Raw genomic sequence first — 110961 nt, 5'->3', positions numbered from 1 at the left:
CACCGATGCCGGAGCGGCGCACGTCGAGCATCAGGTAGGCGACCAACTGGCCGGGGCCGTGGTAGGTCACCTGACCGCCGCGGTCGACCTGGACGACCGGGATGTCGCCGGGAAACAGCACGTGTTCGGCCTTGCCGGCCTGCCCCTGGGTGAATACGCGCTCGTGCTCGAGCAGCCAGACTTCATCGGGCGTGGCAGGTTCGCGCTCGGCGGTGAAGCGCTGCATGGCGTGCCAGGTCGGCTCGTAAGGCAGGATGCCCAGCTCACGAAAGCCCAGCGTTTCGCCCATCAGAGCACCATGTGGACGCGGCCGGTGGCGCGCAGATCTTTATGGATGTTCTGCAGTTGGTCGACGCCGGTGGCGGTGATCAGCACCTGCACGGACAGGAAGCGGCCGTTGCGGCTGTCACGGGTGACCAGGGTGGTGATGTCGAGATCCGGCGCGTGGCGCTGGATGACTTCGACGACCAGGTCCGGGAAGCCTTCCCCGGCGTCGCCGATGACCTTGATCGGATAGCGTTCGCAGGGGAACTCGATCTTCGGTGCAGGCTGTTCTGGGGTGTCAGCGGTATCAGGGGTATCAGTCATGGCTGTCGCGGGCGGATGGCCCGCCTCCGCATGAGCGTCCGGGTGGGGCGCTCCGGGTGGATCGGACGGCAACTGCCGGACCACGGGGGGACCAGGCAGTCGCAGGCGGGCATTTTACCCGAGTTTGCGACTGCGCGGGCGGGTCAATCCCGGCCTTGTATACAAAAGTACAAAGCCGGGACAGGCGGTCAGTTGAACAGACCGAAGAAGAACAGGCGGATGCTGTCCCAGATACGGCGGAAGAAACCGCCTTCTTCCACGGCGTTCAGGGCGACCAGATCAGAGGTGCGGACGACCTTGTCACCCAACTTGACCTCGACCTTGCCGATCACCTGGCCCTGCTGGATCGGCGCCATCAGGTTCGGTTCGACAACCATGTTGGCCTGCAGCTGCTTGAGCTGGCCGCGCGGTACGGTCATGGTCAGGTCTTCGGACAGGCCGGCCTTCACTTCGTGGTCGGAGCCTTTCCAGACCATGGCCTTGGTCAGCTCGGCGCCCTTCTTGTAGAAGGTCTGCGATTCGAAGAAGCGGAAGCCGTAGGTCAGCAGCTTCTGGGTCTCGGCGGCGCGGGCCTGTTCGCTGTTGGTGCCGAACACCACGGCGATCATGCGCTGGCCGTCGCGCACGGCGGAAGCCACCAGGCAATAGCCGGCTTCGTCGGTGTGGCCGGTCTTCAGGCCGTCGACGGTCTTGTCACGCCACAGCAGCAGGTTGCGGTTGGGCTGCTTGATGTTGTTCCAGAAGAACTCTTTCTGCGCGTAGATGGCGTAGTGGGTCGGCTCGCCGTAGATGATGGCGCGGGCCAGTACAGCCATGTCCTTGGCGGACGAGTAATGGTCCGGGTTGGGCAGGCCGGTGGCGTCCATGAAGTGGGAATTGGTCATGCCCAGCTTCTGCGCGGTGGTGTTCATCATGTCGGCGAAGGCGTCTTCGCTGCCGGCGATGTGCTCGGCCAGGGCGACCGAGGCGTCGTTGCCGGACTGGATGATGATGCCGTGCAGCAGGTCGCTCACCGAGACCTGGGAGCCGACCTTGATGAACATGCGCGAACCGCCGGTGCGCCAGGCATGTTCGCTGACGGTGACCAGGTCGGATTCGGCGATGCGGCCGCCTTCGATTTCCTTGGTGGCGATATAGGCGGTCATCAGCTTGGTCAGGCTGGCGGGCGGCAGGCGCTCGTCGCCGGCGTTCTCGACCAGGATGTTGCCGCTGGCGCCGTCCATCAGCACCCAGGCCTTGGCCGCGAGTTGCGGGGCGGCGGGAACGACTTCAGCTGCCCAGCTGGCCACGGGGGCGCTGAACAGCACGAGCAAGGACAGGCGTTTGGCGAAGTTGAAGATGTTCATCCGTCTCTCTGGGGTTCACTAATGGTCAAACAATCCCCCGCGGGGGGATCTCGTGAGGCGGCCTCTATGTGCCGCTATCGCACGTACGGTGGAATCTCAGTCCAGGCGCACGAGCTTGGGTTGGCCAAGGTTGGCCACGCGGATGCTGTCCTGCATCCGGCTTGCTTCATCCTGCGTTCCGATCGGCCCCAGGCGCACCCGGTACAAGGTCTGCTGGTTGACCACGACCGAGCTGATAAAGGATTTCGCCCCCGTCAGGCCGCCGACTTTCTCCTTGAGCAGCTCCGCAGCGTCCGGGTTGGCGAAGGCACCCACCTGGAGATACAGGCCATCGGCTGGTAATGAAGCGTTTTTTTTTGAGTCGATCTGGACCGGCGCCACCGGTACGGCGTGTTGCGCCGGCGGCGGGGTGTAGGTCTCGACGGGCTGGGCCATGGCGACCGCCTGTGGCTGCGCGGCGGCGGGCTGCGAGGCCATCTTCGGCAAGGCCATGATCATCGGCGGCTGCTTGCCCTGGGAAGCCCACCAGCGGTCGGGGTCGATACCCTCGACCTTGACATGCGCGGTGCCGGTTTCGGCGTAGCCGAGTTTCTTGGCGGCGGCGAAGGACAGGTCGATCACCCGGTCGGAGTAGAACGGGCCGCGGTCGTTGACGCGGACGATGACGCTCTTGCCGTTGTCCAGGTTGGTGACGCGCACGTAGCTGGGCAGCGGCAGGGTCTTGTGCGCGGCGGTCATGCCGTACAGGTCGTACTGCTCGCCATTGGCGGTGGCCTGGCCATGGAACTTGGTGCCATACCAGGACGCCGTGCCGGTCACGCTATAGGCACTGGCGTTATTGAGCGGGTAGTAGGTCTTGCCCAGCACGGTGTAGGGGTTGTTCTTGAACGGCCCGTTGTGCGGCATCGGCACGGCGTCCGGGATGCGCGAGACGTCGACGTCCCACCAGGGCGCGCCGTCGCGGTGCGGACGGTTGTAGTCATAGGGGCCGGAAATGCCGTTGTTCACCTGCGGCTGCGGTTGAGGCGCGCGGTTGCCGGTGCAACTGGCGAGGAACACAGTGCTCAGGCCAACGCAGGCGGCCAACGACCAGAGGCCGGGACTTGCGATTCGCTTGCTCAATGGACACCTCGTGCCTTGGCGATCTCGCCGGCCAGCTGATGGACCGCCATGGCGTACATGGCGCTGCGGTTGTAACGGGTGATCACATAGAAGTTCGGCAGGCCGACCCAGTACTCGGTGCCCTGCGCGCCTTCCAGGCGCATGGCGGTGACCATCAGGTCATCGCGGATCACGTCATGGGTACGCCAGCCCTGAGAGCGTAGCTGGCCGAGGTTCATTTGCGGCTCGAGCCCCTGGGTGAGCGCGTCCTCGGCAGTGGAGGTACCGATTTCCGCCTGCGACACCACCGGCTCGCCGGTGTGCCAGCCGTGCTGCTTGAAGTAGTTGGCGACGCTGCCGATGGCATCGGTGGGGTCGCTCCAGATATTGATGTGGCCGTCGCCGTCGAAGTCCACGGCATAGGCACGGAAGCTGCTCGGCATGAATTGCGGCAGGCCCATTGCACCGGCGTAGGAGCCGGTCAGGCTGAGCGGGTCGACCTGCTGTTCGCGGGCCAGCAGCAGGAACTGCTTGAGCTCCTTGCGGAAGAACTCGGCACGCGGCGGGTAGTCGAAGCCCAGGGTGGACAGCGCGTCCATCACCTTGAAGTTGCCGGTGTTGCGGCCGAAGAAGGTCTCGACGCCAATGATGGCAACGATGTACTGGGCCGGTACGCCGTATTCCTGCTCGGCGCGGGCCAGGGCTTCGGCATTCTGGTTCCAGAAGTCCACGCCGCGGTTGATGCGCGCGTCGGTGACGAAGATCGGACGGTATTCCTTCCAGGTCTTCACCCGTTCGGCAGGGCGGGAGATGGCGTCGAGGATGGACTGCTTGCGTTCCACATCGTGGAAGAGGCCCATGAGCTGTTCGCCGGCGAAGCCGTAGTCACGGGTCATCTCGCTGACGAACTCGGCGACCTGGGGCGAACCATCGTAGTCGCCCGCGGCAGCAACGCCGGACACGCCGATCGCCCCCGCGATTCCGACCCAATGTACCCCCCTGGCAGCCCAGGCGCGCAGTACTTGCATTCCGTTCTTCACTCTTGTCATCAAACCTGGGTGATCCACTTCCGATGGGTATGGATCGACATCAAAACGCCGAACCCTGACATCAGGGTCACCAGCGAAGTTCCGCCGTAACTAATGAAGGGCAGCGGTACCCCCACCACTGGCAACAACCCGCTGACCATACCAATGTTGACGAACACATACACGAAGAAGGTCATGGTGATACTGCCGGCGAGCAACTTGCCGAACAGCGTCTGCGCCTGCGCCGTGATCACCAGCCCCCGGTAGATCACCAGCAGGTACAGCACCAGCAGGAGGCACACCCCGACCAGGCCGAACTCTTCGCCGAGCACGGCAATGATAAAGTCCGTATGGCTTTCGGGCAAAAAATCCAGATGGGATTGCGTACCCAGCAGCCAGCCCTTGCCGAAGACGCCACCCGAACCGATGGCTGCCTTGGACTGGATGATGTTCCAGCCGGTGCCCAGCGGGTCGCTTTCCGGGTCGAGGAAGGTCAGCACGCGCTGCTTCTGGTAGTCGTGCATGACGAAGTACCACATGCCCACCGCGACCGGCACCGCGGCCGAGACGGCGGTGATGATCCAGCGCCAGCGCAGGCCGCCGACGAACAGCACGAAGGAACCGGAGGCCAGCACCAGCATGGCGGTGCCCAGGTCCGGCTGCTTGAGGATCAGCACGAAGGGCACGACGATCAGCGCCAGGCCGATCACGCTGTGCTTGAAACCCGGCGGCAGGGCGCGCTTGGACAGGTACCAGGCGATGGTCATGGGCATCAGCAGCTTCATGAATTCCGCCGGCTGGAAGCGGATCACCCCGGGAATGTTGATCCAGCGGGTCGCGCCCATGGCGTTGTGGCCCATCACGTCCACCACCACCAGCAGGGCCACGCCGATCAGGTAGCCCAGCGGCACCCAGCGAGCGAGGAAGCGCGGCTCGATCTGTGCCAGCACGAACATCGCGCCCAGGCCCAGGCCGAAGGAAGACGCCTGCTTGATCAGCAGGTCCCAGCTCTTGCCGCTGGCAGAGTACAGGACGAACAGGCCGACCGAGCCGAGGGTCACCAGCAACAGCAGCAGCAGGCCGTCGATATGCAGGCGCTGCAGCAGACTGGAGCGCCGCTTCATCACATCTTCGCTGGACAGCGTGCGGTCGAAGTTTCCGTTCTTGGTCATGGTTTGGGCGCCTCCGCCGTGGCCTGAGGTGCGTATTCGGGTTTGAGCTTGCCGGTCTCGTCCAGCAGCCAGGCATCGGTCACGGCCTTGAGCACCGGGGCGGCGACGCCGGAGCCGGACTCGCCGTTCTCCACCATCACCGCCACGGCGATCTGCGGATTGTCCGCCGGGGCGAAGCCGACGAACAACGCGTGGTCACGATGGCGCTCCAGCAGCTTGGAGCGGTTGTACTTCTCACCCTGCTTGATCGCCACGACCTGCGCGGTACCGGACTTGCCGGCAATGCGGTAGACGGACGTGGCGCCGACCTTGTGGGCGGTACCACGGGCGCCGTGGACCACCTGCTGCATGCCGTAGTCCACCAGGTTCCAGTTGTTCGGATCCTTGAGCTGGATGTCCGGCATCGGGTCTTCGTCCACCGGCGGCTTGCCGTCGATGGTCTTGGCCAGGTGCGGGCGAATCCACTTGCCCTTGTTCGCCAGCAGCGCGGTCATCTGCGCCAGTTGCAGCGGGGTGGACTGCATGTAGCCCTGGCCGATGCCCAGAATCAGGGTTTCCCCCGGGAACCAGGCCTGCCGGCGCAGGGCACGCTTCCACTGGCGGGACGGCATCAGGCCGTCAGCTTCGCCATACATGTCCAGGGCCACGCGCTGGCCGAAGCCGAACCTGCTCATGTAGTCGTGCAGCCGATCGATCCCCAGCTTGTGGGCAAGATCGTAGAAGTAGGTGTCGTTGGACCGCATGATCGCGGTTTCCAGGGTGACCCAGCCGTCGCCGGTGCGGTTCCAGTTGCGGTACTTGTGGTCGTAGTTGGGCAATTGGTAGAAGCCGGGGTCGAACACACGGCTGGTGGGCGTCACCACACCCGCGTCGAGCCCCGCAATGGCCACCGCCGGTTTCACCGTCGAGCCCGGCGGGTACAGGCCGCGCAGCACGCGGTTGTACAGAGGGCGATCTTCGGAGTCACGCAACGCCGCGTAATCCTTGAAACTGATGCCGGTGACGAACAGGTTGGGGTCGTAGGCCGGCTGGCTGACCATCGCCAACACCTCGCCGGTGGACGGCTGGATCGCCACGATGGCGCCGCGGCGGCCGGCCAGTGCGGTTTCCGCGGCAGCCTGCAGCTTGCTGTCGATGCTCAGCACGATGTCACGGCCGGAGACCGGCTCGGTACGTTTGAGCACGCGCAGGACGCGACCGCGGGCGTTGGTCTCGACTTCCTCGTAGCCAACCGTGCCGTGCAGCGCATCCTCGTAGAATTTTTCCACGCCGGTCTTGCCGATGTGGTGGGTGCCCGAATAGGCCACCGGGTCGAGCTTCTTCAGTTCCGCCTCGTTGATCCGCCCGACATAGCCGACCGAGTGGGCGAAGTGCTCGCCCAGCGGGTAATGGCGGACGAATTGCGCGGCCACGTCGACGCCGTTCAGGCGGTACTGGTTCACCGCGATGCGGGCGATCTGCTCCTCGGACAGCTCGAACATGATCGGCACCGGCTCGAACGGCCGCCGCCCCTGCTTCATGCGCTTCTCGAAGATGGCCTTGTCTTCCTCGGTCAATCCGAGGATTTCGACGAGGTTCTTCAACGTATCCTGCAGGTTCTCCGTACGTTCGCGGGTAATCGTCAGGCTGAAGCTGGGACGGTTGTCGGCGATGATCACCCCGTTGCGGTCGAAGATCAGCCCACGATTGGGCGGAATCGGCTGCACGTGGACGCGGTTGTTCTCCGACAGCGTCGAGTGGTAGTCGTACTGCGTCACCTGCAGGTGATACATACGCGCCACCAGCACAAGGGCGAGCAGGAAGATCGCCACCCCGCCGACGATGACGCGGGCGCGGACCAGGCGGGCGTCCTTCTCGTGGTCCTTGAGCTGTATCGGCTGCGGCATCGAAAACGGCTACGACTACTTGTGGTAGGGGTGCCCGGACAGCACTGTCCAGGCGCGGTAGATCTGCTCGCCGACCAGGATGCGCACCAGCGGGTGCGGCAGGGTCAGCGGTGACAGCGACCAGCGCTGCTCGCTGCGCGCGCAGACCTCCGGCGCCAGGCCTTCCGGCCCGCCGACCATGAGGTTGACGGTGCGCGCGTCGAGGCGCCAGCGGTCGAGTTCCTGCGCCAGCTGGGGGGTGCTCCAGGGCTTGCCTTCGACTTCCAGGGTGACGATGCGTTCCCCGGGCTGCACCTTGCTCAGCATGGCTTCGCCTTCCTGGCGGATCAGCCGTGCCACGTCGGCATTCTTGCCGCGCGTGTTCAACGGGATTTCCACCAGTTCCAGGGACAGCTCCGAGGGCAGGCGCTTGACGTACTCCGCCCAGCCCTCTTCCACCCAGCGCGGCATGCGCGAGCCAACCGCGATCAGACGCAGGCGCACGGCACGCTTACTCGGCGCTGTGGGACGCGCGGCTCTGCTCGGCGCCCTGCCACAGACGCTCCAGGTCGTAGAACTGGCGGGTGGCCGGCTGCATGACATGGACCACGACGTTGGCGAGGTCGATCAGAACCCACTCGCCACCTTCCTGGCCTTCGCTGCCGATCGGGCGCACGCCCTGTTCCTTGACCTTTTCCAGCACGTTGTCGGCCAGCGACTTGACCTGACGGCTGGAGGCGCCGGTGGCGATGACCATGACGTCGGTGATGCTGGTCTTCTCGCGCACGTCGATGACGGTGATGTCCTGCGCCTTGAGATCTTCCAGGGCGGCGATGGTCAGTTCGACCAGTTGTTCGGTTTGCATGTATGACTCTCTGACTTGTTCAGTGGGGCGCCTGGTACAGGCCGTGCGCCTCGATATAGTTCAATACCGCATCCGGCACCAGGTAGCGCACCGAGCGCCCCTGCGACAGGAGTTGGCGGATCTGCGTGGCGGAAACTGCAAGCGGCGTCTGCCAGACGAAGGTGATCTGCCCGGCGGGGCCGATCATCGCCTTCGGGTCGGCAACACTGCGCGCCGCCAGCAGGTCGCGCAGGTCTTCCGGCGGCTCGCTGTCGGCATCCGGGCGCTGCAGCACGACGATATGACTGTGCTCCAGCAACTCTTCCCAGCGATGCCAGGTCGGCAGGCCGCAGAATGCGTCCCAGCCGACCAGCAGGAACAACTGGTCCTGCTCATCCAGCTCCCCACGCAGCGACTCCAGGGTGTCGATGGTGTAGGAGGGTTTGTCACGCTTCAGCTCGCGGTCGTCGACCACCAGCGGGTCTACGCCGGCAACCGCCAGCTCGACCATCGCCAGCCGCTGCGCAGGTAGCACCTGGGGGGTGTCGCGATGCGGCGGGCGGAAGTTGGGGATCAGGCGCAGCTCGTCGAATTCGAGCTGCTCTGCCATCTCCAGCGCACTGCGCAGGTGGCCGATGTGCACCGGATCGAAGGTGCCGCCGAACAGACCGACACGCCGGGAACGCGCCTTGTTCATCAGGTCCGCACGTGCCCGTCGCCGAACACCACGTACTTCTCGCTGGTCAGCCCTTCCAGGCCGACCGGACCGCGGGCGTGCAGCTTGTCGGTGGAAATGCCGATCTCCGCGCCCAGGCCGTACTCGAAGCCATCGGCAAAGCGGGTCGAGGCGTTGACCATGACCGAGGCCGAGTCCACTTCGGTGAGGAAGCGGCGGGCATCGGTGAAGTTCTCGGTGATGATCGCGTCGGTGTGTTGCGAGCCGTAGGTGTTGATGTGCTCGATGGCCGCATCGAGGTTGTCGACGATGCGGATCGACAGGATCGGCGCGTTGTACTCGGTGCGCCAGTCTTCCTCGGTGGCTTCCAGCACGTCGGCGCCCAGCAGCGCGCGGGTGGCGGCGTCGCCACGCAGTTCAACGCCCTTGTCGCGGTAGATGGCGGCCAGCGGCGGCAGCACGCGGTCGGCAATGCCGGCGTGCACCAGCAGCGTCTCCATGGTGTTGCACGGCGCATAGCGCTGGGTCTTGGCGTTGTCGGCGACGCGGATGGCCTTGTCCAGATCGGCGGCGACGTCGATGTAGACGTGGCAGATGCCGTCCAGGTGCTTGATCACCGGCACCTTGGCATCGCGGCTGATGCGCTCGATCAGGCCCTTGCCGCCGCGCGGAACGATGACGTCCACGTACTCGGGCATGGTGATCAGCGCGCCCACGGCGGCGCGGTCGGTGGTTTCCACCACCTGTACGACGCTGGCCGGCAGGCCGGCCTTGGCCAGGCCCGTCTGGATGCACGCGGCAATCGCCTGGTTGGAATGGATCGCCTCGGAGCCGCCGCGCAGGATGGTGGCGTTGCCCGACTTCAGGCACAGGCTGGCGGCGTCGATGGTCACGTTCGGACGGGACTCGTAGATGATCCCCACCACGCCCAGCGGCACGCGCATCTTGCCCAGCTGAATACCGGACGGCACATAGCGCATGTCGCGGATCTCGCCGATCGGGTCCGGCAGCGTGGCGACCTGGCGCAGGCCCTCGATCATGTCGTCGATGCGTGCCGGAGTCAGGGCCAGGCGGTCCAGCATGGCTGGCTCCAGACCATTGGCACGGCCATTGGCCAGATCCTGCTCGTTGGCTTCGGTCAGCTGGGCGCGGGCGGCATCCAGGGCATCGGCAGCGGCCAGCAGGGCTTGGTTCTTCTGCGCGGTCGTGGCGCGCGCGACGACGCGCGACGCTTCACGGGCGGCGCGGCCCAGGCGGCTCATATAGTCGAGAACGGACTCGGTCATGATCAAACGCGTCTGCGTGAGGGAAATGCGCAAGTATAGCGGGAGCGCCCCCTCAGCGGCCAGCCACAGCAGCCGGCCGGTCAGCGGCGCACCGCACGTAACGCCAACCCCCTCCCACGCCCCGCCCCATCGGCCAAACGGTGACATCCGCCCATCCCCCGCCCGCTTCTGCCGCCCGAAGGTTGGGTAACCAAATTCGTATCGGCTGGTTACCTTGCAAGCATGGCTCATTGCCCCCGTTGCGATCGCATAGCCAGGGAGGCACGCCAGGGAAGAACAACAAGAGGCGGCCCACCGCCGGAGAACTGCCATGCGCTATCGCACCGATTACAGCGCCCAGGCCCTGACCGCCGCCCCGGCGGTGCTGGAACTGGACGGTTGGCAACTGCACTACCAGGCCTTTTCCTCCAGGGAAGATGACACCCGCCCGCCGGTCCTGCTGCTGGGCGGTGCCTTCCAGAGCTTCCGCTCCTTCGCCAGCGAGGTTTCCGAGCTGCTCGCCGGGCACCCGGTGATCCTCCTCGACCTGCCCAGCCAGGGCGGCAACCTGCAACTGGCGCCCCAACTGAGCCTGGAAGACCTGGCCGACCTCATCGCCGCTTTCGCCGACACCCTGCAATTGCCGCCCCTGATGCCGATCGGGTTGTCGTACGGCTCGGCGCTGGCAGCGCTGTTCGCCGCCCGCCACCCGGCGCGCTGTGGTCGCCTGCTGCTGGCCGGCATCACCGCCTTCGGCCGACCCGGCGCCCGCGCCCTGCTGGTCGAAGCCCTGGCGCGCCTGGAACTGGGCGAGCAGGAGCCCTTCGCCCATGGCGTGCTGACCGGCCTGATCAACCCATTGCGCCTGGGCGATACCGGTGTATCCCCGGTGTTCCGCAAGGCCCTGTTGCGCCAGCTGCAGCGCCTGACACCAGCGGAAATCGAACGCTACCGGCAGAACAGCCAGCGCCTGCTGGCCTTCGGCGGCTTCGAACGTCACCCGCAATGCCCAACCCTGGTGCTGGCCGGCGAGTACGACCATTTCACCCAGCCGTGGGAACACGCCGAGTTCGCCCATGCATGCGCCGATGCCGAGTTTGCGTTGATCCACGACGCCGACCACCTGGCCCAGTTCGAACGCCGCGATGCCTGTGCGCGGCTCTACAACCCGTTCCTGCTCGGCGAGCCGCTGCCACGCAGCGCCGCCGGCAGCACGCGCTTCCAGCGCCAGCAACTGCTGCACCTGGAGCGCCGCTTCGAAGCGCGCCTGGCGCCGGCCGATCGGCGCGCCGTACTGCGCAACGGCGAGGGCGGCGAATGGCGCTGCGAGCTGGCGGAGCTGGGCTATTTCGGTGGCCTGATCCGCGTCGCGCTGCCGGCGGATCGCCCTGCGCGCGGCTGGAAGCTCGCCGCCGCCGGGCTGCCGGAACTGGATATCCTGCCGCTGCGCTACAGCGGCGACGGCCTGGCGTTCATCTTCGCCCACGGCGACCCGCAGGCCAGCGCAGCGCTGGCGGCGATGGTGGTGCCGATGCAGCAGGGGGCGTGTGCGGCTTGATGGTTTGAATGTGGCGATTTCGGAGGCCGGGCTCTTCCCTCTCCCAAAAGGGTGAGGGGACTGGAACGGCATCATGCGAAACGTCAGCTGCGCAGGCCTGCACCGGATGACTCCTTCTCCCCCTGGGAGAGGGCTGGGGTGAGGGGGAAGCGCGGGCACAAGCGTCCTGCATTGATATTGTTCGCGAGCAAGCTCGCCCCTGCATGCCCCCCGAATAAGCCGCGGCTGCTCTTCGTAGGACCGAGGGGGACGCCTAGTTCTTGCTCGCGAACCGCCCAGCCCCGAACAGTCCCGAACCTAAAGCCGCGCCTCGATCACCCGCACCAGACTCGGCATCCGCCCTTTCGGCAAGCCCAGCCCCACACCGTCCACCTGCGGATCGAGCACGCCCACCCGGCCAAACCCGCAACCAACGAACGCCTGCTCGATTTCCGCCGCGCTGCGGTAATGCAGCGGATAGCCACCCCGCGTCAGCTTGCCGATCAGCCCGACGCCCCAGCGAATCTGCCGGTAGCGCGGGTGTTCGCGCAGGTCGGGATAGAGTTCGGTCAGGTAGGTCGCCTCGGGGAAACGCCGCAGGGCCACGGCCAATCGACGCCAGAAGCCCTCGATCACCGGGCGCTGGAAGTAATTCACCAGCCCCTCGGTAATCACCACCACGGGGCGCTCAGGGTCCAGTCCGGAGAGCAACACAGCGAGGCTCTGCTCGCCGTCTTCGGCAAGGATATCCACAGCACGCACGCGATGTTTGCCGTCCAGCCAGCCCTGCTCCTGCAGCAACGCCGACTTGCGCGCGGCCATGGGCGGCAGGTCGGCTTCCAGGTAGGTCAGCTGGGGATAGCGCTGACGGAAACGCCGGCCCCGGGGCGACAAACCACAGGCTATCTCGACCACCTGGGAAACGCCGCGCGACTCGATGGCCTGGGTCAGCCGGGCATCGATCAGCAGGTGACGTTGTAACAGGAAGTCTTCGATATTCAGTCCGAAGCCGACCCGCGCGCCCCAGTTGATCGGCGCCACGCAACCGTGCACCCAGCGGCCGAACGCCGTGGCGAAGGCCGGATCGGCAAGCTGGTGGCGATACCAGACGTAACCGGTGTAGTGGGCGCTGGGGGTAATGTGGGCGCTGTCGGCCCGGATCCGTTCAGCCATGCTTAAGAATCTTGTTGTTATGATTCCCCAGCCTAAGACCGGCCCGAGAACCGCGACAATCCGATGCCCGCCGAACCCAACCTAAGTTTGCCCTGGCCAGGGGCCAATCCCCTGCCGGACGCCTTCTTCAATCGCGATGCCCTCACCGTCGCCCGCGAACTGCTGGGCAAGGTGATCCGCCATCGGGTCGGCGACCTGTGGCTCTCCGCGCGGATCATCGAGACCGAGGCCTATTACCTGGCCGAGAAAGGCAGCCACGCATCGCTCGGTTACACCGAGAAGCGCAAGGCGCTGTTCCTCGATGGCGGGCACATCTACATGTATTACGCGCGTGGCGGCGACTCGCTGAACTTCAGCGCCGGCGGCGCCGGCAATGCGGTACTGATCAAGTCCGGGCACCCCTGGATGGATCGCATCTCCGGTGACGAATCACTGGCCGCCATGCGTCGGCTCAACCCCGCCGCCGACGGCAGCGAGCGCCCGCTGGGCAAGCTGTGCAACGGCCAGACCCTGCTCTGCCGCTCCATGGGCCTGAAAGTGCCGGAGTGGGACGCCCAGCGCTTCGACCCGCAGCGCCTGTTCGTCGACGACCTTGGCGAAACGCCCGCGCACGTTATCCAGGCCGCGCGCCTGGGCATTCCCCACGGCCGCGACGAACACCTGCAGTACCGCTTCGTCGATGCCGCCTTCGCGCCCTTCTGCACGCGCAACCCACTGCGCCGCGGCCAGGTCGAAGGCCATGACTACCACCTGCTCGGAACCCAGGACGCCACCTTCCGATGATCGATCTCGCCGCCTTCAACACCTGGATGGCCACCCATCCGCAATGGCTCGCCCTGGTCCTGTTCCTGGTCGCCTTCCTCGAATGCGCCGCCATCATCGGCATCATCCTGCCCGGCGTGGTGATGCTCTTCGCCATCGCCGTGCTGGCCGGCAGCGGCGCCCTGGGGCTGGGGGAAACCCTGGCATTGGCGTTCCTCGGCGGCCTGCTCGGTGACCTGTCGTCCTACTGGATCGGCCGCCACTTCCACCAGGACATCCGCCGCCTGCCAGTGCTGCGCCACCATCCGGAATGGATGGCCAGCGCGGAAGGGTTCTTCCACCGCTATGGCGTGGCGAGCCTGCTGGTGGGCCGCTTCATCGGCGCGCTGCGGCCGTTCCTGCCGATGGTTGCGGGCATGCTGGACATGCCGTTCGGCCGCTTCGTCAGCGTTTCCATCATCGCCGCCGCCGGCTGGTCCATCGCCTACCTGGTGCCTGGCTGGGCCACCGGTGCGGCCATGCGCCTGCCGCTGCCCGAAGGCTTCTGGCCGGAGGCCGGTGTGGTTGCCGCGTGCATCGCAGTGGTGTTCGCCCTGGTGATCCACGCCGAGCTGCGCAAGGAGCGCAATGCTCCGCTGATCGGCGCCGTCGGCTGCTTCGTATTGTTGTTCGCCATGCTGATCGGCTGGCCGCACCTGGACGCCCTGGACAAGGGCCTGATGGCGCTGGTGCAGGAACACCGCCACGCGTGGCTGGACCATGTGATGGTGGCCGTCACCCGCGTCGGCGACTTCCGCACCCAGTTCATCGCCGGTGCGCTGCTGGCGGCGCTGCTGGCCGCCCTGCGACTTTGGCGCCATGCCTTCTTCGCGGCTGGCACCATGGTCGGCACCGCGCTGCTCAACACCGCGCTCAAGCATCTCTTCGGCCGCGCCCGGCCCGAGGTGATCGCCGATCCGCTGTCCGCCTTCAGCATGCCCAGCGGCCACAGTTCGGCGTCCTTCGCCTTCTTCCTGGTACTCGGGGTGCTGGCCAGCCGGGAGAAATCCCCGCGGGTGCGCCTGACCTGGATGCTGCTGGCGGTGATTCCGGCGGCGAGCATTGCGCTGTCCCGCGTCTATCTGGGCGCCCACTGGCCCAGCGACATCATCGCCGGCGCCCTGCTCGGCGCGGCGGTGTGCGCCGCCAGCCTGTGGATAAGCCAGCGCCGCAGCGAGCTGCCGGCCCTGGCGCCGCGCATCTGGTGGAGCCTGCTGCCGACCGCCATGGTGCTGCTGGCGGTAGCCAGCGCCTGGGGGCTGTCGTCGGCCATTCACCGCTACACACCGCTCTGACCCGGCTTCAGGCCCAGGGGCGCTCGCGCATCAGTTCGGCGCAGCGCAACTGGACGAACTCGCGCAGCTGGGTCACCGCCCGGCTGAGCTGCGCGCGGTGGGTGCAGAACAGGTTCATCGGCGTGGCTTCGCCCAGGTAATCCGCCAGCGCCACCTCCAACCGGCCGGCACGCACATCGGCCGCCACGTCCAGCCAGGACTTGTAGACCAGCCCCTGCCCCGCCACGGCCCAGCGCCGCACCACGTCGGCGTCGTCACAGAGACGATCGCCGCGCACCGTCACCTCGTGTTGCTTGCGGCTGTCGCTGAAACGCCAGCGCTCGTGGGCTCGGCCGCCCAGCATGTACAGCAGGCAGTTGTGCTGTTGCAGATCGTCCGGGTGCTGCGGCTTGCCGTGGCGAGCGAAGTACTCGGGCGCGGCGCAGAGCACCCGACGGTTGTCCGGCGCCAGCGGAAGCGCGACAAGGTTCGAGTCCCCCGGCAACCCCAGGCGGAAAGCCACGTCCACCGGTTGCCGGTAGAGATCGGCCTGACGGTCACTGATCAGCAGGCGCAGGTTCATGCGCGGGTGCAGCGCCTGGAATTCGTCCAGCCAGGGCAGCAGCACGTTGCGGCCGAAATCCGAGGGCGCCGATACCTGGAAGTTGCCGGCGATCTCGCTCTTGCCGCCCGCCAGCAACTGACGACCGTCATCCAGGCTTTGCAACGCAGCGCGGGCGTGGGCCAGGTACAGCTCACCCTCGGCGGTCAGGCGCAGGCTGCGGGTCGAGCGGGCGAACAGGCGCACGTCCAGCTCGCTTTCCAGGCGTTTGAGCGCGGCGCTGGCCACGGCTGGCGACAGCTCCAGCTCTCGGGCGGCAGCAGAGAGACTGCCGCGCTCAGCGGTGCGGACGAATATCTGCAGGTCGTCGAAGCGCAGCATTTTCAAAAATCCTTTGAAAGAGACTCTCTACTTACGCGGTTTTTCTTCCCGACGAAAGAGAGCAGCATGCCCTCACCTTCCCTGCCCAACTGGAGATACCCGGATGAGCCTGACCCTGATCGCCATCATTCGCGCCAAGCCCGGCCGCGCCGACAGCCTGCAGGAGCGCCTGCACGGCATGCTCGCGCCGTCCCGCGCCGAGGCCGGCTGCCTGCAGTACGACCTGCACCGCGATATCAAGGACGCCGAGCTGATCTACATGATCGAGCAGTGGCGCGACGAGGATGCCCTGGCCGAGCACGAGGCCAGCCCACACTTCCAGGCCTTCGTGAAGGCCGCCGAACCTGACCTGGCGGAACTCGATATCCGCCTGATGAACCGCATCGACTGACCGTTCAAAGCGAATAGGAATTCCCATGAAAGCCATCGGTTACACCCAGAGCCTGCCCAGCAGCGACGCCAACTCGCTGCTCGACATCCAGCTGCCCGAACCCACGCCCGGCCCGCGCGACCTGCTGGTGGAGGTGCGCGCCGTCTCCGTCAACCCGGTGGACACCAAGGTGCGCCAGCGCGCACAGCCCGCCGACGGCCAGTACAAGGTGCTCGGCTGGGACGCCAGCGGCGTGGTCCGCGCCGTGGGCAGCGAGGTCAGCCTGTTCAAACCGGGCGACAAGGTCTGGTATGCCGGCGACCTGACCCGCCCCGGCAGCAATGCCGAGCTGCAACTGGTCGACGAGCGCATCGTCGGCGCCATGCCCAAGAGCCTGGACTTCGCCCACGCCGCCGCCCTGCCGCTGACCACCATCACCGCCTGGGAACTGCTGTTCGACCGCCTGCAGGTGGCCGAAGGAAGCGCCAGCAAGGGCCAGAGCCTGTTGATCGTCGGCGCGGCCGGCGGCGTCGGATCGATCCTTACCCAGTTGGCGCGCCAGCTCACCGGCATGACCGTGATCGGCACCGCCTCGCGCCCGGAAACCCAGGAATGGGTGCGCAACCTCGGCGCGCACCACGTGATCGACCACCGCAAGCCGCTGAGCGAAGAGCTCAAGCGCATCGGCATCGGCGAAGTCACCCTCGTGGCCAGCCTGAACCAGACCGAGCAGCACCTGCCCGAAATCGTCGCCAGCCTGCGCCCGCAGGGCCGCCTGGCGCTGATCGACGACCCGGAGAACCTCGACGTGCGCCTGCTCAAGCAGAAGAGCCTGTCGCTGCACTGGGAGTTCATGTACACCCGCTCGATGTTCCAGACCGACGACATGATCGAGCAGCACAAGCTGCTGCAGCGCGTGGCCGGGCTGATCGACAGCGGCGTGCTGAAAACCACCCTGGGCGAGCACTTCGGCAAGATCGACGCCGCCAACCTGCGCCGCGCCCACGCACTGCTGGAGAGCAACACGGCCAAGGGCAAGATCGTACTGGAGGGGTTCTGACCTCAGGCCCCTAGGGGCGTGGACGCAGGGCGGATAACCCGTTCAGGGTTTTCCGCCCTGCGGTCTGCTCCTTGTCGCCGGATACGGAGGTTCGCGAGCAAGAACTAGGCGTCCCCCTCGATCCTACAAAGAGCGCACTGGTGCTTCCGGTTACCTATAGGAGCGAGCTTGCTCGCGAACCCGGCCGACTCAGTCGTCGGCCTTGGCACCCGCGAGCAACCGGCAAAGCTTCCCGGTGGCATCGAGCATCGCGAAGCTCGGCTTCTCCAGGTTGCGATCCGGCACTACCCAGAGCTGCTTGAGCCGCGTAGCGCTGAGTTGCCGCATGCCGGTCCAACTGCTCAGTTGCTCGTCGCTGGCCGCCAGGATCACTTGCGGATCACGAGCCAGTACGGCCTCCTGCCCCACCTGTGGCGCCGGCAGGTCGAGATCGGCGAACAGGTTGCGGCCACCGCAGACTTCCAGCGCCTCGCTGATGATCTGTCGACCGCCGACGGTGTAGAGCGGGCGGTCCCACACCTGGTAGAACACCCTCAGTGGCTGCTCGCGCCGGTATTGCGCACGCAACTGCGCCATTTGCACATCGAAGGCTTGCGCCAACGCGCGCCCCTTCTCCGCTTGCCCCAGGCGCTCGCCCAATTCGCGGAATTGCCGGGAGATATCGTCCAGACGGTGCGGATCGGCCACGTAGAGCGGAATACCCACGGCCTTCAGGCGCCGCAACTGCGCATCAGGCACCGCGCCAGGCCAGACCAGCAACAGGTCGGGATGCAAGGCGAGAATCTGTTCGAGATTGACCTGACCGTAACGTCCGACGGACGGCAGGCCTTTCAGGGGCTCGGGACGTGGCCCGCCGTCGAGCAGGCCGGCCAGCCGGTCGGCGGCGCCCAGTTCGAGGACCATGTCGGTGAGCGAGGGCGCCAGGCTGATCACCCGCTCTGCCGCCGCCACCGGCAAACCGGCGATCAGCAGGAGCAGGCACAGGAAGCGGCGCATCAGGCCAGTTGGCGCGGCAGGCGATACAGCCAGAGGATGACCAGGCTGGCGAAGCCCAGCAGCAGGACCGGCACACCATGCAGGTCGACCAGCACCGCCAGGGCGCCGATCCAGGCCGGGATACTGCCCACCAGCGCACCACGGCGCTGCGCGGCACCCAGTGCCTGCCAGGCCGCAGGCTCGTCCGCGCCATCGCGAGCCTTACCGGTAGCGATCAGTGCGTGCTTGTAGCGACGGAACAACGGCAGGGTGAGGAACATCGACACCAGGCCGACGACGAACACCGGCGTGGCCAGCGTGTCCGAGAACGGCGCATCGCCCACCAGCGCCAGCATCAGGTGCTGCGGTGCCAGTGCGAGCGCCAGCAGCAGCCACCAGATCAGATTCAGCCGGCGCCGGGCAGCGGCGCGATTCACGACGCGGAGACCTCGGCCTCGGCTTCGCCCTGATGCATATTGCCCAGCATATGGCCCAGCTTGCCTGCCTTGGTCTGCAGGTAGCGCTTGTTGTGCGGGTTCAGGCCCTTGTGCAGCGGCACCCGCTCGGCGACGGTCAGGCCATAGCCTTCCAGCGCCTTGACCTTGCGCGGATTGTTGGTCATCAGCTTCAGCGAGCAGACGCCCAGGTGCTGCAGCATCGGCAGGCACATGGCGTAGTCGCGCTGGTCGGCGCCGAAGCCCAGGGCCAGGTTGGCCTCCACGGTATCGGCGCCCTCATCCTGCAGAGCATAAGCGCGGATCTTGTTGATCAGGCCGATGCCACGGCCTTCCTGACGCAGGTACAGCAGCACGCCGCGGCCTTCCTTGGCGATGGCCGACAGTGCACCCTCGAGCTGGAAACCGCAGTCGCAGCGCAGGCTGAACAGCGCATCGCCGGTGAGGCATTCGGAATGCAGACGCCCCAGCACCGGCTGGCCGTCATCGAGCTTGCCCATGGTCAGGGCGACGTGTTCCTTGCCGGTTTCCTCGTCGAGGAAGCCATGCATGGTGAATTCGCCGAAGGGGGTGGGCAGCTTGGAGGCGGCGACGAAAACGACAGACACCGGAAACTCCTGAAAGATTTATCTAAGGAAGGAGGACCGGCATTGTAGCAGCAGCGCCAGCCGCACCGTCATTGCGAATTCTGCAAGATAAGCATCGATGCGGTTGATAGAAGCCCTGCCGTCAGTGCTTGGCCTGGATGTACATCATGCCCTGTTCCTCCCGCCAGCCGACGCGGTTGAGGAAGCTCATGCCCAGGAGAATCTCGGTGGGGTAATCGCCTTCGACCACCGCCGCCTCGACGCCCAGCAACTCGATACCGCCCAGCTTCACGCTGTTGAGCATCACCCGCCAGCTCCTGACGGTACCGCTGGCCGTGGAGACCATCATCGGCGTACCGCTGGCGCGGTAATCGATCCCCAGGCGCCGGGCCTCGCCTTCGTTCATGGCGATAGAGGTGGCGCCGGTATCCACCAGGAACTGCGCGTTCTGGTTGTTGATGGTGCCCGCCACCCAATAGTGGCCGCCGGTGCCGCGGGCGATACTCATCTCGGTGCGGGCGGAGGGCGCGGCATAGCCGCCGCTGTTGTACTCGCGGCTCAGCTCATAGGTCTGCTCGACCCCGCCGATACGCAGTACCGCCTTGTGGCTGTCGGCGCTGACCACCTGTACGCCTTCCGGGCCGCTCTGGCCGACTTTCACCAGCTTGCGCTGGCCGTCGATATTGAGCACCGCAGCACCGGGGAACAGACCGACCACCTGCACTTGCGGGGCTGCCACGGCAGCGATGGAACTCAGGGACAGGCAGATCAGGGCGGACAGGCGCATTCGATCACTCCTTGGGCGGCAGCAGTGGTTTCAGCGGGGCGTAGGGCCAGTGCCAGCGAGCAAAGATGCGCTCCAGCTCGCCGCTGCGGTAAAGCGCCTGCATGCGCGAATCGTAGAGCTTCGCCAGCGCCCGCCCGCGGTCGTTGTTGGCGAAGCCAAGATACAGCGGAATCGAGCCGACATCGGTGATGTGGTAGACGCTGGCGTCGACACCCTTGGCCTCGATCATCTCTTCCAGCTCGGGGCGGGCATCGATGAAGTAGTCGATGCGGTGGCCATCGAGCATCGGCAGCGCCGAGCTGCGCCGCTGCAATTCATTGCGCTGCTTCAGGTGATCGAGATAGCGGTCGAAGGCGTAGCCGCGCATCCAGGCCAGGCGGTAGCGATCCAGCGTGGCGAGCGTCGGTTGGGGAGAAGTGTTCAGGCCCAGCGCACCGATGGGGTCGACGTCGTAAGGCCAGCGCGGATAGATGATGTTGTCGATTTCGTGGCGGTAGGAACCGACCCAGGCATCCGCCTCGGCGCGCTGCACCAGCCCGACCGAGCGGACGTAGGGCTCGCTGCGCAGTTTCAGGCGTACGCCTTCTGGCTCGTAGATGGCCCGCAACAGGTCCCAGGCCAGGCCACGACCGTCAGCCTGGGTGTAGTTGACCCAGACCTCGCTGACCACCTGGATTTCCCCGGGAACACCCGCAAGCGTCCGGGCGGGCTTGTCAGCAGCCGCGGCCGCGGGCACGGCCATCGACAGGAACGCCACCGGCAGCCAGCACAGGCACAGGAGCAGGCACAACAGTCGGCGCATCGAACGTCCTCAGATCAGCCAGTGGGCCCAACCCCATGTCAGGCCTTGCATCACCAGCCAGGCGAAAACGCCGGCCAGCACATCGTCCAGCATGATGCCGACGCCGCCATGGACGTTGCGGTCGATCCAGCTGATCGGCCAGGGCTTGGCGATGTCGATGATGCGGAACACCGCGAAGCCGACCAGCAGCCACCACCAGCCTTCCGGCACCAGCCAGAGGGTGATCCACATGCCGACCATCTCGTCCCAGACGATGCCTTCGTGATCGTGCACGCGCAGGTCGTCGGCGACCTTGCCGCACAGCCAGAAGCCGAACAGCATGGTGACGCCCAGCATCAGCCAGTAACCCCAGTCCGGCAGCATCTGCCAGAGTGGTATGAAGGGTAGCGCAACCAGCGAACCCCAGGTGCCCGGCGCCTTCGGCAGGGTGCCCGAGCCGAAGCCGAAGGCCAGGAAATGCCAGGGATTGCGCCATACCGAATGGGGCACGGGTTGGGCCGGGGCCTGGTTGGGGTGTTCTGTCACGGTCACTCCATGAAATGCAGGTAGCCGCCCTGACGCGGCGTGATATCGGCACCGTTGCCGTCGAGCACGCACACGCCCGAACCGGCTTCCACCCTACCGACCACGCACAGCAGCGGCCAGTTCGCCGAAAGCGCCGACAGGTGCTCAGGCGGCAGCGTGAAGGCCAGGACATAGTCGTCGCCAGCGCCCAGTTTGAGCTGCAATGCCCGCTCGGCGCCCAGCAGGGCTTCCAGCGCGGGGCTGGGCGGCAGCTTTTCAGCCTCGACGACCAGCGCTACGCCCGAAGCACGGGCGATATGCCCGCAGTCGGCCAGCAGCCCATCGGAAATATCCAGCGCCGCCGACGCCTTGCCACGCAACGCCTGGCCGAAGTCCAGCTGCGGTTGCGGCGACCAGTAGCGCGCCAGCAGCGGCTCGGCGACGGACGGCTCGGCGGTCATCTCGCCGAGCACCAGCGGCAATGCCCCGCCCGCCTCGCCCAGCGGGCCGCCGACACAGAGCAGGTCACCGGGACGCGCACCGGAGCGGGTCAGCGCCTGCCCGGCGGGCACGCCGCCGAACACGGTGACGGTCATCGCCAGCGGCCCGCGGGTGGTATCGCCGCCGATCAGTGCCAGCGAGCACTCCTGCGCCTTCTGGTTCAAACCACGGGCAAAGCCCTCCAGCCAGGCCGGATCGGCCTCGGGCAGGGTCAGGGCGAGGGTGAAGCCGATGGGCGAAGCGCCCATGGCCGCCAGGTCGCTGGCAGACACCGCCAGGGCACGCTGGCCGAGCAGGAAGGGATCGCAGACGGTGGGAAAATGCACACCGACCACGAGCGTGTCGGTGGAAATCGCCAGCTGTTCACCGGCCCGGGGCGCCAGGAGCGCGCAGTCGTCGCCGATCCCCAGAGCCACTGCCTCGCCGCCGGCCGCACAGGCGGCCGAGGCGAAGTAGCGACGGATCAGCTCGAACTCACCCATGCTCAGAACCTGTTCAGGATCTGTAGCGAGAGGCCGTCAGCGGAGCGAAGAGCAGCGCAGGAACCGGAGTTTATGAGCCATAGATGAGGCTTCCGAGCAGCGCATGAGCTCCGATCACGGTCTCGCAGTAGGATCATGGGCAGGCTCTCAGCGCTTGGCGCCCCGAAGTTCGGCGGCGCGCAGGCGCGGAGCGAGCTTGTCCAGCACGCCGTTGACGAACTTGTGTCCGTCCGTGGCGCCGAAGGTCTTGGCCAGCTCGATGCCTTCGTTGATGACGACCTTGTACGGCACGTCCAGGCGATTGCGCAGCTCGTAGGTGGCCAGGCGCAGGATGGCCAGTTCCACCGGGTCGATCTCTTCCAGCGCACGGTCCAGGCAGGGCGTGAATTCCTCGTCCAGATCGGTCTTCAGGCGCGGCACGCCGTGCAGGATCTCGTGGAAGTAGGCGCCGTCGACATCGCTGAAATCGTTGTCGGTACGGAAGGTCGCCTCGATCTCGTTGAGCGGCTGGCCTGCCATCTGCCAGGAATACAGGGCCTGCACCGCGAGGCTGCGGGCCTTGCGACGCATGGCGATCTTGTTCGGCTTGGCGGGCTTGGCCGGGGTGTTGCCGTCCTGGGTGCTCACTTGGCCTCCAGCTGCGACAGCAGGCTCACCATTTCCAAGGCGGACAGGGCTGCCTCGGCGCCTTTGTTGCCGGCCTTGGTGCCGGAGCGCTCGATGGCTTGTTCGATGGAGTCGACAGTCAGGACGCCGAAGGCGACCGGCACGCCGAACTGCAGGGAAACCTGCGCCAGGCCCTTGGTGCACTCACCGGCAACGTATTCAAAGTGCGGGGTACCGCCACGGATCACCGCACCGAGGGCGATGATGGCGTCGAACTCGCCGCGCTGGGCGACTTTCTGCGCCACCAGCGGGATTTCGAAGGCGCCCGGAGCACGGATCACGGTGATGTCGCTCTGGGCAACGCCGTGGCGCACCAGCGTGTCAATGGCGCCTTCCACCAGGCTTTCCACCACGAAGCTGTTGAAGCGGCCAACCACCAGGGCGAAGCGGCCTTTGGGGGCGATGAAGGTACCTTCGATGGTCTTCAGGGTCATGGACAAGTCTCACTGTTAAAGAGCCGGAGCGTCAGCGTGACGCTCCGCAAATAGGGTAGAAGAACGGCACCGCCGTGCCAGGGCACGGCGGCGAGGTTCATTCGGGTAGTCCTGAGCGCGTCGCGAGCGCAGGTCCGGCAAGGCGGAAGTCGCCGAAAAAGCGCAGTTTACTGAAGTAAATGAGCATTTTGAGGCGGCTTCCAACGCGGCCTGACCAAGCGCAGCAGCGATCAGGGCTGCCCGTCAGCGGGCAGATATTCTACTACTTCCAGGTCGAAGCCGGATATCGCATTGAAGCGCATCGGTGCCGACATCAGGCGCATCTTGCGCACGCCCAGGTCGCGCAGGATCTGCGAACCGGCACCCACGGTGCTGTAGGTGGTGGTCGGCTTCTGCGCGGGCGCCGGGGTATTGGTGATCTCGCGGACGTGCGCCAGCAGGTCATCGCCGCCAACCTGGTGGCCCAGCAGCAGGACCACGCCGGTGCCGGCCTCGGCCACCTTGGCCATGGCCGCACGCAGGCTCCAGCGGCCCGCCTGGTTGACCATCAGCAGGTCGCGCAGCGGATCGGGGTTATGCACGCGTACCAGGGTCGGCTCTTCCGGGCAGACCTTGCCCAGGGTCAGCGCCAGGTGCACGTCGCCTTCCACGGAGTCGCGGTAGGTGATCAGGTTGAACTGGCCCAGCTCGGTATCCAGCGGCTGCTCGGCGAGGCGCTCGACGGTGCGCTCGTGGATCAGGCGGTAGTGGATCAGGTCGGCGATGGTGCCGATCTTGATGCCGTGCTGCTGGGCGAACTCTTCCAGCTCCGGGCGACGGGACATGGTGCCGTCGTCGTTCATGATCTCGCAGATCACCCCGGACGGCTCGAAACCGGCCATGCGCGCGAGGTCGCAGGCCGCCTCGGTGTGGCCGGCGCGAGCCAGCACGCCGCCGGGCTGCGACATCAGCGGGAAGATGTGGCCGGGGCTGACGATATCGGCGGCGACGGCGTTCTTCGCGGCGGCGGCCTGCACGGTGCGGGCACGGTCGGCGGCGGAGATGCCGGTGGTGACGCCCTCGGCGGCCTCGATGGAGACGGTGAACTTGGTGCCGAAGCCGGAACCATTGCGCTGCACCATCAGCGGAATGCCGAGGCGCTCGCAGCGCTCACGGGTCATCGGCATGCAGATCAGGCCGCGGGCAAAGCGGGCCATGAAGTTGATGTCTTCGGTGCGGACACACTCGGAGGCGATGATCAGGTCGCCCTCGTTCTCGCGGTCCTCGTCATCCATGAGGATGACCATCTTGCCCTGACGCATGTCGTCGAGCAGTTCTTCAATGCTGTTGAGTGCCATACGGGGACGAGCCTTTTCAGTGTTTCAGGAAGCCGTTGTCGGCCAGGAATGCTTCGGTGATGCCGCCGGCGCCGGCGCTGGGTTCAGCCGCCTTGTCGCCGAGCAGCAGGCGCTCCAGGTAGCGCGCCAGCAGGTCCACTTCGAGGTTGACCAAGCGGCCACCGCGGTAGTCGGCCATGATCGTCTCCTGCACGGTGTGCGGGACGATGGTCAGCTCGAACTCGGCGCCGTTGACCGCGTTCACCGTCAGGCTGGTGCCGTCCACGGTGATCGAGCCCTTGAGCGCGATGTACTTGGCCAGCTCGCGCGGTGCGCGCACGGTGAACTGGATGGCGCGGGCGTTTTCCTCGCGCTTGACGATCTCGCCGACGCCGTCGACGTGGCCGCTGACCAGGTGGCCGCCCAGGCGGGTGGTCGGGGTCAGGGCCTTTTCCAGGTTCACCCGGCTGCCGATCTTGAGCTGCGCGAACGCGGTGCGCGCCAGGGTCTCGCGGCTGACGTCGGCCCAGAAGCCGTCGCCGGGCAGCTCGACCGCAGTCAGGCAGATGCCGTTGACGGCGATGCTGTCGCCCAGCTTGACGTCGCCGAGGTCGAGCTTGCCGGTCTTCACGTACAGGCGCACGTCACCGCCTTTCGGGGTGATGGATGCGATGGTTCCGATGGATTCGATTATGCCGGTGAACATGTTGCCTCCCACACGGAGAAGGCAGCCGGCCGACAGGCCCGCGAAGCCAACAGGGAAAGGTATTGCATGAGGCGAACTCCTGTTTTTCGTTAGAAAACAGGGCGTATCGGATCGAAGGGACTTCTCGGACGCGCGCAGGCACGCCCCGATGGCTATCCCGTTCTCTCTTCATCCGGACTATGACCGTCGGCCCCGGAATCACACCGGGTCTGCTGACCCTGGCCATCCGGCGAACCGGTCTGGACAGGCGCTCGCGGGCTAGACGCATTGTGCGTCATTACCGCCGGTGGGGACTTGCACCCCGCCCTGAGAACGTCAATCGCGGTCGTTACAGCGTCGACCGCGTGTGGCGTTTTACCACAGGCCGGCGCAAGTCGGAAGCTTCCTATTGATCACTGCGCGTCCGCCGACTGGCCGGCGAGGGCTACGCCGGCGCGCCATCACAGCGGTCTGGCGGTGACCAGCCAGTCGTCACCCACGGCGCGGATGTCGACGATCTTCAGCTCGCGGGATTCGCTCATGCGCTCCAGCGGCAACTCCAGCAGCGGCCGCGCGGAGGAGCCGAGCAGCTTGGGCGCCATGAAGATGTTGTACTCGTCCACCAACCCGAGGCGAGCGAAGGCGCCGGCCAGCCGTGGCCCGGCTTCCACCAGCACTTCGTTGACGCCACGGCGGCCGAGCTCGCTCAGCAGTGCCAGCAGGTCGACCTGGCCGTCGAGGCCGGCAAGGTTGAGCAGTTCGTGGCCGACCACCGCGTAGTTCGGGTCGTCCTGGGTGCTCACCACCAGCGCCGGACCGGCCTGGAAGAAAGTAGCGGTCAGCGGCACCCGCAGGCGCCCGTCGATCAGCACGCGCAGCGGCTGGCGCTGCGAGGCCAGCTCGGTCTGCTCGGCGTCCAGGCCCAACTCATCCGGGCGTACGGTCAGACGGGCGTCGTCGGTCAGCACGGTATCGGCGCCGGAGAGCACTACGCTGGCCTGCGCGCGTAGGCGCTGCACGGCGCGGCGCGCGGCCGGGCCGGTGATCCACTGGCTCTCGCCGCTGGCCATGGCGGTGCGGCCGTCCAGGCTCATCGCCAGCTTCACGCGGACGAAGGGCAGGCCGGTCTCCATGCGCTTGAGGAAGCCCTGGTTGAGGGCGCGGGCTTCGTTTTCCAGCACGCCGGAGCGCACCTCGATACCGGCTTCGGCAAGGCGCCGCATGCCGCTGCCCGCGACCTGCGGGTTCGGGTCCTGCATGGCCGCGACCACGCGGGCGAGGCCGGCGCCGATCAAGGCGTCGGCGCAGGGCGGCGTACGACCGAAGTGGCTGCAGGGTTCCAGGGTGACGTAGGCGGTGGCACCACGGGCCTTGTCGCCGGCCTGGCGCAGGGCGTGGACCTCGGCGTGGGGTTCGCCGGCGCGCACATGCCAGCCTTCGCCGACGACTTCGCCATCGCGGACGATGACGCAGCCGACGCGAGGGTTGGGATGGGTCGTGTACCAGCCCTTGCGGGCCAGCTCGATAGCGCGGGCCATCCAGGCTTCATCCGGGCAGTTCACGGAATCGACGCCGCTCATTCTTTCGCCGGCTCCCGGGCCAGGCGCTCGATTTCCTCGCGGAACTCATTGAGGTCCTGGAAGCGGCGGTAGACCGAGGCGAAGCGAATGTAGGCGACTTCATCGAGCTTCTGCAGCTCGGCCATCACCAGCTCGCCCAGCACCCGCGACTTGATCTCGCGCTCGCCGGTGGCGCGCAGCTTGTGCTTGATGTGCGCCAGCGCCTCTTCCAGCCGCTCGATGCTCACCGGGCGCTTCTCCAGCGCGCGCTGCATGCCGGCGCGCAGCTTGTCCTCGTCGAAAGGTTGGCGGCTGCCGTCCTGTTTGATCAGGCGCGGCATGACCAGCTCGGCGGTCTCGAAGGTGGTGAAACGCTCGCCGCAGGCCAGGCACTCGCGGCGCCGGCGGACCTGGTCGCCCTCGGCGACCAGGCGCGAATCGATGACTTTGGTGTCGTGGGCGCCGCAGAAAGGACAATGCATGGCGAGTCTTGGGCAGTCTTGTCGGAGGAAGAGGTAAGGGGCCATGGTAGCGCATCGCCTGGCCGAAGAAACCCTGCTCCCCGCAGACAAGCCGCAGGCATTACGCTATATAAGCGCCCGCCTGGAATCTGCCGCGATGGAGCCCGCCATGTACACCCGCCTGCTCTGCTTGTCCCTCACCGCCCTGCTGGCCGCCTGCGCCAGCGAAAAACCCGTGCCCGCCGCTGCGCCGGCGCCCGCACCGAAGAACTCGGCGCCCGCCGCACTGGAACCGGTGCCGGCGCACATGCGCGCCCTCTCCGGCCAGCTCAGCAGCTCCCAGGGCTACCTGCCGGCGGGTAGTGAAGTGGAAGTCGCGCTGCTGGTGATCGACGAGCGCGACCGTCCGCAACAACTGCTTTCCAGCGAGAAGCTCATCGCCAACGGCCAGGCGCTGCCCTTCCGGCTGATCTTCAATCCGCAGTCCTTCCCGGCCAATGCCCGCGTGGAACTGCATGGCCGCGTCTCGCAGTCCGGCCAACTGGCCTGGCGCCTGCCGCCGGTGCGCATCACCCAGCCGGAAACCCGCGCCCTGGGCGAGCTGCGCCTGGAGCGCGCACCGTGACGCCACCGCTTTCCCTGCAACAGGCCCTGGGCGAACTGCTCGGCGACGCACGCCTGTGCGCAGAACGCCTGCCGGGTACCGACATCGACCTGTGGCTGATCGATGCGAACAACATGGACCGCGAGTTCAGCCCCGACGAGACCCGGCGCATCCTCGAAGAGCCGCCCTACTGGTGCTTCTGCTGGGCCAGCGGCCTGGTGCTGGCGCACTGGTTGGCCGAGAAACCCGAATGGGTGCGTGGCAAGCGCGTGCTGGACTTCGGCGCGGGCTCGGGCATCGCCGCCATCGCCGCCGCCAAGGCCGGTGCCGCCGAGGTAGTGGCCTGCGACCTCGACCCGCTGGCGCTGGACGCCTGCCGCGCCAATGCCGAGCTCAATGGCGTGGAGCTGACCTACTCGGCGGATTTCTTCCAGGAAGAGGACCGCTTTGATCTGATCATCGTCGCCGACGTGCTCTACGACCGCGCCAACCTGCCGCTGCTGGACGAGTTCCTCAGCCGCGGCCGCGAAGCCCTGGTGGCGGATTCGCGGGTCCGCGACTTCAGCCATCCGCTGTACCAGCGCCTGGGCATACTCGACGGTTGCACCTGGCCGGACCTGGCCGAGCCGGCCGAATTCCGCCATGTAAGCCTGTATCACGCACGCCGCGGGTGACATCGGCACGCTGGGGCCTTCCCGGCCGTATCACCGTCCCATATTGCTCCTGAAGGGAATTACGCTGCCCGACCGGGCGGGTTGTTTCCGTCAGGCAGCGCCCCCACTTATAGTGGCAACCACCTTCATCGCCCCACTCGATTCGAGATTTCCCATGAGCGATACGCCCTACATCTTCGACGCCAGCATCGCCAACTTCGATCAGGTCGTCATCGAGAACTCCTTCCACAAGCCGGTGCTGGTCGACTTCTGGGCCGACTGGTGCGCCCCGTGCAAGGCGCTGATGCCGCTGCTGGCGCAGATCACCGAGTCGTACCAGGGCGAGCTGCTGCTGGCCAAGGTCAACTGCGACGTCGAGCAGGACATCGTGATGCGCTTCGGCATCCGCAGCCTGCCCACCGTGGTGCTGTTCAAGGACGGCCAGCCGGTGGACGGCTTCGCCGGTGCGCAGCCGGAATCGGCGATCCGCCAGATGCTGGAGCAGCACGTCCAGCCGCCCGCCCCGGCCGCCGGCAACCCGCTGGAGCTGGCGCAGGCAGCCTTCAACGAAGGCCGTTTCGCCGAGGCCGAAGCGCAGCTCAAAGTCCTGTTGGGCGAAGACAACAGCAACGCTGCGGCGCTGATCCTCTACGCCCGCTGCCTCGCCGAGCGCGGTGAGTTGGGTGAAGCCGAAACCGTGCTCGACGCGGTGAAGAGCGACGACCACAAGCAGGCACTGGCCGCCGCCAAGGCCCAGCTGACCTTTTTGCGCCAGGCTGCCGACCTGCCCGACGCCGCTACCCTGAAGACCCGCCTGGCCGCTGACGCCAACGACGACGAAGCCACCTACCAGCTGGCCGTGCAGCAACTGGCGCGCCAGCAGTACGAGGCGGCACTGGATGCCCTGCTCAAGCTCTTCGCGCGCAACCGCGGCTACGGCGAGGACCTGCCGCGCAAGACGCTGGTCCAGGTGTTCGACCTGCTGGGCAACGATCACCCGCTGGTGATCGCCTACCGCCGCAAGCTGGCGAATCTGCTGTATTGATGAAAAGGGCGCCGCGAGGCGCCTTTTCTTTCTGTAGTCTCCCGGCTACTCATCTGCCCAGGTGAAGACCTGCACGCCATCGCGCACCTCGATCTTCACCTGCGGGCTGTGCCGCAGGCGCACTAGCAATCCCTTCGCCGCTCCCGTGCTGCCCGCCAGCGCTTCCAGCTCATCCATCAACTCCGGCCCTTCCGTGCTGCCGCTGCGGCGCAACAGGTCCTGCGCGGCCAGCCATAGCTTGTCCGCCGGGCCAGCAGCCGCTGGCTGAGCGGTAACCGGCGCGGACGGCACAACGGCCGCCACCGGCAGGCTCTGCGCCAGCCGGGCCCAGTCGGCGTCATCCATCTCCACAGTCAGGTCCACCGGCCAGTCGCCGATGGTGCCCTTGATTCTCAGCATCGCCCTTCTCCTCACGCGGTTTCGCGCATGCTCCCACGGCATCGGCGCCACGCCAAACGCACGCTAAGCTGGCCTTAACTTTTCATCTGTTATAACGTAACAAAATCATTCATCAGACCGGAGTCTCCCATGCGCCCCCTGCTCCTCGCTGTCGCCCTGCTGCCCCTCGCGGCCCAAGCCCACGACGAACATGAACACGGCAGCCTCGGCAAGCACGAGCATGGCGTCGCCCAGCTCAACGTTGCCCTCGACGGCAAGACCCTGGAACTGCAGGTGGACAGCCCGGCGATGAACTTCGTCGGCTTCGAGCATGCCGCCACCAGCGACGCCGACAAGGCCACGGTCGCCACCGTGCAGGCCCAGCTCAAGCAACCGCTGCAACTGCTTGCCCTGCCCGCCTCGGCCAATTGCAGCGTGCAGTCGGTGGAGCTTTCCAGCCCGCTGTTCGGCGATGCGCCCAAGGCAGAAGAGCATGACCATGACGACGGCGACCATGACGAACACGAAGGTCACCACCACGCCGATATCGACGCCCACTACCAGCTGACCTGCGCCCAACCGCAGGACCTGGCCACTCTCGACTTCGCGCCGCTGTTCAAGCGCTTCCCGGCGACCCAGAAGATTCAGGTACAACTGATCGGCCCGAGCGGCCAGCAAGGTGCAGAATTGACCGCCGCCAACCCGACCCTGAACTTCTGATCACGACGCGCTGAAATGACCGCATTGCTCGCACTCGACAACCTCGGCTTCGCCTGGCCCGGCCAGGCGGAGCTGCTGGACATTCCCGCCTTCACCCTGGCCCGCGGCGAAACCCTGTTCCTCAAGGGCCCGTCCGGCAGCGGCAAGACCACCCTGCTCGGCCTGCTCGGCGGTGTGCAGCGCCCGCAGCGCGGCAGCGTGAAGCTGCTGGGCGAGGACATCGCGCAGATGAAGTCGGCGCGCCGCGATCATTTCCGCGTCGACCACACCGGCTACATCTTCCAGCAGTTCAACCTGCTGCCATTTCTCTCGGTCCGCGAGAACGTCGAACTGCCCTGTCATTTCTCCCACAGCCGCGCCGAACGGGCCACCTTGCGCCATGGCAGCGTGACCAAGGCTGCCGAGGCACTGCTCAAGCACCTGGGGCTGGGCGAGGCGACGCTGATCGAGCGCCGCGCCGACAGCCTGTCCATCGGCCAGCAGCAGCGCGTCGCCGCTGCCCGAGCGCTGATCGGCCAGCCGGAACTGGTGATCGCCGACGAGCCCACCTCGGCACTGGACGCCGACGCCCGCGAAGCCTTCCTCCAGTTGCTGTTCGCCGAATGCCGCGAGGCCGGCGCCAGCCTGCTGTTCGTCAGCCATGACCAGAGCCTGGCGCCGCTGTTCGACCGCAGCGTCTCGCTCGCCGACCTCAACCGCGCCGCCCGCGCTCCGGGAATCTGAGCATGTACCTGTTGCGCCTGGCGCTCGCCAGCCTCTCCAACCGTCGCTTCACCGCGCTGCTGACCATCTTCGCCATCGCCCTCTCCGCCTGCCTGCTGCTGGCGGTGGAGCGCGTACGCACCGAGGCCAAGGCCAGCTTCGCCAGCACCATCTCCGGCACCGACCTGATCGTCGGCGCCCGCTCCGGTTCGGTGAACCTGCTGCTCTACTCGGTGTTCCGCATCGGCAACGCCACCAACAACATCCGCTGGGAAAGCTACGAAACCGTCACCCACAGCCCCCTGGTGAAGTGGGCGATCCCGATTTCCCTGGGCGACTCGCACCGCGGCTACCGCGTCATGGGGACCGACACCGGCTATTTCGAGCACTACCGCTTCGGCCGCGGGCAGATGCTGGAACTGTCCGAAGGCCGGCCGTTCGGCCAGGACCTGTTCGACGTGGTGCTCGGTGCCGAAGTGGCCCAAGCGCTGCACTACAAGCTGGGTGACAAGATCGTCCTGGCCCACGGCGTCAGCACCATCAGCCTGGTGCAGCACGACGACAAGCCGTTCACCGTGGTCGGCATCCTCAAGCGCACCGGCACTCCGGTGGACCGCACCCTGCACATTTCCCTGCAGGGCATGGAAGCGTTGCACGTCGACTGGAAAAATGGCGTACCGGCCCGTGGCGCCGGGCGTATCAGCGAGGACCAGGCGCGGACGATGGACCTGCAGCCCAAGGCCATCACCGCCTTCCTGCTGGGCCTCAAGAGCAAGGTCGCCACCTTCACCCTGCAGCGGCAGATCAACGAATACGACGGCGAGCCGCTGATGGCGATCCTCCCCGGCGTGGCGTTGCAGGAACTCTGGGGGTTGATGGGCACGGCGGAGAAGGCACTGTTCGTGGTCTCGCTGTTCGTCGTACTGACAGGCCTGATCGGCATGCTCACGGCCATCCTCACCAGCCTCAACGAGCGCCGTCGGGAAATGGCCATCCTGCGCTCGGTGGGCGCACGCCCCTGGCACATCTTCAGCCTGCTGGTGGCCGAAGCCTTTGCCCTGGCGCTGGCCGGCGTGACGCTGGGCGTCGGGCTGCTGTATGCCGGCGTCGCCGGCAGCCAGGCCTACGTGCAGGCGAACTACGGCATCTTCCTGCCACTGGCGCTGCCCAGCGCCTATGAATGGTCGCTGCTGGGCGGCATACTTCTGGCCGCGCTGCTGATCGGCTGTGTGCCGGCGTGGCGTGCCTATCGGCAATCGCTGGCCGATGGCCTGTCGATCCGCCTCTGAACCAGCCCCTTACAGAGAAGTCCCATGCGCCGTCTGCTGTTCCTGCTGCTGATGCTCACCAGCGCCGCCGTCTGGGCGGCGCCGCGCGAGCTGACCTGGCCCGAGCTGATCCCCGAGGGCGCGCCGCCGCCTCCACCGCCCGTGCCGCTGCATGACATGTCCAAGCTCTCCGACGTGCTCAACGCCGAGAGCGGCCCGGCGGTGAAGCAACAGACACCCGACGCCCCGGTGGTCAAGGCGCTGGATGGCCAGCAGGTGAAGATGCCGGGCTACATCGTGCCGCTGGAAGTCGAGGAAGACGGCCAGACCGTCCGCGACTTCCTGCTGGTGCCCTACTACGGCGCGTGCATCCACGTGCCACCGCCGCCGTCCAACCAGATCGTCTATGTTCGAGGCGGCAAGGGTGTAAAAGTCGACGAGCTTTACCAACCGTTCTGGATCATCGGCACGCTGAGCGTGAAAGCGGTGGAGAGCGACCTCGCCGAGGCCGGCTACCAGATGCAGGCCAGCAGCATCGAACCCTACGAATACACCGGGCAGTGACGACCGTGCGGCATCTTGCCGCACGCCTTTGCCATGGGAAGCTTGGGGTCTTTATTGAGCCAAATCAAAAGAGCGCTTTTAGCGCTCTCTACTATTCTGAGCACCAACACTTATACCAAAGAGATATTGGAGCTCATCATGCGTAAGTCCTGGCTCACCGCCTCGCTTCTCTCACTCGCCGTCGCAGCACCGATCGCAGCCCAGGCCGCCGACATCCGTGGCCACCAGGCTGGCGACTTCCTCGTCCGCGGCGGTATCGCCACCGTTGCGCCGGACGATAGCAGCGGCAGCCTTAAGGCCAACGGCACCTCGCTGGGCGGCAAAGCCACCGTCGACAGCGACACCCAACTGGGTCTGACCTTCAGCTACCTGCTCACCGACAAGATCGGCGTCGAGCTGGTTGCGGCCACTCCGTTCAAGCATGAGGTCGATGTGAAGGGCCTGGGAGGCCTGGACGGCAAACTGGCCGATATCAAGCAGCTGCCGCCGACCGTCCTGCTGCAGTACTACCCCATGGGTGGTACCGGCTCCGCCTTCCAGCCTTATGGCGGCCTGGGCGTGAACTACACCACCTTCTTCGACGAAGACCTCACCAGCGCCCGCAAGGACCAGGGCTTCAGCAACCTGAAGCTGCAGGACTCCTGGGGTCTGGCCGCCGAACTGGGCATGGACTACATGCTCAACGAGCACGCCTTCGTCAACGCCGCGGTCTGGTACATGGATATCGACACCAAAGCGACCACCAATCTGGACGGAGTTGGCAAGGTCAAAGTCGATGTCGACGTCGACCCCTGGGTTTACATGGTCGGTTTCGGCTACCGTTTCTAACGGAGCAAACATGAAAAGGCGCCCAAGGGCGCCTTTTTCATTTTCAGGGAACCGGTATGTATCTCGAACTCAAAGCACTGCACGTCAGCCTCGCCATCATCAGCACCGCCCTTTTCCTGTTGCGGCTGGGACTGAGCTGGTGGGGCAAACGGCCCTCGGGCTGGCAGCGCGGCCTGCCTCACCTGATCGACACCCTGCTGCTGCTCAGCGCCCTGGGCCTGGTGCACCTGGCGATGCCCTGGCCGCTGCCGGTCTGGCTGCAGGTGAAGATCGGCCTGCTGGTGCTCTATATCCTGCTCGCAGCCTTCGCCCTGCGCAGTACCTCGCGGGCACCCAAGGCAGTCTTCAGCGTGCTCGCCCTGAGTTCGCTGGCAGGCGTTTTCTTCCTGGCAATCAACAAACCCTGGTGGTGATCAGCTGGGCCAGGCCTTCGGCCAGCGGCGTCGGCTCATCCAGGCGATAGCGCGCCAGCAGGCGGCGGTTGTCGGCGCGGGAATGGCGGATATCGCCGTGGCGCGCCGGCTGGTAGGTGACCGGCGGCAGGCCGCCGGTGAGTTTGCCAATCTCGGCCAGCAACTGGTTCAGGCTGGTGGACTGGTCCAGGCCGACGTTGATCGCAGACTCGGCCACCTCGTCCGCCAGTAGCGCGGTCATCAGCAGCTTCACCAGGTCACCGACGTAGATGAAATCGCGGGTCTGCTCGCCGTCGCCGAACACGGTGATCGGCAAGCCCTGCTCGGCGCGCTGGGCAAAGATGCTGATCACCCCGGAATACGGCGAAGACGGATCCTGGCGCGGACCGTAGACGTTGAAGAAGCGGAAGATCGCCGGCTCCAGCGCGTGCTCGCGGCGATAAAAGTCCAGGTAGTACTCGCTGGCCAGCTTGTCCGAGGCGTAGGGCGTCAGTGGCGCCTTGACCACGTCCTCATCGATGGCGCTGCCTTCGCCGTTCTGTCCGTAGACCGCCGCGCTGGAAGCAAACAGCACCCGATGGATGCCTTCCTGGCGCATGGCCTCGCAGAGGTTCAGGGTGCCGATGAAGTTGGCGCGGTGGGTGCCCACCGGGTCTTCCACCGAGGCCTGCACCGAAGCGATCGCCGCCAGGTGCACGACGCCCTGGCAACCGCTCACCGCACCGCGCAGCGCGGCTTCATCGGCGACATCACCGACGATCAACTCGACGCGCGGATCGAGGTTCGCGCGCTTGCCGGTGGACAGGTCATCCAGCACGCGCACGGCAAACCCTTGCGCCAGCAAGGCATCCGCCAGATGGGAACCGATGAACCCCGCGCCGCCGGTGATGAGGATGGGCTGCGCGGAAGGAATGAGGCGATCAGACATGGCGGTAGTAACGGTCCAGCAGGGCGGGCAGGCCGGCGCGCCAGGCGCGCGGCTTGATACCGAAGGTGTGGAGGATCTTCTTGCAGGCGAGCACCGCGTGCTGCGGTTCGTCACCGGCATCGGGGCGCGCGGCATGGGCCTGCGGGCTCGGTTCCTGGACGGCCAGCGCACGGAAGGCGCGCGCCTCGCCGAGCACCACCTGGCCCAGGGACAGGGTGGTGGTCGCTTCCAGGCCGCCGTAATGGTAGGTGCCCCAGAGCGGCGCCTGGCAGTCGAGCTGTTTGAGTACCGAGAGGATCACCCGGGCGGCATCGTCCACCGGGGTCGGGTTGCCGCGCCGATCGTCGGCGAGGAACAGCACCTGCTCCTTTTCCGCCCGTTCGAGGAAGCGGCCGAGCACGCCATTGGCGCTGTCATCGAGCAGCCAGCCGAAACGCAGCAGCACGTGGCGCGGGCAGGTCGCCCGCACCCACTGTTCCATGCGCCATAGCGCCTGGCCACGCGGGCCGAGCGGCAGCGGCTCGTCCTTCTCGCTATAGGCAGTGGCGCGGGCGCCATCGAATATGCGGTAGCTGGAGGGCTGGATCAGCAGGATTTCGTGGTGCTGGCAGAGTTCGGCCAGACGCTCCACCGCGCGCTCCTGGCTGGCCAGGCGGGCGGCCTCGACAGCCTCGGCCTGGAACCAGTCGAAGTAGTAGGCAAGGTTGATCACCGCGTCGGGACGGGTCTCGTCCAGCAGCACAGTGAGGCTGGCGGCGTCCCATCCCTGGTCGGGCGGTCGGGGGGCGAGGAAGCCGATGTCTTCCTCGGCGCCCAGGCGGATCAGCGCCTGTCCAAGGGCATTACCGCCACCCAACAGCATCAGGCGCATGCGCATATTCTGGGGGTCACTCGAATACGTGGGTTACCAGCGGCGCGCGGGGCGCCGTGGATGATGCCCGCATTTTTCCTGCCCCCCGGCACAGCGTCAAGCTTGGCCGACCCACTGCAGCCTTGGCCGTGCGCGATAGTGACGCCCTAGGAGCGTCGCCGGAACAGCGGGCGCGGCTCGATGACCGAGCGCCCGTAAAGTACGCTGAGCCCTGCGAGCCCCTTCAAGGCGTCTTCCACGGACTTGTCCTCGCGCACGGCAAAGGTGTCGAAACCGCACTGGCGCAGGTGCGCCAACTGGTCGCGCAACACATCGCCCACCGCGCGCAACTCGCCGCGCCAGCCCAGGCGGCTGCGCAGCAGGTAGGCCAGGCTGTAGCCGCGGCCGTCGCGGAAGCTGGGGAAATCGATGGCGATCAGCGCCGGCTCCTTCAGCCGCCAGATCAACTCCTCGGGGTCTTCGTCCGGCGCCAGCCAGACGCCGTAACCGTCACCGGACTCCAGCGCCAGCCAGCTCTTCAACGGCAGGATCAGTCGGCCTTCGGACAGTTCATCCGGCACCTCGCGCAGCAAGGTCCAGGGATCATTCGGCGCCAGCTCGGCCACACCATCGCGCAGGCGAATCAGGTTCTTCATGCCGGTTCCTCCGCCTGGCGGTAGACCCGCGCCTTGAAAGGCTCCAGGCCGATGCGCTCGACCGTCTCGACGAAGCGCTCGCCAGCGCCGCGCTGCTCCACGTAGGTCTGCACCAGCGCCTCGATCACATCCGGCACCTCGGCGGCACTGAACGATGGGCCGATCACCTTGCCTAGCGCACTCTTCACGCCCTGCGCGCCCCCCAGGGTGATCTGGTACCACTCGCTGCCGTTCTTATCCACGCCAAGGATGCCGATGTTGCCGATGTGGTGGTGGCCGCAGGCGTTCATGCAGCCGGAGATGTTCAGGCTGAGGTCGCCCAGGTCGTGCAGGTAGTCCAGGTCCTCGAAGCGCTTCTGGATGCCCTGGGCGATGGGGATCGACTTGGCGTTGGCCAACGCGCAGAAATCACCACCGGGGCAGGCGATGATGTCGGTCAGCAGGCCCTGGTTCGGTGTACCCAGCCCAGCGGCACAAGCCTCCTGCCACAGGGCGTGGAGATCGGCCTTGCGAACGTCCGGCAGCACCAGGTTCTGTTCGTGGGCGACACGGATTTCGCCGAAGCCGTAGCGCTCGGCCCAGTCGGCTACCCGCTCCATCTGTTCAGCAGTGGCATCGCCCGGCGGCGCCTCGGCACCCGGCTTGGTGGACAGCACTACGCTGGCGTACCCCGCCACGCGGTGCGGGCGCACGTTGCGCGAGACCCAACGAGCGAACGCCGCGTCGGCAGCCAGCGCAGAGCCGTAAGCAAGCTCGTCGGAAGGCGCGTAGACCGGCGGATCGAATGCCGCTGCGACGCGTTGGTACTCATCGAGCGTCAGCTGCGCCTCGCCATCGCGCAGGTGCTGCCACTCTTCTTCCACTTCGCGGGAAAACGCCTCGATACCCAGCGCCTTCACCAGGATCTTGATCCGCGCCTTGTATTTGTTGTCGCGCCGGCCGTGGCGGTTGTACACGCGCAGGATGGCCTCGACGTAGGACAGCAGGTGCCACCAGGGCAGGTCGTCGCGGATCACCTGGCCCAGCATCGGCGTGCGCCCCAGCCCGCCTCCCACCAGCACCTTCAGCCGCAGCTCGCCATCTTCAGCGCGGCGCAGGTAGAGGCCGATGTCGTGCATCATCACCGCCGCGCGGTCTTCCTCGGCGGCGCAGAGGGCGATCTTGAACTTGCGCGGCAGGAAGAGGAATTCGGGGTTCACCGTGGACCACTGGCGAAGGATTTCCGCCAGTGGGCGCGGGTCGAGGAACTCGTCGGCGGCGACCCCGGCGAAGGCCTCGGTGGTGATATTGCGCACGCAGTTGCCGGAGGTCTGGATGGCGTGCATCTCGACCTCGGCGAGGCGTTCGAGTATGTCCGGCACGCGCTCCAGTTCCACCCAGTTGAACTGAATGTTCTGCCGCGTGGTGAAGTGGCCGTAGCCGCGGTCGTGCTCGCGGGCGATCCAGGCCAGGGTGCGCATCTGCTCGCTGGACAGGGTGCCGTAGGGAATCGCCACCCGCAGCATGTAGGCGTGCTTCTGCAGGTACAGGCCGTTCTGCAGGCGCAGCGGCAGGAATTCCTCTTCGCTCAGCTCATCGCTCAGGCGCCGCTGCACCTGGTCGCGGAACTGCGCCACCCGTTCACGCACCAGGGCGCGGTCGTAATCGTCGTATCGGTACATCGCCAGGCCACCTTCGGATCGTTGCGTGGCAGCCTGCTTCTGTCGTCGGGCGCGCCACATTGCGGTTGACCGAACTATGGCCGGCGGCTGTTGTGCAAAACAGCGGCAGATAACACGGGAAAAACCGGATCAGATGCGGGAGAGGCCTCCCCCGGCGGGCCTGCGACCGGTTGCCGCAACAGGCCCGATCAGCCGTCTCATGGCGCGTGGCACCAACCCTGCAACGGCGCGGTGCGGAGCGAATTTCACCATCTGATATGGTTTTTTCCGGCGAACCTGAATCTGTTTCGGGTGCAGACCGATTCGTACAGTCGCGGCGCCTCTTCTGCCTGATGGGCCACGATAATGAGCGAAAGAATCCCCGCGAAGGTCATCGAGATCGACGCACCGCAACGCTTCACCCCGCCGCCGAAACCACTGTCGGCGGTCACCCCGACGGTCTACACCAAGCGCTTCGCCGGACGTTTCCGCGATCTCCGCCGCCTAGGCGGTGCGCTGTTGTTCCTGCTTTTCTTCGGCACCCTGTGGCTGCAGTGGAACGGCCGCCAGGCGGTGCTCTGGGATCTGCCCGAGCGCAAGTTCTACATCTTCGGCGCGACCTTCTGGCCGCAGGATTTCATCCTGCTCTCGGCAATCCTGATCATCGCCGCCTTCGGCCTGTTCTTCATCACCGTATTCGCCGGCCGCGTCTGGTGCGGCTACACCTGTCCACAGAGCGTGTGGACCTGGATCTTCATGTGGGCCGAGCAGGTCACCGAGGGCGACCGCAACCAGCGCATGAAGCGGGACGCGGGCCCGGTCAGCACGGAGAAAGTCCTGCGCAAAAGCGCCAAGCACGGCCTGTGGCTGCTGATCAGCCTGGCCACGGCGGTCACCTTCATCGGCTACTTCACGCCGGTGCGCCCGCTGGTGATGGACCTGCTCACCTTCCGACTCGACCTGGAAAGCACCTTCTGGGTGGCCTTCTTCGCCGCCGCCACCTACGCCAATGCCGGCTGGCTGCGCGAACAGGTGTGCATCCACATGTGCCCGTACTCGCGCTTCCAGAGCGTGATGTTCGACAAGGACACCCTGATCATTTCCTACGACGCGGCGCGCGGCGAGTCCCGTGGCGCACGGAAGAAGGACGCCGATCCCAAGGCCCTCGGCCTGGGTGACTGCATCGACTGCCACCAGTGCGTGCAGGTCTGCCCCACTGGCATCGACATCCGCGACGGCCTGCAGATAGCCTGCATCGGCTGCGCCGCCTGCATCGACGCCTGCGACTCGGTGATGGACAAGATGGGCTATGACCGCGGCCTGGTGCGCTACACCTCCGAGCGTGCGCTCGAAGGCGGCAAGACCCACCTGCTGCGCCCGCGCCTGATCGGCTACGCGGCGGTGCTGCTGGTGATGATCGGCGCGTTCATCTGGGCGCTGGAAGCCCGGCCGCTGATCAACCTCGACGTCGCCCGCGACCGTGGCCTGTTCCGCGAGAACGCCGCCGGCGAGATCGAGAACATCTACAACCTCAAGCTGATCAACAAGACCCAGCAACCGCAGCACTACCAGCTGAGCCTCGCCGATGGAGCCGGCTACCGCCTGCAAGGCGTGCCGGAACTGATGCTGCAGCCGGGCGAGATCCGCGACTTCGCCGTCTCGGTCGCCAGCGAAGCGCAGAGCAGCGCCGGTGGTTCGCTGCCGCTGCACTTCAGGATCAGCGACGGCCATGAAGCCATCGACGCCGCCAGTACCTTCGTCTCGCCGAGGCGCTGAGCATGGCACGGGAGCTTGGCGTGACCTCGGCGCAACGCCTAGAGTGGGCGGATTCCACCACCGCCCAGGGCGCCCCGCAGGACAAGATGAAGCGCTACGAGAAATTCGCCGACGAGATCGCCGGCCTGATCCGCAGCGGCGTACTCGCCCCCGGCCAGAAAGTCCCCTCGGTGCGGCACGCCAGCCGCACCTACGGGGTCAGCGCTTCGACGGTGTTCCAGGCGTATTACCTGCTGGAGGACCGAGGCCTGATCGTCGCCCGCGCGCGCTCCGGCTACTTCGTCCGCGAGCACGTGCAGCGCGCCCTGGCCGAGCCGGAAATCGCCCGCCACGACGCCCAGACCACCGAGGTGGACGTCAGCGAACTGGTGTTCTCGGTGCTCAGCTCGATCAAGGACCCGGACACCGTGCCGTTCGGCTCGGCCTTCCCGGCGCCGGAGTTGTTCCCCCTGCCGCGCCTGGCGCGCTCCATGGCACACGCTGTGCGCGACATGGACCCGCGTTCGGTGGTGGCTGACCTCGCCCCCGGCAGCCACGCCCTGCGCCGGCAGATCGCCCTGCGCTACATGGTCGGCGGCATGCCGCTGCCGGTGGAGGAACTGGTGGTCACCAACGGCGCGCTGGAAGCGCTCAACCTGTGCCTGCAGGTGGTGACCCAACCCGGCGACCTCGTGGCCATCGAAGCCCCGGCCTTCTACGCCAGCCTGCAGGTGCTGGAACGGCTGAAACTGAAAGCGGTTGAGATCCCCGTGCACCCGCGCGAAGGCATCGACCTCGACGTGCTCGCCGACAGCCTGGCGCGCCTACCTATCAAGGCCTGCTGGTTCATGAGCAACTTCCAGAACCCGCTGGGCGCCAGCATGAGCGAGGAGAAGAAACGCGCCCTCGCCGCCCTGCTGACCTGGCACCAGGTGCCGCTGATCGAGGACGACGTCTACGCCGAGTTGTACTTCGCCGCCCAGGCGCCCAAGCCGGTGAAGGCCTTCGACACCGAGGGCCTGTTCATGCATTGCAGCTCCTTTTCCAAGAGCCTGGCGCCCGGTTACCGCGTGGGCTGGGTGGCCGGCGGGCGCTACGCCGAGCAGATCGAGCGGCTCAAGCTGATGACCAGCCTGTCGGCCTCCGTGCCAGCGCAGGCTGCCATCGCCGACTACCTGCAACACGGCGGCTACGACCGCCACCTGCGCAAGCTCCGCCACGCGCTGGAAAGCCAGCAGCACGCGATGCTCGCCGCCGTGGCCCGGCACTTCCCCGCCGCCACCCGCGTCACCCGCCCCAGCGGCGGCTACTTCCTCTGGCTGGAACTGCCCGAGCAGATCGACGCGCTCAAGCTGTTCCAGCTCGCCCACGCCCAGGGCATCAGCCTCGCACCCGGGCCGATCTTCTCGGCGACGCGGCGCTTCGGCCACTGCCTGCGCCTGAACTACGGGCATCCATGGACCGCCACCAGCGAACAGGCGATGGAGACCCTGGGACGGATCATCCACTCGCTGCAGGGCTGACGGTTCGGACTGCAGGACTGATCCGCACATTCGGAAACGATCTGTATCTGTGCGGCAAGTTGTCGCAGGAATACCCTGTCAGGCAGGAAACCCGGACAAGGGACGCTGCCATGGACGCGGAAGGCCTGATGATCTTGCTCACGGTGGGCGCCGCGTTCGGCGTGCACCTCGGGGTGCGTTGGTACCTGCAGCGCGGAATGCTGCCACGCGGAGAACGCTGGCTGGCCTGAAACTTCTGGGATTGCCCGGCGGACGTTGCTATACAGACAGCGCCCACTGACCCTCCACGGACGGCCCAATGAATCTCTGGCAGCGCGACCTCAGCCATTCCCCCTATGCCGAACGGGTCCGCGCCGAACAGTTCGACGTGCTGCGGCGCAACTCGCCCTTCTCCATCATTGCCGCCTACCTGGTCGCCGGCCTCACCACCTGGGTGCTCAACGGCGCGCTGCCGCTGGAGTCGCTGCTGGCCTGGTTCGCCGCGCAAACCCTGCTGGGCGGCGCCCGCCTGTGGCTGCTGCGGCGCTACGACCAGCTGCGCGACAGCGGCGCCGGCCCCCGGCGCAGCTGGCTGATCCAGGTGATGATCACCACCGGCCTCTCGGGCCTGCTCTGGGGCCTGCCCGCCGCGTACTGGATGACCATGCTGCCACCCTCGATGCAGATGTACGTGGTGGTCGTCCTGCTGGGCCTGGGCACCGGCGTGATGAATGCCTACAGCATCGTCCTGCCGCTGTTCTACCTGTTCATCGTACCGGCCTTCACCCTGCCTTTCGCCGCCCTGCTGGTGCTGCTGCCGGACGCCCTGAGCAAGACGCTCGGCGCGGCAGCGCTGGTCTACGCCGTCACCATCTTTGCCTTCGCCTACCGCTTCCACGCCACCCTTGTGGACTCGCTGCTGCTGCGCTTCGAGAACAGCGAGCTGCTGCGCAAGCTCAGCATCGAGAAAGAGGCCGCCGAACGCAGCGACCAGGCCAAGACCCGCTTCCTCGCCAGCGCCAGCCACGACCTGCGCCAGCCGACCTACGCGCTGGGCCTGTACCTGGGCGCACTGAAGAAACAGCCGCTGAACGAGGCCAGCGAAAACCTCGTCGACCACATTTCCCGCGCGCTCGCCGCGCAGGGCTCGCTGTTCGACGCGCTGCTGAACATCTCGCGCCTGGACGCCGGCATCGTCCAGCCCAGCCTGCAGGTTTTCTCCCTCGCCGAACTGCTCGAACGCATCCAGCAGGAATGCAGCGTGCAAGCCGCGGACAAGGGCCTGAACCTGCGCGTACGCCCCGGCGCACCGTTCGTGAAGTCGGACCCGGCGCTGTTCGAACGCATCCTGCGCAACCTGGTGGAAAACGCCATCCGCTACACCGACCACGGCGGCGTGCTGATCGGCTGGCGCCGCCGTGGCCGCCAGGTGCGCGTGGAAGTCTGGGACAGCGGCCCGGGTATTCCCGAGCGCGAGCAGCAGAAGGTGTTCTGGGAATTCCACCAGCTCAACAACCCCGAGCGTGACCGCAGCAAAGGCCTTGGCCTGGGGCTGGCCATCGTCCAGCGCACCGCCAGGTTGCTCGACCATCCGCTGGCGCTGCACTCGCGCGAAGGCCACGGCAGCGCCTTCATGATCAGCCTGCCCCGCGCCACCGCCGTGCAGCCGCGCCAAGCGGAAATCCAGCCGCCGCGCACGGTGGTGGGCAGCGACAAGCTGATCTACGTGATCGAGGACGATGCGGAGAACCGTGAAGGCCTGCGCCTGCTGTTCCAGAGCTGGGAATACCGGCATGTCATCGTCGCCGACGTCGCCGACCTGCTGGCCGACCCGACCGCTGCCGCGCAGAAGCCGGACCTGATCATCAGTGACTACCGCCTGCGCGACCACCAGACCGGCATCGACGCCATCGCCCGCCTGCACGGGCACTACGAAGACGACTGGATCGCCGCCGTGCTGGTCACCGGCGACACCGACCCACAGCTGCTCGCCCAGGCTTCCGCCCATGGCTGGCCGCTGCTGCACAAGCCGCTGGCAGCGGAGCAGCTGAAGGCGATGATCGATGAGCAGTTCAGCAGTGAACTGGAGCTGCTGGACGATCCCCTGTAGGAACGAAGGGGACGCCTGGCTCCTGCTCACCAACAGACCTTTGCGATGAAGCCAGCGTCAGGCCGTTCGCGAGCAAGCTCGCTCCGACGAAGAGCGACTACGGGCGATACAGGTGCACATGCCCTGCGCTATAGAGCGATGAGTCAGCGAAGCCTTCCGCCCCCAGCACCCTGCCCACCAGGATCAGCGCCGTGCGCTTGAAATCCTTTGCCGCGGCCTTTGCCAGAATATCGCCCAGCGTACCGGTGACCTGGTCCTGGTCCGGCCAGCTGGCGCGGTGGATCACCGCAATGGGGCAATCGGCGCCATAGTGCGGCAGCAGCTCAGCGATGATGTTCGGCAACTGCCCCACACCGAGATGGATCGCCAGGGTCGCGCGGTGCTGCGCCAGTTCGGCAAGGGACTCGCCTTCGGGCATGCGTGTCTTGCGGGCGTAACGGGTGAGGATCAGCGTCTGCGAGATGTCCGGCAGGGTCAGCTCGCAGCCGAGTATCGCCGCACAGGCAGAAGTGGCCGTGACGCCGGGAACGATCTCGTAGGGAATGCCCAGTTCACGCAGGTGGCGAATCTGCTCGCCGATGGCGCCGTACAGTGAAGGGTCGCCGGAGTGCACGCGGGCAACGTCCTTGCCTTCGCCGTGGGCCTGCGCCAGCAGTGCAACGATCTCGTCCAGGTTCAGCTCGGCGGTATTCACCACGCGCTCGGCGCTGTGTCCTTCCAAAACCGCTGGCGGTACCAGCGAGCCGGCGTAGAGGATCACCGGGCAGGAACGGATCAACCGCTGGCCCTTGACCGTGATGAGTTCGGGGTCGCCCGGGCCGGCGCCGATGAAATGGACCGTCATGGCTGCTCCTGTTCGGATTCGACGGGGATGAAGGCCAGCGCGCAGGTGGCCTGGTCGCTGCGGCGCTTGCCCACCAGCAGTCGCGCCGGCGCACCGGCCTGGGCTTCGGCCTGCAGCAGTGCCGCGGCTTCGGCCACGCTGGCAGCGCCGATGGCCGTGCGGACCGTTTCGCATGTCCGGTCCAGGCGCGGTTCGCACGCGGTCAGTTGTTGCGGCGTGAACAGCGCCAGCGGCAGGTCGAGGGCGGCGGCCAGTGCTGTCAGTCCTTCCTCGTCGGCCTTCAGCGTGGCGCTGGCCAGCGCGGTGAGGTTCGACTCATCGAGACCGGCCTCGGCCAGCGTCTGCGCCAGCAAGGCGCGCAGTTCATCGAGCGTGCAGCCGCGGCGGCAACCGAGGCCGGCAACCAGCGTCATCAGCAATCTCCCCAAAACAAAACCCCGCAGACGGCCAGGCCGTCTGCGGGGTCGAGCATAACGCCTGGATCAGACCGACGGTGCGAAGCGACGGAACAACCAGGCGGCGCCAAGGCCCAGGGCCGCCCAGAACACCGCGTTGGTGATCAGCGAGGCGACGATGAACTCGTGGGCGATGCTTTCCGGCGCGAGGCTGGAATGCACTTCCGGCTGCGGCGCGCCGATCACATGCGGCACCACCAGCAGGGCGATACCGATGCCACGCAGCGCCCAGTTGCGGCCGAACACCAGCAGCGCAAGGCCGCCAGCGGAGGCCGCGGCGGTGCCGATCCACCAGGTCTGGCGCAGGGTCAGGTCGGCGGCGGCGGTGCCGGGCACCTCCGGCGGCAGGCCAAGGGACGGCGCCAGGGTGAACACGGCGAAACCGGCCAGGCCCCAGAGCAGGCCTTCGGAGGTCTTGCCAGGCGCACGCAAGGTGAACAGGCCAGCCAGCATAAGGGCGAAGCCCACCGCGACCACCAGGTTGCCGCCCGTAGTGGAGAGGATGCGCTGCCAGCCGTCTTCCGGCTCCCAGGCTTGCGCGTCGTGCTCGTGGGCAGCCACTGCACCAGCAGCGTGTTCATGGGCGTGCTCGTGGTTTTCTTCGACCAGCGCGGCAGCCGGTTCGGCTTTCTCGTAGGTTTCCGCCTTGAGGATCAGCGGGGACACCCAAAGCAGCTGGGCCACGGTGAGTACCAGCGCCGCGATCAGACCGGCGAAACCGGCGGTCTGGGCGATACGTTTGATCATTGCAATTCTCCAGGCGAGACGAGGCCTCGAACACTGTGAGCGAGCGTGCTGGAGCGCCTCGAATCCGTCGCGCCAGGCGCGACGGCAGGCATTAATGGCAGGGGAAGCCCGCACTGTGACGAGTATCGTGGGCGGCGTTGTGCACCGCATCGATGTGCGAGAAGCCAGCGAAGTACACCAGCAGCGCACCGAGCAGGCTGGCGCCAACGGCCAGGCTGATGCGCTTGGAAAGGGGGATGGAAGTGCTCGACGCGTGCGTCAGGGTGCTGCTGGACATGAACGTTCCCTCTGAAGATCAAAGTAAGAGAACGCAGAGGTTGAACGCATTCGAACGCGCCGGAACGGTCGCGCCACGGCCTGCGCCCGCCCACCGCGGGTTTGCCAAAAAACGAAAGTTCCAGGCCGGTCTCCGGGCTTGCGATGTCAGCCAGTGGCCAAGCGGGTCAACCTTCCCATGCCGGAGCACAGTGGCTACTGATGACCCTACGATCGCTTACCGTTGCGGGGGCAGCGCCGGACTGGTCCTTGCGGACGCACCGGCTTCCCGTTTCACCTCGCGCGCGTGGCGCGAGACACCTGAAACCGCGCTAGCTGACCACGAAGCCCTGCAAGCGTCAACCGATCCCCGGCGATTGACCGCCCCGCCGTCGCTGCGTAGCCTTCCTCCCTTCGAGGTTCTCCGGCGCTGGCCGGAGCTAAGAGGGAACGTGGAAATCTTCGGATGCGCCACGGCTGCCCCCGCAACTGTGAACAGCCTGTCTCTTCACGCGCCACTGCCGATTCGGGCGGGAAGGCGAAGAGATACCAGAGGGCTGTGAGCCAGGAGACCTGCCTCGTAACAGGTTTTCGATCTGCTGCGCGTCGGCCATGCTGCGTTGGAGGATCGCCGTGGACTGCTCATTGACTACAGTCAACTCCGCGTCCCCGGCGATCCTCCGCCTTGCCTGGCCCTGGCTCGCGAGATCCGGAACCGGTTCGTTATCAACAGACAACCGGGCGGGGTGATCCGGTGGCGACCTTCGTTTCGCGGCGAACCCGCGCGCGCGCCCTTCATCCGCCTTCAACTTCCGCTTGCGAGGCGCGCATGAAAACCCTGGCCAAACTCCCCGTCACCATCGTCACCGGCTTCCTTGGCGCCGGGAAGACCACCCTGCTCCGCCACATGCTGGACAACGCCGAAGGCCGCCGCATCGCGGTGATCGTCAACGAGTTCGGCGAGCTGGGCATCGACGGCGACATCCTCAAGCAGTGCTCCATCGGTTGCAGCGAAGAAGAAGCGGTCGGCCGCGTCTTCGAGCTGGCCAACGGCTGCCTGTGCTGCACCGTGCAGGAAGAATTCTTCCCGGTGATGCGCGAGCTGGTGGCGCGCCGTAGCGACCTCGACCAGATCCTCATCGAGACCTCCGGCCTGGCCCTGCCCAAGCCGCTGGTGCAGGCCTTCCAGTGGCCGGAAATCCGCAACGCCTGCACCGTTGACGCGGTGATCACCGTGGTCGACAGCCCGGCCGTGGCCGCCGGCACCTTCGCCGCCCATCCCGAGCAGGTCGACGAGCAGCGCCAGCAGGACCCGAACCTGGACCACGAATCGCCGCTGCATGAACTCTTCGAAGACCAGCTGGCCAGCGCCGACCTGGTGGTGCTGAACAAGGCCGACCTGCTGGACGCCGAAGCGCTCGCCCGCGTACGCGCCGAAGTCGCCGAGGAACTGCCGCCGGCGGTGAAGATCGTCGAAGCCAACTCCGGCCAGTTGCCGCTCTCCGTGCTGCTGGGGCTGAACGCCGAGGCCGAGCTGCACATCGACAGCCGCCCGACGCATCATGACCACGAGGGCCATGAAGATCATGACCACGACGAGTTCGACTCCTTCCACGTCGATCTGCCGGAAGTGGAAGAGCGCGCCCTGCTCGATGCACTGAACGCACTGGTCGAACGTCACGCCGTGCTGCGCATCAAGGGCTTCGTCGCCATCCCCGGCAAGCCCATGCGCCTGCTGGTGCAAGGCGTCGGCAAGCGCTTCGACAAGCACTTCGACCGCGCCTGGCGCAGCGATGAAACCCGTAGCACGCGCCTGGTGGTGATCGGCCAGGAGCTGGACCAGGCCACTATCGCCAACGAGCTGCGCACCGCCCTCTCTTGATCATGTAGAAGCGAGCTTGCTCGCGAACAAACCTCCGCAGCGGGGCATGGTTCGCGAGCAAGGACTAGGCGTCCCCCTCGGTCCTACAAAAGCAATCTATCGAGCAAGCCCATGCACCTGCTGCGCACCCAACCCGGCGGCTTCGTCCCCGACGACGGCATCGCCGACCTGGCCCAGACGCCCGCCGAGCTGGTGATTCTCTGCAGCGGCGATTCGCACCTGGCGCTGCTCGCCGAGGCCGCCCGCGAGCTGCCGGAGGATTACCCGAGCCTGCGCCTGGCCAACCCCATGCAACTGCAGAACCACGCCTCGGTGGACCTCTACGTCGACGTGGTGCTGCAGCACGCCAAGGTCATCCTGATCTCGGTACACGGCGGCGTCGGCTACTGGCGCTACGGCATGGAGCAACTGGCGGCATTGGCCGAACGCGGCGTCACGCTGATCGCGGTACCCGGCGACGACAAGCCCGACCCCGAATTGGCCGCGCTCTGCAGCGTTGCGCCGCAGGACGCCGAGCGCCTCTGGCAGTACCTGCGCCAGGGCGGCCTGGACAATGCCCGGCAGTTCTTCGCCTGCCTCGCCACGCGCCATCTGCAACGCGACTACCCGTGGAGCGAGCCGCAGACGCTGCCGCGCGTCGCGCTGTATCACCCGCAGACCGGCAGTTGCGACCTCGCCCGCTGGCAGGCCGACTGGCACCCGGAGTGCCCGGTGGCCGCCTTGCTGATCTATCGCACGCACCTGCAGGCGGCGAATACCGGCTTCATCGATACCTTCTGCGAGCACCTGCAGGCCCACGGCATCAATCCGCTACCCATCGCCGTCGCCAGCCTCAAGGAAGCTGCGTGCCTGGAAGCGGTGGAAAACCTGCTCGATAGCGCCGACGCCGAACTGATCATCAATACCACGGGCTTCGCCCAGTCGAACCCGGAAGCGCCGCAGGACCGACCGTTCCGCCGCGACGTGCCGGTGCTGCAAGCCATCTGCTCACTGGACAACCTCGACCTCTGGCGCGCCAACCCGCAGGGTCTAGGCCCGCGCGACCTGGCCATGCACATCGCGCTGCCGGAGCTGGATGGCCGCCTCATCACCCGGCCGATCAGCTTCAAGGGCCTGGCCTGGCGCAGCGAGCGCAGCCAGAGCGACGTGGTCTGCTACCTGCCGCACCGGCCGGGCATGGATTTCGTCGCCGAACTGGCGCGGCGCTGGATGCTTCTGGCGCGCAAGGCAAACGCTGACAAGCGCGTGGCGCTTGTCCTGGCCAACTATCCAACCCGCGACGGGCGCATCGGCAATGGCGTGGGCCTCGACACGCCCGCCGCCGCTCTGAACATTCTGCGTGCGCTGGAGGGCCAGGGTTATCCGATCGCCGGCCTGCCCGATTCCGGCACGGCGCTGATCCAGCAACTGCTCGGCGGCGTCAGCAACGACCTGGACAGCCTCGACCTGCGTCCCTGCGCGCAGAGCCTGGCACTGGACGACTACCTCGCCTGCTTCGCGCGCCTGCCCGAGGCCAACCAGCAAGCCGTGCGCGAGCGCTGGGGCGAGCCGCAGCAGGACCCGATGTTCCGCAGCGGCCGGATGATGGTCGCCGGCCTGCGCTTGGGCCTGGGCTTCGTCGGCATCCAGCCGGCGCGCGGCTACCAGCTCGACGCAGCAGCGATCTACCACGATCCGTCACTGGTGCCGCCCCACGGCTACCTCGCCTTCTACTTCTGGCTGCGCGACGTGTTCGGCGCCGACGCGCTGGTCCACGTCGGCAAGCACGGCAACCTCGAATGGCTGCCCGGCAAGGGCGTCGGGCTCTCGGAGGAGTGCTGGCCGGACGCGATCCTCGGCCCGCTGCCCAACCTCTACCCGTTCATCGTCAACGACCCCGGCGAAGGCGCGCAGGCCAAGCGCCGCGCCCAGGCGGTGATCATCGACCACCTGATGCCGCCGCTGACCCGCGCGGAAAACTACGGCCCCCTGCGCGACCTCGAACGCCTGGCCGACGAGTACCACGACGCCTCCCTGCTCGACCCGCGCCGCGCCAACGAACTGCGCGGCGACATCCTCACGCTGGTACGCGACACCGCGCTGGACCGCGAGCTGGGCTTGCAGTTGAGCGACGACCCGGAAAGCTGGTTGCCGCAGTTGGACGCCTACCTGTGCGACCTCAAGGAATCACAGATTCGCGATGGCCTGCATGTGTTCGGCGAATCGCCGGTGGGCGAACTGCGCCGTGACACACTGCTGTCGCTGGTGCGCATTCCACGGGGCGACGGACGCGGCGGCAACGCCAGCCTGCTGCGGGCGCTGAGCGAAGACCTGAAGCTTGGCCGCGATCCGCTGGACGAAGCTTTCGCCGAGCCGTGGGAAGGTCCGCGCCCTGATGTGCTGACCGCCGTCAGCGACGAACCCTGGCGCAGCAACGGCGACACCCGCGAGCGCCTGGAGCTGTTCGCCCTGCGCCTGATCGATGGTTCCGCCAGCGCTCCCGGAAGCTCGAGCACGGCGGTCCTCGCGCAACTGCACCAGCAGATCGCGCCAACCCTCGACGCCTGCGGCGCCAGCGAGATCGGCCACCTGCTCGCCGGCCTCGCCGGCCGCTTCGTCCCGCCCGGCCCCAGCGGCGCGCCCAGCCGTGGGCGGGTCGACGTGCTGCCCACCGGGCGCAACTTCTTCACCGTGGACGTGCGCAACCTGCCCACGTCCACCGCCTTCCGCCTCGGCTTCCAGTCGGCCAGCCGCCTGCTCGAACGCCACCTGCAGGACCACGGCGACCACCTGCGCCAGCTCGGCCTGTCGGTGTGGGGCACGGCGACCATGCGCACCGGCGGCGACGATATCGCCCAGGCGCTCGCGCTGCTCGGCGTGCGCCCGGTGTGGCAGGCCGGCAGCCAGCGCGTGGAGGATTTCGAGATCCTGCCGATCAGCCTGCTCAACCGCCCACGGGTGGACGTGACGCTGCGGGTATCCGGCTTCTTCCGCGATGCCTTCGCCAACCTGATCCGCCTGTTCGACGCCGCCGTGCAGGCCGTCGCCGCGCTGGACGAGCCGGACGACCTGAACCCGCTGGCCGCCCGGGTGCGTGCCGATCAGGCACGCCTGCTGAGCGAAGGCCTGGAAAGCGACGAGGCCCGCCGCCAGGCCGGCTGGCGCATCTTCGGTGCGCAACCCGGCGCGTACGGTGCCGGCGTGCAGGGCGTGATCGAGTCGCGCCAGTGGGACAGCCGCGCCGACCTCGCCGAGGCCTACCTGAACTGGGGCGGCTACGCCTACGGAGCCGGCGACGACGGCACCCCGGCGCGCGAGCGCTTCGCCCAGCGCCTGTCCGGCCTGCAGGCGGTGCTGCACAACCAGGACAACCGCGAGCACGACATCCTCGATTCCAACGATTACTACCAGTTCCAGGGCGGCATGCTCGCCGCCGCCGAGGTCATCCAGGGGCAATCACTTTCCAGCTACCACGGCGACCACAGCCAGCCGGACAACCCGCGCATCCGTACCCTCAAGGAAGAACTCGGCCGCGTGGTGCGTTCCCGTGCGGTGAACCCGAAATGGATCGCCGGGATGAAGCGCCACGGCTACAAGGGCGCCTTCGAACTGGCCGCGACGGTGGACTACCTGTTCGCCTTCGACGCCACCAGCGAACTGGTCGACGACCACCAGTACCGCCTGCTGGCCGACGCCTACCTGCTGGACGACGACACCCGCGAGTTCATCCGCCAGCACAACCCCGAAGCCCTGCGCGACATCGCCGAACGCCTGGTGGAGGCACAGCAGCGCGGGTTGTGGGAAGAGCCGGGGGAGTACCGCGAGACGCTGGAGAATCTGCTGGTGGATAGTGAAGAGCAGTGAGGGATTCCCAGCTGGCGTAGGGGCGGACTCCGTCCGCGATAGGATTGCCGCGCGCCGGATACCATCGCGGACGAAGTCCCCTCCTACACAAGTGCGGAGTGGCGCATTGACCTGTAGGAGCGAGCTTGCTCGCGAACCCGCCCAGCTTCGAAGCGGCCGGGAAACTCGTTCGCGAGCAAGCTCGCTCCTGCAGGAAAGCCTCAACCGCGACGCAGGCGCTGCGCCGCGTTCAGCAACAACGCCTCGGTACCGCTCCAGCCCAGGCAGCCATCAGTGATCGATACGCCGTAGCGCAGCTCGCCGGACAGCGGCTGGCAGCCGTCGAACAGGTGACTCTCCAGCATCACACCACGCAGCGAGCCGTCGCCGGCCAGGCGCTGGTCAAGTACGCTGTCCAGCACCGCCGGCTGGCGCAGCGGGTCCTTGCCGCTGTTGGCGTGGCTGCAATCGACCATGATGCTCGGATCGAGGCCGAGCTTTTCCAGCCCCTGGCGAATCTGCTGCACGCTGGCCACATCGAAGTTCGGCCCGGCGTGGCCGCCGCGCAGCACCAGATGGGTGTCCGGGTTGCCCTGGGTCTGTACCAGCGAAGGCCGGCCCAGCGCATCGATGCCGAAGTGCTGGTGCGGGTGCGCGGCCGAACGCATGGCATCGGTGGCGATGCCGATGCTGCCGTCGGTGCCGTTCTTGAAGCCCACCGGCAGATCGAGACCACTGACCATCTCGCGGTGCACCTGGGATTCGCTGGTGCGCGCGCCGATGGCGGCCCAGCCCAGCAGGTCGTCGAAGTAGCCGGCCACCAGCGGTTGCAGCAGTTCGGTGGCGACCGGCAGGCCGCGTTCGAGCATGCCCAGCATCAGCCGGCGCGACAGCTCCAGGCCGCCGGCCATGTCGCCGCTGCCGTCCAGCTGCGGGTCGTAGACCAGGCCTTTCCAGCCGATGGTCGTACGCGGTTTCTCGACGTAGGCGCGCATCACCAGCAGCAACTGGTCGCTCACTTGCGGGGCGAGTTCGGCGAGGCGGTCGGCGTATTCGAGGGCGGAAACGGGGTCATGCAGCGAGCAGGGGCCGATCACCACCAGCAGGCGCGGGTCGCGGCCATCGAGTACGGCGCGGATCGCCTCGCGGCCTTCGCGGACACGGTGGGCCATGGCGGCGGACAGCGGCAGGTGCTGGCGCAGTTCGGCGGGGCTCGGCAGCGGCTGTTCGCGGCGGCGAGCGGAGGGCAGCGGCAGGTCGAGGACTTCGGCGGTGGCTGCGTGTGCTTGGCGGATCAGGGTGGAAGTGGAAGCGTTCATCTGACTGGCATCCTTGGCCGGCGCGGTGGTCGTTCCGCGCTCGGCGCTCTATCTAAGTGTTCGTGGCAAGGCTCGTTGGGTGGCACGCAGCGCGCTGCTAAATCGCCAGTCGGAGTTGCGGTAATAGCGGTAGTCGGTGGTGTAGGCGGTCATGTCTCGATCCTCTGTCTGAGCGTTTTCGCTCGTTTCAATGCGTTGGGCCTTGTGGGCTTTGAAAAACAAAAACCCCGGTCGGGTTGCCGACCGGGGTTTTGGGAAACTGTCTGGTTGGCGACCCTGCTTGCTAGGGCGCCTGTGGGGTATCAGGCGCGCCTTTGGCTAAACCAATACCCATAGAAGAAATAACCGGCAGCAGCGGCCAGGACCTGCGCACGAGCATCCACGGAGCCAATGGCACCGAGGCGGGCGAGGGACTGGACGGGCAAGCTGGACGGCATGATGTTCTCCGTGGAAGTAGAGCCAAGTTACTGCATCGTGGCGTGCCGATCAATGACTTGGCTCTATCGTTCTGATGGACATTGGTCGCACCTCCTACGCCCGGTTCGCTACCATGCACGGACGAAATCCGCAGGAATCCCCCATGAGCGCCCTTCCCCACTTCCCCCTGGCCGCCGTCGTCGGCGCCGATGAGCTGAAGCTGGCCCTGTGCCTGGCGGCCATCGACCCCGCCATCGGTGGCGTGCTGATCGAAGGGCCACGCGGGATGGCCAAGTCCACCCTGGCGCGCGGCGTCGCCGATCTGCTGGACGGCGGGCGCTTCGTCACCCTGCCGCTGGGCGCCAGCGAGGAACGCATTGTCGGCACCCTCGACCTGGATGCGGCGCTGGGCGAAGGTCGCGCGCAGTTCTCCCCTGGCGTGCTGGCCCACGCCCACGGCGGCGTGCTCTATGTGGATGAAGTGAACCTGCTGCCCGACCACCTCGTCGACCTGCTGCTCGACGTGGCTGCCAGCGGGGTCAACCTGATCGAGCGCGACGGCCTGTCCCATAGTCACCCCGCGCGCTTCGTGCTGATCGGCACCATGAACCCCGAGGAAGGCGAGTTGCGCCCGCAACTGCTGGATCGCTTCGGCCTCAAGGTGCAACTGCACGGCACCCCGGCGCCGACCGAGCGCGCCGAGATCGTTCGCCGCCGGCTGGCCTTCGATGCCGATCCGCAGGCCTTCCTCTTTCAGTGGCAAGGCGCACAGCAAGCGCTGCAACAGCGCTGTGTCGATGCCCGGCAAGGCCTTACCGCGATTGCGCTGGATGATGCTGCATTGAACGAGATCGCCGAGCGCTGCCACGCCGCCGGCGTCGATGGCCTGCGCGCCGATCTGGTCTGGTTGCGCGCAGCCCGTGCCCACGCCGCCTGGCGCGGCGCCAACGCCATCGAGGCGCAGGACATCGAGGCGGTGGAACACTTCGCCCTCGCCCATCGTCGCCGCCCTGCACCAGCGCAATCGGCAACGCCGCAGCAACCTTCGTCCAGGCAGGCGCAAGCACCGTCCAACGCTTCCAACGGCGAAGGCCAATGGGGTGAACTCCCCGCCCAGAACGTCACGATGGGCGAGCGCCGACAGTTGCCGGGCTGGCCAAAAAAGCCCTGAGCATCCGCCCGCGCCAGGCCCCAGGCGCGGATGCCAACCCCCGACCCGGCCAACTTGCGGGAGGCCGCGGCGGCGCCCGTCAGCCGGGCGCGCACGGCCGCATCGACTGGCTCGCGACCCTGCGCAATGGCCGCCCGCAACGCCGCGCCGACCTGGTACTGCGCGCCCGCAGCCGCAAGCCCAGCGAACTCTGGCTGGTGATAGTCGACGCCTCAGCCAGCACCCGTCGCCACGGCGCCCTCGCACAGGCCAAGGGGCTGCTCGCCGACACCTTCGAACAGGCCTATCGCCAACGCGCGCGTCTCGCCGTGCTGCATGCCACCGGCGCACAGCCGCGCTGGTTGTGGCAGGGCCAGAAGGCATCGAGTCAGCTTCAGGTGTGGCTGGAGCAACTTGGAGCCGGCGGCGGCACCCCGCTGATCGAAGCGCTTGAGCAAGCCCGCGAATGGCTGGACAAGCGCCAGAGACAGAAGCCGGGTGAACATCAGCGCCTGTTGGTGCTGACCGATGGCCGATTGCGCGACTGGCCGGCGCTGCAGCCGATGAGCTGTCCGACGGTGCTGGTGGATATCGAGGGTGGCGCGGTGCGACTTGGTCGCGCAGAAAAACTGGCGCAGGAGCTGGGCGCGGAGTATCGGCCTATTGGTGAACTCCCTGCTTGAGCTACCGAGAGCCCCTCACCCTAGCCCTCTTCCAGAGGGAGAGGGCTAGGGGTCGTCCCCTGGCACCGATTTTCCGCTGATCTCAAGGTTCCCCATTGCGCCCATGCAACAGGAACCCCGGCCGCTCGCTCAGCCGCTCGTAGTAGGCGGCAACTGCGGGCAGTTCCGGGCGCTGCATGGGCGTCAGGTACCAGCGGTTCACCGACAGGCCAAGGACGACGTCGGCAAGGCTGAAGCAGGCGCCGGTGACGAAGGCACCGGTGCGCTCCAGCTGCCGGTCCAGCAGGGACATGCAATGGTTCCACTGCGCCTCGCTCAGGGCGATGGCGGATTCGTCGGTATGGCTGGGGCTGTTGCGCACACGGGCCATGAATACATAGCGCCAGGCATTGTTCAGTTCGGTGGCCTGCCACCCCATCCATTGCTCCACCAGCGCGCGCTCGCGGGGCGAGTTGGGCAGCAGTTCATCGAGCGGATACTGGCTGGCGAGATAGCTGCAGATGGCGTTGGACTCCCAGAGCACGAAGTCGCCGTCGACAAGCACCGGCACCATGGCATTGGGGTTGAGTGCGATGAACTCAGCCGAAGCCGTGGAGCGAAAGCCCGAGCCCCAGTCCTCCCGTTCGTACGGCAGGTTCAGTTCGGCGCAGGTCCAGAGCACCTTGCGCACATTGATCGATGAAGCGCGGCCGAGAATTCGCAGCATGGTGTCACTCCCTGTGAAATCCGGGGCCCAGCATAGAGGCGCGCCGGCCACCGGAGAAGCTTCATGACGGTTCTGCAGGAGCGAGCCTGCTCGCGAACCATGACGACGCTGTGAACGCTCCTCGTTCGATGCGTTCCCTCATTCCGCCAGCAGGCGTTCCAGCGCCTCCCACAGCGACTCAACGCTGTCGAACTCCCGCGCCACGAGCGGCAACGCCGGGCGCGCCAGAATCAGTACCGGCACGCCCCGCTCGCGAGCGACCTGCAGCTTCGGCTCGGTGGCCTGGCTGCCGCTGTTCTTGCTGATCAGCACGTCGGTACCCAACCGCGCGAACAGCTCGCGCTCGCCCTCCAGGGTGAACGGCCCGCGGGCGCCCAGTACTTCGGCGCGCGGATTACCTGGGAGGTTTTGCAGACAGCGCACCGTCCAGTGCTGGTGGGCGGGAATTTCATCGAGGTGCTCCAGCGGCTCACGCCCCAGGGTGAACAGCGGACGGCGAAAATCCTTCAGTGCGCTGATCAACCCAGGCCAATCGGCGACCTCGCGCCAATCATCGCCAGCACCCGACTGCCAGCCGGGCCGCCGCAGCGCCCAGCACGGCACACCGGCCAGCCCCGCAGCACGGGCGGCGCTGGCGCTGATCTGCGCAGCATAGGGATGGGTCGCATCGAGCAGGAGGTCGAAGCCCTGTTCGCGGATGAATCCGGCCAGGCCTTCGGCGCCACCGTAGCCACCCACGCGCACTTCGCAGGCGAGGTCGTCCGGCACCTTGCCGAGGCCGGCCAGGCTGTAGAGATGCTGCGGTCCCAGCCGTCGCGCGATAGCCAGCGCCTCACCGATTCCGCCCAGCAGGAGGACCCGTTTCATCTCACCTCCAGCGCCTCGCCCACCAGGTTGCCCTGGCGGTCGATGGCGAAGACTTCCAGCGTTACTTCAAGGGGCACGATACGCCGGGCGAAGGCCAGCGCCCGGGCGCACACCGCATCGCCCAGGGCGATGCCCTCGGCACGGCACAGCGCCAGCGCCTGCTGGCTGGTGTTGGCCTCGCGCATGCGTTGCTGCAGGTCTGCCGAAGCCCCGATCCCGGCGCCCCACTCGGCCAGTTGCGGCAGGTCGATGCTGGAGTGGCGGCTGTGCAGGTCCATGTGGCCGGCGGCGAGCTTGCTGATCTTGCCGAAGCCGCCGCAGACGCTGAAGCGCTCCACCGGCACCTTGCGCAGGTGCTTGAGCGCGGCGCCGGCGAAGTCGCCCATCTCGATCAGCGCGGTGTCGTCGAAACCGTAGCGACGGCGCATGGCGTCCTCGCTGGCGTTGCCGGTGCAGGCGGCAAGATGGCGGAAGCCGTTGGCGCGGGCGACGTCGATACCCTGCTGGATCGAGGCGATGTAGGCCGAGCAGGAGAACGGTCGGACGATGCCGGTGGTGCCGAGAATCGACAGACCGCCGAGGATGCCCAGGCGCGGGTTCATGGTCTTCTGCGCCAGCTCGGCGCCGCCCTCGATATGGATCGTCACCTCGAAGCCGCCGGCATAGCCACATTCGGCCGCCAGCGCGGCGAGGTTGTCACGCATCATCTGCCGCGGCACCGGGTTGATCGCCGGCTCGCCCACCGGCAGCACCAGCCCGGGTTTGGTCACCGTGCCGACACCGTCCCCGGCATGAAAACGCACACCCGGCTCATCGCTCAGCACGACACGGGCAAATACCAGCGCGCCATGGGTCACGTCCGGGTCGTCGCCGGCGTCCTTCAGCGTGCCGGCTTCGGCACCTTCAGCAGTAAGCCGGCAGAACTCCAGGCGCAGGGTCGCGCAACGCGCCTTGGGCAGGGCGATCTGCGCGGCATCCAGCGCTTCACCGGTGAGCAGCAGGCGTGCTGCCGCGAGGCTGGTGGCCGTAGCACAACTGCCGGTGGTGTAGCCGCTGCGCAGCGGGCGTGGCTGCTCCGGGGTTTCTTCGCGCATGCTCACTCGGCCAGCGGCTTCCAGACTTCCAGCAAAGTGATCGGCAGCGCCGCGCGCCAGGTGTCGAAGCCACCCAGCGGCTGGGCCTGGGACACCGACAGGCGGGTCAGCTCGCCACCGATGCGCGCGCGCCAGCTCAGCAGCATGGATTCGCTCTGCAGGGTGACGGCATTGGCCACCAGGCGGCCGCCGGGTTTGAGCTGCTCCCAGCACTGGTCGAATACGCCGGGCAGGGTCACGCCGCCGCCGATGAAGATCGCATCCGGACGCTCCAGCCCCTGCAGTGCTTCCGGCGCGGCGCCGCAGACCAGTTGCAGCGCCGGTACGCCGAGGGCATCGCGATTGAAGCGGATGTGCTCCTGGCGCCCTTCGTTGGCTTCGATGGCCAGCGTGCGGCAGCTCGGATGTGCGCGCATCCATTCGATGCCGATGGAGCCGCAACCGGCGCCGACATCCCAGAGCAACTCGCCCGGTTTCGGCGCCAGCCGCGCCAGGGTCACGGCGCGTACATCGCGCTTGGTCAACTGACCGTCGTGGCGATAGTCATCGTCGCGCAGGCCGACAGTGAGCGGCAGGCGCTGCGCGTGTTCACCGGCGATGCACTGCACCGCCAGCAGATTCAGCGCAGCCGCCTGCGCCAGCGACCAGTCATTCGCCAGACCATCGATGCGTCGTTCGTGGTCGCCGCCCAGGTGCTCCAGCACGCTGAGCCGGCTCGCAGCAAACCCCCGCTCGCGCAACAGCGCAGCAACGGCCGCAGGACTGTCGCCGTCATTGCTGAGGATCAACAGCTTCACACCGTCGTGAATCTGCGCATTGAGCGCCGCCAATGGCCGCGCCACCAGCGACAGCAACGTGCAGTCCTGCAATGCCCAGCCCATCCGTGCGGCAGCCAGCGAGGCGGAGGACGGAGCGCAAAGCACGCGCATTTCCTCGGCCGGAACCTGGCGGGCCAGGCTTGCGCCGACGCCGAACCACATCGGGTCGCCGCTGGCCAGCACGCAGGTCGGCTCGCCGCGCCGGCGCAGCACCGGCTCCAGGCTGAACGGGCTCGGCCAGGCTTGGCGGTTGGCGCGCAGGCAGTGCGGCAGCAGCTCCAGCTGGCGCGGCGCGCCGATCACTTCGCTGGCGGCGAGCAGGGCACGGCGCGCGGCCTTGCCGAGGCCGGCGTAACCGTCCTCGCCGATGCCGACGATGGTCAGCCAGGGCGTCATGAAAATTCCTCGAGAGTGCGACGATCGATCCGACGGGCAGGCTTTTCCTGCCTTCGGGCAAAGCAGGCATAATACCCGCTTCGTCGGTGCTCGTAGGACGCTTCGCCCCTATCGGTGAGGTTTCCGGGAGCCGAAGAGGGAACACGGTTAAGCCGTGGCTGCCCCCGCAACTGTAAGCAGCGAGTCCGCGCATTGCGGCGCCACGGGACAACGTTCCGTGCCGCCGGCCAGGCCACTGGGCAACCGGGAAGGCCGCGCTGGATGAGGACCTGCCAGCCAGGAGACCTGCCGACGAAACCAGTCGCGTGTGCAGACATCGAGCGGGGTGTATCGGTGTCGTGAAGTCCCCTGTGGGGATTCGCAGGTCACCGCGACCCAGCCCTGGTGACCTCAGTGCAAGACACATCCGCTCTGCCCGTCCGCCCGCATGCCTGCCCCGGCCTGCTGCGCATCGTGGCCTCCCGCGATGGCGGCATCTGCCGCATCAAGCTGCCCTGTGGGCAGCTCGACGCCCACGCTGCGCGAGCCATTGCCCAGGCCGCCGAGCGCCATGCCGATGGCGTGCTGGAAGCGACCAACCGCGCCAATCTGCAGATTCGCGGCGTGCATGCTGGCGCTGAAAATGCGCTGAGCCATGAATTGTTGAACGCCGGCCTCGGCCCGCGTGAATTGGCGTCGGATGATGTGCGCAATCTGCTGGTCAGCCCGGCGCTCGGCCTCGACGCCGCCACGGCTTTCGACGCTGCTCCGCTGGCCCGCCAACTGCTCGACCTGCTGGAGCGCACCCCGCGCTTCCATGGCCTGTCGCCCAAGTTCGGCATCCAGCTCGACGGTGGCGAAGCCCTGGCAATGCTGGAGCACCCCAACGATCTCTGGCTGTCGGCGATGTCTGACGACGCAGCACCGCTGTTCGCCTTCGGCCTGGCCGGTTGTCCGCCACGCAACGAGACGGATCGCCCCGCCCTTGCCGCCGTCAGTGCCGAGCAGGTGCCGCTGCTGGTGGAAACCTTGCTGCAGCTGTTCCTCGACCTCGCCGGCGACGGCCAGACGCGCATGCGCCACCTGCGCGAAATGCTCGGCGACGAAGTGCTGCTGGAGCGCCTGCAGCAACGCCTGCCCTTTGCGCTGCAACTCGGACCCGCTGTGGATAACTGGCGGCGCCCTGCAGCACAGGCTTTCGGCCATCTCGGGATTCAGCCTCAGCGCCAGCCAGAAAGCACCATGGTCGGCGCGGGATTCGTCCTCGGCCGCCTCGACAGCGCCACACTGTTCGGCCTCGCCGATCTCGCCGAGCGCTTCAGTGGCGGGCAGCTGCGGCTGACACCCTGGCAAAGCCTGATCCTGCCGGAGGTGGCCCAGGTGGATGCCGCCGTTGCCCTCGGCGCACTGGGCGGCCTCGGCCTGGTGATCGACGCTGCGCGGCCGCTGTCGCGCATCGTCGCGTGCAGTGGCTCCAGCGGCTGTGCGCGCGGGCTGGCCGATACCAAGGCCGATGCCTTGCGCCTCGCCGAACGCCTGCGCCACGCGCCACCAGCCGGCGTGCATCTGTGCGGCTGCCCACGCTCCTGCGCCGCCGCCCATGTCGCCCCCTACACCCTGCTGGCCGTCGCCGACGGCCGTTATGACCTGTTCCGTCGCGCCGATGGCGTGGCCGGCTTCGGCCAGCCGCTGGCGCGCAACCTTTCCCTCGATGCCGCCGGCGACCTGCTGGCCGCACCTGGAGACTCCATCGATGCTTGATTACATTCGCGACGGCCAGGCGATCTATCGCCAATCCTTCGCCACCATCCGCGCCGAAGCCGACCTCACCGGCATCCCGGCCGACCTGGAGAAACTGGCCGTGCGCGTGATCCACGCCTGCGGCATGGTCGACGTGGTGCAGGACCTGCGCTTCTCCGCAGGCGCCGGTGCCATCGGCCGCGCGGCGCTGGCCGCGGGCGCGCCGATCCTCTGCGATGCGCGGATGGTCGCCGAGGGCATCACCCGCGCGCGCCTGCCGGCACACAACGAGGTGATCTGCACACTCAACGATCCGAACGTCCCGACGCTCGCCCGCGAGCTGGGCAACACCCGCTCGGCGGTGGCCCTGGAGCACTGGCGCGAGCACCTCGAAGGCGCCGTGGTGGTGATCGGCAACGCGCCGACCGCCCTCTTCTACCTGCTGGAAATGCTCGACGCCGGCGCACCGAAACCGGCACTGATCCTCGGCTTCCCGGTGGGCTTCGTCGGCGCCATGGAGTCCAAGGATGCACTGGCCGCCGACAGCCGTGGCGTACCCTACGTGATCGTCCGCGGTCGTCGTGGCGGCAGCGCGATGGCGGCCGCGGCGGTGAACGCACTCGCCACGGAGGTGGAGTGATGGCCGGCCGCCTGATCGGCCTGGGCGTCGGCCCGGGCGACCCGGAACTGCTGACCCTCAAGGCGCTGCGCCTGCTGCGCGCGTCCCCGGTGATCGGCTACTTCGTGGCCAAGGCCAAGCACCACGCAGGCCAGGGCGGCAATGCCTTCGCCATCATCGAGGAGCACCTGCTGGAAACTCAGCAGCGTCTGCCGCTGGTGTACCCGGTGACCACCGAAAAGCTCGAACCGCCGCTGACCTACGAAGGCGTGATCAGCGACTTCTACGACACCGCTGCCGCCCAGGTGGCCGAGCATCTGGACGCCGGCCGTGACGTCGCGGTGATCTGCGAGGGCGATCCCTTTTTCTACGGCTCGTACATGTACCTGCACGACCGCCTTTCGGATCGGTATGACACCGAAGTCGTACCCGGCGTCTGCTCGATGCTCGGCAGTGCGGCCGTACTCGGCGTGCCACTGGTGTACCGCAACCAGAGCCTCTCGGTGCTCTCCGGCGTGTTGCCGGAAGACGAACTCAAGCGCCGCCTGGCCGACGCCGACGCGGCCGTGGTGATGAAGCTCGGCCGCAATTTCGACAAGGTCCGCCGCGTGCTGCGCGAGCTGGGCCGCGACGACGGCGCGCACTACGTCGAACGCGCGACCATGCGCGAGCAGCGTATCGTCGCGCTGGATGACGTGGACCCGATGGCGTCGCCCTACTTCTCGATGATCGTCATCCCCGGCCAGCGGTGGAACGGCTGATGCGCACCGCTATCGTCATTCTCGGCCAGGGCGCACTGGCCACTGCCCGGCGCCTGCAGAAGGTTTATCCACAGGCGCGCGTGATGGGCCTGAAGGACCGAGTTGAAGGCGCCGACGAGTCCTACGCGACCTTCGGCGATACCCTGCGCCAGCTCTACCGCGACGACACCCCGATCATCGCCCTGTGCGCTGCTGGCATCGTCATCCGTACCCTTGCCCCGCTGCTCGTGGAGAAGGGCGCGGAACCGCCGGTGCTGGCCGTCGCCGAAGACGGCAGCGCCGTGGTGCCGCTGCTCGGCGGACTCGGCGGGGTGAATCGCATCGCCCGCGAAATCGCCACCGCACTGGAAGTGGCGCCAGCCATCACCACCAGCGGCGAGCTGCGATTCGGCGCCTGCCTGCTCGATCCGCCGCAGGGCTACGCGCTGGCGGACATCGAGCAGGGCAAACGCTTCGTCTCCGACCTGCTGGGCGGCGACACGCTGCGCATCGAAGGCGACGCTCCCTGGCTGGACAAGCTGGACCTGCCGCTGGCCGAAGACGCCGCGCATACCTTGCGCATCGATGCGGGCGCCGATGGCATCGCACACAACGAACTGCGCATCCACCCGCGCGTCGTGCTGGCTCATGTCACGCTGGTGGATTCGCATCTGCCTGAGCGCATCCACCAGGGCCTGGCGCAAGCCGGACTGGCAAAGGCATCGCTGGCGGCGGTCATCGCCCCACGCTGCCGCATGGCCGATCCGGCCCTGGCAGAGGCCGCCAGCGAGCTGGGCGTGCCGCTGCGCTTCATCGGCAACGACAGCGAGCTGCCGCCGCCCGTGCTGCACGGCGACTCCTTCCACCTGCACCGCGCCGCGACGCCGGTCGAAGCCCACAACATCGGCCAGCCACGCGGCAAGCTCAGCGTGATCGGCCTCGGCCCCGGCGCCAGCGACTTCATGATCCCCGCCGTGCGCCGCGCCCTGGACGAAGCCCAGGACCTGCTCGGCTACGAAACCTACGTGAAGATGGCCGAGCCGCTGCGCGAGGACCAGGTGCGCCACTGCACCGACAACCGCGAGGAAATGCAGCGCGCCCGCCACGCTTTCGAGCTGGCCGCCGGCGGGCGCCGGGTTGTCGTCATTTCCTCTGGCGACCCCGGCGTATTCGCCATGGCCGCCGCCGTGATGGAAGCCCTGCACGAGAGCGAAGACCCGCACTGGCATGGCGTGGAGCTGGAGGTGCTGCCGGGCGTATCCGCCGCTCTGGCCGCCGCCGCCAAGGCCGGGGCGCCGCTGGGGCACGATTTCTGTCTGATTTCCCTGTCGGACAACCTCAAGCCCTGGGAAACCATCGAGAAGCGCCTCGACCATGCCGGCGCCGCCGACCTGGCCATGGCCTTCTACAATCCGATCTCCAAGGCGCGACCGTGGCAGTTGGGGCGCGCGCTGGACATCGTCCGCCGCCACCGCACGCCGGGAACCCTGGTGGTGCTCGGCCGCGATATCGGTCGCCCGGCGGAGGCCCTGCGCGTCGTCAGTCTCGGCGAGCTGACCCCGGAGATGGTCGACATGCGCACCCTGGTGATCATCGGCTCGTCGCTGACCCGACGCTTCTCCCGTGCCGGCGGTGGTGACTGGGTGTATACGCCGCGCTGGTACCGCTGAGAAAAGGCACGAGGCCTGTTTGTAGGAGCGAGCTCGCTCGCGAACGGATTTCCCGGCAGCTCCGGTGCCGAACAGTTCGCGAGCAAGCTCGCTCCTACAGGAAACACCGGAGCCTCAGACATATCTTGCAAATGGCCATCGCCTTGTTGAAAATGCGATAAATTATCATTTGCAGTTTTGCGCGCCCATGTCTTCCACCTACGACGTCCAGTCGCTCTACAGCGACCATCACGGCTGGCTGCACAACTGGTTGCGCGGCCGGCTGGGCAATGCCGCCGATGCCGCCGACCTGGCGCAGGACACCTTCGTGCGTGTGCTGCTGCGACCCGAGCGCAGTGAGCTGCGCACTCCGCGCGCCTTCCTGCGGACCGTGGCCCGAGGCCTGGTGATCGATCACTGGCGCCGCGAGGAACTGGCGCGCGCCTACCTCGAATCCATCGCGCACCTGCCCAAGGCACAAGTCCCCTCGGCGGAGGCGCAGCACAACATCCTGCAACTGCTGGAAAACATCGCCCGCCTCCTCGATGGCCTCAAGCCCAAGGTGCGCAGCGCCTTCCTGCTGGCCCAGTGTGAAGGCATGCCGCATGCGCAGATCGCCGAGGAACTGGGCGTTTCCGTGCGCTCGGTGGAGCGCTACATCGCCGAGGCGCTGTTCCACTGCTACCAGCTGCGGTACGCCGAATGAATGGCGCCACACCCGATCCACGGGTGGTGAAGCAGGCGATCCAGTGGACCCTGCGGCTGAACGGCAATGCCGATGCCGAACTGCGCAACGCCTGCGAACACTGGCGCCAGGCCAATCCCGAACACGAAACCGCCTGGCTGCGGGTGCAGGCGCTGAACAGTGAACTGGCGGCCGGCTACCAGGCAGTGCCCGGCGCTCGGGTGGCGCTGGAAACCCTGGAAAGCTCCACTCAGCGACTGCAGCGGCGCCAGGCGCTCAAGCTGCTGTCGACCTTCGCCGTCGGCGCCTCCGCGCTGTGGCTGGCCCGCGAGGTCGCGCCCTGGCAACGCTGGATGGCGGACTTCAGCACAACCGTCGGCGAGCGCCAGCGCTTCACCCTGACCGATGGCAGCGTGCTGCAACTGAACACCGACAGCGCGGTGAATGTGCGCTTCGATACGAACCAGCGCCTGCTGCTTCTGGAGCGTGGCGAGATCCTGCTGAGCACGGCCAAGGACGCCTCACGCCCACTGCGGGTGAGCAACCGGGATGGTCTGTTCGAGGCGCTGGGTACGCGGTTTGTCCTGCGCCAGGACGAGCGCAGCACACGCCTGAGCGTCGAGGCAGGCTCGGTGGCCATCGCTCCGCGCGTGCGCGGTCAGACCACTGCCATCGCCGGGCCCGGACAGACCTTCGAGATCAACGGCGACAGCGCCCTCCTGGCCGAACGCAGCAACATGGACAGCGCCGCCTGGGCCGATGGGCTGATCGTTACCCGCGACATGCGCCTGGCCGACTTCCTCGCCGAGATCAGCCGCTATCGCCATGGCCATCTGCACTGCGATGCCAGTGTGGCCGACCTGCGCCTTTCCGGCGTGTTCCGTCTGGATGACACCAACCAGTTGCTGGCCCTGCTGCCGCGGACGCTGCCGGTGCGGGTGGAGAAGCGCACGGACTGGTGGGTGACGGTGAGTGCGCGGGGCTGAATGAGAAGATCGGCGCTCGGCCCAACACTCTCTCCCCCGCCCTCTCCCTGAAGGGAGAGGGAGTTATCCGTGCGAACGGAAAGAACTGCGCCCACCGGCGAGCAAAGACGTATCACCCACTCCGATCAGTCCCCTCTCTCTTCAGGGAGAGGGGACCTTGCCCGAGCCTCAAACCAAGCCACCGATAAGGTCGCCGCAAAATAATATTTCTTCGCAATCGAGAATTATTTTTGTCGGGTTTCGCCGCCTCGGTCGGCAAGGAGGAATAACCCGATGATTCCCCTGTCCACGGAAGCCCCTCCATGCGAGCCGTCCACGCCCTGACCTCCTCCCCCGCCCTGTCCCGCGCCAGCTGCCTCGCCCATGCCGTGCGCGGCGCGCTGCTGTGCGCCAGCCTCGGCGCCAGCCTGCCGCTGACCGCCTTCGCCGCGGACGGTGCCGCCATCACCAGCAGCCGCGCCTATGCCATCCCGGCCGGCCCGCTGGGCGAGGTACTGAACGCCTTCGCCCGCGAAGCGGGGATCACCCTGTCGGCAACCCCGGAGCAGACTCGCGGGCTGAATTCGGCGGGGCTGAACGGCACCTACTCGGTGGACCAGGGCCTCGGGCGCCTGCTGGCGGACACTCCGCTGGAGGCCGTGGACCAGGGCAACGGCAACTACGTGCTGCGCCCGGCCGCACCGACCGACGTGCTGGCCATGCCGTCCAGCAACGTATTCGCCCTGGGCAACGCACTGGGCGAGGAAGACGGCTACCTGGCGACCCACAGCCAGATCGCTACCAAGACCTCCAAGTCCCTGCTGGAAACCAGCCAGAGCGTCTCGGTGATCACTCGCGAGCAGATCGACGACACCGCCTCCAAGACCGTGCAGCAGGCGATCCGCTACACCCCCGGTATCTTCACCGGCCAGGTCGGCGCCTCGAACCGCTACGACTACATCGTCATGCGCGGCTTCGCCGACAACAGCGTCGACAACATCTACCTCGACGGCCTGAAGGCCATGGGCGACAGCGGCACCTTCAGCTCGATGCAGATCGACCCGTACTTCCTTGAGCGCATCGATGTGCTCAAGGGCCCGTCCTCGGTGCTTTACGGCCGCAGTCTTCCGGGCGGGCTGGTGGCGCTGACCAGCAAGAAGCCGCTGTACGAGGATTACCACCAGATCACCGGCACCGTCGGCAACATGGGCCAGAAGGAAATGGGCTTCGACTTCAGCGGCCCACTGGATGAAGAGAAGCGCATCGCCTACCGCCTGGTCGGCCTGGGCAAGGGTTCGGACACCCAGTTCGACCACGTCAAGGAAGAGCGCTACGCCATCGCCCCGACCCTGGCCATCGACTTCACCGACGCCACCACGCTGACCCTGCAGGGCTACCTGCAGCACGACCCGAACGGCGGCTACCACGGCGGCGTGCCGGCGGATGGCGCGCTGTTCCACCACAATGGCCAGAAGATCTCCCGCGAATTCTTCGACGGCGAGCCGAGCAAGGACGACTTCGACCGCACGCAGCGCATGTTCGGCTACCAGCTGGAGCACCGCTTCGACGACGTCTGGACCGCGCGGCAGAACTTCCGCTACCTGGACTCCGACGTCGACCTCTCCCAGGTCTATGCGTACGGCTGGACCGCGCCTGACGAGGACACCCTGAACCGCTACTTCTCCGGCGCCAGCGAGCACCTGCAGGCGTACATCATCGATAACATGGCCCAGGCCGAGTTCAACACCGGCGCCGCCAAGCACACCCTGCTGATGGGCCTGGACTACCAGAAGCGTCGCACCACCGTGGACTGGCGCTCGGGCTCGGCGCAACCGCTGGACGCCTTCCACCCGCACTACGGCAACGACGCCATCAGCTACTACCCCGACGACAACCATACCCGTCGCCTCGAGCAGACCGGCGTCTACCTGCAGGACCTGATCGACATCGACAACTGGCGCTTCTCGCTGGGCATGCGCGAGGACTGGGTGACCGTCGAGGACAAGAATCGCAGCACCGGCAGCAAGGCCGACGACGACTGGAAGAAGTTCACCGGCCGCCTCGGCGCGCTGTACCTGTTCGACAACGGTATCGCGCCGTACATCAGCTACTCCGAGTCGTTCAACCCCAACGCCTACTCCGACCAGTCCGGTACGCCGCTGGAACCGACCGAGGGCAAGCAGTGGGAAGCCGGCCTGAAGTTCCAGCCCGAGGGCAGCCGCAGCCTGTACACCGCATCGGTCTTCCACATCACCCAGGAGAACGTCGCGTCGAAGGAGCCGCAGGACAACTTCTACACCTCCGTGGGCGAAGTGCGTTCCCAGGGCTTCGAGCTGGAAGCCCACACCCAGGTCACCGACAACCTCAAGGTGCTCGGCAGCTACACCTACACCGACATCACCTACACCAAGTCGCTGGACGGCAACCAGGGCCACACCCCGAACCAGGCGCCCAAGCACATGGCCTCGCTGTGGGCCGACTACGGCTTCAACGCCGGCCCGCTGGATGGCCTGACCCTCGGCGGCGGCGCCCGCTACGTCGGCGAGACCTGGGCGGACAAGGAAAACACCCTGCGCGTGCCGGACTACACCCTGGTGGACGCGCGCATCGGCTACGACCTTTCCCGCGTCGGCCTGAAGGGACTGGATGTCAGCCTCAACGCCAACAACCTGCTGGACAAGGATTACGTCGCGTCCTGCTACAGCCTGGACTTCTGCTACTTCGGCGAGAAGCGCAACGTCACCGCGACGGTGAACTACCAGTTCTGATCGCCTGCCGTCCGGTTCGCCGGGCGGTTTCCCCAGAACCTCCGCATTGGCTGCGCGCGCGGATGTTTTTTGTGGGGATTCAGGACTCACACGCCCCGTGGCGCGGCCGTCGCCACGGGGCTTTTTACTTTCTAGAACTCTGCCGCGTGGCGGTAGCGCGTCTCCAACTCCAGGGCGACGCGATAGGCTTGCGCCTCGCTCTCGCTGTGGAAGATGCCGACCAGCAGGCCTTCCTGGTACACATCCCAGCAACGCCCTCCATGGGCGCGGAACTCGCGGGATTTATGGTCGTCGTCACGCTCGGTCACTGTAATGCTCATGTCTTTTCTTCTCCGGTTTTGCCGTACATCAAGGCAGCTCCAGAATCATTCAGTTAGCTAGCTAATTAAATAGTCGCCACCGAGAAAGACTTTTACGAACATTCGCCAAAACGAGCGTCCCAGAAACGCAAAAGCGCAGCTCGAAGGCTGCGCTCTTGGGAGACGAATCGTTCGGATCAGAACGGAATATCGTCGTCGAAGCTGTCGTAGTCCGGAGCCGGTTGCGGCGCGGGCTGGGACTGCTGCTGCGGCGCAGGACGCTGGGCCTGCTGCGGACGCTGCTGCGGCTCGCGGGGAGCGCGCGGAGCATCGTCACCACCGGCGCCCGGACGGCCGCCGAGCAGCTGCATGTTGCCGTTGATGTCGACCACGATCTCGGTGGTGTACTTGTCCTGACCGTCCTGGCCCTGCCACTTGCGAGTGCGCAGGCTGCCTTCGACATAGATTTGCGAGCCCTTGCGCACGTACTCGGCGACGATCTCCGCCAGGCGACCGAAGAACACCACGCGGTGCCACTCGGTACGCTCCTGCTGCTGGCCGGTCTGCTTGTCCTTCCAGCTCTCGCTGGTGGCCAGGGTGACGTTGGTCACCGCGTTGCCGTTGGGCATGTAACGGGTTTCCGGATCGCCACCGACGTTACCTACCAGAATGACTTTGTTAACCCCACGGGCCATGACGCTCTCCTAAAGGCTTCAGCACGTCGCCTGCTCGGCACCGGCGAGGCGCTCGAGGGACGTGCGATCCACTTGTTGGGAATCCACTTTGACATAAGCGGCCGCTTCTTCAGCGACCACCATCACATCGCTCACACCGGGCAATGCCTTGAAACGCTCAGCCAACGAAGCATCGCGCAGGGCCTCGTCGGACAAAGGCAGGCGAATACTCGTTACATAAGGCGGTTCGCGCATGGTAACAGCAATCGCCAGCCAGAGGGCAGCCAGCACCGCGCAGCCGATGAACACCCCGTCGAGCCCGCCGTGCTGGTACATCCAGCCGCCGAGGATGCCGCCCACGGCGGCGCCGAGGAACTGGCTGGTGGAGTACACGCCCATCGCCGTGCCCTTGCCACCGGCCGGCGACACCTTGCTCACCAGCGAGGGCAGCGAGGCCTCCAGCAGGTTGAACGCGGTGAAGTAGACGATGATGCCGAACACCAGTTCCTTGAGGCTGTTGCCGAACTCCCAGAAGAACAGTTCGCAGAGCATCAGGGTTGCCACGGCGCCGGCCAGTACGCGCTTCATCTGGCGCTTCTTCTCGGCGTAGATGATGAACGGCACCATGCCGAAGAAGCCCACCAGCAGCGCGGTCAGGTAGACCCACCAGTGTTCTTCCTTGGGCAGCCCGGCGCGCTCGACCAGTGCCAGCGGCAGCGCGACGAAGCTGGCCATGAGGATCGCATGCAGCACCAGGATGCCGGCGTCCAGGCGCAGCAGTTCGCCATTCTTCAGGGTCGGCAGCAGCGACTGCCTGGCCACGCTCGACTCGCGATGCTGCATGCGGTGATCAGGCGTTGGCACGAAGAACAGGATGATCAGCATGCCCACCAGGGCCATGCCGGCGGTGAACCAGAACAGCCCGTGCAGGCCGAACCAGTGGGTCAGCACGGGGCCGGCAACCATCGCCACGGCGAAGGACACGCCGATGCTCATGCCGATCATCGCCATGGCCTTGGTGCGGTGCTGCTCGCGGGTGAGGTCGGAAAGCATCGCCATCACCGCCGCGGAAATCGCCCCGGCACCCTGCAGGACGCGGCCGGCGATGATGCCCCAGATGGAATCGGCGTTGGCCGCCAGCGCGGCGCCGGCGGCGAACACCAGCAGGCCGACGATGATGATCGGCCGGCGGCCGATGCGGTCGGACAAGGTGCCCAGCGGGATCTGCAGGATCGCCTGGGTCAGGCCGTAGGCGCCGATGGCCAGGCCGATCAGTGCCGGGGTGGCGCCGGCCAGGTCCTGGCCATAGGTGGCGAGCACCGGCAGGACCATGAACATGCCGAGCATGCGGAACGCGAAGACCAGGGACAGGCCGGCGGCCGCGCGGGTTTCGGTGCCACTCATGCGCTCAGTGTGGGAATCGTGCATAGGCCCCTCATGGAAAGACGAAAAACGGGAGTGCGCTGAATTGCCCCCGTGGCGCTGCGCCACCCAGGCCTTGCAGGGCCGGTTGTCGCCAACGCCGAAAAATAGCCGCGCATTCTAGCAGCCCCGGAGTCCAAGCGAACACACGCGCCACTTTGCCGCGTGCCGACCCCGCCCCGTATACTCATTTGTTTTCGCCCGCCAAGCGAGGCCGTAGTGGACAAGATCCTCATCCGTGGGGCACGTACCCACAACCTGAAGAACATCGACCTGACCCTGCCGCGCGACAAGTTGATCGTGATCACCGGCCTGTCCGGTTCCGGCAAGTCTTCCCTGGCTTTCGACACGCTCTACGCCGAGGGCCAGCGCCGTTACGTGGAATCCCTGTCTGCCTATGCCCGGCAGTTCCTCTCGATGATGGAAAAGCCCGACGTCGACACCATCGAAGGCCTGTCGCCGGCGATCTCCATCGAGCAGAAGTCCACCTCCCACAACCCGCGCTCCACCGTCGGCACCATCACCGAGATCTACGACTACCTGCGCCTGCTCTATGCGCGCGTGGGTATTCCGCGCTGCCCGGACCATGACATTCCGCTGGAAGCGCAGACCGTCAGCCAGATGGTCGACCAGGTACTGGCGCTGCCCGAAGGCCGCAAGCTGATGTTGCTGGCACCGGTGATCCGCGAACGCAAGGGCGAGCACCTGGCGGTGTTCGACGAGATGCGTGCCCAGGGTTTCGTCCGCGCCCGCGTCGACGGCAAGCTCTACGAGCTGGACGAAGTGCCGAAGCTGGACAAGAAGCTCAAGCACTCCATCGATATCGTCGTGGACCGCTTCAAGGTCCGCGGCGACCTGCAGCAGCGCCTGGCAGAGTCCTTCGAGACAGCGATCAACCTCGCCGACGGTATCGCGCTGGTCGCACCGATGGATGATGAAGAAGGCGAAGAGATGATCTTCTCCGCCCGCTTCGCCTGCCCGATCTGCGGCCACTCCATCAGCGAGCTGGAACCCAAGCTGTTCTCCTTCAACAACCCGGCCGGCGCCTGCCCGACCTGCGATGGCCTGGGCGTGAAGCAGTTCTTCGACGCGCGGCGTGTGGTCAATGGTGAACTGACCCTGGCCGAAGGCGCGATCCGCGGCTGGGACAGGCGCAACGTCTACTACTTCCAGATGCTCGGTTCCCTGGCCGGGCACTTCGGTTTCAGCCTGGAAGAGCCCTTCCAGGATCTCGACCCGGACCACCAGAAGTTCATCCTCAATGGTTCGGGCCGCGAGAACGTCGAATTCCGCTACCTCAACGACCGCGGCGACATCGTCAAGCGCGCGCACCCGTTCGAAGGCATCCTGCCGAACCTGGAACGTCGCTACCGCGAGACCGAGTCGGCCACCGTGCGCGAGGAACTGGCCAAGTTCCTCAGCACCCAGCCCTGCCCGGACTGCCACGGCACTCGCCTGCGCCGCGAAGCACGCCACGTGTGGGTCGGCGACAAGACGCTGCCAGCGATCACCTCGATGCCGGTGGGCACTGCCTGTGAATACGCAGAGAGCCTGACCCTGACCGGTCGCCGTGGCGAGATCGCCTCGAAGATCCTCAAGGAAATTCGCGAACGCCTGCAGTTCCTGGTCAACGTCGGCCTCGACTACCTGACCCTGGACCGCAGCGCCGACACCCTATCCGGAGGCGAAGCCCAGCGCATCCGCCTGGCCAGCCAGATCGGCGCGGGCCTGGTGGGCGTCATGTACATCCTCGACGAACCTTCCATCGGCCTGCACCAGCGCGACAACGAACGCCTGCTGGGCACCCTCACCCACCTGCGCAACCTGGGCAACACGGTGATCGTGGTCGAGCACGACGAGGACGCCATCCGCCTCGCCGACTACGTCGTGGACATCGGCCCGGGTGCCGGTGTACACGGCGGGCAGATCGTCGCCGAGGGCACACCGCAGCAGGTCATGGACCATCCGGACTCGGTCACCGGCGCCTATCTGTCCGGCCGCACCAAGATCGTCGTGCCCGCAGAACGCACCCCGCGCAACAAGAAGCAGTTGCTCAAGCTCAAGGGCGCGCGCGGCAACAACCTGCAGAACGTCAACCTGGAAATCCCGGTCGGTCTGTTCACCTGCATTACCGGCGTCTCCGGCTCGGGCAAGTCGACGCTGATCAACAACACCCTGTTCCCGATCACCGCCACCGCGCTCAACGGCGCCACCACGCTGGAGGTCGCGCCCTATGACTCGTTCGATGGCCTGCAGCACCTGGACAAGGTGGTGGACATCGACCAGAGCCCGATCGGCCGCACTCCGCGCTCCAACCCGGCGACCTACACCGGGCTGTTCACGCCGATCCGCGAGCTGTTCGCCGGCGTGCCGGAGGCCCGTTCGCGCGGCTACGGCCCGGGGCGTTTCTCGTTCAACGTCAAGGGTGGCCGCTGCGAGGCCTGCCAGGGCGATGGCGTGATCAAGGTGGAGATGCACTTCCTGCCGGACATCTACGTGCCCTGCGACGTCTGCAAGGGCAAGCGCTACAACCGCGAGACCCTGGAAGTCCGTTACAAGGGCAAGAGCATCACCGAGGTGCTGGACATGACCATCGAGGACGCCCGCGCGTTCTTCGACGCCGTGCCGGCCATCGCCCGCAAGCTGCAGACGCTGATGGACGTCGGCCTGTCGTACATCAAGCTGGGGCAGAGTGCGACCACCTTGTCCGGCGGCGAGGCACAGCGGGTCAAGCTGTCCCGCGAGCTGTCCAAACGCGATACCGGCAAGACGCTGTACATCCTCGACGAGCCGACCACCGGCCTGCACTTCGCGGATATCCAGCAACTGCTGGACGTGCTGCATCGCCTGCGCGATCACGGCAACACCGTGGTGGTGATCGAGCACAACCTGGACGTGATCAAGACCGCCGACTGGCTGGTCGACCTCGGCCCCGAGGGCGGCTCCAAGGGCGGCCAGATCATCGCCACCGGCACGCCGGAGCAGGTTGCGGAGCTGGCGGTGTCACACACCGGGCACTTCCTCAAGCCGCTGCTGGAGCGTGACCGGGCCTGATCCGCGCCGGTATGAAAAAGCCCCTGTCGCCGATCAGCGCAGGGGCTTTTTCTTTACGGCTGGCGAATCAGAGCTGCGACTGCAGGTAGTTCTCCAGGCCCATCTTGGCGATCAGGCCGAGTTGCTGCTCCAGCCAGTAGGCGTGATCTTCCTCGGTATCGGTCAACTGCACGCGCAGGATATCGCGGGTGACGAAGTCCTTGTGCTTCTCGCACAGCGCAATGCCCTTAGCCAGCGCAGCGCGCACATGGCGCTCCAGCTTCAGGTCGGCTTCCAGCATTTCCGGCACGGTCTTGCCCGGGTGAATGTCGTCCGGGCGCATGCGCGGGGTGCCTTCGAGCAGGAGGATGCGACGCAGCAACGCATCGGCGTGCTGAGTTTCCTCTTCCATCTCGTGATTGAGACGCTCGTAGAGCTTGCTGAAGCCCCAATCCTCGTACATGCGCGAGTGGATGAAATACTGGTCGCGAGCGGCCAGCTCACCGGTCAGCAGCGTGTTGAGATAATCGATAACCTCGGCGTGGCCTTGCATCAGCCTTCTCCCTGGGACGTGACAGCGAATTAAACGGCGCTATGGTCGCGACTGGCCATGACCGGGGTCAAGTCCGCGATGCCCCACAAACGCAACCGCCCTCCGAAGAGGGCGGCTGGTAGAACGGTTTCAGCTTAGTCGAGCTTCAGGCCCAGCGCCTTGGCGACGCCTTCGCCGTAGGCCGGGTCGATCTTGAAGAACAGCGCGAGCTGACGACGCTGGATCGCTTCCGGTACGCCTGCCATGTCCCCGGCAATGTTCTCGTACAGGCGCTGCCGCTGTGCTTCGTCAAACAGACGGAACAGTGCGGCCGGCTGACTGTAGTAATCGTCGTCCACACGGTGGTTCCAGTGGTCGGCGCTGCCTTCCAGGGTCAGCGGCGGCTCGGAGTAATCCGGTTGCTCCTGCCATTGGCTGAAGCTGTTCGGCTCGTAGGTGACGGTCATGTCACCGTTATTGCCGTCCACCCGCATGGCGCCGTCGCGGTGATAGATGCGCGGGTTGTTACTCGCAGCGTTCACCGGGATCTGGTGGTGGTTCACGCCCAGCCGATAGCGGTGTGCATCGCCGTAGGAGAACAGGCGACCCTGGAGCATCTTGTCCGGCGAGAAACCGATGCCAGGAACGATGTTTGCCGGAGAGAATGCCGACTGCTCGACTTCGGCGAAGTAGTTCGCCGGGTTGCGATTTAGCTCGAAGTACCCCACCTCGATCAACGGGTAGTCGCCGTGCGGCCAGACCTTGGTCAGGTCGAACGGGTTGTAGCGGTAAGTCGCCGCTTCTTTCTCCGGCATCACCTGTACGTACATTTTCCAGCGCGGGAAGTCGCCGCGCTCGATGGCGTCATACAGGTCGCGCTGGGAGCTCTCGCGGTCGGCGCCGACCAGTTTCGCCGCTTCCTCATTGCTCAGGTTATCGATGCCCTGCTGGGTCTTGAAGTGGAACTTGACCCAGAAGCGTTCATTACTGGCATTGATGAAGCTGAACGTGTGGCTACCAAAGCCATGGACGTGACGGTAGCTGCGCGGCAGGCCACGGTCGCTGAAGTCGATGGTCAACTGGTGCAGGGCTTCGGGCAGGTGCGAGAAGAAGTCCCACTTCAGCGTGGCGTTGCGCAGGTTGGTGCGCGGATCGCGCTTCACCACGTGGTTCAGGTCGGGGAATTTCAGCGGATCGCGGAAGTAGAAGACCGGGGTGTTGTTGCCGACCAGGTCCCAGTTGCCTTCCTCGGTGTAGAACTTCAGGGCGAAGCCACGGATATCGCGCTCGGCGTCTGCTGCGCCACGCTCGCCCGCAACGGTGGAAAAGCGCAGGAACAGGGGAGTCTGCTTGCCGACCTGGGAGAACAGCTTGGCGCGGGTATAGCGGGTGATGTCCTGGGTGACGGTGAAGGTACCGTAGGCCGCAGAGCCCTTGGCATGCATGCGACGCTCAGGGATTACTTCGCGGTCGAAGTGCGCCAGTTTTTCCAGGAACCAGACATCCTGCAGCAGCATCGGGCCCCGCGGGCCGGCGGTCTGGACGTTCTGGTTATCGGCGACCGGAGCTCCAGCTGCAGTCGTCAGACGGGTGTTGTCACTCATCGTTACTCTCCTCAACGGCGGGGTGCCTGTATGCCGGCAAACTGCGGAGGCAGAAGGCCCGGCCCGACATCCCAATCGGACAATTAAGCGCCTCCAACGGCATTGCGGCTGTTGATCCAGCTCAGCAAGCAGTAGAAGTCGACGGCGTTAAGGATCGGTGACAAGGGACTTGATAAGCCAATTTATTGATTCGAGCCTATCAATAGATAAAAACTTTTCTCCAGGCGATAAAAAACCGGGCACAAGGCCCGGTTTCTTATAAGGCGTAAACCTTACTCTGCAGCTTCTACTGCTTGGCCGCCAACAGCGCGGTCAATCAGTTCGACGTATGCCATGGGGGCATTGTCGCCGGCGCGGAAGCCGCACTTCAGGATGCGCAGGTAGCCGCCCGGACGGTTGGCGTAGCGCTTGCCCAGTTCGTTGAACAGCTTGCCTACGGCTTCTTTCGAACGGGTACGGTCGAAAGCGAGACGACGGTTGGCAACGCTATCCACTTTAGCCAGGGTGATCAGCGGCTCGGCAACGCGACGCAGTTCCTTGGCCTTGGGCAGGGTGGTTTTGATCAGTTCGTGTTCGAAGAGCGACACAGCCATGTTCTGGAACATAGCCTTGCGGTGCGCGCTGGTGCGGCTCAGGTGACGACCACTTTTACGATGGCGCATGGTTCAATTCCTTTCCAAACTTTACGTTCGGTAGCTACGACGATCAGGCAGTAGCCTTGTCGTCTTTCTTGAGACTTGCCGGCGGCCAGTTATCGAGGCGCATACCGAGGGACAGACCGCGAGAGGCCAGAACGTCCTTGATTTCGGTCAGGGACTTCTTGCCCAGGTTCGGCGTTTTGAGCAGCTCTACTTCGGTGCGCTGAATCAGGTCACCGATGTAGTAGATGTTCTCTGCCTTCAGGCAGTTGGCCGAACGGACGGTCAGCTCAAGGTCATCGACCGGACGCAGCAGGATCGGATCGATCTCGTCTTCCTGCTCTTCAACGACGGGCTCGCTGTCGCCTTTGAGGTCCACGAACGCTGCCAGCTGCTGTTGCAGGATGGTAGCGGCGCGACGGATAGCCTCTTCAGGGTCCAGGGTGCCGTTGGTTTCCAGATCGAGGACCAGCTTGTCCAGGTTGGTACGCTGTTCGACACGGGCGTTCTCGACCACGTAGGCAACACGACGTACGGGGCTGAACGAGGCATCGAGCTGAAGACGGCCAATGCTACGGCTTTCGTCTTCATCGCTGGTGCGGGCATCAGCCGGCTCGTAGCCACGGCCACGAGCGACTTTCAGCTTCATGTTCAGCGCGCCGTTATCGGCCAGGTGGGCGATAACATGGTCACCGTTGACGATCTCGACATCATGATCCAGCTGAATATCGGCAGCGGTCACCACACCCGAGCCCTTTTTCGCCAGGGTCAGCGTCACTTCGTCACGGCCGTGCAGCTTGATGGCCAGGCCTTTCAGGTTGAGCAGGATCTCGATGACATCTTCCTGCACACCTTCGATGGCGGAGTACTCGTGGAGTACGCCGTCGATCTCGGCCTCGACTACCGCACAGCCAGGCATGGAGGACAACAGGATGCGACGCAGCGCGTTGCCCAGGGTATGGCCGAAACCACGCTCGAGAGGCTCGAGAGTGATCTTGGCGCGGGTTTGGCTGACCACCTGCACATCGATGTGGCGGGGGGTCAGGAACTCATTTACCGAACTCTGCATGGATGCACCTATTTTCTAGCCCTTACTTGGAGTAGAGCTCGACAATCAGGTTTTCGTTGATGTCGGCGGACAGATCGGCACGAGCCGGGACACTTTTGAAGGTGCCGGCTTTCTTGTCGGTGTCCACTTCGACCCACTCAACGCGACCGCGCTGGGCGCACAGGTCCAGAGCTTGGGCGATACGCAGCTGGTTCTTCGATTTCTCGCGAACAGCAACGACATCACCGGCTTTGACCTGGTAGGACGGCACGTTTACGGTCTGACCGTTGACGCTGATGGTCTTGTGGGACACCAGCTGACGGGATTCGGAGCGAGTGGAACCGAAGCCCATACGGTAGACGACGTTGTCCAGACGGCACTCAAGCAGCTGCAGCAGGTTTTCACCCGTGGAGCCCTTGCGGCGGGACGCTTCCTGATAGTAGCCACGGAATTGACGTTCCAGAACGCCGTAGATGCGGCGAACTTTTTGTTTCTCGCGCAGCTGCAGACCGTAGTCGGACAGACGACCACGACGCTGGCCATGCTGGCCGGGAACTTGTTCTGCCTTGCACTTCGAGTCGAGGGCACGAACGCCGCTCTTCAGGAAGAGATCAGTGCCTTCGCGGCGGGACAGTTTGCACTTGGGACCAATGTAACGAGCCATTTCTCACTGTCTCCTATTACACGCGACGCTTTTTCGGCGGACGGCAGCCGTTATGCGGGATCGGGGTTACGTCGGTGATGCTGGCGATCTTGTAACCGCAGGCATTCAGCGCACGAACAGCCGACTCGCGACCCGGGCCCGGGCCTTTGACGTTGACGTCAAGGTTCTTCAGACCGTATTCCAGAGCAGCCTGGCCGGCACGCTCGGCCGCCACCTGGGCAGCGAACGGAGTGCTCTTACGCGAGCCACGGAAACCCGAACCACCGGAAGTGGCCCAGGACAGGGCGTTGCCCTGACGATCAGTGATGGTAACGATGGTGTTGTTGAAGGACGCGTGGATGTGCGCGATCCCATCAACCACCGTCTTTTTGACTTTCTTGCGAGGACGAGCAGCAGGTTTTGCCATGACTATATTCCTAAGCGATTACTTGCGGATCGGCTTACGCGGGCCCTTACGGGTGCGCGCGTTGGTCTTGGTACGCTGACCGCGAACCGGCAGACCACGACGATGACGCAGACCGCGGTAGCAACCGAGGTCCATCAGACGCTTGATATTCATGTTGATTTCGCGACGCAGGTCACCTTCAGTGGTCAGCTTGGCCACTTCGGTACGCAGCGAATCGATCTGCTCTTCGCTCAGCTCTTTGATCTTTACAGCCGGGCTGATGCCGGTGGCTGCACAGATGCTCTGTGCGGTAGTGCGACCAACACCATAGATGTAGGTCAGCGAGATAACAGTGTGCTTGTTATCCGGAATGTTTACGCCTGCAATACGGGCCATTCAGAAAAACTCCAATTGACAGCTACCCGGCGCCCAGGGAGCCAAGAAAGGGCGCGGATATTAGCGCTGTAAAAACAAATAATCAACCCGGCAGCACACTAGCTGCCGGGCTATCACGCGTGAATCACACTCAGCCTTGGCGCTGTTTGTGACGCGGCTCCGCGCTGCAGATGACACGAACGACGCCTTCGCGACGGACGATCTTGCAGTTGCGGCACAGCTTCTTAACCGATGCACGAACTTTCATCAGTGACTCCTCGAACCTTACGGGTCAGCGCAGCAGACCGCTGCCATAGCCCTTCAGGTTGGCTTTCTTCATGAGGGATTCGTACTGGTGAGAAACGAGGTGCGATTGTACTTGGGCCATAAAGTCCATCACAACCACGACCACGATCAGCAACGAGGTCCCGCCAAGGTAGAACGGAACGTGGGCAGCTACGACCAGGAACTGGGGCAGCAGGCACACAGCCGTCATGTACAGGGCACCGAACATGGTCAAACGGGTCAGCACGCCATCGATGTAGCGAGCAGACTGTTCACCCGGACGAATACCCGGAATAAATGCACCGGACTTCTTGAGGTTTTCCGCCACGTCCTTCGGGTTGAACATCAGCGCTGTGTAGAAGAAGCAGAAGAAGACGATCCCTGCACTAAACAGCAGAATGTTCAGCGGCTGACCAGGCGCGATCGCTTGCGCGACGTCCTGCAGCCAACCCAGGCCTTCCGACTGACCGAACCAGGCACCCAGGGATGCCGGGAACAGCAGGATGCTGCTGGCGAAAATCGCAGGGATTACACCCGCCATGTTCACTTTCAGCGGCAAATGGCTGGTCTGGGCGGCAAACACCTTGCGACCTTGCTGGCGCTTGGCGTAATGCACGGCGATACGACGCTGACCCCGCTCGATGAACACCACGAACGCGATGATGGCCACGGCCAGCAGGCCGATGGCGATCAGGGCGAAGATGTTGATGTCACCTTGACGCGCGGACTCGAAGGACTGACCGATTGCTCGGGGCAGGCCTGCGACGATACCGGAGAAGATCAACATGGAGATGCCGTTGCCGACACCCCGCTCGGTGATCTGCTCACCCAGCCACATCATGAAGAGCGCACCCGCCACGAAGGTGGTGACCGACACGAAGTAGAAGCCGAAGTCGTTGGAGAAGGCCACGCCCTGGCTACCCAGACCAATGGACATGCCAATGGCCTGGACGAGTGCCAGGACGAGAGTCGCGTAGCGGGTGTACTGGCTGATCTTGCGACGCCCAGACTCACCCTCTTTCTTCAACTGCTCCAGCTGCGGGCTGATAGCGGTCATGAGCTGCATGATGATCGACGCCGAGATGTACGGCATGATCCCCAGTGCAAAAATACTCATGCGCTCCAGCGCGCCGCCGGAAAACATGTTGAAGAGGCTAAGAATGGTCCCCTCGTTCTGCCGGAACAGTGCCGCCAAGCGATCGGGGTTGATGCCCGGGACTGGGATGTGCGCGCCGATCCGATAGACGATGATCGCCAGGAACAGGAAACGCAGACGTGCCCAGAGCTCGGACAAACCACCACCGTTGCTCAGCGCAGAGAGAGCACCTTGCTTAGCCATTTAGTCCTCGATTTTGCCGCCAGCTGCTTCGATAGCCGCACGAGCGCCCTTGGTGGCGCCGATGCCTTTCAGAGTGACCGCGCGAGTAACGTCGCCCGACAGCATGACTTTCACACGCTGTACGTTCTGGTTAATCACGTTGGCATCCTTCAGGGCCTGCACGGTAACGACATCACCCTCGACCTTGGCCAGTTCGGAAGTGCGCACTTCTGCGCGATCCATGGCTTTCAGCGAGTTGAAGCCGAACTTCGGCAGACGACGGTGCAGCGGTTGCTGACCACCCTCGAAGCCCGGAGCGATGGAGCCACCGGAGCGGGAGGTTTGACCTTTGTGACCACGGCCACCGGTCTTGCCCAGACCGCTACCGATGCCACGGCCCGGACGGTGCTTTTCGCGACGGGCACCCGGCGCGGAACGCAGATCGTTCAGTTGCATGGATTAACCCTCCACACGCAGCAGGTAGTAAGCCTTGTTAATCATGCCGCGGTTTTCAGGAGTGTCCTGAACTTCGACGGTGTGATTAATGCGACGCAGGCCGAGGCCTTTGACGCAAGCCTTGTGATTGGCCAGACGGCCGTTCAGGCTCTTGATCAGGGTAACTTTGACAGTTGCCATGGTTAGAGAATCTCCTCGACGCTCTTGCCACGCTTGGCCGCTACCGACTCAGGGGACTGCATGTTCTTCAGGCCCTTGAAGGTTGCGTAGACCACGTTCACCGGATTGGTGGAGCCGTAGCACTTCGCCAGAACGTTCTGCACACCGGCCACTTCCAGGACAGCACGCATGGCGCCGCCGGCGATGATGCCGGTACCTTCGGAAGCCGGCTGCATGTACACCTTGGAGGCGCCATGGGCGGACTTGGTCGGGTACTGCAGGGTGGTGCCGTTCAGATCAACCTGGATCATGTTGCGGCGAGCAGCTTCCATTGCCTTCTGGATAGCGGCCGGCACTTCACGCGCCTTGCCACGACCGAAGCCAACACGGCCCTTGCCATCGCCAACCACGGTCAGCGCGGTGAAGGCGAAGATACGGCCACCTTTTACGGTTTTGGCGACGCGGTTCACTTGAACCAGCTTCTCGATGTAGCCTTCGTCGCGCTTTTGATCGTTGTTTGCCATAACTTAGAACTCCAGACCGCCTTCACGAGCGGCATCAGCCAGGGCCTTGATACGACCGTGGTACTTGAAGCCAGAACGGTCGAACGCCACCTGAGTGACGCCGGCAGCCTTGGCGCGTTCCGCGACCAGTTGACCAACTTTCTTGGCTGCGTCGACGTTGCCGGTGGCAGCTTCGCGCAGTTCCTTGTCCAGGGTCGAGGCGCTGGCCAGGACCTTGCCGCCGTCGGCTGCAATGACCTGGGCGTAGATGTGCTGGGAGGAGCGGTACACGCAGAGGCGTACGGCTTCCAGTTCGCGCATCTTCAGGCGAGCCTTGCGAGCGCGGCGCAGACGGGTTTCTTTCTTGACGCTCATTTGCTATGCCCTACTTCTTCTTGGCTTCTTTACGAAGGACGACTTCGTCGGCGTAACGCACGCCCTTGCCTTTGTACGGCTCCGGCGGACGGAAGTCGCGGATTTCCGCGGCAACCTGGCCAACCAGCTGCTTGTCGATACCCTTGATCAGGATGTCGGTCTGGCTGGGGGTTTCCGCGACGATGCCGGCAGGCAGTTCGTAATCAACCGGGTGGGAGAAGCCGAGAGCCAGGGACAGCACTTGGCCTTTGGCCTGCGCTTTGTAACCAACACCAACCAGCTGGAGCTTGCGCTCGAAGCCTTGGCTGACGCCGATCACCATGTTGTTGACCAGAGCGCGGGTGGTACCGGCCATGGCACGGGTCTGCTGGTCGCCGTTACGCGCAGCGAAACGCAGCTCACCGTTGTCCTGAATGACTTCGACGGACGGATGTACTTTCAGCTCCAGAGCACCTTTGGCACCCTTGATCGAAAGTTCCTGACCAGCCAGCTTGATTTCAACGCCGGCAGGCAGAATGACGGGGTTCTTAGCAACGCGAGACATGCTGATTCCCCTTAGAACACAGTGCAGAGCACTTCGCCACCGACGCCAGCGGCACGGGCAGCACGGTCAGTCATCACACCTTTGTTGGTGGAGACGATCGAAACGCCCAGGCCGCCGCGAACTTTCGGCAGCTGGTCTACGGATTTGTACTGGCGCAGGCCAGGACGGCTGATTCGCTTCACTTCCTCGATGACAGGCTTGCCTTCGAAGTACTTCAGCTCGATCGACAGCAGAGGCTTGGCCTCGGCGGTGACTTGGAAATCCGCAATGTAACCTTCGTCCTTGAGGACTTTGGCGACTGCCGCTTTCAGCTTGGAAGACGGCATGCTCACGACGGTCTTCTCAGCCATCTGGGCATTACGGATGCGAGTTAGCATGTCTGCTAACGGGTCCTGCATACTCATGGGCTTAATGCTCCTGATACAAAAGATAAGCCTTCAACTTCATAACTCGCCCTCAAAACACCGGACGATCTAAACCCGGGCTCAGGGGAGCCGGGTATTCTAGAGATCGCTCAAAAACGAATCAAGCCCCACGAGGGGGCTTGCTTCGCAAAGCGATCAACGGAGCCGTTGCCGACTCCGTCTAGCACTTACCAGCTGGCTTTCACCAGGCCCGGTACGTCACCGCGCATTGCCGCTTCACGCAGCTTGTTACGGCTCAGGCCGAACTTGCGGTAGTAACCGTGCGGACGACCGGTCAGACGGCAACGGTTACGCAGGCGGCTGGCGCTCGCGTCACGCGGTTGCTTCTGCAGGGCGACCTGGGCATTCCAACGATCTTCCGCAGTGGTGCTCGGATTAACGATGATCGCTTTCAGCTCGGCACGCTTTTTAGCGTACTTGGCTACCGTGCGCTGACGCTTCAGCTCACGGTTCTTCATGCTCTCTTTAGCCATGGTCCTACTCCAATCAGTTGCGGAACGGGAATTTGAAGGCGCGCAGCAGGGCACGACCTTCATCATCCGAACGCGCGGTAGTGGTCAGAGTGATATCCATACCGCGGAGGGCATCGATCTTGTCGTAATCGATTTCCGGGAAGATGATCTGCTCTTTGACGCCCATGCTGTAGTTGCCACGGCCGTCGAAGGACTTGGCATTCAGACCGCGGAAGTCACGCACGCGCGGCAGGGAGATCGACAGCAGACGGTCCAGGAACTCGTACATGCGATCGCCACGCAGGGTGACTTTCACACCGATCGGCCAGCCTTCACGAATCTTGAAGCCAGCGATGGACTTACGAGCGTAAGTCACGACCGGCTTCTGACCCGCGATCTTTTCCAGATCGGCTACGGCGCTCTCGATGACTTTCTTGTCGCCGACAGCTTCGCCAAGACCCATGTTCAGGGTGATTTTGGTAACGCGCGGAACTTCCATCACGTTCGCCAGCTGAAGCTCTTGCTTCAGCTTGGGAGCGATTTCCTTCCGATAAATTTCTTTCAATCGTGCCATGGTGATCTACCTAGCTCCCTCAAGCCTGAACCGGTTTCTGGGTCGACTTGAAGACACGAATCTTCTTACCGTCTTCGACTTTGAAACCAACGCGGTCAGCCTTGTTGGTTTCAGCGTTGAAGATGGCGACGTTGGAGACGTGCAGAGGCGCCTCCTTCTCGACGATCCCGCCTTGCTGGTTGAGCATGGGGTTGGGCTTGGTGTGGCGCTTGACCAGGTTCACACCGCCAACGACCAGACGGTCGTCAGCCAGAACCTTGAGCACCTTGCCACGCTTGCCCTTGTCCTTGCCGGCAATGACGATGACTTCGTCGTCACGACGAATTTTTTGCATGACGGCTACTCCTTACAGCACTTCAGGGGCAAGCGAGACGATCTTCATGAACTTCTCGGTACGAAGTTCACGAGTCACCGGCCCGAAGATACGGGTGCCGATCGGCTCCTGCTTGTTATTCAGCAGGACGGCGGCGTTGCCGTCGAAGCGAATGATGGAACCGTCGGTACGACGTACGCCGTGCTTGGTGCGAACGACCACGGCAGTCATTACCTGGCCCTTCTTCACCTTGCCACGCGGAATCGCTTCCTTGACGGTGACCTTGATGATGTCGCCAATGCCGGCGTAACGGCGGTGCGAACCGCCGAGTACCTTGATGCACATTACGCGACGCGCGCCGCTGTTATCAGCGACTTCGAGCATGGATTGAGTCTGAATCATCTTCTATCTCCGACCCTTAGACTTCAACCGCGCGCTCGACGACATCAACCAGGGTCCAGGCCTTGGTCTTGGCCAGCGGACGAGTTTCGCGAATGGTGACCAGGTCACCAATGCGGCACTGATTGGTTTCGTCGTGGGCGTGCAGTTTGGTCGAACGCTTCACGTATTTGCCGTAGATCGGGTGCTTGACGCGACGCTCGATCAGAACGGTAACGGTCTTGTCCATCTTGTCGCTGACGACGCGGCCAGTCAGCGTACGGACGGTTTTCTGAGCTTCAGCCATGATTACTTACCTGCTTGCTGGTTGAGCACAGTTTTCACGCGAGCGATATCGCGCTTAACCTGCGAGAGCAGGTGAGACTGCCCCAACTGGCCAGTTGCTTTCTGCATGCGCAGATTGAACTGGTCGCGCAGCAGGCCGAGCAGTTGCTCGTTCAGCTGCTCAACGGATTTTTCACGAAGTTCATTCGCTTTCATCACATCACCGTCCGCTTAACAAAGGAGGTGGCGAGCGGCAGCTTTGCAGCAGCCAGGGCGAATGCCTCACGCGCCAGCTCTTCGGATACACCCTCGATCTCGTACAGGACCTTGCCCGGTTGAATCTGGGCTACCCAGTACTCGACGCCACCCTTACCTTTACCCATACGTACTTCCAGGGGCTTCTTGGTAACAGGCTTGTCGGGGAATACGCGGATCCAGATCTTGCCGCCACGTTTTACGTGACGGGTCAGCGCACGACGTGCGGACTCGATCTGACGCGCGGTGAGACGGCCACGGCTGGTTGCCTTGAGGGCGAACTCGCCGAAGCTGACTTTAGAACCGCGATGAGCCAGGCCACGGTTGTGACCGGTCATTTGCTTGCGGAACTTCGTACGCTTGGGTTGCAGCATTTGCGTACTCCTTACTTAGCAGCTTTTTTACGAGGAGCGGGCGCTTGGGGCTTCAGCTCTTCCTGGCGGCCACCAATGACCTCGCCTTTGAAGATCCAAACCTTCACACCGATCACACCGTAGGTGGTGTGCGCTTCGTAGGTTGCGTAGTCGATGTCGGCACGCAGGGTGTGCAGGGGCACACGACCTTCGCGATACCACTCGGTACGAGCGATTTCAGCGCCGCCCAGACGACCGCTTACCTGGATCTTGATGCCTTTGGCACCAATGCGCATGGCGTTCTGTACGGCGCGCTTCATGGCGCGACGGAACATAACGCGACGCTCCAGCTGCTGAGCTACGCTTTGCGCAACCAGCATACCGTCGAGTTCCGGCTTGCGGATCTCTTCGATGTTGATGTGCACCGGCACACCCATTTGCTTGGTCAGGTCCTGACGCAGCTTCTCAACATCTTCACCTTTCTTGCCGATCACGATGCCGGGACGAGCGGTGTGGATGGTGATGCGTGCGGTTTGAGCCGGACGATGGATATCGATACGGCTTACGGACGCGCTTTTTAGTTTGTCTTGGAGATACTCACGTACCTTCAGGTCGGCGAACAGATAATCGGCGTAAGTGCGCTTATCTGCGTACCAAACGGAGGTGTGCTCCTTGACGATACCCAGGCGGATGCCATTGGGATGTACTTTCTGACCCATCTGATCGACTCCGTTACTTGTCCGCAACCTTGACAGTGATATGGCAAGACCGCTTGACGATGCGATCAGCACGGCCTTTGGCACGCGGCATGATGCGCTTGAGCGAACGACCTTCGTTGACGAAGACGGTGGAGACTTTGAGATCGTCCACATCGGCGCCTTCGTTGTGCTCGGCGTTGGCAACGGCCGACTCCAGCACTTTCTTCATGATCTCGGCGGCTTTCTTGTTGCTGAAAGCCAGGAGGTTGAGCGCATCGCCCACCTTCTTCCCGCGGATCTGGTCGGCGACCAAGCGGGCTTTCTGGGCGGAGATACGAGCGCCCGAGAGCTTAGCGGCTACTTCCATCTTCCTTACCCCTTAACGCTTGGCTTTCTTGTCCGCAGCGTGCCCACGATAAGTGCGGGTAGCAGCGAACTCGCCGAGTTTGTGACCGACCATGTCTTCGTTGACCAGGACCGGCACGTGTTGACGGCCGTTGTGGACAGCGATGGTCAGACCAACCATGTGCGGCAGAATCATCGAACGGCGCGACCAGGTCTTGATCGGCTTGCGGTCGTTCTTTTCCACCGCCACTTCGATCTTCTTCAGCAGGTGAAGATCGATAAAAGGACCTTTTTTCAGAGAACGTGGCACTGTCGTATCCCTCTATTTACTTGCGGCGACGGACGATCATGTTGTCGGTACGCTTGTTCGCGCGAGTCTTCTTACCCTTGGTCTGAAGACCCCACGGCGATACCGGATGACGACCAGCAGAGGTACGACCTTCACCACCACCATGCGGGTGGTCGACCGGGTTCATGGCAACACCACGAACGGTCGGGCGAACGCCACGCCAGCGCTTGGCACCGGCTTTACCCAGCGAACGCAGGCTGTGCTCGGAGTTCGAGACTTCGCCCAGGGTCGCACGGCAGTCAGCCAGGACTTTGCGCATTTCACCGGAACGCAGACGCACGGTTACGTAGGCACCTTCACGGGCAACCAGCTGAGCCGAGGCGCCAGCGGAGCGAGCGATCTGAGCACCTTTGCCAGGCTTCAGTTCGATACCGTGGATGGTGCTACCCACCGGGATGTTGCGCAGCGGCATGTTGTTGCCGGCCTTGATCGGAGCGCCGATACCGGAGATCAGCTGATCACCTGCCACCACGCCTTTGGGGGCGATGATGTAACGACGCTCGCCGTCCGCGTATTTCAGCAGAGCGATGTGAGCAGTACGGTTCGGATCGTATTCGACGCGTTCAACGATGGCAGGAATGCCATCCTTGTTGCGACGGAAGTCGACCAGACGATAGTGCTGCTTGTGGCCACCACCGATATGACGGGTGGTGATACGACCGTTGTTGTTACGGCCGCCCGACTTGGACTTCTTCTCGAGCAGGGGAGCGAACGGAGCACCTTTGTGCAGGTCCTGGTTCACTACCTTGACGACGAAACGACGACCAGCGGAAGTCGGTTTGCATTTAACGATTGCCATGATGCACCCCTTTACTCAGCGCCAGCTGCGAAATCGAGATCCTGGCCCGGCTGGAGAGCGATGTACGCTTTTTTCCAGTCGTTACGCTTGCCCAGGCCGCGAACGGTACGCTTGGTCTTGCCCTGAACGTTCAGGGTGGTGACGCGACGTACTTTCACGCCGAACAGGCTTTCTACGGCCTTCTTGATTTCCAGCTTGGTTGCATCAGTGGCAACCTTGAAAACGAATTGGCTGTTGCCGTCCGCCAGGCCGGTGGCCTTCTCGGAGATATGCGGGCCCAGCAGCACTTTGAATACGCGTTCCTGGTTCATGCCAGCAGCTCCTCGAACTTCTTCACGGCAGACACGGTGACCAGCACCTTGTCGTAGGCGATGAGGCTGACCGGATCGGAAGCCTGAACGTCACGCACATCGACGTGGGCCAGGTTGCGAGCTGCCAGGTACAGGTTCTCATCGACGCCTTCGGTGACGATCAGTACATCTTTCAGGCCCAGGCCTTCCAGCTTGCTGACCAGACCTTTGGTCTTCGGTGCATCGACAGCGAAGTCGGCAACGACAACCAGACGATCCAGACGAACCAGCTCAGAGAGGATGGAGCGCAGAGCAGCGCGGTACATCTTCTTGTTGAGCTTCTGGGAGTGATCCTGGGGCTTGGCTGCGAAAGTCGCGCCGCCGCCACGCCAGATGGGGCTACGGATGGTGCCAGCACGAGCACGACCGGTGCCCTTCTGACGCCACGGCTTCTTGCCACCACCGGAGACTTCGGAACGAGTCTTCTGAGCCTTGGTGCCCTGACGACCGCCAGCCATGTAGGCGACGACTGCCTGGTGAACCAGGGTCTCGTTGAATTCGCTACCAAAAGTACGCTCGGAAACCTCGATCGCCTGAGCGCCATTTACATTCAGTTGCATCTCAGCTTCCTCTCTTAACCGCGAGCCTTGGCTGCCGGACGCACCAGCACATCACCACCGGTAGCGCCGGGAACGGCACCTTTGACCAGCAGCAGATTGCGCTCTGCATCGACACGCACGACCTCAAGGGATTGAACGGTTACACGCTCAGCACCCATGTGGCCCGACATTTTTTTGCCCTTGAACACTCGACCAGGAGTCTGGCACTGGCCGATGGAACCCGGGACGCGGTGGGAAACGGAGTTACCGTGGGTGTTATCTTGACCACGGAAGTTCCAGCGCTTGATGGTACCGGCAAAGCCTTTACCCTTGGACTCGCCGGTAACGTCTACCAGCTGGCCTGCCTGGAACAGATCGACAGAGATGGAATCGCCTGCCTTGAACTCCTCTTCGCCCAGACGGAATTCCCACACGCCGCGACCGGCGGCGACATTCGCCTTGGCAAAGTGACCGGCTTGCGCCTTGGTCACGCGAGAAGCACGGCGCTCGCCAGCAGTGACCTGCACAGCGCGATAGCCATCGCTTTCTTCGTTTTTGAACTGGGTGACGCGATTCGGCTCGACCTCAATGACCGTGACCGGAATGGAGACACCATCTTCGGTGAAGATGCGGGTCATGCCGCACTTACGACCGACAACACCAATTGTCATCTTTAGAACCTCTTTAGTGTACGGGGCTTTCACCCGCTATGGCCGCCCATTTCAGAGCGTTACACGACCAATGCCGAAGGCATTAGCCGAGGCTGATCTGTACTTCGACGCCAGCAGCAAGGTCGAGCTTCATCAGCGCGTCGACGGTTTTGTCGGTCGGCTGAACGATGTCGAGAACACGCTTGTGGGTACGAATTTCGTACTGGTCACGAGCGTCCTTGTTGACGTGCGGGGAAATCAGCACGGTGTAACGTTCCTTGCGGGTCGGCAGAGGAATCGGACCACGCACCTGAGCGCCAGTACGTTTCGCGGTTTCCACGATTTCCTGGGTAGATTGGTCGATCAGGCGGTGATCAAAAGCCTTCAACCGAATACGGATTTGTTGATTTTGCATTTGACCTCAGACTCCAAGTTGCCATTCCCAACGGACGGACTCCGCCCGTTAAAAGGAGGCGCAATTGTACGGATGCGCCTGGGGGGTGTCAATATTTAACCAACTCAACGAAAAAGGGACCCCGAAGGGTCCCTTTTTCTGCAGCGGATCAGCGATTACTCGATGATCTTGGCAACCACGCCGGCGCCAACGGTACGGCCGCCTTCGCGAATCGCGAAGCGCAGGCCATCTTCCATGGCGATCGGAGCGATCAGGGTGACAACCATTTTCACGTTGTCGCCCGGCATTACCATCTCAACGCCTTCCGGCAGTTCGCAGTTGCCGGTCACGTCGGTGGTACGGAAGTAGAACTGCGGACGGTAGCCCTTGAAGAACGGGGTGTGACGACCACCTTCTTCCTTGGACAGCACGTACACTTCGCATTCGAACTTGGTGTGCGGCTTGATGGTGCCCGGCTTGGCCAGAACCTGGCCACGCTCTACGTCTTCACGCTTGGTGCCGCGCAGCAGGACGCCGACGTTCTCACCAGCACGACCTTCGTCGAGCAGCTTGCGGAACATTTCAACGCCGGTGCAGGTGGTCTTGGTGGTCGCCTTGATGCCGACGATTTCCACTTCTTCCTGGACCTTGACGATGCCACGCTCAACACGGCCAGTTACCACGGTGCCACGACCGGAGATCGAGAACACGTCTTCGATCGGCATCAGGAACGGCTGGTCGATTGCACGAACCGGCTCAGGGATGTAGGAATCCAGGGTTTCTACCAGCTTGCGCACGGCGGAAACGCCCATCTCGTTGTCGTCCTGGCCGTTCAGAGCCATCAGAGCGGAACCGATCACGATCGGAGTGTCATCGCCCGGGAAGTCGTAGGTGTTCAGCAGATCGCGAACTTCCATTTCGACCAGTTCCAGCAGCTCGGCGTCGTCAACCATGTCGGCCTTGTTCAGGAACACGACGATGTAAGGAACGCCTACCTGACGGGACAGCAGGATGTGCTCGCGGGTCTGCGGCATGGGGCCGTCAGCAGCCGAGCAAACCAGGATCGCGCCGTCCATCTGGGCAGCACCGGTGATCATGTTCTTCACGTAGTCGGCGTGGCCTGGGCAGTCTACGTGAGCGTAGTGGCGTACCGGCGAGTCGTATTCAACGTGAGAGGTGTTGATGGTGATACCACGAGCCTTCTCTTCCGGCGCGTTGTCGATCTGGTCGAAAGCGCGAGCGGAACCACCCCAGGTCTCGGAGCAGACCTTGGTCAGAGCAGCGGTCAGAGTGGTTTTGCCGTGGTCAACGTGACCGATGGTGCCGACGTTGACGTGCGGTTTGTTACGTTCAAATTTTTCTTTAGCCACGAGAGTAACCTCTTACTAAAAGAGCTGAATCAAGCTTGTTTTTTGGCCAGAGCTTCGACGACGTTCGCCGGAGCTTCAGCATACTTGGAGAATTCCATGGAGTAGCTAGCGCGACCCTGGGACATGGAACGCACGTCGGTTGCATAACCGAACATCTCGCCCAGCGGAACCTCGGCACGGATCACCTTACCGGAAACCGAGTCTTCCATCCCCTGAATCAGACCACGACGACGGTTCAGGTCACCCATCACGTCACCCATGTAGTCCTCAGGAGTCACCACTTCCACCTTCATGATCGGCTCCAGAACCTTGCCGCCGCCCTTCTGGGCCAGCTGCTTGGTCGCCATGGAAGCAGCGATCTTGAACGCCATCTCGTTGGAGTCGACGTCGTGGTAGGAACCATCGAAGACGGTCGCCTTCAGGCCGATCAGCGGATAGCCGGCGACAACGCCGTTCTTCATCTGCTCCTCGATGCCTTTCTGGATGGCCGGGATGTATTCCTTCGGAACCACACCGCCCACGACTTCGTTGGTGAAGACCAGGCCTTCAGTGATGTTGCCCTTCTCGTCCACATCGGGAGCGGAGAAGCGGATCCAGCAGTGACCGAACTGGCCACGGCCGCCGGACTGGCGAACGAACTTGCCTTCGATCTCGATGTTGTCCTTCGAGATGGTTTCGCGGTACGAAACCTGCGGCTTGCCGATGTTCGCTTCCACGCCGAATTCACGCTTCATGCGGTCGACGAGGATGTCCAGGTGCAGCTCACCCATACCGGAGATGATGGTCTGGCCGGTTTCTTCGTCGGTCTTGACGCGGAACGACGGGTCTTCCTGAGCCAGCTTGCCGAGGGCGATGCCCATCTTCTCCTGGTCAGCCTTGGTCTTCGGCTCAACAGCTACCGAGATCACAGGCTCCGGGAAGTCCATACGCTCGAGGATGATCGGCTTCTCGATGTCGCACAGGGTGTCACCGGTGGTGACGTCCTTCATGCCGATCAGAGCAGCGATGTCGCCAGCGCGTACTTCTTTGATCTCGTCACGCTGGTTGGCGTGCATCTGCACCATACGACCAACGCGCTCTTTCTTGCCTTTCACGGAGTTGATAACCGAGTTACCGGACTCCAGAACGCCCGAGTAGACGCGAACGAAGGTCAGAGTACCTACGAACGGGTCGGTGGCGATCTTGAATGCCAGAGCCGAGAACGGAGCATTGTCGTCAGCCGGGCGCTCGTCTTTCGGAGCGTCGTCGCCGTCGTCAATGTGATCCGGGTGAATACCCTGGATCGCCGGAATCTCGGTCGGAGCAGGCAGGAAGTCGATGACGGCGTCGAGAACCAGGGGCACGCCCTTGTTCTTGAACGAGGAGCCGCAGACAGCCGGTACGATTTCGCAAGCGATGGTACGCAGACGCAGGCCAGCCTTGATCTCTTCGATCGACAGCTCACCCTCTTCCAGGTACTTGTTCATCAGCTCTTCGTTGGCTTCGGCAGCAGCCTCGACCATGTTGTTGCGCCACTCGGTGGCCAGCTCGACCATATCGGCGGGAATTTCTTCCTCGCGATAGGAAGTGCCTTTGTCGTCTTCGTTCCAGTAGATGGCCTTCATCTTCAGCAGGTCAACCTGACCCTGGAAGTCATCTTCTGCACCGATGGCCAGCTGAACCGGAACCGGGGTGTGACCCAGGCGGTTCTTGATCTGACCGACGACGCGCAGGAAGTTGGCGCCGGCGCGGTCCATCTTGTTCACGTAAACGATACGCGGAACGCCGTACTTGTTGGCTTGACGCCATACGGTTTCGGACTGCGGCTCAACGCCGGAGGTGCCGCAGAACACAACGACGGCGCCGTCCAGTACGCGCAGGGAGCGCTCAACTTCAATGGTGAAGTCTACGTGGCCGGGGGTGTCGATGACGTTTACGCGGTACTTGTCGTACTGGCCGCGCGAACCTTCCCAGAAGGTCGTGATCGCAGCGGAGGTGATGGTGATACCACGCTCCTGCTCCTGCACCATCCAGTCGGTGGTAGCAGCGCCGTCGTGCACCTCACCCATCTTGTGGCTGAGACCTGTGTAGAACAGGATCCGCTCGGTAGTGGTGGTCTTGCCCGCGTCAACGTGGGCACAGATACCAATGTTCCGGTAGCGGTTGATTGCTGTGTTACGAGCCATAAAGCCCTCGCAGAAGTGTTGATGCCGTAATTAGAAGCGGTAGTGCGAGAACGCTTTGTTGGCCTCGGCCATACGGTGCACGTCTTCACGCTTCTTGACGGCAGCGCCTTTGCCTTCAGCGGCATCCAGCAGCTCGCCAGCCAGGCGCAGAGCCATGGACTTCTCGCCACGCTTGCGGGCGAAGTCCACCAGCCAACGCATAGCCAGTGCATTACGACGGGACGGACGTACTTCAACCGGAACCTGGTAGGTAGCACCGCCGACACGGCGGGACTTCACTTCGACCAGCGGAGCGATGGCGTCGAGTGCTTTTTCGAAGATTTCCAGGGGGTCGCCTTTACCGCGCTCTTTGACCTTGTCCAGAGCACCGTAAACGATACGCTCGGCAACGGCTTTCTTGCCGCTTTCCATCACGTGGTTCATGAACTTGGCCAGAATCTGGCTTCCGTATTTCGGATCGGCCAGGATCTCACGTTTGGCCGCTACACGACGTCTTGGCATTGATAAGCCCTCAAACGGTCTTCAGGTAATCCGGGACTCGATGCCCGACCTTACTCTTATCGACTCAGCAAATAGGAAAACAAAATTACTTCGGACGCTTCGCGCCGTACTTCGAGCGACCCTGCTTACGGTCTTTGACACCGGAGGTGTCCAGCGAACCACGCACGGTGTGGTAGCGAACACCCGGAAGGTCTTTTACACGACCGCCACGGATCAGCACTACGCTGTGCTCTTGCAGGTTGTGACCTTCACCGCCGATGTACGAGGAAACCTCGAAACCGTTGGTCAGACGAACACGGCACACTTTACGCAGTGCGGAGTTCGGCTTCTTCGGGGTGGTGGTGTAGACGCGGGTGCATACGCCGCGACGCTGAGGGCAGTTCTGCAGGGCAGGAACGCCGCTCTTGTCTACCAGGCGCTTGCGCGGCTTGCGCACCAGCTGGTTGATAGTTGCCATCTATAGCTCCACTGATTGTCTTACGACACTTAAAAACGAAAATGGGCAGAGCAAGCGCCCTGCCAATTTTCGGGGTACAAGATACTAAAGAGCTTACGGATTCCAGTCAAGACAAAGCCCCGGTTGTCAAGACAACCGGGGCTTTGTTTGAGGCTTAGTTACCGCTCAGATTGAGCGCTTCGGCCAATGCTGCTTCAGCCTCGCTCGCGCTCACGCGCTGCGGTTTGCCGAGTTCGCGCTGACGCTTGCGCTCGCTGTGGTAAGCCAGACCGGTACCTGCCGGGATCAGTCGACCCACGACCACGTTTTCCTTCAGGCCGCGCAGGAAGTCGCGCTTGCCGGTGACCGCCGCCTCGGTGAGGACGCGGGTGGTCTCCTGGAAGGATGCCGCCGAGATGAACGACTCGGTGGACAGCGAGGCCTTGGTGATACCCAACAGAACGCGCTCGTACTTGGCCGGGAACTTGTCCTGGGTACCCAGTACTTCGTTCTCTTCCAGCACGTGGACCAGTTCGACCTGGTCGCCCTTGATGAAGGACGAATCGCCCGACTCGGCCACTTCGACCTTGCGCAGCATCTGGCGCAGGATGGTCTCGATGTGCTTGTCGTTGATCTTCACGCCCTGCAGACGGTAAACGTCCTGGATCTCGTTGACGATGTACTTGGCCAGCGAGCTCACACCCAGCAGACGGAGGATGTCGTGCGGGTTGCTCGGGCCGTCGGAGATCACTTCACCACGGCTGACTTGCTCACCTTCGAACACGTTCAGGTGACGCCACTTCGGAATCAGCTCCTCGTACGGATCGCTACCGTCGGTGGGAGTGATGACCAGACGGCGCTTGCCCTTGGTTTCCTTGCCGAAGGAGATGGTGCCGCTGATTTCCGCCAGGATCGAAGGCTCTTTCGGACGACGAGCTTCGAACAGGTCGGCAACGCGCGGCAGACCACCGGTGATGTCGCGGGTCTTCGAGGTTTCCTGCGGGATACGCGCGATAACGTCACCGATACGCACTTTCGCGCCATCGTTGAGGTTGACCAGGGCGTTCGCCGGCAGGAAGTACTGAGCCGGTACGTCGGTACCCGGCAGCAGCAGATCCTTGCCTGCGGCGTCGATCAGCTTCACGGCCGGACGGATGTCCTTGCCGGCAGCCGGACGATCCTTCGGATCCATCACTTCGATGTTGGTCAGACCGGTCAGTTCGTCGGTCTGGCGCTTGATGGTGATGCCCTCTTCCATGCCCACGAAGGCCACGGTGCCGTCCATCTCGGTGACGATCGGGTGGGTGTGCGGGTCCCACTTGGCGACGATGGCGCCCGGGTCGACCTTGTCACCTTCCTTCACGGAAATTACCGCACCGTACGGCAGCTTGTAGCGCTCGCGCTCACGACCGAAGTCGTCGGCTACCGCCAGCTCACCGGAACGGGAAACCGCTACCAGGGCGCCATCGGCACGCTCTACGTGCTTCAGGTTGTGCAGGCGAATGGTGCCGCCGTTCTTGACCTGAACGTTGTCCACGGCAGAAGTACGGCTGGCCGCACCACCGATGTGGAAGGTACGCATCGTCAGCTGGGTACCCGGCTCACCGATCGACTGGGCAGCGATAACGCCGACAGCCTCGCCGATGTTCACGCGGTGACCACGGGCCAGATCGCGGCCGTAGCACATGGCGCAAATGCCGTGACGGGTTTCGCAGGTGATCGGCGAACGCACAACGACTTCGTCGACGCTCATCTGCTCGAGGAAATCAACCCACTTCTCGTCGATCAGGGTGCCAGCTTCAACGATGACGTCGTCGCTGCCCGGCTTGAACACGTCGCGCGCAATCACACGACCGAGTACACGCTCACCCAGCGGCTCAACCACGTCGCCGCCTTCGATGTGCGGAGACATGACCAGGCCATGCTCGGTGCCGCAATCGATCTCGGTCACCACCAGATCCTGGGCCACGTCGACGAGACGACGGGTCAGGTAACCGGAGTTCGCGGTCTTCAGTGCGGTATCCGCCAGACCTTTACGAGCACCGTGAGTGGAGATGAAGTACTGGAGTACGTTCAGACCTTCACGGAAGTTCGCGGTGATCGGGGTCTCGATGATGGAGCCGTCCGGCTTGGCCATCAGGCCACGCATACCGGCCAGCTGACGGATCTGGGCCGCAGAACCCCGCGCACCGGAGTCCGCCATCATGTACATGGAGTTGAAGGACTCCTGGTCGACCTGCTTGCCCTCGCGATCGGTCACCTTCTCTTTCGAGAGGTTGGCCATCATCGCCTTGGACACTTCGTCGTTGGCCTTGGACCAGAGGTCGATCACCTTGTTGTACTTCTCGCCCTGGGTGACCAGGCCGGAGGCGTACTGGCTCTCGATCTCCTTCACTTCCTCGGTGGCGGCATCGATGATGCGGGCCTTCTCGTCCGGGATGACGAAGTCGTTCACGCCGATCGACACACCGGAGATGGTCGAGTAGGCGAAGCCGGTGTACATCAACTGGTCAGCGAAGATAACGGTGTCCTTCAGACCGACCACGCGGTAGCAGTGGTTGATCAGCTTGGAGATCGCCTTCTTCTTCATCGACTGGTTGACCACGTCGAAGGGCAGGCCGGCCGGGACAACCTGGAACAGCAGCGCACGGCCGACGGTGGAGTCGACGATACGGGTGTTCGCGGTCAGGGAGCCGTCTTCGTTCTTGATCTTCTCGTTGATGCGCACTTTTACGCGGGCGTGCAGGGACACCTGGCCGCTGCGGTAAGCGCGGTCAACTTCCTGCAGGTCTGCGAAAGCCATGCCCTCGCCCTTCGCGTTGATCGCTTCACGGGTCATGTAGTACAGACCCATGACCACGTCCTGCGACGGAACGATGATCGGCTCGCCGTTGGCGGGCGACAGAATGTTGTTGGTGGACATCATCAGCGCGCGCGCTTCCAACTGAGCCTCGAGGGTCAGCGGAACGTGCACGGCCATCTGGTCACCGTCGAAGTCGGCGTTGTACGCGGCGCAGACCAGCGGGTGCAGCTGGATGGCTTTACCTTCGATCAGTACCGGCTCGAACGCCTGGATGCCCAGACGGTGCAGGGTCGGCGCACGGTTCAGCAGTACGGGGTGTTCGCGGATGACTTCGGCGAGAACGTCCCACACTTCCGGCAGCTCGCGCTCGACCATCTTCTTGGCGGCCTTGATGGTGGTGGCCATGCCACGACCTTCCAGCTTGCCGAAGATGAACGGCTTGAACAGCTCCAGGGCCATTTTCTTCGGCAGACCGCACTGGTGCAGACGCAGGGTCGGACCTACGGTAATGACCGAACGGCCGGAGTAGTCCACGCGCTTGCCGAGCAGGTTCTGACGGAAGCGACCCTGCTTGCCCTTGATCATGTCGGCCAGGGACTTCAGCGGGCGCTTGTTCGAGCCGGTGATGGCACGACCGCGACGGCCGTTGTCCAGCAGGGCGTCGACGGCTTCCTGCAGCATGCGCTTTTCGTTGCGCACGATGATGTCCGGAGCGGCCAGGTCGAGCAGGCGCTTCAGACGGTTGTTACGGTTGATCACGCGGCGATACAGATCGTTCAGATCCGAAGTCGCGAAGCGGCCGCCATCCAGCGGAACCAGCGGACGCAGGTCCGGCGGCAGCACCGGCAGGACGGTCAGCACCATCCACTCGGGATGGTTGCCGGAGCCCTGGAAGGCCTCCATCAGCTTCAGGCGCTTGGACAGCTTCTTGATCTTGGTTTCCGAGTTGGTCTGCGGAATCTCTTCGCGCAGGCGGCCGATCTCGTGCTCCAGATCGATAGCGTTGAGCAGCTCGCGAACGGCTTCCGCACCCATGCGGGCGTCGAAGTCGTCACCGAACTCTTCGAGGGCTTCGAAGTACTGCTCGTCGTTCAGCAGTTGGCCCTTCTCCAGGGTGGTCATGCCCGGATCGATCACCACGTAGCTCTCGAAATAGAGCACGCGTTCGATGTCACGCAGGGTCATGTCCAGCAGCAGGCCGATACGGGACGGCAGGGACTTCAGGAACCAGATGTGGGCGACGGGAGAAGCCAGCTCGATGTGGCCCATGCGCTCACGGCGCACCTTGGCCAGAGCGACTTCCACGCCGCACTTCTCGCAGATCACACCGCGGTGCTTGAGGCGCTTGTACTTACCGCACAGGCACTCGTAGTCCTTCACCGGGCCGAAGATCTTGGCGCAGAACAGGCCATCGCGCTCCGGCTTGAAGGTGCGGTAGTTGATGGTCTCCGGCTTCTTGACTTCACCGAAGGACCAGGAACGGATCATCTCGGGCGAGGCCAGACCAATACGGATGGCATCGAACTCTTCGATCTGACCCTGGTTTTTCAACAGATTAAGCAAGTCTTTCAAGGCCTTTCCTCCTCACGGACCCGGTGCGACCGGCCTTGACCAGCCGCACCGTCTGACGTCACGTGTTATTCGGTTTCCAGTTCGATATCGATGCCGAGCGAGCGGATCTCTTTGATCAACACGTTGAAGGACTCGGGCATGCCGGCCTCCATGCGGTGATCCCCGTCCACGATGTTCTTGTACATCTTGGTACGGCCGTTCACGTCGTCCGACTTCACGGTCAGCATTTCCTGCAGGGTGTAGGCGGCACCGTAGGCTTCCAGCGCCCAGACCTCCATCTCCCCGAAACGCTGGCCACCGAACTGCGCCTTACCACCCAGCGGCTGCTGGGTAACCAGGCTGTAGGAGCCGGTGGAACGTGCGTGCATCTTGTCATCGACCAGGTGGTTCAGCTTGAGCATGTACATGTAACCCACAGTGGTCGTACGCTCGAACTGGTTGCCGGTGCGGCCGTCATACAGACGCATCTGACCGCTCTCCGGCAGATCAGCCAGCTTCAGCATGGCCTTGATCTCGCGCTCCTTGGCACCGTCGAACACCGGGGTAGCCATGGGCACGCCGCCCTTGAGGTTGTTGGCCAGAGCGAGGATCTCGTTATCGTTCAGCTCGTCCAGGCTCTCCTGGCGGCCGCCGATCTCGTTGTAGATCTCGTTCAGGAAGACACGCAGCTCGGCGATCTTGCGCTGCTCTTCGAGCATGCGGTTGATCTTCTCGCCCAGGCCCTTGGCCGCGAGGCCCAGGTGGGTTTCGAGGATCTGACCGACGTTCATACGCGACGGTACGCCCAGCGGGTTCAGAACGATATCCACCGGAGTACCATTGGCATCGTGCGGCATGTCTTCGACCGGCATGATCACCGAGACCACACCCTTGTTACCGTGGCGGCCCGCCATCTTGTCGCCCGGCTGGATGCGGCGCTTGATGGCGAGGTAGACCTTGACGATCTTCAGTACGCCCGGCGCCAGGTCGTCGCCCTGCTGCAGCTTGCGCTTCTTGTCTTCGAACTTGTCGTCGAGCATCTGGCGACGGTCGCTGATGTAGGCCTGGGCCTTCTCCAGCTGCTCGTTCAGAGCGTCTTCCGCCATGCGCAGCTTGAACCACTGACCGCGCTCGAGGCCGTCCAGGTACTCGTCGGTGATCTCTGCGCCTTTCTTCAGGGCAGGACCGCCATCGGCCTTGGCACCGACCAGAGCGGAACGCAGACGCTCGAAGGTCGCGCCTTCGACGATGCGGAACTCTTCGTTCAGGTCCTTGCGGATCTCGTCCAGCTGCATCTTCTCGATGGACAGGGCACGGCTGTCGCGCTCCACGCCATCACGGGTGAAGACCTGTACGTCGATGACGGTGCCCTTGGTACCGGTCGGCACACGCAGGGAGGTGTCCTTCACGTCGGACGCCTTCTCACCGAAGATCGCGCGCAGCAGCTTCTCTTCCGGAGTCAGCTGGGTCTCGCCTTTCGGGGTGACCTTGCCGACCAGAATGTCGCCGGCCTGTACTTCGGCGCCGACGTAGACGATGCCTGCTTCGTCCAGCTTGTTCAGCGCAGCCTCACCCACGTTCGGGATGTCCGCGGTGATTTCCTCTGGGCCGAGCTTGGTGTCACGGGCAACGCAGGTCAGTTCCTGGATGTGGATCGTGGTGAAACGATCTTCCTGGACCACGCGCTCGGACAGGCAGATGGAGTCTTCGAAGTTGAAGCCGTTCCAGGGCATGAACGCAACGCGCATGTTCTGACCCAGAGCCAGTTCACCCATATCGGTGGACGGACCGTCGGCCAGGATGTCGCTGCGCGAAACCTGATCCCCCTTCTGCACCAGCGGACGCTGGTTGATGCAGGTGTTCTGGTTGGAACGGGTGTACTTGGTCAGGTTGTAGATGTCGACGCCGGCTTCGCCAGTCTCGACTTCATCGTCGTTCACGCGGACCACGATACGGCTGGCGTCGACCGAGTCGATCACGCCGCCACGACGAGCCACCACGCAGACGCCGGAGTCACGGGCAACGTTGCGCTCCATGCCGGTACCGACCAGCGGCTTGTCGGCGCGCAGGGTCGGTACAGCCTGACGCTGCATGTTCGAACCCATGAGTGCACGGTTGGCGTCGTCGTGCTCGAGGAACGGAATCAGCGAGGCAGCGACGGAAACGACCTGCTTCGGCGATACGTCCATGAGGGTGACGTCTTCCGGCGCCTTCACGGTGAATTCGTTCAGGTGACGGACGGCTACCAGTTCGTCGATCAACTGACCCTTTTCGTTCAGGGTCGCCGAGGCCTGGGCGATCACATGATCGGCCTCTTCGATCGCGGACAGGAAGACGATGTCGTCGCTGACCAGACCTTCCTTCACCACGCGGTACGGGCTTTCCAGGAAGCCGTACTTGTTGGTGCGAGCGTAGGTGGCCAGGGAGTTGATCAGACCGATGTTCGGACCTTCAGGGGTTTCGATCGGGCACACGCGGCCGTAGTGGGTCGGGTGTACGTCACGAACCTCGAAGCCCGCGCGCTCACGGGTCAGACCACCCGGGCCGAGTGCGGATACACGGCGTTTGTGAGTGATCTCGGAGAGCGGGTTGTTCTGGTCCATGAACTGCGACAGCTGGCTGGAACCGAAGAACTCCTTGATCGCGGCAGCCACCGGCTTGGCGTTGATCAGGTCCTGCGGCATCAGGCCTTCGCTTTCGGCCATCGACAGACGTTCCTTGACCGCGCGCTCGACACGCACCAGGCCAACGCGGAACTGGTTCTCGGCCATTTCGCCGACGCAACGGACGCGACGGTTACCCAGGTGGTCGATGTCGTCGACGATGCCTTTACCGTTACGGATGGCAACCAGGGTCTTGAGGACCTCGACGATATCTTCCTTGCTGAGGACACCCGCGCCTTCGATCTCGGTACGACCGATGCGGCGGTTGAACTTCATACGGCCGACTGCCGAAAGGTCGTAACGCTCGGCGCTGAAGAACAGGTTGCCGAACAGGGTTTCGGCGGCTTCCTTGGTCGGCGGCTCACCGGGACGCATCATGCGATAGATCTCGACCAGCGCTTCCAGTTGGTTGCTGGTGGAGTCGATCTTCAGCGTGTCGGAGATGAACGGACCACAGTCGATATCGTTGGTGTACAGAGTTTCCAGGCGCGCAACCTGGGCCTTGGCAATCTTGGCCAGGGCATCGACGGTCAGCTCGGTGTTGCACTCGGCGATGATCTCGCCGGTAGCCGGGTGCACGACAGCCTTGGCCACGGTACGGCCAATCAAGTAGTCGAACGGCACTTCCAGCTGGGTGATGCCAGCCTTCTCGAGCTGGTTGATGTGGCGCGCAGTGATACGACGGCCCGCCTCGACGATGACCTTGCCGCTGGCATCCTTGATGTCGAAGCTGGCGATCTCGCCACGCAGACGCGACGGCACCAATTCCAGGTTCAGGGTCTCGCCCTTGATCTGGTAGACGTTGGTGTCATAGAACGCGTTGAGGATTTCCTCGGTGCTGTAGTTCAGCGCGCGCAGCAGGACGGAAGCCGGCAGTTTGCGGCGACGGTCGATACGAACGAACACGCAGTCCTTCGGATCGAACTCGAAGTCGAGCCACGAACCGCGGTAAGGAATGATACGAGCGGAGTACAGCAGCTTGCCGGAGCTGTGGGTCTTGCCACGGTCGTGGTCGAAGAACACACCCGGGGAACGGTGCAGCTGGGAAACGATGACGCGCTCGGTACCGTTGATGATGAAGGTACCGTTCTCGGTCATCAGGGGGATTTCCCCCATGTAGACTTCTTGTTCCTTGATGTCCTTGATCGCTTTGTTCGACGATTCTTTGTCGAAAATGATCAGGCGCACTTTCACACGCAGCGGGACCGCAAAGGTCACACCGCGCAGCACGCATTCCTTGACATCGAATGCCGGCTCACCGAGGCGGTAGCCGACGTATTCCAGGGCAGCATTGCCGGAATAGCTGATAATCGGGAAGACGGACTTGAAGGCCGCATGCAGGCCGATGTCTCGAACCTGGTCCTTGCTCGCACCGGCCTGCAGGAATTCGCGATAGGAATCCAGCTGGATGGCCAGCAAATACGGCACATCCATGACGTCCGGCAACTTGCTAAAGTCCTTGCGGATACGTTTTTTCTCAGTGTATGAGTAAGCCATCAGCGTTCCCCAGCTTGGTCACCTGCTTGATTGGCCTCTCCCGCGCGGGGAGCAGCCCAAAATCGTGCAAACCCTTGGTTTGCGCCGCCAGTCGTGGCGGGATTTTCACGTCATGGAGGGGCACTCACGGCACCCCACCCATAACGGAAAAAGGCCGGTGGCATTTGCCACCAGCCATCAGCCTGTCGCTTAACGCTCGGGCTGTCGACGCAAGGTACGAACTTACTTGAGCTCGACCTTGGCGCCTGCTTCTTCCAGGGCTTTCTTGGCAGCTTCGGCTTCTTCTTTCGAAGCGCCTTCCTTGACCACGCCCGGGGCGCCGTCAACGACAGCCTTGGCTTCTTTCAGGCCCAGGCCGGTCAGTTCACGAACGACCTTGATCACGTTCACTTTCTTGTCGCCAGCTTCGGCCAGGACGATGGTGAACTCGGTCTGCTCTTCAGCAGCGGCAGCAGCCGGGCCGGCAGCAGCAACGGTAGCGGCAGCAGCGGTAACGCCGAACTTCTCTTCCATCGCCTTGATCAGTTCAACGATCTGCATGACGGACATTTCGGATACGGCGGAGATGATGTCTTCGTTGGTCAGAGCCATGACTCTAATTCCTGTATTGGGTGACGGCCTAAGGCCATCGAATTAAACAAAAAAGGTTGAAAGCAGCTGTCGAGCCTTAGGCTGCGGTCGCTTCTTTCTGATCGCGAATTGCCGCCAGAGTACGAGCCAGCTTGCTGGTAGCGCCTTGGATCACGCTCATCAGCTGTGCAACAGCTTCGTTGTAGGTCGGCAGGGTCGCCAGCACGTCGATCTGATTGGCTGCGAGGAACTGACCCTCGAACGCGGCCGCCTTGATCTCGAACTTGTCCTGACCCTTGGCAAACTCCTTGAAGATACGAGCGGCAGCGCCCGGATGTTCGTTGGAGAAAGCAATCAGGGTCGGGCCCTTGAACGTGTCGTTGAGCACTTCAAACTGAGTGCCTTCAACGGCGCGCTTGAGCAGGGTGTTACGCACGACTTTCACGTACACACCAGCTGCGCGGGCCTCTTTACGGAGTCCGGTCATAGCGCCGACAGTCACGCCGCGTGCATCAACCACGACAGCGGACAGACCGGCTTTGGCAGCCTCGTTGACTTCAGCGACGATGGCCTTCTTGTCTTCGAGTTTAATTGCCACGGGTTTACTCCTGGATGTTACCGATTCGCCCAGCCAGAGCCGGGCGGCGTTTTGGTGTCTGATTCGGTAAACGAATCGGGAGCACCATCTGCGTAGGCTTGAGAGGATCGCCTCCCGGGTTTAAGGCTTGCGCCGCCTACGGTCTTGGATAGCCCCCGCCAGGCAGGGACCCCAATACCTGCGAACAGTGGGCGAACCCACTGCTCGACTTAGTTCATCAGCCTTCCAGCGAAGCCTGATCGATCTGCAGACCTGGGCCCATGGTGGTGCTCAGGGTTACGCGCTGAACGTACACGCCCTTCGAGGAGGACGGCTTCAGACGCTTCAGATCGCTCAGCAGCGCTTCCACGTTCTGCTTCAGCTTGACCGGCTCGAAGTCGATCTTGCCAACGGAAGCGTGGATGATGCCGTTCTTGTCGGTACGGAAACGTACCTGACCGGCTTTGGCGTTCTTGACAGCGGTGGCGACGTCCGGGGTCACGGTGCCGACTTTCGGGTTCGGCATCAGACCGCGCGGGCCGAGAACCTGGCCCAGCTGGCCAACAACACGCATCGCGTCCGGGGAGGCGATGACGACGTCGTAGTTCAGGTCGCCGGCTTTCATTTCGGCAGCCAGTTCGTCCATGCCAACCTTGTCTGCACCAGCAGCCAGGGCAGCTTCAACACCAGGACCCTGGGTGAAGACGGCAACGCGTACGGATTTGCCGGTGCCGTTCGGCAGAACGGTGGCACCACGCACGACCTGGTCGGATTTACGCGGATCAACGCCCAGATTGATGGCGATGTCCACGGACTCCTTGAACTTGATGGTCGACAGTTCGGCCAGCAGCTTGGCGGCATCTTCGAAGCCGTATTGCTTGCCCGCTTCAACCTTCTCGGCGATAGCCTTTTGACGCTTGGTCAGCTTAGCCATTACACACCCTCCACGTTCAGGCCCATGCTGCGCGCGGAGCCAGCAATGGTGCGTACGGCAGCGTCCAGGTCAGCAGCGGTCAGGTCAGCCTGCTTGGCCTTGGCGATCTCTTCCAGCTGGGCACGGGTAACGGTGCCGACTTTCTGAGAGTTCGGACGAGCGGAACCGCTGCTGATACCGGCTGCTTTTTTCAGCAGGACGGCAGCCGGGGTGCTCTTGGTTTCGAAGGTGAAGCTACGGTCGCTGTAAACAGTGATGATCACAGGAGTCGGCAGACCCGGCTCTTGGCCTTGAGTCTTGGCGTTGAACGCCTTGCAGAATTCCATGATGTTCACGCCATGCTGACCCAGAGCGGGGCCTACGGGCGGCGACGGGTTGGCCTGGCCGGCCTTAACTTGCAGCTTGATGTAAGCCGTGATTTTCTTAGCCATTTGCTACTCCAAATGCGGGTCAAGCGCCCTGACGGGCTCCCCGGTTGCTATCGCGTTTATCCCAATGACGACAAAACCCCGCAGCCTAGGGCTGCGGGGTGTGGGATTCATTGTGCCAGTTAGACTTTCTCTACCTGACTGAACTCCAGCTCTACCGGAGTAGAGCGACCGAAAATGAGCACGGCGACCTGGATGCGGCTCTTTTCGTAGTTAACTTCTTCGACGACACCATTGAAGTCGGCGAACGGACCATCGATCACACGCACAGTCTCGCCCGGCTCGAACAGGGTCTTCGGCTTGGGCTTGTCGCCGCTATCGGCAACGCGGCGCAGAATGGCATCAGCTTCTTTATCAGTGATAGGCGCCGGCTTGTCGGCAGTACCACCAATGAAGCCCATGACGCGAGGAGTGTCCTTGACCAAGTGCCAGGTACCCTCGTTCATCTCCATCTGCACCAGGACATAACCCGGGAAGAATTTGCGCTCACTCTTGCGCTTCTGGCCGTTCCGCATCTCTACCACTTCTTCGGTAGGGACCAGAATCTCACCAAACCCGTCTTCCATGCCGGCCAGTTTGACCCGCTCGATCAGCGAGCGCATGACATGCTTCTCGTAACCCGAGTAGGCATGCACAACGTACCAACGCTTAGCCACGGAACACCCTTAACCTACGATCATGGAAACCAGCCAACCCAGCAGGGAGTCGAGCCCCCAAAGCACCAGCGCCATTACCAGCACTACTGCCACTACGATCAGCGTGGTCTGAGTTGTCTCTTGACGAGACGGCCATACAACCTTGCGAATCTCGGCGCGAGCCTCTTTAGCCAAAGTAAAGAACGCACGCCCCTTGACGGTCTGCAGCGCAATGAAACCTGCAACAGCCGCCATCACGAGGATACCGAGAACGCGATAGAAGATCGGTTGCGTGGAGTAATACTGGTTGGCAACCACAGCCACCACCACCAGCACCGCAACCACAAGCCACTTCAAGAGATCAAGACGCGACTCTTTGGCTTCTACCTTCGCATTCATCTGCTAGGAATCCCGTTTAAAGAAGTGCCAGATCTTGAGGAATCTGGCAGGCCAGGAGGGAATCGAACCCCCAACCTGCGGTTTTGGAGACCGCCGCTCTGCCAATTGAGCTACTGGCCTAGAACAAAGTCAGGCCGACCATTATGCCGGCCTGATAGGGAAAGATCAATCGATTATTCGATGATCTTGGCAACCACACCGGCGCCAACGGTACGGCCGCCTTCGCGAATCGCGAAGCGCAGACCATCTTCCATGGCGATCGGAGCGATCAGGGTGACAACCATTTTCACGTTGTCGCCCGGCATGACCATCTCAACGCCTTCCGGCAGTTCGCAGTTGCCGGTTACGTCGGTGGTACGGAAGTAGAACTGCGGACGGTAGCCCTTGAAGAACGGGGTGTGACGACCACCTTCTTCCTTGGACAGCACGTACACTTCGCATTCGAACTTGGTGTGCGGCTTGATGGTGCCCGGCTTGGCCAGAACCTGGCCACGCTCTACGTCTTCACGCTTGGTGCCGCGCAGCAGGACGCCGACGTTCTCACCAGCACGACCTTCGTCGAGCAGCTTGCGGAACATTTCAACGCCGGTGCAGGTGGTCTTGGTGGTCGCCTTGATGCCGACGATTTCCACTTCTTCCTGGACCTTGACGATGCCACGCTCAACACGGCCAGTTACCACGGTGCCACGACCGGAGATCGAGAACACGTCTTCGATCGGCATCAGGAACGGCTGGTCGATTGCACGAACCGGCTCAGGGATGTAGGAGTCCAGGGTTTCTACCAGCTTGCGCACGGCGGAAACGCCCATCTCGTTGTCGTCCTGGCCGTTCAGAGCCATCAGAGCGGAACCGATCACGATCGGAGTGTCGTCGCCCGGGAAGTCGTAGGTGTTCAGCAGATCGCGGACTTCCATTTCGACCAGTTCCAGCAGCTCGGCGTCGTCAACCATGTCGGCCTTGTTCAGGAACACGACGATGTAAGGAACGCCTACCTGACGGGACAGCAGGATGTGCTCGCGGGTCTGCGGCATGGGGCCGTCAGCAGCCGAGCAAACCAGGATCGCGCCGTCCATCTGGGCAGCACCGGTGATCATGTTCTTCACGTAGTCGGCGTGCCCCGGGCAGTCTACGTGAGCGTAGTGGCGTACCGGCGAGTCGTATTCAACGTGAGAGGTGTTGATGGTGATACCACGAGCCTTCTCTTCCGGCGCGTTGTCGATCTGGTCGAAAGCGCGAGCGGAACCACCCCAGGTCTCGGAGCAGACCTTGGTCAGAGCAGCGGTCAGAGTGGTTTTGCCGTGGTCAACGTGACCGATGGTGCCGACGTTTACGTGCGGCTTGTTACGCTCAAATTTTTCTTTAGCCATCTTGACCGCCTCCCGTAAGGAATTGAGAAAGTCACGTCACCATTAAAACAAAGGCAGATATTTTCATATCTGCCTTTGCGAGATGGAGCTCATGAGCGGATTTGAACCGCTGACCTCACCCTTACCAAGGGTGTGCTCTACCAGCTGAGCTACATGAGCAAGACATCAGCAACAAACTTGGAGCGGGTAGCGGGAATCGAACCCGCATCATCAGCTTGGAAGGCTGAGGTTCTACCACTGAACTATACCCGCGGAGCTTGCAGCTCACGCTTGAAACTGGTGGAGGGGGAAGGATTCGAACCTTCGAAGTCTGAGACGTCAGATTTACAGTCTGATCCCTTTGGCCGCTCGGGAACCCCTCCGAGTGAGGCGGCATTCTACAGCCTGCCACCACGTTGTCAACTGTTTTTCTTTAAAAAACTTGAGCTTAGCTCTTCGACAACGGCTTCCAGTGCTCAACCTTTTCAGGTCACCCCTGTGAAGCGGGCGCCATTCTATTCAAACTATTGAGCGCTTGCAACGTTTTTGCACGGCATTGTTTGTTTCTGCAGTTCGGGGAAATCCGGCGCCAGTTGACGCACCAGGGAGTCGTCAACCAGGCGCCCGCTTTCCGGTGTGATCTGCGCCCAGTAATCATGCTGCGAACGAGCCAGCTCACGCACCAAAGCGTCGTAGCCAGCGGTCTTCAGCCGCTCCACCACGCTGTCGGCGGAGTCCTTGCGCTGAAAGATGCCAAGAGAGATCCCGTCAGTCAGATCCCCTTCCGTAATGATGTAGCTGTCAATCTTTCGAGCCTGCAACTCCCGCAGCTGCCAGAGTGATGCCTGGCGCGACGCCAACGGTGGCAGATAAACCCAGAAGTCGACACCAGCAGCAGCGTCCACTGTTTGCACGGAAGCCTGCACATCCAGACTCAACAGACGCTGCACCAATTGCCGGGCGCGATCCTCGACCGGGAAGCTGCCCAGGTAGACGCAAGCAGATGCGGGAGCGGTCGCCACCTTTTCTTCAGCCTGGCGACGTTGAGGTGTTTCTGCAGACTCGCTGAGCAGCCGAATATTCTTCTGCTCACTGTGAAACAGGCTGAGCGGGGCAATCTCCTTGGGGCGGAGAGGCGCCTGCTGTTGATGCCAGACGTAGTAGAAGACGTTGAGGGCAAGCAGGAAAAGAAAGAACCAGCGCATCAATCAGACTCACTCGATCGGACAGGCAAGTGCCAGCCCGAGAAATACCAGGTCCGGAAGCACAACCGCGCGAGCAGACTCATCCTTGACGAGCTCAGCATCTCCGCCGGTCAGGTAAACAGCACTGTCATCACCCAGCAGCTTGTTGGCAAGCTCGATCTGCTCCCGTACGAACCCGCGCAACATCAGCACGCAACCGCGCTCCACCGCCTCGGAAGTTTCCTGCCCCGGCAGTAGATTCTGTAGCGCCTCATGGGCCGCCTCGTCGTCATAACGAATCCGCCGAGTGTGAGTACGCAACTGGCTTCGCATCAGCGGCATGCCGGGTGCGATATAGCCTCCCAGATGCTTGCCCGCGGCATCGACCAGATCCGAGGTCACAGCAGTTCCAAGGTCGAGCACTAGGCATCCGCGCCCCGCCAGACAGTGACCAGCCACCAGGGCCAGCCAGCGGTCCATTCCCAGGCGCTGATACTCCCGGTAGCCGTTGACCACACCGCTGAGCTCGATTGCCGGAGCAGCAATCTGCACCGCAATAGGGAAAGCACTCTCCAGGCTCACACGAAGCGCGTCGGTTTCCTGCTCACTGCGAACACTGACCATGCGGCAATAGCGGATATCCACCGCCTCACTGCCCTGCAGCTGCGCGAGCAAGGCTTGATCCGAGTCCGCCACGCCACCGGCGACAGTCACCAGGTCATGCCTTCTGACCACTCGCCACTTGATCAGGCTATTTCCACAATCCAACTCAAGAATCATCCGACAACCTCAGACTCAACTCGCCTCCGCTGTAGCTGTGCTCCTTGCCATCGACCAGAAGGCGAAGCGCGCCCCGCTCATCGATGCCAAGCGCGCGCCCAACGATATTATTGGCAGCAGTGGACAGCGTGACCTGCCGCCCCTGCCATAGATGAAGGGACTCCCACTCTTCGCGACTGGCAGCGAAGCCATACTCACGATGACGGGATAGAACATCCGCAAGCTGAGACTCCAGCGCCTGCAGCAACTCGTTACGGTCAACCAGCCTACCCAGCGCCTCGCGCATCGAAGTCCAGGGCTGATCGATCGCCTCTGCCTTGCGCATGTTCACATTGATGCCGACGCCAATCGCAACACTACAGATGTCAGCAGGATCTCCCGTGAGCTCAAGCAGGATGCCGGCAATCTTTTTGCCACCCACCAGAACGTCATTGGGCCACTTGAGGCCTACATCTTTCACGCCCAGAGACTGGATCGCTCTTGCCACCGCAAGGCCGACCACCAGACTCAACCCCTCCAACTCCTGCGCACCACCACGTACAGTGATACCCAGGGTGTAATAAAGGTTGGCACCAAAGGGACTTTCCCACTGCCGCCCTCGCCTGCCACGCCCAGCGGTCTGCCGCTCACCCAGGATGGCAAACGGCGCCGCAGCGCCGGCAGAAAGGCGCCGCAGCACTTCGGCATTGGTGGAGTCGATCGAAAACAGGACATCGAGAGGCCACAGGCCGAAGTCGGCCCTGGGCGAGATAATGCTCAGCGGCTCTTCCAAGCGGTAACCACGGCCGCGCACTCGCTGCACGACCATACCGTAGTCACGCTCAAAGCCTTCAAGGCGCTTCCAGACGGCGCTGCGACTTACTCCGAGGAGAGCACCCAGCTCTTCTCCGGAATGAAAGCGGCCATCGCTCAGCAATTTCAGCAAGGTCTGCATATCACCCCCGCAACAGTCAGGCACGCATCATATAGAGGCATGCCTGAATTGCCTACGCAGCAATGGCCCGACTTTCCCGCGCGCAAAAGCAAAACCCCCGGCCAGCGAAGCTGACCGGGGGTCTTGGGATAGGAGCTTGACGATGACCTACTCTCACATGGAGAAACTCCACACTACCATCGGCGATGCGTCGTTTCACTACTGAGTTCGGGATGGGATCAGGTGGTTCCAACGCTCTATGG

At 64.2% G+C, this 110961-nt stretch carries 118 protein-coding genes, 4 tRNA genes, 1 rRNA gene and 4 riboswitches (1 of these 127 only partly in view); of the genes, 29 read left to right on the top strand and 94 right to left on the bottom strand.

Translation table 11 applies throughout. From position 1 onward, the window contains the following. From lipB to GJV37_RS13860, 11 genes are all read right to left on the bottom strand, one after another. A protein-coding gene (gene lipB, locus GJV37_RS13910; RefSeq protein WP_169888481.1) for a lipoyl(octanoyl) transferase LipB crosses the window boundary here: on the bottom strand, window positions 1-289 show its beginning. Its footprint begins 356 nt before the window's first position; 289 of the gene's 645 nt are visible here — the first part of the coding sequence; it begins with the start codon at window positions 287-289; the stop codon falls past the left edge of the window. Next, a complete protein-coding gene (locus tag GJV37_RS13905; RefSeq protein WP_024763988.1) occupies window positions 289-588 on the bottom strand; it encodes a DUF493 domain-containing protein in 300 nt (99 codons plus the stop codon). Before GJV37_RS13905 ends, lipB begins: the two co-directional genes overlap by 1 nt. A 188-nt stretch (window positions 589-776) precedes the next feature. Beyond that, window positions 777-1934 (bottom strand): D-alanyl-D-alanine carboxypeptidase family protein, encoded by a 1158-nt coding sequence (locus GJV37_RS13900; RefSeq protein WP_024763989.1) that lies wholly within the window; start codon window positions 1932-1934, stop codon window positions 777-779. A 96-nt stretch (window positions 1935-2030) separates the two neighbouring features. Beyond that, window positions 2031-3056 carry a septal ring lytic transglycosylase RlpA family protein gene (locus tag GJV37_RS13895; RefSeq protein ID WP_193452651.1) on the bottom strand — a complete coding sequence of 342 codons (1026 nt, stop codon included), beginning with the start codon at window positions 3054-3056 and terminating at the stop codon, window positions 2031-2033. Continuing rightward, the gene (gene mltB / locus GJV37_RS13890; RefSeq protein ID WP_089285821.1) at window positions 3053-4075 is read right to left on the bottom strand and encodes a lytic murein transglycosylase B; all 1023 of its coding nucleotides are present in this window, start codon (window positions 4073-4075) and stop codon (window positions 3053-3055) included. The genes GJV37_RS13895 and mltB overlap by 4 nt, the downstream gene beginning before the upstream one ends. Window positions 4076-4083: 8 nt before the next feature. After that, on the bottom strand, window positions 4084-5187 hold the full coding sequence (rodA, locus tag GJV37_RS13885) for a rod shape-determining protein RodA (RefSeq protein WP_024763992.1): 1104 nt from the start codon (window positions 5185-5187) through the stop codon (window positions 4084-4086). Window positions 5188-5231: 44 nt separating this feature from the next. Then, window positions 5232-7121, bottom strand: a complete 1890-nt coding sequence (gene mrdA / locus GJV37_RS13880) for a penicillin-binding protein 2 (RefSeq protein WP_024763993.1) — start codon at window positions 7119-7121, stop codon at window positions 5232-5234. A 15-nt stretch (window positions 7122-7136) separates the two neighbouring features. Beyond that, window positions 7137-7604 carry a 23S rRNA (pseudouridine(1915)-N(3))-methyltransferase RlmH gene (rlmH, locus tag GJV37_RS13875; RefSeq protein WP_015475414.1) on the bottom strand — a complete coding sequence of 156 codons (468 nt, stop codon included), beginning with the start codon at window positions 7602-7604 and terminating at the stop codon, window positions 7137-7139. Between the two features lie 7 nt (window positions 7605-7611). Then, on the bottom strand, window positions 7612-7965 hold the full coding sequence (rsfS, locus tag GJV37_RS13870) for a ribosome silencing factor (RefSeq protein WP_024763994.1): 354 nt from the start codon (window positions 7963-7965) through the stop codon (window positions 7612-7614). Window positions 7966-7984: 19 nt separating this feature from the next. Further along, window positions 7985-8641 carry a nicotinate-nucleotide adenylyltransferase gene (gene nadD, locus GJV37_RS13865; RefSeq protein WP_024763995.1) on the bottom strand — a complete coding sequence of 219 codons (657 nt, stop codon included), beginning with the start codon at window positions 8639-8641 and terminating at the stop codon, window positions 7985-7987. Further along, complete coding sequence (locus GJV37_RS13860) at window positions 8641-9906, bottom strand: glutamate-5-semialdehyde dehydrogenase (protein ID WP_024763996.1); 1266 nt, start codon at window positions 9904-9906, stop codon at window positions 8641-8643. The genes nadD and GJV37_RS13860 overlap by 1 nt, the downstream gene beginning before the upstream one ends. 310 nt (window positions 9907-10216) lie before the next feature. Here GJV37_RS13860 and GJV37_RS13855 point away from each other — a divergent pair, with 310 nt between their 5' ends. Beyond that, window positions 10217-11443, top strand: coding sequence for an alpha/beta fold hydrolase (locus tag GJV37_RS13855; protein ID WP_193452650.1), 1227 nt, complete (start codon window positions 10217-10219; stop codon window positions 11441-11443). A gap of 297 nt (window positions 11444-11740) precedes the next feature. Here the strand turns inward: GJV37_RS13855 and GJV37_RS13850 are convergent, their stop codons facing one another. Next, the gene (locus GJV37_RS13850; protein ID WP_193452649.1) at window positions 11741-12595 is read right to left on the bottom strand and encodes a class I SAM-dependent methyltransferase; all 855 of its coding nucleotides are present in this window, start codon (window positions 12593-12595) and stop codon (window positions 11741-11743) included. Between the two features lie 63 nt (window positions 12596-12658). Here GJV37_RS13850 and GJV37_RS13845 point away from each other — a divergent pair, with 63 nt between their 5' ends. After that, entirely contained in the window at window positions 12659-13378 is a 720-nt protein-coding gene (locus GJV37_RS13845) for a DNA-3-methyladenine glycosylase (protein ID WP_065084343.1), read from the top strand. Beyond that, window positions 13375-14691, top strand: coding sequence for a bifunctional DedA family/phosphatase PAP2 family protein (locus GJV37_RS13840; RefSeq protein WP_193452648.1), 1317 nt, complete (start codon window positions 13375-13377; stop codon window positions 14689-14691). The genes GJV37_RS13845 and GJV37_RS13840 overlap by 4 nt, the downstream gene beginning before the upstream one ends. A 7-nt stretch (window positions 14692-14698) precedes the next feature. Here the strand turns inward: GJV37_RS13840 and GJV37_RS13835 are convergent, their stop codons facing one another. Next, the gene (locus tag GJV37_RS13835; RefSeq protein WP_193452647.1) at window positions 14699-15613 is read right to left on the bottom strand and encodes a LysR family transcriptional regulator; all 915 of its coding nucleotides are present in this window, start codon (window positions 15611-15613) and stop codon (window positions 14699-14701) included. Window positions 15614-15716: 103 nt separating this feature from the next. Between GJV37_RS13835 and GJV37_RS13830 the strand changes: the two genes are divergently transcribed. Then, on the top strand, window positions 15717-16004 hold the full coding sequence (locus GJV37_RS13830; protein WP_024764000.1) for a putative quinol monooxygenase: 288 nt from the start codon (window positions 15717-15719) through the stop codon (window positions 16002-16004). Between the two features lie 25 nt (window positions 16005-16029). Next, a complete protein-coding gene (locus tag GJV37_RS13825; RefSeq protein WP_170859991.1) occupies window positions 16030-17043 on the top strand; it encodes a zinc-binding alcohol dehydrogenase family protein in 1014 nt (337 codons plus the stop codon). 189 nt (window positions 17044-17232) lie between these two features. On the opposite strand, the gene GJV37_RS13820 is transcribed toward GJV37_RS13825, so the two are convergent. The 13 genes from GJV37_RS13820 to nrdR all read right to left on the bottom strand — a co-directional run bounded on the left by GJV37_RS13820 (window position 17233) and on the right by nrdR (window position 27278). After that, window positions 17233-18039, bottom strand: a complete 807-nt coding sequence (locus tag GJV37_RS13820; protein ID WP_084358006.1) for a cobalamin-binding protein — start codon at window positions 18037-18039, stop codon at window positions 17233-17235. Then, entirely contained in the window at window positions 18039-18455 is a 417-nt protein-coding gene (locus GJV37_RS13815) for an MFS transporter (protein ID WP_065084347.1), read from the bottom strand. The genes GJV37_RS13820 and GJV37_RS13815 overlap by 1 nt, the downstream gene beginning before the upstream one ends. Further along, window positions 18452-19081, bottom strand: coding sequence for a GTP cyclohydrolase II (gene ribA, locus GJV37_RS13810; RefSeq protein WP_037013104.1), 630 nt, complete (start codon window positions 19079-19081; stop codon window positions 18452-18454). Before ribA ends, GJV37_RS13815 begins: the two co-directional genes overlap by 4 nt. 121 nt (window positions 19082-19202) lie before the next feature. Then, window positions 19203-19847: a retropepsin-like aspartic protease family protein gene (locus GJV37_RS13805; protein ID WP_170859990.1), complete on the bottom strand. Its 645-nt coding sequence runs from the start codon at window positions 19845-19847 to the stop codon at window positions 19203-19205. A gap of 4 nt (window positions 19848-19851) precedes the next feature. After that, window positions 19852-20649, bottom strand: coding sequence for a substrate-binding periplasmic protein (locus tag GJV37_RS13800; protein WP_024764006.1), 798 nt, complete (start codon window positions 20647-20649; stop codon window positions 19852-19854). Between the two features lie 9 nt (window positions 20650-20658). Further along, window positions 20659-21174: a phosphatidylglycerophosphatase A family protein gene (locus GJV37_RS13795; protein ID WP_024764007.1), complete on the bottom strand. Its 516-nt coding sequence runs from the start codon at window positions 21172-21174 to the stop codon at window positions 20659-20661. 2 nt (window positions 21175-21176) lie between these two features. Then, a complete protein-coding gene (gene thiL, locus GJV37_RS13790; protein ID WP_193452646.1) occupies window positions 21177-22136 on the bottom strand; it encodes a thiamine-phosphate kinase in 960 nt (319 codons plus the stop codon). Window positions 22137-22283: 147 nt separating this feature from the next. Continuing rightward, a complete protein-coding gene (gene nusB, locus GJV37_RS13785) occupies window positions 22284-22763 on the bottom strand; it encodes a transcription antitermination factor NusB (RefSeq protein ID WP_024764009.1) in 480 nt (159 codons plus the stop codon). Next, window positions 22760-23236: a 6,7-dimethyl-8-ribityllumazine synthase gene (gene ribH / locus GJV37_RS13780; protein ID WP_170859987.1), complete on the bottom strand. Its 477-nt coding sequence runs from the start codon at window positions 23234-23236 to the stop codon at window positions 22760-22762. Before ribH ends, nusB begins: the two co-directional genes overlap by 4 nt. 230 nt (window positions 23237-23466) lie before the next feature. After that, entirely contained in the window at window positions 23467-24573 is a 1107-nt protein-coding gene (ribBA, locus tag GJV37_RS13775) for a bifunctional 3,4-dihydroxy-2-butanone-4-phosphate synthase/GTP cyclohydrolase II (RefSeq protein WP_170859986.1), read from the bottom strand. A gap of 16 nt (window positions 24574-24589) precedes the next feature. Next, window positions 24590-25258 (bottom strand): riboflavin synthase, encoded by a 669-nt coding sequence (locus GJV37_RS13770; RefSeq protein WP_024764011.1) that lies wholly within the window; start codon window positions 25256-25258, stop codon window positions 24590-24592. A gap of 155 nt (window positions 25259-25413) precedes the next feature. Beyond that, window positions 25414-25576, bottom strand: a riboswitch (FMN riboswitch). Window positions 25577-25698: 122 nt separating this feature from the next. Then, window positions 25699-26817 carry a bifunctional diaminohydroxyphosphoribosylaminopyrimidine deaminase/5-amino-6-(5-phosphoribosylamino)uracil reductase RibD gene (gene ribD / locus GJV37_RS13765; protein WP_152619059.1) on the bottom strand — a complete coding sequence of 373 codons (1119 nt, stop codon included), beginning with the start codon at window positions 26815-26817 and terminating at the stop codon, window positions 25699-25701. Next, window positions 26814-27278: a transcriptional regulator NrdR gene (nrdR, locus tag GJV37_RS13760; RefSeq protein WP_024764012.1), complete on the bottom strand. Its 465-nt coding sequence runs from the start codon at window positions 27276-27278 to the stop codon at window positions 26814-26816. The genes ribD and nrdR overlap by 4 nt, the downstream gene beginning before the upstream one ends. A gap of 136 nt (window positions 27279-27414) precedes the next feature. On the opposite strand from nrdR, the gene GJV37_RS13755 reads away from it, so the two are divergent. The 3 genes from GJV37_RS13755 (at window position 27415) to trxA (ending at window position 29559) form a co-directional block, all read left to right on the top strand. After that, window positions 27415-27882 (top strand): YbaY family lipoprotein, encoded by a 468-nt coding sequence (locus GJV37_RS13755; protein WP_024764013.1) that lies wholly within the window; start codon window positions 27415-27417, stop codon window positions 27880-27882. Further along, window positions 27879-28535 carry a class I SAM-dependent methyltransferase gene (locus GJV37_RS13750; protein ID WP_024764014.1) on the top strand — a complete coding sequence of 219 codons (657 nt, stop codon included), beginning with the start codon at window positions 27879-27881 and terminating at the stop codon, window positions 28533-28535. Before GJV37_RS13755 ends, GJV37_RS13750 begins: the two co-directional genes overlap by 4 nt. A 154-nt stretch (window positions 28536-28689) precedes the next feature. Further along, window positions 28690-29559 carry a thioredoxin gene (trxA, locus tag GJV37_RS13745; RefSeq protein ID WP_024764015.1) on the top strand — a complete coding sequence of 290 codons (870 nt, stop codon included), beginning with the start codon at window positions 28690-28692 and terminating at the stop codon, window positions 29557-29559. A gap of 45 nt (window positions 29560-29604) precedes the next feature. Here the strand turns inward: trxA and GJV37_RS13740 are convergent, their stop codons facing one another. Then, window positions 29605-29958 (bottom strand): hypothetical protein, encoded by a 354-nt coding sequence (locus GJV37_RS13740; RefSeq protein ID WP_024764016.1) that lies wholly within the window; start codon window positions 29956-29958, stop codon window positions 29605-29607. Window positions 29959-30087: 129 nt separating this feature from the next. Between GJV37_RS13740 and GJV37_RS13735 the strand changes: the two genes are divergently transcribed. The 6 genes from GJV37_RS13735 (at window position 30088) to GJV37_RS13710 (ending at window position 34432) form a co-directional block, all read left to right on the top strand. Beyond that, window positions 30088-30657 carry a DUF2796 domain-containing protein gene (locus GJV37_RS13735; protein ID WP_193452645.1) on the top strand — a complete coding sequence of 190 codons (570 nt, stop codon included), beginning with the start codon at window positions 30088-30090 and terminating at the stop codon, window positions 30655-30657. Between the two features lie 15 nt (window positions 30658-30672). Beyond that, window positions 30673-31380, top strand: a complete 708-nt coding sequence (locus GJV37_RS13730) for an ABC transporter ATP-binding protein (RefSeq protein ID WP_024764018.1) — start codon at window positions 30673-30675, stop codon at window positions 31378-31380. A 2-nt stretch (window positions 31381-31382) separates the two neighbouring features. After that, window positions 31383-32648: an ABC transporter permease gene (locus GJV37_RS13725; RefSeq protein ID WP_024764019.1), complete on the top strand. Its 1266-nt coding sequence runs from the start codon at window positions 31383-31385 to the stop codon at window positions 32646-32648. A gap of 24 nt (window positions 32649-32672) precedes the next feature. Beyond that, a complete protein-coding gene (locus GJV37_RS13720; protein WP_024764020.1) occupies window positions 32673-33191 on the top strand; it encodes a DUF3299 domain-containing protein in 519 nt (172 codons plus the stop codon). Between the two features lie 138 nt (window positions 33192-33329). Then, the gene (locus tag GJV37_RS13715; protein WP_193452644.1) at window positions 33330-34019 is read left to right on the top strand and encodes an OmpW/AlkL family protein; all 690 of its coding nucleotides are present in this window, start codon (window positions 33330-33332) and stop codon (window positions 34017-34019) included. A 56-nt stretch (window positions 34020-34075) separates the two neighbouring features. Beyond that, window positions 34076-34432, top strand: a complete 357-nt coding sequence (locus GJV37_RS13710; RefSeq protein WP_024764022.1) for a SirB2 family protein — start codon at window positions 34076-34078, stop codon at window positions 34430-34432. Here GJV37_RS13710 and GJV37_RS13705 read toward each other — a convergent pair. The 4 genes from GJV37_RS13705 to GJV37_RS13690 form a co-directional block, all read right to left on the bottom strand. Next, complete coding sequence (locus GJV37_RS13705; protein WP_084357998.1) at window positions 34413-35360, bottom strand: NAD-dependent epimerase/dehydratase family protein; 948 nt, start codon at window positions 35358-35360, stop codon at window positions 34413-34415. The two genes, GJV37_RS13710 and GJV37_RS13705, sit on opposite strands and share 20 nt — an antisense overlap. Continuing rightward, window positions 35353-36237 (bottom strand): sugar nucleotide-binding protein, encoded by an 885-nt coding sequence (locus GJV37_RS13700; RefSeq protein WP_024764024.1) that lies wholly within the window; start codon window positions 36235-36237, stop codon window positions 35353-35355. The genes GJV37_RS13705 and GJV37_RS13700 overlap by 8 nt, the downstream gene beginning before the upstream one ends. A gap of 140 nt (window positions 36238-36377) precedes the next feature. Then, on the bottom strand, window positions 36378-36866 hold the full coding sequence (locus GJV37_RS13695; RefSeq protein WP_170859983.1) for a DUF934 domain-containing protein: 489 nt from the start codon (window positions 36864-36866) through the stop codon (window positions 36378-36380). Beyond that, window positions 36863-38527 (bottom strand): nitrite/sulfite reductase, encoded by a 1665-nt coding sequence (locus GJV37_RS13690; RefSeq protein WP_170859982.1) that lies wholly within the window; start codon window positions 38525-38527, stop codon window positions 36863-36865. Before GJV37_RS13690 ends, GJV37_RS13695 begins: the two co-directional genes overlap by 4 nt. A 345-nt stretch (window positions 38528-38872) precedes the next feature. On the opposite strand from GJV37_RS13690, the gene ccoG reads away from it, so the two are divergent. The 3 genes from ccoG to GJV37_RS13675 all read left to right on the top strand — a co-directional run bounded on the left by ccoG (window position 38873) and on the right by GJV37_RS13675 (window position 43873). Further along, window positions 38873-40282 carry a cytochrome c oxidase accessory protein CcoG gene (gene ccoG, locus GJV37_RS13685; RefSeq protein WP_024764027.1) on the top strand — a complete coding sequence of 470 codons (1410 nt, stop codon included), beginning with the start codon at window positions 38873-38875 and terminating at the stop codon, window positions 40280-40282. 86 nt (window positions 40283-40368) lie between these two features. After that, window positions 40369-41784, top strand: coding sequence for a GntR family transcriptional regulator MpaR (mapR, locus tag GJV37_RS13680; RefSeq protein ID WP_169888763.1), 1416 nt, complete (start codon window positions 40369-40371; stop codon window positions 41782-41784). 298 nt (window positions 41785-42082) lie between these two features. Continuing rightward, window positions 42083-43873 carry an ATP-binding response regulator gene (locus GJV37_RS13675; RefSeq protein ID WP_170859981.1) on the top strand — a complete coding sequence of 597 codons (1791 nt, stop codon included), beginning with the start codon at window positions 42083-42085 and terminating at the stop codon, window positions 43871-43873. 97 nt (window positions 43874-43970) lie between these two features. Here GJV37_RS13675 and cobM read toward each other — a convergent pair whose 3' ends face one another. The 4 genes from cobM to GJV37_RS13655 form a co-directional block, all read right to left on the bottom strand. Then, window positions 43971-44717, bottom strand: coding sequence for a precorrin-4 C(11)-methyltransferase (gene cobM / locus GJV37_RS13670; protein ID WP_170859980.1), 747 nt, complete (start codon window positions 44715-44717; stop codon window positions 43971-43973). Then, entirely contained in the window at window positions 44714-45130 is a 417-nt protein-coding gene (locus GJV37_RS13665; protein ID WP_037017174.1) for a cobalamin biosynthesis protein, read from the bottom strand. Before GJV37_RS13665 ends, cobM begins: the two co-directional genes overlap by 4 nt. Before the next feature lie 69 nt (window positions 45131-45199). After that, a complete protein-coding gene (locus tag GJV37_RS13660) occupies window positions 45200-45919 on the bottom strand; it encodes a CbtA family protein (RefSeq protein WP_084357992.1) in 720 nt (239 codons plus the stop codon). A 91-nt stretch (window positions 45920-46010) separates the two neighbouring features. Then, window positions 46011-46196 carry a CbtB domain-containing protein gene (locus GJV37_RS13655; protein ID WP_024764032.1) on the bottom strand — a complete coding sequence of 62 codons (186 nt, stop codon included), beginning with the start codon at window positions 46194-46196 and terminating at the stop codon, window positions 46011-46013. A gap of 106 nt (window positions 46197-46302) precedes the next feature. Next, window positions 46303-46514, bottom strand: a riboswitch (cobalamin riboswitch). Window positions 46515-46574: 60 nt separating this feature from the next. Further along, window positions 46575-46769, top strand: a riboswitch (cobalamin riboswitch). A gap of 234 nt (window positions 46770-47003) precedes the next feature. Here GJV37_RS13655 and cobW point away from each other — a divergent pair. After that, the gene (gene cobW, locus GJV37_RS13650) at window positions 47004-48056 is read left to right on the top strand and encodes a cobalamin biosynthesis protein CobW (protein ID WP_170859979.1); all 1053 of its coding nucleotides are present in this window, start codon (window positions 47004-47006) and stop codon (window positions 48054-48056) included. A gap of 111 nt (window positions 48057-48167) precedes the next feature. Next, window positions 48168-51899, top strand: coding sequence for a cobaltochelatase subunit CobN (cobN, locus tag GJV37_RS13645; protein WP_193452643.1), 3732 nt, complete (start codon window positions 48168-48170; stop codon window positions 51897-51899). A 200-nt stretch (window positions 51900-52099) separates the two neighbouring features. On the opposite strand, the gene GJV37_RS13640 is transcribed toward cobN, so the two are convergent. Beyond that, a complete protein-coding gene (locus tag GJV37_RS13640; RefSeq protein ID WP_193452642.1) occupies window positions 52100-53197 on the bottom strand; it encodes a 3-deoxy-7-phosphoheptulonate synthase in 1098 nt (365 codons plus the stop codon). A 580-nt stretch (window positions 53198-53777) separates the two neighbouring features. Here GJV37_RS13640 and GJV37_RS13635 point away from each other — a divergent pair. After that, window positions 53778-54785 (top strand): magnesium chelatase ATPase subunit I, encoded by a 1008-nt coding sequence (locus GJV37_RS13635; protein ID WP_170859976.1) that lies wholly within the window; start codon window positions 53778-53780, stop codon window positions 54783-54785. Further along, window positions 54782-55447 (top strand): vWA domain-containing protein, encoded by a 666-nt coding sequence (locus GJV37_RS13630; protein ID WP_240157960.1) that lies wholly within the window; start codon window positions 54782-54784, stop codon window positions 55445-55447. Before GJV37_RS13635 ends, GJV37_RS13630 begins: the two co-directional genes overlap by 4 nt. Window positions 55448-55529: 82 nt before the next feature. Here GJV37_RS13630 and GJV37_RS13625 read toward each other — a convergent pair whose 3' ends face one another. The 4 genes from GJV37_RS13625 to GJV37_RS13610 all read right to left on the bottom strand — a co-directional run bounded on the left by GJV37_RS13625 (window position 55530) and on the right by GJV37_RS13610 (window position 59328). Continuing rightward, the gene (locus tag GJV37_RS13625) at window positions 55530-56153 is read right to left on the bottom strand and encodes a glutathione S-transferase family protein (RefSeq protein WP_024767461.1); all 624 of its coding nucleotides are present in this window, start codon (window positions 56151-56153) and stop codon (window positions 55530-55532) included. 138 nt (window positions 56154-56291) lie between these two features. Continuing rightward, window positions 56292-57020, bottom strand: a complete 729-nt coding sequence (locus GJV37_RS13620; RefSeq protein ID WP_170859975.1) for a cobalt-precorrin-6A reductase — start codon at window positions 57018-57020, stop codon at window positions 56292-56294. Beyond that, window positions 57017-58114, bottom strand: a complete 1098-nt coding sequence (locus tag GJV37_RS13615) for a cobalt-precorrin-5B (C(1))-methyltransferase (protein ID WP_170859974.1) — start codon at window positions 58112-58114, stop codon at window positions 57017-57019. Before GJV37_RS13615 ends, GJV37_RS13620 begins: the two co-directional genes overlap by 4 nt. A 2-nt stretch (window positions 58115-58116) precedes the next feature. Further along, window positions 58117-59328 (bottom strand): bifunctional cobalt-precorrin-7 (C(5))-methyltransferase/cobalt-precorrin-6B (C(15))-methyltransferase, encoded by a 1212-nt coding sequence (locus GJV37_RS13610; RefSeq protein ID WP_038803585.1) that lies wholly within the window; start codon window positions 59326-59328, stop codon window positions 58117-58119. Between the two features lie 67 nt (window positions 59329-59395). Then, window positions 59396-59635: riboswitch (cobalamin riboswitch) on the top strand. Window positions 59636-59712: 77 nt separating this feature from the next. Between GJV37_RS13610 and cobG the strand changes: the two genes are divergently transcribed. The 7 genes from cobG to GJV37_RS13575 all read left to right on the top strand — a co-directional run bounded on the left by cobG (window position 59713) and on the right by GJV37_RS13575 (window position 68473). Then, window positions 59713-61068 carry a precorrin-3B synthase gene (cobG, locus tag GJV37_RS13605; RefSeq protein WP_420875919.1) on the top strand — a complete coding sequence of 452 codons (1356 nt, stop codon included), beginning with the start codon at window positions 59713-59715 and terminating at the stop codon, window positions 61066-61068. Beyond that, window positions 61061-61687, top strand: a complete 627-nt coding sequence (locus tag GJV37_RS13600) for a precorrin-8X methylmutase (protein WP_084357979.1) — start codon at window positions 61061-61063, stop codon at window positions 61685-61687. The genes cobG and GJV37_RS13600 overlap by 8 nt, the downstream gene beginning before the upstream one ends. Next, entirely contained in the window at window positions 61687-62427 is a 741-nt protein-coding gene (locus tag GJV37_RS13595; RefSeq protein WP_170859972.1) for a precorrin-2 C(20)-methyltransferase, read from the top strand. The genes GJV37_RS13600 and GJV37_RS13595 overlap by 1 nt, the downstream gene beginning before the upstream one ends. After that, window positions 62427-64076 carry a precorrin-3B C(17)-methyltransferase gene (gene cobJ, locus GJV37_RS13590; RefSeq protein ID WP_170859971.1) on the top strand — a complete coding sequence of 550 codons (1650 nt, stop codon included), beginning with the start codon at window positions 62427-62429 and terminating at the stop codon, window positions 64074-64076. Before GJV37_RS13595 ends, cobJ begins: the two co-directional genes overlap by 1 nt. Before the next feature lie 187 nt (window positions 64077-64263). After that, entirely contained in the window at window positions 64264-64761 is a 498-nt protein-coding gene (locus GJV37_RS13585) for a sigma-70 family RNA polymerase sigma factor (protein ID WP_170859970.1), read from the top strand. Further along, complete coding sequence (locus GJV37_RS13580; protein ID WP_170859969.1) at window positions 64758-65726, top strand: FecR domain-containing protein; 969 nt, start codon at window positions 64758-64760, stop codon at window positions 65724-65726. Before GJV37_RS13585 ends, GJV37_RS13580 begins: the two co-directional genes overlap by 4 nt. A 302-nt stretch (window positions 65727-66028) precedes the next feature. Continuing rightward, window positions 66029-68473, top strand: coding sequence for a TonB-dependent siderophore receptor (locus tag GJV37_RS13575; protein WP_193452641.1), 2445 nt, complete (start codon window positions 66029-66031; stop codon window positions 68471-68473). Between the two features lie 131 nt (window positions 68474-68604). On the opposite strand, the gene GJV37_RS13570 is transcribed toward GJV37_RS13575, so the two are convergent. From GJV37_RS13570 to GJV37_RS13560, 3 genes are all read right to left on the bottom strand, one after another. Next, entirely contained in the window at window positions 68605-68793 is a 189-nt protein-coding gene (locus GJV37_RS13570) for a hypothetical protein (protein ID WP_024767074.1), read from the bottom strand. Window positions 68794-68969: 176 nt separating this feature from the next. Beyond that, on the bottom strand, window positions 68970-69467 hold the full coding sequence (ssb, locus tag GJV37_RS13565; RefSeq protein ID WP_017521888.1) for a single-stranded DNA-binding protein: 498 nt from the start codon (window positions 69465-69467) through the stop codon (window positions 68970-68972). 18 nt (window positions 69468-69485) lie between these two features. Beyond that, entirely contained in the window at window positions 69486-70874 is a 1389-nt protein-coding gene (locus GJV37_RS13560) for an MFS transporter (protein ID WP_170859967.1), read from the bottom strand. A 213-nt stretch (window positions 70875-71087) separates the two neighbouring features. Between GJV37_RS13560 and uvrA the strand changes: the two genes are divergently transcribed. Continuing rightward, window positions 71088-73922 (top strand): excinuclease ABC subunit UvrA, encoded by a 2835-nt coding sequence (gene uvrA, locus GJV37_RS13555; protein ID WP_054906705.1) that lies wholly within the window; start codon window positions 71088-71090, stop codon window positions 73920-73922. A 67-nt stretch (window positions 73923-73989) separates the two neighbouring features. Here uvrA and bfr read toward each other — a convergent pair whose 3' ends face one another. The 51 genes from bfr to rrf all read right to left on the bottom strand — a co-directional run. Further along, the gene (gene bfr, locus GJV37_RS13550; protein WP_024767076.1) at window positions 73990-74454 is read right to left on the bottom strand and encodes a bacterioferritin; all 465 of its coding nucleotides are present in this window, start codon (window positions 74452-74454) and stop codon (window positions 73990-73992) included. Between the two features lie 134 nt (window positions 74455-74588). Continuing rightward, complete coding sequence (katA, locus tag GJV37_RS13545; RefSeq protein WP_170859966.1) at window positions 74589-76037, bottom strand: catalase KatA; 1449 nt, start codon at window positions 76035-76037, stop codon at window positions 74589-74591. A gap of 272 nt (window positions 76038-76309) precedes the next feature. Beyond that, complete coding sequence (rplQ, locus tag GJV37_RS13540) at window positions 76310-76699, bottom strand: 50S ribosomal protein L17 (RefSeq protein WP_015475338.1); 390 nt, start codon at window positions 76697-76699, stop codon at window positions 76310-76312. Between the two features lie 43 nt (window positions 76700-76742). Further along, window positions 76743-77744: a DNA-directed RNA polymerase subunit alpha gene (locus GJV37_RS13535; protein ID WP_024767078.1), complete on the bottom strand. Its 1002-nt coding sequence runs from the start codon at window positions 77742-77744 to the stop codon at window positions 76743-76745. Window positions 77745-77766: 22 nt separating this feature from the next. Beyond that, entirely contained in the window at window positions 77767-78387 is a 621-nt protein-coding gene (gene rpsD / locus GJV37_RS13530; protein WP_017521893.1) for a 30S ribosomal protein S4, read from the bottom strand. A gap of 16 nt (window positions 78388-78403) precedes the next feature. Further along, on the bottom strand, window positions 78404-78793 hold the full coding sequence (rpsK, locus tag GJV37_RS13525; protein ID WP_003093689.1) for a 30S ribosomal protein S11: 390 nt from the start codon (window positions 78791-78793) through the stop codon (window positions 78404-78406). Between the two features lie 18 nt (window positions 78794-78811). After that, the gene (gene rpsM, locus GJV37_RS13520; protein ID WP_024767079.1) at window positions 78812-79168 is read right to left on the bottom strand and encodes a 30S ribosomal protein S13; all 357 of its coding nucleotides are present in this window, start codon (window positions 79166-79168) and stop codon (window positions 78812-78814) included. A gap of 130 nt (window positions 79169-79298) precedes the next feature. After that, window positions 79299-79415 carry a 50S ribosomal protein L36 gene (rpmJ, locus tag GJV37_RS13515; RefSeq protein ID WP_014854209.1) on the bottom strand — a complete coding sequence of 39 codons (117 nt, stop codon included), beginning with the start codon at window positions 79413-79415 and terminating at the stop codon, window positions 79299-79301. A gap of 24 nt (window positions 79416-79439) precedes the next feature. Then, complete coding sequence (gene secY, locus GJV37_RS13510; protein WP_024767080.1) at window positions 79440-80771, bottom strand: preprotein translocase subunit SecY; 1332 nt, start codon at window positions 80769-80771, stop codon at window positions 79440-79442. Continuing rightward, the gene (gene rplO / locus GJV37_RS13505) at window positions 80772-81206 is read right to left on the bottom strand and encodes a 50S ribosomal protein L15 (RefSeq protein WP_017521896.1); all 435 of its coding nucleotides are present in this window, start codon (window positions 81204-81206) and stop codon (window positions 80772-80774) included. 3 nt (window positions 81207-81209) lie between these two features. Beyond that, on the bottom strand, window positions 81210-81386 hold the full coding sequence (gene rpmD / locus GJV37_RS13500) for a 50S ribosomal protein L30 (RefSeq protein WP_009617174.1): 177 nt from the start codon (window positions 81384-81386) through the stop codon (window positions 81210-81212). Window positions 81387-81388: 2 nt separating this feature from the next. Then, window positions 81389-81889 carry a 30S ribosomal protein S5 gene (gene rpsE / locus GJV37_RS13495; RefSeq protein WP_009617173.1) on the bottom strand — a complete coding sequence of 167 codons (501 nt, stop codon included), beginning with the start codon at window positions 81887-81889 and terminating at the stop codon, window positions 81389-81391. A 3-nt stretch (window positions 81890-81892) separates the two neighbouring features. After that, entirely contained in the window at window positions 81893-82243 is a 351-nt protein-coding gene (gene rplR / locus GJV37_RS13490) for a 50S ribosomal protein L18 (RefSeq protein WP_017521897.1), read from the bottom strand. 10 nt (window positions 82244-82253) lie between these two features. Next, window positions 82254-82787, bottom strand: a complete 534-nt coding sequence (gene rplF, locus GJV37_RS13485) for a 50S ribosomal protein L6 (RefSeq protein ID WP_015475332.1) — start codon at window positions 82785-82787, stop codon at window positions 82254-82256. An 11-nt stretch (window positions 82788-82798) separates the two neighbouring features. After that, window positions 82799-83191 carry a 30S ribosomal protein S8 gene (gene rpsH / locus GJV37_RS13480; RefSeq protein ID WP_015475331.1) on the bottom strand — a complete coding sequence of 131 codons (393 nt, stop codon included), beginning with the start codon at window positions 83189-83191 and terminating at the stop codon, window positions 82799-82801. Window positions 83192-83379: 188 nt separating this feature from the next. Further along, complete coding sequence (rpsN, locus tag GJV37_RS13475; RefSeq protein ID WP_024767384.1) at window positions 83380-83685, bottom strand: 30S ribosomal protein S14; 306 nt, start codon at window positions 83683-83685, stop codon at window positions 83380-83382. A gap of 13 nt (window positions 83686-83698) precedes the next feature. Next, window positions 83699-84238: a 50S ribosomal protein L5 gene (rplE, locus tag GJV37_RS13470; protein WP_017521899.1), complete on the bottom strand. Its 540-nt coding sequence runs from the start codon at window positions 84236-84238 to the stop codon at window positions 83699-83701. Window positions 84239-84257: 19 nt separating this feature from the next. Continuing rightward, window positions 84258-84572 carry a 50S ribosomal protein L24 gene (rplX, locus tag GJV37_RS13465; protein WP_024767385.1) on the bottom strand — a complete coding sequence of 105 codons (315 nt, stop codon included), beginning with the start codon at window positions 84570-84572 and terminating at the stop codon, window positions 84258-84260. A 12-nt stretch (window positions 84573-84584) separates the two neighbouring features. Beyond that, entirely contained in the window at window positions 84585-84953 is a 369-nt protein-coding gene (rplN, locus tag GJV37_RS13460) for a 50S ribosomal protein L14 (RefSeq protein ID WP_017521901.1), read from the bottom strand. 16 nt (window positions 84954-84969) lie between these two features. Further along, on the bottom strand, window positions 84970-85236 hold the full coding sequence (gene rpsQ, locus GJV37_RS13455; protein ID WP_024767386.1) for a 30S ribosomal protein S17: 267 nt from the start codon (window positions 85234-85236) through the stop codon (window positions 84970-84972). Between the two features lie 2 nt (window positions 85237-85238). Further along, a complete protein-coding gene (gene rpmC, locus GJV37_RS13450; RefSeq protein WP_003093720.1) occupies window positions 85239-85430 on the bottom strand; it encodes a 50S ribosomal protein L29 in 192 nt (63 codons plus the stop codon). Next, on the bottom strand, window positions 85430-85843 hold the full coding sequence (gene rplP / locus GJV37_RS13445; RefSeq protein WP_009617163.1) for a 50S ribosomal protein L16: 414 nt from the start codon (window positions 85841-85843) through the stop codon (window positions 85430-85432). The genes rpmC and rplP overlap by 1 nt, the downstream gene beginning before the upstream one ends. 11 nt (window positions 85844-85854) lie before the next feature. Further along, entirely contained in the window at window positions 85855-86541 is a 687-nt protein-coding gene (gene rpsC, locus GJV37_RS13440; RefSeq protein ID WP_024767387.1) for a 30S ribosomal protein S3, read from the bottom strand. Between the two features lie 13 nt (window positions 86542-86554). Further along, window positions 86555-86887 (bottom strand): 50S ribosomal protein L22, encoded by a 333-nt coding sequence (gene rplV, locus GJV37_RS13435; protein ID WP_015475325.1) that lies wholly within the window; start codon window positions 86885-86887, stop codon window positions 86555-86557. 12 nt (window positions 86888-86899) lie between these two features. Continuing rightward, entirely contained in the window at window positions 86900-87175 is a 276-nt protein-coding gene (rpsS, locus tag GJV37_RS13430; protein ID WP_015475324.1) for a 30S ribosomal protein S19, read from the bottom strand. A 16-nt stretch (window positions 87176-87191) separates the two neighbouring features. Then, window positions 87192-88013, bottom strand: a complete 822-nt coding sequence (gene rplB / locus GJV37_RS13425) for a 50S ribosomal protein L2 (RefSeq protein ID WP_024767388.1) — start codon at window positions 88011-88013, stop codon at window positions 87192-87194. An 11-nt stretch (window positions 88014-88024) separates the two neighbouring features. Then, window positions 88025-88324 (bottom strand): 50S ribosomal protein L23, encoded by a 300-nt coding sequence (rplW, locus tag GJV37_RS13420; protein WP_015475322.1) that lies wholly within the window; start codon window positions 88322-88324, stop codon window positions 88025-88027. After that, on the bottom strand, window positions 88321-88923 hold the full coding sequence (rplD, locus tag GJV37_RS13415; protein ID WP_017521904.1) for a 50S ribosomal protein L4: 603 nt from the start codon (window positions 88921-88923) through the stop codon (window positions 88321-88323). The genes rplW and rplD overlap by 4 nt, the downstream gene beginning before the upstream one ends. Window positions 88924-88937: 14 nt before the next feature. Beyond that, on the bottom strand, window positions 88938-89573 hold the full coding sequence (rplC, locus tag GJV37_RS13410; RefSeq protein WP_024767389.1) for a 50S ribosomal protein L3: 636 nt from the start codon (window positions 89571-89573) through the stop codon (window positions 88938-88940). 82 nt (window positions 89574-89655) lie between these two features. Next, window positions 89656-89967, bottom strand: a complete 312-nt coding sequence (gene rpsJ, locus GJV37_RS13405) for a 30S ribosomal protein S10 (RefSeq protein WP_003243886.1) — start codon at window positions 89965-89967, stop codon at window positions 89656-89658. 155 nt (window positions 89968-90122) lie between these two features. Beyond that, window positions 90123-91316 carry an elongation factor Tu gene (gene tuf / locus GJV37_RS13400; protein WP_065327628.1) on the bottom strand — a complete coding sequence of 398 codons (1194 nt, stop codon included), beginning with the start codon at window positions 91314-91316 and terminating at the stop codon, window positions 90123-90125. A 29-nt stretch (window positions 91317-91345) separates the two neighbouring features. Continuing rightward, entirely contained in the window at window positions 91346-93481 is a 2136-nt protein-coding gene (fusA, locus tag GJV37_RS13395; protein WP_024767126.1) for an elongation factor G, read from the bottom strand. 30 nt (window positions 93482-93511) lie between these two features. Then, complete coding sequence (gene rpsG, locus GJV37_RS13390; protein WP_024767125.1) at window positions 93512-93982, bottom strand: 30S ribosomal protein S7; 471 nt, start codon at window positions 93980-93982, stop codon at window positions 93512-93514. An 85-nt stretch (window positions 93983-94067) separates the two neighbouring features. Next, window positions 94068-94439 (bottom strand): 30S ribosomal protein S12, encoded by a 372-nt coding sequence (gene rpsL / locus GJV37_RS13385; RefSeq protein WP_015475317.1) that lies wholly within the window; start codon window positions 94437-94439, stop codon window positions 94068-94070. Window positions 94440-94593: 154 nt separating this feature from the next. Next, on the bottom strand, window positions 94594-98793 hold the full coding sequence (rpoC, locus tag GJV37_RS13380) for a DNA-directed RNA polymerase subunit beta' (RefSeq protein WP_045217354.1): 4200 nt from the start codon (window positions 98791-98793) through the stop codon (window positions 94594-94596). Window positions 98794-98858: 65 nt separating this feature from the next. Beyond that, window positions 98859-102932: a DNA-directed RNA polymerase subunit beta gene (gene rpoB / locus GJV37_RS13375; RefSeq protein ID WP_024767123.1), complete on the bottom strand. Its 4074-nt coding sequence runs from the start codon at window positions 102930-102932 to the stop codon at window positions 98859-98861. Between the two features lie 222 nt (window positions 102933-103154). Next, window positions 103155-103523, bottom strand: a complete 369-nt coding sequence (gene rplL, locus GJV37_RS13370; RefSeq protein ID WP_017516430.1) for a 50S ribosomal protein L7/L12 — start codon at window positions 103521-103523, stop codon at window positions 103155-103157. Between the two features lie 76 nt (window positions 103524-103599). After that, window positions 103600-104100: a 50S ribosomal protein L10 gene (rplJ, locus tag GJV37_RS13365; RefSeq protein ID WP_017516429.1), complete on the bottom strand. Its 501-nt coding sequence runs from the start codon at window positions 104098-104100 to the stop codon at window positions 103600-103602. A gap of 217 nt (window positions 104101-104317) precedes the next feature. Further along, window positions 104318-105013, bottom strand: a complete 696-nt coding sequence (gene rplA, locus GJV37_RS13360; protein WP_017516428.1) for a 50S ribosomal protein L1 — start codon at window positions 105011-105013, stop codon at window positions 104318-104320. After that, window positions 105013-105444, bottom strand: a complete 432-nt coding sequence (gene rplK, locus GJV37_RS13355; protein ID WP_152219896.1) for a 50S ribosomal protein L11 — start codon at window positions 105442-105444, stop codon at window positions 105013-105015. The genes rplA and rplK overlap by 1 nt, the downstream gene beginning before the upstream one ends. A gap of 119 nt (window positions 105445-105563) precedes the next feature. Next, window positions 105564-106097 carry a transcription termination/antitermination protein NusG gene (gene nusG, locus GJV37_RS13350; RefSeq protein ID WP_015475310.1) on the bottom strand — a complete coding sequence of 178 codons (534 nt, stop codon included), beginning with the start codon at window positions 106095-106097 and terminating at the stop codon, window positions 105564-105566. 9 nt (window positions 106098-106106) lie between these two features. Next, complete coding sequence (secE, locus tag GJV37_RS13345) at window positions 106107-106475, bottom strand: preprotein translocase subunit SecE (protein WP_024767121.1); 369 nt, start codon at window positions 106473-106475, stop codon at window positions 106107-106109. Window positions 106476-106519: 44 nt separating this feature from the next. Further along, window positions 106520-106595 (bottom strand) — tRNA-Trp (locus GJV37_RS13340). Between the two features lie 53 nt (window positions 106596-106648). Next, window positions 106649-107842, bottom strand: a complete 1194-nt coding sequence (tuf, locus tag GJV37_RS13335) for an elongation factor Tu (protein ID WP_065327628.1) — start codon at window positions 107840-107842, stop codon at window positions 106649-106651. Between the two features lie 83 nt (window positions 107843-107925). Next, a tRNA-Thr gene (locus GJV37_RS13330) sits at window positions 107926-108001 on the bottom strand. 19 nt (window positions 108002-108020) lie between these two features. Then, window positions 108021-108094 (bottom strand) — tRNA-Gly (locus GJV37_RS13325). 25 nt (window positions 108095-108119) lie between these two features. Next, a tRNA-Tyr gene (locus GJV37_RS13320) sits at window positions 108120-108204 on the bottom strand. 141 nt (window positions 108205-108345) lie between these two features. After that, on the bottom strand, window positions 108346-109026 hold the full coding sequence (locus tag GJV37_RS13315) for an SPOR domain-containing protein (protein ID WP_024767490.1): 681 nt from the start codon (window positions 109024-109026) through the stop codon (window positions 108346-108348). Window positions 109027-109035: 9 nt separating this feature from the next. Continuing rightward, window positions 109036-109785: a pantothenate kinase gene (locus tag GJV37_RS13310; protein ID WP_024767489.1), complete on the bottom strand. Its 750-nt coding sequence runs from the start codon at window positions 109783-109785 to the stop codon at window positions 109036-109038. Next, window positions 109775-110719, bottom strand: a complete 945-nt coding sequence (birA, locus tag GJV37_RS13305; protein ID WP_024767488.1) for a bifunctional biotin--[acetyl-CoA-carboxylase] ligase/biotin operon repressor BirA — start codon at window positions 110717-110719, stop codon at window positions 109775-109777. Before birA ends, GJV37_RS13310 begins: the two co-directional genes overlap by 11 nt. Window positions 110720-110853: 134 nt before the next feature. Next, window positions 110854-110961: ribosomal RNA gene (gene rrf, locus GJV37_RS13300) — 5S ribosomal RNA — on the bottom strand; the annotation flags it as partial.

It is taken from the genome of Pseudomonas nitroreducens, from assembly GCF_010994165.1.
GTDB lineage: Bacteria > Pseudomonadota > Gammaproteobacteria > Pseudomonadales > Pseudomonadaceae > Pseudomonas > Pseudomonas nitroreducens.
The sequence above is the reverse complement of the archived record's forward strand: the minus strand, read 5'-3'. Positions and strand labels throughout refer to the sequence as shown.

Bases quoted from the DNA above. Each gene is read 5' to 3' on its own strand.
- GJV37_RS13905 (WP_024763988.1), bottom strand. From the start codon at position 588: ATGACTGATACCCCTGATACCGCTGACACCCCAGAACAGCCTGCACCG.
- GJV37_RS13900 (WP_024763989.1), bottom strand. From the start codon at position 1,934: ATGAACATCTTCAACTTCGCCAAACGCCTGTCCTTGCTCGTGCTGTTC.
- rodA (WP_024763992.1), bottom strand. From the start codon at position 5,187: ATGAAGCGGCGCTCCAGTCTGCTGCAGCGCCTGCATATCGACGGCCTG.
- mrdA (WP_024763993.1), bottom strand. From the start codon at position 7,121: ATGCCGCAGCCGATACAGCTCAAGGACCACGAGAAGGACGCCCGCCTG.
- rsfS (WP_024763994.1), bottom strand. From the start codon at position 7,965: ATGCAAACCGAACAACTGGTCGAACTGACCATCGCCGCCCTGGAAGAT.
- nadD (WP_024763995.1), bottom strand. From the start codon at position 8,641: ATGAACAAGGCGCGTTCCCGGCGTGTCGGTCTGTTCGGCGGCACCTTC.
- GJV37_RS13860 (WP_024763996.1), bottom strand. From the start codon at position 9,906: ATGACCGAGTCCGTTCTCGACTATATGAGCCGCCTGGGCCGCGCCGCC.
- GJV37_RS13855 (WP_193452650.1), top strand. From the start codon at position 10,217: ATGCGCTATCGCACCGATTACAGCGCCCAGGCCCTGACCGCCGCCCCG.
- GJV37_RS13850 (WP_193452649.1), bottom strand. From the start codon at position 12,595: ATGGCTGAACGGATCCGGGCCGACAGCGCCCACATTACCCCCAGCGCC.
- GJV37_RS13845 (WP_065084343.1), top strand. From the start codon at position 12,659: ATGCCCGCCGAACCCAACCTAAGTTTGCCCTGGCCAGGGGCCAATCCC.
- GJV37_RS13840 (WP_193452648.1), top strand. From the start codon at position 13,375: ATGATCGATCTCGCCGCCTTCAACACCTGGATGGCCACCCATCCGCAA.
- GJV37_RS13835 (WP_193452647.1), bottom strand. From the start codon at position 15,613: ATGCTGCGCTTCGACGACCTGCAGATATTCGTCCGCACCGCTGAGCGC.
- GJV37_RS13830 (WP_024764000.1), top strand. From the start codon at position 15,717: ATGAGCCTGACCCTGATCGCCATCATTCGCGCCAAGCCCGGCCGCGCC.
- GJV37_RS13825 (WP_170859991.1), top strand. From the start codon at position 16,030: ATGAAAGCCATCGGTTACACCCAGAGCCTGCCCAGCAGCGACGCCAAC.
- GJV37_RS13820 (WP_084358006.1), bottom strand. From the start codon at position 18,039: ATGCGCCGCTTCCTGTGCCTGCTCCTGCTGATCGCCGGTTTGCCGGTG.
- GJV37_RS13805 (WP_170859990.1), bottom strand. From the start codon at position 19,847: ATGCGCCTGTCCGCCCTGATCTGCCTGTCCCTGAGTTCCATCGCTGCC.
- GJV37_RS13800 (WP_024764006.1), bottom strand. From the start codon at position 20,649: ATGCGCCGACTGTTGTGCCTGCTCCTGTGCCTGTGCTGGCTGCCGGTG.
- thiL (WP_193452646.1), bottom strand. From the start codon at position 22,136: ATGGGTGAGTTCGAGCTGATCCGTCGCTACTTCGCCTCGGCCGCCTGT.
- ribH (WP_170859987.1), bottom strand. From the start codon at position 23,236: ATGACCCTGAAGACCATCGAAGGTACCTTCATCGCCCCCAAAGGCCGC.
- ribBA (WP_170859986.1), bottom strand. From the start codon at position 24,573: ATGGCACTCAACAGCATTGAAGAACTGCTCGACGACATGCGTCAGGGC.
- GJV37_RS13770 (WP_024764011.1), bottom strand. From the start codon at position 25,258: ATGTTCACCGGCATAATCGAATCCATCGGAACCATCGCATCCATCACC.
- ribD (WP_152619059.1), bottom strand. From the start codon at position 26,817: ATGAGCGGCGTCGATTCCGTGAACTGCCCGGATGAAGCCTGGATGGCC.
- nrdR (WP_024764012.1), bottom strand. From the start codon at position 27,278: ATGCATTGTCCTTTCTGCGGCGCCCACGACACCAAAGTCATCGATTCG.
- GJV37_RS13755 (WP_024764013.1), top strand. From the start codon at position 27,415: ATGGAGCCCGCCATGTACACCCGCCTGCTCTGCTTGTCCCTCACCGCC.
- trxA (WP_024764015.1), top strand. From the start codon at position 28,690: ATGAGCGATACGCCCTACATCTTCGACGCCAGCATCGCCAACTTCGAT.
- GJV37_RS13740 (WP_024764016.1), bottom strand. From the start codon at position 29,958: ATGCTGAGAATCAAGGGCACCATCGGCGACTGGCCGGTGGACCTGACT.
- GJV37_RS13735 (WP_193452645.1), top strand. From the start codon at position 30,088: ATGCGCCCCCTGCTCCTCGCTGTCGCCCTGCTGCCCCTCGCGGCCCAA.
- GJV37_RS13730 (WP_024764018.1), top strand. From the start codon at position 30,673: ATGACCGCATTGCTCGCACTCGACAACCTCGGCTTCGCCTGGCCCGGC.
- GJV37_RS13725 (WP_024764019.1), top strand. From the start codon at position 31,383: ATGTACCTGTTGCGCCTGGCGCTCGCCAGCCTCTCCAACCGTCGCTTC.
- GJV37_RS13720 (WP_024764020.1), top strand. From the start codon at position 32,673: ATGCGCCGTCTGCTGTTCCTGCTGCTGATGCTCACCAGCGCCGCCGTC.
- GJV37_RS13715 (WP_193452644.1), top strand. From the start codon at position 33,330: ATGCGTAAGTCCTGGCTCACCGCCTCGCTTCTCTCACTCGCCGTCGCA.
- GJV37_RS13710 (WP_024764022.1), top strand. From the start codon at position 34,076: ATGTATCTCGAACTCAAAGCACTGCACGTCAGCCTCGCCATCATCAGC.
- GJV37_RS13705 (WP_084357998.1), bottom strand. From the start codon at position 35,360: ATGTCTGATCGCCTCATTCCTTCCGCGCAGCCCATCCTCATCACCGGC.
- GJV37_RS13700 (WP_024764024.1), bottom strand. From the start codon at position 36,237: ATGCGCATGCGCCTGATGCTGTTGGGTGGCGGTAATGCCCTTGGACAG.
- GJV37_RS13695 (WP_170859983.1), bottom strand. From the start codon at position 36,866: ATGAAGAACCTGATTCGCCTGCGCGATGGTGTGGCCGAGCTGGCGCCG.
- GJV37_RS13690 (WP_170859982.1), bottom strand. From the start codon at position 38,527: ATGTACCGATACGACGATTACGACCGCGCCCTGGTGCGTGAACGGGTG.
- ccoG (WP_024764027.1), top strand. From the start codon at position 38,873: ATGAGCGAAAGAATCCCCGCGAAGGTCATCGAGATCGACGCACCGCAA.
- mapR (WP_169888763.1), top strand. From the start codon at position 40,369: ATGAAGCGCTACGAGAAATTCGCCGACGAGATCGCCGGCCTGATCCGC.
- GJV37_RS13675 (WP_170859981.1), top strand. From the start codon at position 42,083: ATGAATCTCTGGCAGCGCGACCTCAGCCATTCCCCCTATGCCGAACGG.
- cobM (WP_170859980.1), bottom strand. From the start codon at position 44,717: ATGACGGTCCATTTCATCGGCGCCGGCCCGGGCGACCCCGAACTCATC.
- GJV37_RS13665 (WP_037017174.1), bottom strand. From the start codon at position 45,130: ATGACGCTGGTTGCCGGCCTCGGTTGCCGCCGCGGCTGCACGCTCGAT.
- GJV37_RS13660 (WP_084357992.1), bottom strand. From the start codon at position 45,919: ATGATCAAACGTATCGCCCAGACCGCCGGTTTCGCCGGTCTGATCGCG.
- GJV37_RS13655 (WP_024764032.1), bottom strand. From the start codon at position 46,196: ATGTCCAGCAGCACCCTGACGCACGCGTCGAGCACTTCCATCCCCCTT.
- cobW (WP_170859979.1), top strand. From the start codon at position 47,004: ATGAAAACCCTGGCCAAACTCCCCGTCACCATCGTCACCGGCTTCCTT.
- cobN (WP_193452643.1), top strand. From the start codon at position 48,168: ATGCACCTGCTGCGCACCCAACCCGGCGGCTTCGTCCCCGACGACGGC.
- GJV37_RS13640 (WP_193452642.1), bottom strand. From the start codon at position 53,197: ATGAACGCTTCCACTTCCACCCTGATCCGCCAAGCACACGCAGCCACC.
- GJV37_RS13635 (WP_170859976.1), top strand. From the start codon at position 53,778: ATGAGCGCCCTTCCCCACTTCCCCCTGGCCGCCGTCGTCGGCGCCGAT.
- GJV37_RS13625 (WP_024767461.1), bottom strand. From the start codon at position 56,153: ATGCTGCGAATTCTCGGCCGCGCTTCATCGATCAATGTGCGCAAGGTG.
- GJV37_RS13620 (WP_170859975.1), bottom strand. From the start codon at position 57,020: ATGAAACGGGTCCTCCTGCTGGGCGGAATCGGTGAGGCGCTGGCTATC.
- GJV37_RS13615 (WP_170859974.1), bottom strand. From the start codon at position 58,114: ATGCGCGAAGAAACCCCGGAGCAGCCACGCCCGCTGCGCAGCGGCTAC.
- GJV37_RS13610 (WP_038803585.1), bottom strand. From the start codon at position 59,328: ATGACGCCCTGGCTGACCATCGTCGGCATCGGCGAGGACGGTTACGCC.
- GJV37_RS13600 (WP_084357979.1), top strand. From the start codon at position 61,061: ATGCTTGATTACATTCGCGACGGCCAGGCGATCTATCGCCAATCCTTC.
- GJV37_RS13595 (WP_170859972.1), top strand. From the start codon at position 61,687: ATGGCCGGCCGCCTGATCGGCCTGGGCGTCGGCCCGGGCGACCCGGAA.
- cobJ (WP_170859971.1), top strand. From the start codon at position 62,427: ATGCGCACCGCTATCGTCATTCTCGGCCAGGGCGCACTGGCCACTGCC.
- GJV37_RS13585 (WP_170859970.1), top strand. From the start codon at position 64,264: ATGTCTTCCACCTACGACGTCCAGTCGCTCTACAGCGACCATCACGGC.
- GJV37_RS13580 (WP_170859969.1), top strand. From the start codon at position 64,758: ATGAATGGCGCCACACCCGATCCACGGGTGGTGAAGCAGGCGATCCAG.
- GJV37_RS13575 (WP_193452641.1), top strand. From the start codon at position 66,029: ATGCGAGCCGTCCACGCCCTGACCTCCTCCCCCGCCCTGTCCCGCGCC.
- GJV37_RS13570 (WP_024767074.1), bottom strand. From the start codon at position 68,793: ATGAGCATTACAGTGACCGAGCGTGACGACGACCATAAATCCCGCGAG.
- ssb (WP_017521888.1), bottom strand. From the start codon at position 69,467: ATGGCCCGTGGGGTTAACAAAGTCATTCTGGTAGGTAACGTCGGTGGC.
- GJV37_RS13560 (WP_170859967.1), bottom strand. From the start codon at position 70,874: ATGCACGATTCCCACACTGAGCGCATGAGTGGCACCGAAACCCGCGCG.
- bfr (WP_024767076.1), bottom strand. From the start codon at position 74,454: ATGCAAGGCCACGCCGAGGTTATCGATTATCTCAACACGCTGCTGACC.
- katA (WP_170859966.1), bottom strand. From the start codon at position 76,037: ATGAGTGACAACACCCGTCTGACGACTGCAGCTGGAGCTCCGGTCGCC.
- rplQ (WP_015475338.1), bottom strand. From the start codon at position 76,699: ATGCGCCATCGTAAAAGTGGTCGTCACCTGAGCCGCACCAGCGCGCAC.
- GJV37_RS13535 (WP_024767078.1), bottom strand. From the start codon at position 77,744: ATGCAGAGTTCGGTAAATGAGTTCCTGACCCCCCGCCACATCGATGTG.
- rpsD (WP_017521893.1), bottom strand. From the start codon at position 78,387: ATGGCTCGTTACATTGGTCCCAAGTGCAAACTGTCCCGCCGCGAAGGC.
- rpsK (WP_003093689.1), bottom strand. From the start codon at position 78,793: ATGGCAAAACCTGCTGCTCGTCCTCGCAAGAAAGTCAAAAAGACGGTG.
- rpsM (WP_024767079.1), bottom strand. From the start codon at position 79,168: ATGGCCCGTATTGCAGGCGTAAACATTCCGGATAACAAGCACACTGTT.
- rpmJ (WP_014854209.1), bottom strand. From the start codon at position 79,415: ATGAAAGTTCGTGCATCGGTTAAGAAGCTGTGCCGCAACTGCAAGATC.
- secY (WP_024767080.1), bottom strand. From the start codon at position 80,771: ATGGCTAAGCAAGGTGCTCTCTCTGCGCTGAGCAACGGTGGTGGTTTG.
- rplO (WP_017521896.1), bottom strand. From the start codon at position 81,206: ATGCAACTGAACGATCTGCGTTCCGCGCCGGGTGCCCGTCGCGAAAAG.
- rpmD (WP_009617174.1), bottom strand. From the start codon at position 81,386: ATGGCAACTGTCAAAGTTACCCTGATCAAGAGCCTGAACGGCCGTCTG.
- rpsE (WP_009617173.1), bottom strand. From the start codon at position 81,889: ATGGCAAACAACGATCAAAAGCGCGACGAAGGCTACATCGAGAAGCTG.
- rplR (WP_017521897.1), bottom strand. From the start codon at position 82,243: ATGAGCGTCAAGAAAGAAACCCGTCTGCGCCGCGCTCGCAAGGCTCGC.
- rplF (WP_015475332.1), bottom strand. From the start codon at position 82,787: ATGTCTCGCGTTGCTAAGAACCCCGTCATTCTGCCTGCCGGCGTTGAA.
- rpsH (WP_015475331.1), bottom strand. From the start codon at position 83,191: ATGAGTATGCAGGACCCGTTAGCAGACATGCTAACTCGCATCCGTAAT.
- rpsN (WP_024767384.1), bottom strand. From the start codon at position 83,685: ATGGCTAAAGAGAGCATGAAGAACCGTGAGCTGAAGCGTCAGCGCACG.
- rplE (WP_017521899.1), bottom strand. From the start codon at position 84,238: ATGGCACGATTGAAAGAAATTTATCGGAAGGAAATCGCTCCCAAGCTG.
- rplX (WP_024767385.1), bottom strand. From the start codon at position 84,572: ATGCAAAAAATTCGTCGTGACGACGAAGTCATCGTCATTGCCGGCAAG.
- rplN (WP_017521901.1), bottom strand. From the start codon at position 84,953: ATGATTCAGACTCAATCCATGCTCGAAGTCGCTGATAACAGCGGCGCG.
- rpsQ (WP_024767386.1), bottom strand. From the start codon at position 85,236: ATGGCTGAAGCTCAGAAAACCGTCCGTACGCTGACTGGCCGCGTCGTC.
- rpmC (WP_003093720.1), bottom strand. From the start codon at position 85,430: ATGAAAGCGAATGAACTTCGTGAAAAATCCGTTGAGCAGCTGAACGAG.
- rplP (WP_009617163.1), bottom strand. From the start codon at position 85,843: ATGCTGCAACCCAAGCGTACGAAGTTCCGCAAGCAAATGACCGGTCAC.
- rpsC (WP_024767387.1), bottom strand. From the start codon at position 86,541: ATGGGTCAGAAAGTACATCCCAATGGCATCCGCCTGGGTATCGTCAAG.
- rplV (WP_015475325.1), bottom strand. From the start codon at position 86,887: ATGGAAGTAGCCGCTAAGCTCTCGGGCGCTCGTATCTCCGCCCAGAAA.
- rplB (WP_024767388.1), bottom strand. From the start codon at position 88,013: ATGGCAATCGTTAAATGCAAACCGACTTCCGCTGGTCGTCGTTTCGTC.
- rplW (WP_015475322.1), bottom strand. From the start codon at position 88,324: ATGAACCAGGAACGCGTATTCAAAGTGCTGCTGGGCCCGCATATCTCC.
- rplD (WP_017521904.1), bottom strand. From the start codon at position 88,923: ATGCAACTGAATGTAAATGGCGCTCAGGCGATCGAGGTTTCCGAGCGT.
- rplC (WP_024767389.1), bottom strand. From the start codon at position 89,573: ATGACAATTGGTGTTGTCGGTCGTAAGTGCGGCATGACCCGCATCTTC.
- rpsJ (WP_003243886.1), bottom strand. From the start codon at position 89,967: ATGCAAAATCAACAAATCCGTATTCGGTTGAAGGCTTTTGATCACCGC.
- fusA (WP_024767126.1), bottom strand. From the start codon at position 93,481: ATGGCTCGTAACACAGCAATCAACCGCTACCGGAACATTGGTATCTGT.
- rpsG (WP_024767125.1), bottom strand. From the start codon at position 93,982: ATGCCAAGACGTCGTGTAGCGGCCAAACGTGAGATCCTGGCCGATCCG.
- rpsL (WP_015475317.1), bottom strand. From the start codon at position 94,439: ATGGCAACTATCAACCAGCTGGTGCGCAAGCCGCGCAAGCGCCTGGTA.
- rpoB (WP_024767123.1), bottom strand. From the start codon at position 102,932: ATGGCTTACTCATACACTGAGAAAAAACGTATCCGCAAGGACTTTAGC.
- rplL (WP_017516430.1), bottom strand. From the start codon at position 103,523: ATGGCTCTGACCAACGAAGACATCATCTCCGCCGTATCCGAAATGTCC.
- rplA (WP_017516428.1), bottom strand. From the start codon at position 105,013: ATGGCTAAGCTGACCAAGCGTCAAAAGGCTATCGCCGAGAAGGTTGAA.
- rplK (WP_152219896.1), bottom strand. From the start codon at position 105,444: ATGGCTAAGAAAATCACGGCTTACATCAAGCTGCAAGTTAAGGCCGGC.
- secE (WP_024767121.1), bottom strand. From the start codon at position 106,475: ATGAATGCGAAGGTAGAAGCCAAAGAGTCGCGTCTTGATCTCTTGAAG.
- tuf (WP_065327628.1), bottom strand. From the start codon at position 107,842: ATGGCTAAAGAAAAATTTGAGCGTAACAAGCCGCACGTAAACGTCGGC.
- GJV37_RS13315 (WP_024767490.1), bottom strand. From the start codon at position 109,026: ATGCGCTGGTTCTTTCTTTTCCTGCTTGCCCTCAACGTCTTCTACTAC.
- GJV37_RS13310 (WP_024767489.1), bottom strand. From the start codon at position 109,785: ATGATTCTTGAGTTGGATTGTGGAAATAGCCTGATCAAGTGGCGAGTG.
- birA (WP_024767488.1), bottom strand. From the start codon at position 110,719: ATGCAGACCTTGCTGAAATTGCTGAGCGATGGCCGCTTTCATTCCGGA.